This window comes from Acidovorax sp. GW835-FHT14G06, from assembly GCF_058793595.1.
The window spans coordinates 56,526-171,868 of sequence record NZ_JBXAGA010000012.1 but is presented as its reverse complement, the minus strand read 5'-3'; the positions used below and the strand labels follow the sequence as shown (position 1 = coordinate 171,868).

Sequence of the window (115,343 nt, the reverse complement as noted above, 5' to 3'; positions counted from 1 at the left end):
GACTCGGCAAACGCCTGGTTCACCTCTTGCACGGCCACGCCCAGCTGTGCGTGGCGTACCTTGCCGGTGGCAACAATCTGGTCTTTGATCTTGGCCGCCAGCTCGATCGGGATGGAGAACGACACCCCTTGGTAGCCACCCGAGCGGCTGTAGATCTGCGAGTTGATACCGACCACTTCACCGCGTGCATTGAACAAAGGCCCGCCCGAATTGCCAGGGTTCACCGCCACGTCGGTCTGGATGAAGGGCACCAGGCTGTCGTCGGGCAGCGAGCGGCCCTTGGCGCTGACCACACCCGCCGTCACGCTGTTTTCAAAGCCGAAGGGCGAGCCAATGGCAAGCACCCATTCGCCCACTTGCAGGTCGCGTGTGCTGCCCAGGCGCACCGTGGGCAGATTCTTGGCGTCGATCTTGAGTACGGCCACGTCGGTCTTGGGGTCGGAGCCCAGCACCTTGGCGCGGAACTCGCGGCGGTCGGTCAGCTTGACGATGACTTCGCTGGCACCCTTGACCACATGGGCGTTGGTCAGCACCAGGCCATCGGGGCTGACGATGAAGCCCGAGCCCTGGCCGTGCGTAGGTACGTTGGGCTGGGCCTGTGGGCCCATGCCGCCCGGAAAGCCGAACTGGCGGAAGAACTGGTAAAATGGATCGTTCGGGTTCATCTGCGGCGCCCGGCCCTGGCGCGCGGCGGGCTGGCCTTCGTCTTCGCCATCGTCATCGGCCATGGCGGCCTTGGTGCTGCCTGTCACGCTGATGTTGACCACAGCCGGGCCGTTTTGCGCGGTGATCTGCGCGAAGCTGGGCAAGGCCCCGCCAGGGGCGGCGGGCGTCTGGGCCACGATGGCGGGGGGCGGGGTCAAGGCGCGGGCCTGGTGCCCGGTGATGAGGCCTGCCCCCGTGGCACCCACCGCACCGGCGGCCACCAGGGCCAGGATGAGGCGGCGGGGGGTGGAGGTCAGCGTTGTCGTGTTCATGGTGTGGTGCCTTTCCAATCGGAGTTGCGATGGAAGGCAGTGTGGGCACCAACACTTAGACGAAACTTAGAGCGGCTAACAAAACTCCCCTGGCGTCGTTGTCTCGCCTTGTCGTACTGCTTGTACTGCCTGCGGCGAAACGCCTAGCCAGGGCCGCTTCGCTGAGTTTTGTGAGCCGCTCTCAGACCGGGATTCAACACCCTCACTGTTTTTCTGAGTACCGTGGGAGCTTCCTCACGAAGCGCCCGGTCGCCGCACCCCGCAGGTCACACAGCGCCACGGCCTTTCTGGCTCTCGAAATACACCACCTTGCGGGCCCGCATCACGTCGCCCAGGGGCCGGTGCGCAGCCAGCGCCTGCCAGGGGTCGAACACGGCGGCCTCCACCTCGGCGGCCAGGGCTGCGTCGGCAGCCGGGTCCTGCCGTGGCAGGGTGAGCCGGGCCACGGTGGTGTAGGGCGTAGGCCAGTCCACGCTGGCGTCTTCAATGGGGGTGGTGGCCTCGTCGACAAAGGGCTGCAGCTGCAGGTCCCACTGCAGGTCCTGCTGGCGCAGGCGGCCGGAGAATTCAGCATCCCAGTCGTGCTGCACCTGCCTGACGGGCGCCCCATTGGACGCATGGGGCACGAGGCGCACACGCACGGCATAGGGCCCGCAGGCAATGGGCGCGGCGCTGAACATGGCATGCGATGCAAAGCCCCCAAAGGGCCGCCCAAAGGTCTTGACCGTCTTGGCGATCTGCCGGGCAGCACCCAGCAAGCCATGGCGCTGCACCAGGAACTTGATCAGCGCGCCGCCGCCGTGCGACGCAGCGACCACAAAATCCACAAACTCGGCGCTCTGGGGAAAGGCGAACTTTTCCTGGTTGATGAGCAGGAAGTCCTGGCTCTTTGCGGGCCCGTTGCCCAAGGCAGAGTCGCCCTGCACTCCCCGCACACTGATCGCAAAGCCCCGGATGTCCGGCTTGTGGTCCGCCGCCTTGTCCATGCCGCCGTTGCTCAGCCGCACCCGCACGTCGTACTGCGCCGGCCGCGCGAACAAGCCCTGGGCCGCAAACGCGGGCAGATCGCCCAGCACCTCCAGGCGGCCATACGCGGCGGTCAGTTGCTTGCGATGCAGGCCCCGTCCGTTGCCATACTTTTGCGACTTGCGCGCCTGCAGCTCGGCAAACTGGCGCGCATAGCCCGCAAAGCGCTGCGCTTCATCGGGTGCCACCACTTCTTTCCAGTCGGTGCTGGGGGCGTTGGACATGTGCATGAGCCACCTCGGTTAAAAGCCAGGCGGCATGGTAGCGCGGCACGGGCTTGCCAGGCCAGCCCATCGGCCATCAGCCACCGATGAAGCGGTACACGATGGCGCCCCGCACCACTTCGCCCGGCAGCCACCAGCGCACCGGAAAGCCCGCGTGGTTGGGCGCATCCGGGTACTCCATGGGCTCCAGGCAGATACCGTCGCCCGGCTGCCACAGCCAGCCGCCCTGCCCCAGTCCTCGCCCCAAGTCCCGCGCGGGGTCGGCCTTGAGTCCGTGGCCTGCATACACCTGCACACCAGGGGCGGTGCTCCAGACCTCCATCGCACGGCCGCTGACCGGCTCGCCCAACAGCGCGGCCAGTCGCAGGCCCGGTGGCGTGATGGATGACGACGGAGGGGCAAGGCGGGCCGCCTGTTCGTCCAGTACCAGGTAGTGGTCCAGCCCGCCCGCCACGGCCAGCTGCTCATGGGGTGTTGCGATGGCATCCGCCACAGCGCGGGCTTGGCGGAAGTCGAACGGCGTGCCCTGTACGGCCGCCAGCGCGCCCGTGGGACACACATCGGCCGCCAGGGGCACATAGCGGCTGGCGGGCACCTGCAGGGTGTGGCCGTGGGTGCTGCCCTGGCCTGCCAGGTTGAAGAACGCATGCCCGGTGAGGTTGAGCACCGTGGGGGCATCCAGCACCTCGGCAGTCCAGGCCATGTGCAGCGCGTTGTCGGGCGTGACCTGCAGATGGAGCTGCACGCGCACCGTACCGGGCACCCCGTCGTCTTCGGTGCGGAAGGTGTGGCTCAGGGTCAGGGCATCAGCCTGTACCTGCTCCACCGCAAACACCTGAAAGCGGCTGCCGCGCGGCCCGCCATGGTGGTGGTGTGGCCCGCTGTTGGTGGGCAGTTGCTGGCGCGATCCATCCGGCAGGGTCAGCGTGCCCGCACGCAGACGCCCCGCCCAGCGGCCGATGAGGGCGCCCATGGAGAGCTGGCCGTCCAGGTAGCCCTGCAGGCTGTCGTAGCCCAGCGCCACATCGGCCAGACCGCCCTGCCCATCGGGCACCGCCACCTGCACCAGGCGGGCGCCATAGTTGCTCACGGCCACCTGCAGCCCGCCGGGGCTGCGCAGGGTGAAAAGATCGGTGCGCTGGCCGTGCAGCGCGCGTTGAAACGCTTCGCGGGAAAGTGTGAAAGCCATGGGCCGAGTCTATTTGGTGGCGCTGGCCGTATCGCGCGTGACCAGCCAGATGCCCACACACACCAGCACCAGGGCCAGCAGGTTCTTCCACTCCCACAGCGCCTCGCCCAAAAACAGTGCCGACAGCGCCGCGCCAAAGATCGGCACGGTGAAGTTGAACACCGTGATCTGGCTCACCCGGTTGTGCTTGAGCAGGGTGCTCCACAGCGAAAACGCGGCCGACGACAGCAGCGCCAGGTACACAAGCAGCACCGTAGAGCCCCAGGTGAAGCCCGTGAGCGAACCACCCAGCGACCAGCCAATGGCCAACAACGCCACACCGCCCAGGCCCAGCTGCCAGCCCGTCATCACGACGGAGTCCATGCGCTGCGACACCTGCTTGCCGTAGATGCTGGCGGCGGCCAGCACCAAGGCGGCGATGACAACGAAGCCCTCGCCCAGCAGCGTGAAGTCCAGGTCCAGCGTGCCGCGCCCCAGGTTCACCACCATCACGCCCGCAAAGCCCACCAGGCAGCCCCAGAGCTTGGCATGGCTCAGGCGGTCGTTGTGATAGACCCAGTGCGCCAGCAGCACGCTGAAGAACGTGCCCGTGGCGTTCATGATGGAACCCTTGACGCCCGTGGTGTGTGCCAGGCCCACGTAGAAGAACACGTACTGCAACGTGGTCTGTGCCAAGCCCAGCGCTATCAGCTGCCGCCCCGCTGTGAAGCCCAAGCCCCAGATGGCCTTGCGCATGACCACGGCCCAGGCCAGGAGGATCAGCCCTGCGCCCAGAAACCGCCAGCCTGCGAATACGAGCTGCGTAGAAATGTCATTGCGGGCGATGCCCAACCAGGCGTACCCGGTCTTGATGGCGGGGTACGAGCTGCCCCAGAGCAGGCAACACAGCAGCGCCAGCGCCACCACGACCTTGCGGTCAGAAAAACGGAAAGATCCCATGCCAAGCAGTCTTTCAAGGACAACAGCCCTTGCAGGCAAGGGCTGTTGAAGAGGGAACACAAAGGGCCGGGGCCCGGCGGGGTTTAGGTGACGGGCGCCGGGTTGAACAGCACCAGCGCGTTGTGCAGTTGCCACTGCTCCGCCCAGGTCTTTTTGCGACCGCTGGCCACGTCGAGCAGCAGGTGGAACATCTCCCAGCCCAGCTGTTCGATAGTGGCCTCGCCATCGGCGATCTTGCCGGCGTTGATGTCCATGAGGTCGTGCCAGCGGCGGGCCAGATCAGTGCGCGTCGCGACCTTGACCACCGGGCATTCGGCCAGGCCGTAGGGCGTGCCGCGGCCGGTGGTGAACACGTGCAGGTTCATACCGGCGGCCAGCTGCAGCGTGCCGCAGATGAAGTCGCTGGCAGGCGTGGCTGCGTAGACCAGGCCACGCTGGTCCTGGCGCAGCTTCTCGCCGGGGGCCAGCACGTGCGCAATCGGTGCGGTGCCGCTCTTGATAATGGAGCCCATGGCCTTCTCGGCGATATTGGACAGACCGCCCGCCTTGTTGCCCGGCGTGGTGTTGGCCGCGCGGTCCACACGGCCCCGGTCGAGGTACTGGTCGTACCAGCCCAGCTCTCGCACGATAGCGTCAGCCACCTGGGGCGTGGCCGCGCGGCTGGTGAGCTGCTCCACCGCGTCGCGCACCTCGGTGTTCTCGCTGAACATCACGGTGGCACCGGCGCGCACCAGCAGGTCGGCGCAAAAGCCCACGGCGGGGTTGGCGGTGACGCCCGAAAACGCATCGCTTCCGCCGCACTGCACGCCCAGCACCAGCTCGCTGGCGGGGATGGTCTCGCGGCGGCGGGCGTTCAGGCGGTCCAGGTGCGGGCGCGCGCTTTGCACGATGTGGTCGAGCATGGACATGAAGCCCACATGCTCGTCGGCCTGCAGGCACACCGTCTCGGGGCCCAGCGCCGCGTCGCGCTCGTCGGTGATGGGGAAGCTGCCCGGGGGCAGCAGCCGGTCGGGCTGCAGCTTCTCGCAGCCCAGGCTGACCACCATGACCTCGCCCCCAAAGTTGGGGTTGAGGCTGATGTTGCGCAGCGTGCGGATGGGGATGATGGCGTCGGGTGCATCAATGGCCACGCCGCAACCGTAGGTGTGCTCCAGGCCGATCACATCGTCCACATGGGGAAACAAAGGCAACAGCTCGGCCTTGATGCGGCGCACGGCCTGCGCCACCACACCGGCCACGCACTGCACGGTGGTGGTGATGGCCAGGATGTTGCGCGTGCCCACCGATCCGTCGGCGTTACGGTAGCCTTCGAAGGTGTAGCCCGTCAGGGGTTCAAGCATCGGGGGCTTCACGGTGGCCATCGGCAAGCCCTCCAGCGCACGGGCCGAGGGCATCTGGAGCAGGCGCTCATGCACCCAGCTGCCTGCGGGGATGTCTTTCAGCGCATAGCCGATGGGCACGTTGTAGCGGCGCACCACGCCGCCTTCGGGGATGTCCGCCAGCGCCACCTTGTGGCCCTGGGGCACCTTGTCGCGCAGCGCGATGCCAGCGCCAGGCACGCCTGCCGCCAGCACGGTACCGACAGGCAGACCACCGTCGTTGGCGACGATGGCGACGTTGTCTTCCGCATGCATGCGGATAGTGAGGGCTTCTCGCATCGGGTCTGTCACTTCTTTAACTTCTTGCTGGCGCAGCACAGCTTGCACAAAAACTCGCGCCATGCCACTGCCCTGGTCATCGCAGGCGCCACGCACATGGCACTGCATCCATCATCACACCCGGTGGACAAGCTGACAGGGGGCCGGCTTGCGACCAGCCCCCCCGCGCTTCACCCACCCCCCTTGAGAACCAGGTCAGGCAGCCACATGGAGAATTGCGGCACATAGGTCACCAGCATCAGCGCGACGATCAGGGCGCTGTAGAAGGGCCAGATGGTTTTCATCACCTCGCCCACGGAGATGCCGCCGATGGTGCAGCCGATGAACTGCGTAGTGCCTACGGGCGGCGTGTTCAGGCCGAGCGCGCAGTTGATCAGGATCACGATGCCGAACTGCTCGGTGCTCATGCCGAACTGCTGGCAGATGGGCAGAAATATCGGCGTGCAGATCAGAATGGTGGCAGCCATGTCCAGGAAGGTTCCCAGGATGAACAGGATGATGTTCACGCTCAGGAAGATGACCCAGGGCGAGGTGCTCATGGACTTGAGTGCCTCGCCGGTGAGCTCGGCCACCCCGTACAGGCCGATCAGGTAGCCGAACATCGACGAGATGCCGATCAGCAGCAGCACGGTGCCCGTGGTCTTGACGGCCTTGGAGGCGGCCTTGAGGAACTGCTCGCGTGTGAGTTTCTTGTAGACGAAGACCGAGAGCAACAGCGCCCACAGCACCGCGACGGAGGCCGACTCGGTGGCCGTGAAGGCCCCCGACAGAATGCCCGCGATGATGATGACCACCACGGCCAGGCCGGGGACGGAGGCGCGGAACGAAATCCACACGATCTCCCAGCCGGGGAAGGTGCCGGCGGGGTAGCCACGCTTGACGGCCACCAGGTATGCAGCAGCGAGGTTGCAGACCGTGAGCAGCAGTGCAGGCACGATGCCGGCGAGTATCAGTGCCGCGATGCTCACCTTGCCGCCAGCGGCCAACGTGAAGATGATGAGGTTGTGCGAGGTGGGCATGAGCGCGCCCACCAGCGAGGCATGGGTGGTCACGTTCACCGCGTAGTCGGCGTGGTAGCCCTCTTTCTTCATCTGCGGAATGAGCACCGCACCCATGGCCGAAACGTCGGCCACCGGCGAGCCCGAGACACCGCCGAACAGCGTGCAGGCGAGCACGTTGCTCATGCCCAGACCGCCGCGCACATGACCCGCCACGCTCTTGGCGAAGTTGACGATGCGGTCGGCGATGCCTCCATACATCATGATCTCGCCGGCAAAGATGAAGAACGGAATGGCCAGGAACGAGAACGGGTTCATGCCCGAAATCATTTGCTGGAAGCCCACGGCGAGTGGCAAGCCTTCGTACAGGATGGTGGCCAGCGAGGACAGGCCGATCGAGAAGGCCACGGGCACGCCCAGCAGCAGCAACAGCGTGAAGCTCACGCACAGGATGGTCAACGCCATGATGGTGGAATCTTTGTAGGGACGTTAGGGTGCAGAGGGACAGTGAGGCCGCTCAATGCCAGGCGGGCTCTACTTCCGTGCCACGCAAGATGGCGATGATGTGTTCCAGCGAGAACATGGCCACCAGCATGCCAGCCATGGCGGGTGGCACGTACTTGAAGGCTTCGGAGATACCGAGCGTGGGGATCTTGTAGGGCGCCACCGATTCGGCCAGCACGCCGCAGTTCCAGGCCATGACGATGCCGAACAGCAGCACCAGCGCGTGGATCAGCAACTCGAGCTTGGTGCGCAGCCAATCGGGCGCCAGCACCAGAAATGATTCGAGACCGATGTGTCCTGCATCGCGCACCCCTACCGCCATGCCGAGCATGGTCACGTAGAGCACGAGCAGCACCGCGCCGCTCTCGGCCCAGGTGGGCGTGTCGTTGAACACATAGCGGCCGATGACCTGGTAGAGCACCGCGCAAACCAGCAGGACGAGTCCCCCTACCCCGAGTTGAAGACAGGTGCGCGCAATGAAAGCGCAGAGTCGCGTGTACATAGTGGACATTCAATAACAACTGGAAGTGGGCAGGCGGCGGGCTGCTCTCCGTGCCGCCTGCCCTGGAGACTCTGGCTTTTTCTTACTGCACGGCGTCAATGCGCTTGACCATGTCCTGCAGCTTGGGGTCCTTGAGGAACTTGTCGTACACCGGCTTCATGGCGGTCTTGAAGGCGACCTTGTCGATCTCGACGATCTGCGCGCCGCCGGCCTTCACGGTGGCCAGGGACTTCTCTTCGCGCTCGTCCCAGATCTTGCGCATGAAGCCCACCGACTCCTTGGCGGCGGCGCGGATGGCCTTCTGGTCATCGGCGCTCAGGGTGTCCCATACGCGCTTGGAAAACAGCAGTATCTCGGGCGCCATGGAGTGCTCGGTCTTGTTGAAGTACTTGGCGACTTCGAAGTGGCGCGAGCTCTCGTAGCTGGGGTAGTTGTTTTCGGCAGCGTCCACCAGGCCGGTCTTCAGCGCGGTGTAGACCTCGCCGAAGGGCATGGGGGTGGCGTTGGCGCCCATGGCTTCGAGCAGGGACACCCACAGGTCGCTCTGCTGCACGCGCACCTTCAGGCCCTTGACGTCGGCCAGTGTCTTGACCGGCTTCTTCACGGTGTAGATCGAACGCGCACCGCTGTCGTAGAAGGCCAGGCCCACGAAGCCCTGCGATTCGCAGTCCTTGAGGATCTCGTCGCCAATCGCCCCGTCCAGCACCTTGCGCATGTGTTCCTTGTCGCGGAACAGGAAGGGCATGGTGGGCACCATGGTGGCGGGGCAGATGTTGTTCATGGGCGCGACGTTCACGCGCGTCATGGCGATAGCACCCAGCTTGGTTTGCTCGATGGTGTCCTTCTCGATGCCCAGTGACCCCTTGGCATAGACCTTGATGCTGTGCTTGCCGCCGGTGGCCTTGGACAGCGTCTCGCCCATGTGGCGCACGGCCAGCACGGTGGGATAGTCCTCGGGGTGGATGTCGGACGAGCGGAATTCGGTGGCCTGCGCGGCCATGCTGCCGAGCAAGATGCCAGCGGCGAAGGCCACGCGGCCAAAGAGGTGTGGAACTTTCATGGTGCTTTGTCTCCGGGGTTGAATCGGTTGGGGTGCCGCGCTCAGGCGGGCTGGTACGAGGCCTCTGCGAGCCCTTGGGCGCCCGGGCGGGTCACGAAGACCGCGCCGCCGTGGGCCACATCGTTGCCCTGCGGCTGGCCGGGGCGAATGGAGGTGATGAACAGCAGGTCCATGTCAGGCCCGCCAAAACTGCACATCGTGGGCTTGCTGACTGGCACGGCCAGCGAGCGGTCCAGCACGCCCGATGGAGTGAAGCGATGCACCATACCAGCGTCGTTGGCGCAGATCCAGTAGCAGCCACCGGTGTCAATGGCGGCACCGTCGGGCCGGCCGGGCAGCTCGCGCATGTCCACGAACAGACGGCGCGGGCCCAGGCTGCCATCAGCGTGCAGGTCCAGCGACCAGATCTTTTGGACGCTGGGGTGGCTGTCGCTGAGGTACATGGTGGCGCCATCGGGGCTGAACGCCAGGCCGTTCTGAGTGACCAGGCCTTCGATCAGCGGCGCCGAGAGGCCGCGTGCGTCCTGCCGGTACAGGCCGCCCGCTGGCTGCGCCAGCGACATGTCGCGAACCATGGTGCCGGCCCAAAAGCGTCCCTGCCGGTCACAACGGCCGTCATTGAAGCGCATATCTGGTTGCGGGTGTTGCACGGCAGAGACGAGGGTGCAGTCCAGGGCGCCATCGTCGGCGGGTTGCAAATGGAAGATGCCAGAGTCCATGCCCGCCACCAGCCCGCCACAGGCATGCAACGCAATGCAGGCCAGTCGCCCGGGGGTTGCCCAGCTGCTCAGTTGCCGGTCGGCCCAGCGCAGGCGGCGCAGTGCGCGGCCTTCAATGTCCACCCAGTACAGCGCCTGCTCTGCAGGACTCCACAAGGGGCTTTCGCCCACCTGGTCGTGGTGCTGGGGCAGCAAGAGCTCCATGGCGTCGTTCACTCAAAAGGTCCCGTACGCACAAACGGCCCGCCCTGGTAAATCACGGCAGGGTCGGTCAGGTCGGGCTGGGGGTCGGCGGCTTCCACCTGTGTGCGGAAGGGCTCGGAGCTGTCCTGTGGGCGGAAACCGATGTGGCGCGCCAGCGTGTTGTCCCACCAGGTGGTGGTGTTGTCGCCCATGCCGTAGATGATGCTGTGGCCCACCACGGGCGCCGTGAGGCTGGCCACCACCAGGCGCTCCAGGTCGTCGTAGCTCATCCAGGTGGCCAGCATGCGGCGGTTGCGTGGCGCGGGGAACGACGACCCGATGCGCAGGCACACGGTCTCGATGCCGTAGCGGTCAAAGTAGAAGCGCGAAAGGTCTTCGCCAAACGCCTTGGACAGGCCATACAGGCCATCGGGCCGCGCGGGGTCGCGCAGGCCCACCACTTCGTCCTGGCGGTAAAAGCCGGTCACGTGGTTGGAGCTGGCAAACACCACGCGCTTGACGCCCTGCTTGCGGACGGCCTCATAGAGGTTGTACGCTCCCACGATGTTGGCCTGCAGGATGGGGTCCCAGGGCTGCTCGGTGGACACGCCACCCAGGTGCACCACAGCATCCACCCCATCCAGCAGAGGCAGCATGGCACTGGCGTCCTCCAGGCGCGCGGGGCGCAGCTCTTCGCCGGGCGCCTCGCTGCCCAGGTCGGCGATGTCGGACAGGCGTAAGGTGGTGCAATACGCCTTGAGGCGCGTGCGCAGTTCGCGCCCCAGCCCCCCGGCGGCCCCGGTCAGTAACAAGCGTTGAAAACGGATCGGTGTCGGGTGACAGGGCATGGCTTTTGCGGAGGTTCTTGGTACAGTGGCGTTACAAGTGGTTGAACGTCATCAGTTGTCATACAACGAAGAGGCAATGTACTCCTTTCAACCCGGCCAACACATAGGGATAACACCGAGACATGAGCACCGACATCGCCCCACGCCGCAAGCCCCGCACACTGGCCCTGGAGCTGGTGGACTCGCTGGGCGACCGCATCCGCGACGGCCGCCTGGCGCTGGGCGACAAGCTGCCCACCGAGGCAGCCATCATGGCCGAGTTCAACGTCAGCCGCACGGTGGTGCGCGAGGCCATTTCCAAGCTGCAGGCGTCGGGGCTGGTGGAGACACGGCACGGCATCGGCACCTTTGTGCTGGGCCTGGGGCAGGCCCCAGGCTTCAAGATCACGCCCGACCAGTTCAGCACCCTGCGCGATGTGATTGCGGTGCTGGAACTGCGCATTGGCGTAGAAACCGAAGCCGCCGCCCTGGCAGCGCAGCGCCGCACGCCCGCCAACCTCAAGACCATGCGCGAGGCGCTGGACACCGTGGCTGCGGCCGTGGACGCCGGGCGCGACGCCGTGGCGGCAGATTTCCAGTTCCACCTGGAGATCGCTCGCGCCACACAGAACAGCCACTTTGCGGAGCTGATGGGCACGCTGGGCAGCATGATCATTCCGCGCGCACGGCTGGATTCGGTCGATGCCCCCAACGACGAGCGACGGCAGTACCTGCGCCGCGTCAATGGCGAGCACGAGAGCATCTATGACGCCATCGTGGGCCAGGACCCGGACGCAGCCCGCGCAGCCATGCGCACCCACCTGGCCAACAGCCGCGAGCGCCGCCGCCGCGCGCAGACCGAAGCCCGTTGAGACAACCATAACCTCATAGTCCAGCGCAACCTCACCCCTCCGCCTTATGGGCTAAGCACCGGTTCCAGCCACCCCGCAGCCCGGAGCACAACCCCGTCGGGCAGGCGGCACCAGTTGTCCTATCAGTAGTTTCCCGCAGCACAGGATATGGATTTATGTTGTACGATGACTTACAACATAATGACGCCATTGTGCAGTCATTCACACAGGGGCCCCGCACCCGTGTGGAGTCTTGCCAACCCGCCCTCCGGAGCCCTGCCCATGTCCCCTCAAGAACTCAAAAGTGTGCTGCAAGCCGGCCTGCTGTCGTTTCCGCTGACCGACTTCGACAGCCAGTTGCGCTTTGCCCCCAAACCCTATGCCCAGCGGCTGGAATGGTTGCAGCCGTACGGCGCATCGGCGCTCTTTGCGGCAGGCGGAACCGGGGAGTTCTTCTCGCTCGCCCCGCGCGAGTTCAGTGAGGTGGTGAAGGTCGCGCTGGACACCTGTCGTGGCCGCACACCCATCATTGCCGGAGCGGGTGGAGGCACCAGCCTGGCCATCGAGTACGCGCAAGAGGCCGAACGCCTGGGCGCCCAGGGCATCCTGCTGCTGCCCCACTACCTGACCGAAGCCAGCCAGGACGGACTGGTGGCGCACGTCGAGGCCGTGTGCCGGAGCGTGAAGATCGGCGTCATCGTCTACAACCGGGGCGCCTGCCGCCTCACGCCCACCAGCCTGCGCACGCTGGCCGAGCGCTGCTCCAACCTGGTCGGGTTTAAGGACGGCATTGGCGACATCGAAGCGTTTGTATCGATCCGCCAGACGCTGGGCGACCGCTTTGCCTACCTGGGTGGCCTGCCCACGGCGGAGGTGTTTGCCGGCGCCTACAAGGCCATGGGCTGCCCTGTGTACTCCTCGGCGGTCTTCAACTTCATCCCCAAGACCGCCATGGCGTTCTACAACGCCCACGCCGCAGGCGACACCGCCACCTGCGACCAGTTGATCCGCGACTTCTTCCTGCCCTACATCGCGCTGCGCAACCAGGGCCAGGGATACGCTGTCTCCATCGTCAAGGCGGGCGCCACGCTGGCGGGCCACAGTGCGGGCCCGGTGCGCCCGCCCTTGTCGGACCTCAACGCCTCGCAAGTCGAGCAACTGCGTGCCCTGATGGCACCCCTGGGGGCGCAATGACCATGGCGGCCGCATCCACTCCCCGCATCACCGGTGTGCGCGTGGTCCCCGTGGCGGGGCGCGACAGCATGCTGATGAACCTCTCGGGCGCGCACGCTCCGTTCTTCACCCGTAACCTGCTCATACTGACCGACAGCGCCGGGCGCACCGGTGTGGCCGAGGTGCCGGGTGGCGAGTCCATCCGACAGACGCTGGAAGACGCGCGCGCACTCATCGACAACGCCCGCGTGGGCGACTGGCAGCGCGTGCTCAACGCCGTGCGCACCACCTTTGCCGGGCGCGATGCAGGCGGGCGCGGTCTGCAGACCTTTGACCTGCGCACCACCATCCATGCGGTGACCGCCGTGGAGACCGCGTTTCTCGACCTGCTCGGCCAGCACCTGGAAGTGCCCGTGTGCGCCTTGCTGGGCGAAGGCCAGCAACGCACGAGCGTGCCCATGCTGGGCTACCTGTTTTTTGTGGGCGACCGGCGCAAGACCACCCTGCCCTACGACACCGCCCCCGACGCCGAGGATGCCTGGCTGCACCTGCGCCACGAGGAGGCCATGACGCCCGGGGCGGTGGTGGCGCTGGCCGAAGCCGCCCAGGCGCGCTATGGGTTCCAGGACTTCAAACTCAAGGGCGGCGTGCTGCCCGGCGAGGCTGAGGTCGAAGCCATCCGTGCGCTGAAAGCCCGCTTTCCGCAAGCGCGCATCACGCTGGACCCGAACGGCGGCTGGCTGCTGGACGACGCCGTGCGCCTGCTGCGCGACCTGCATGGCACCCTGGCCTATGCCGAAGACCCTTGCGGCGCCGAAGGCGGGCTCTCGGGCCGCGAGGTGATGGCGGAGTTTCGCCGCGCCACGGGCCTGCCTACGGCCACCAACATGGTCGCCACGGACTGGCGGCAAATGGTGCATTCGCTGTCGCTGCAGGCGGTGGACATCCCCCTGGCCGACCCACACTTCTGGACGATGCAGGGCGCCGTGCGCGTGGCGCAGACCTGCCGCGACTTTGGCCTGACCTGGGGTTCGCACTCCAACAACCATTTCGACGTATCGCTGGCGATGTTCACCCACGCAGCGGCTGCTGCCCCCGGGCGCATCACCGCCATCGACACGCACTGGATCTGGCAGGACGGCCAGGGCCTGACCCAACAGCCTCTGCAGATCGTCGGTGGCGAGGTGACCGTGCCCACGGCGCCGGGCCTGGGCGTGAAGCTGGACATGGACGCCGTCGAAGCGGCTCACCAGCTGTACCAACAACACGGACTGGGCGCACGCGACGACAGCATCGCCATGCAGTACCTCATACCCGGCTGGGCCTTTGACCCCAAGCGGCCTGCGCTGGTTCGCTGATGGACGTGTCATCGGACCTTGCCCAAAGTGCTTCCGGCACCTTTCACCCACTGACCTGAACGAGCGAGCGAGCAACTCACCATGCATGCAAACCTGATTGGCGGCGCCTGGACCGACGGCGTCCGCACTTACCAAAACACCAACCCCTCTGACACCCGTGATGTGATCGGCGACTACGCCGTGGCCAGCCGTGAGCAGGCACTGGAGGCGGTTGCCGCCGCGCACGCGGCTTTCCCGGCCTGGAGCGTGTCCACGCCCCAGCAACGTTTTGACATCCTGGACGCCGTGGGCAACGAGATCATTGCGCGCAAGGCCGAGCTGGGCGACCTGCTGGCCCGCGAAGAAGGCAAGACCCTGCCCGAGGCCATCGGCGAAGTCGGCCGCGCTGCTGCCATCTTCAAGTTCTTTGCAGGCGAGGCACTGCGCCCAGGCGGCGAACTGGTTCCATCCGTGCGCCCCGGCGTGGGCATCGAGATCACGCGCGAGCCCCTGGGCACCATCGGCATCATTACGCCGTGGAACTTCCCCATCGCCATCCCGGCCTGGAAGATCGCGCCCGCATTGGCCTACGGCAACACAGTGGTGTTCAAGCCCGCCGAGGTGGTGCCCGGCTCTGCCTGGGCGCTGGCCGACATCCTGCACCGCGCCGGTTTGCCAGCGGGTGTCTTCAACCTGGTCATGGGCCGGGGATCGGACGTGGGTGCCGTGCTGCTCGAAGACGAGCGCATTGCGGGCGTGAGCTTCACCGGCTCCGTCGGCACGGGCCAGCGCGTGGCCGCTGCCTGCGTGCCACGCGGCGCCAAGGTGCAATTGGAGATGGGCGGCAAGAACCCCTTTGTGGTGCTGGACGACGCCGACCTGAACGTGGCCGTGGGCGCAGCCATCAACAGCGGTTTCTTCTCCACCGGCCAGCGCTGCACCGCCAGCAGCCGCGTGATCGTGACCGAAGGCATCCACGACCGCTTTGTGGCTGCCATGGTCGAGAAGATGAAAACGCTGAAAGTGGATGACGCCCGCAAGGCCGGCACCGACATCGGCCCCGTGGTGGACGACCGCCAGCTGGCCCAAGACCTGGAGTACATCGGCATTGGCCAGCAGGAAGGCGCCAAGCTCGCCTATGGTGGCGAGGCCCTGGAGAAGAACGCCGACGGCGCCCCCGGCTTTTACCTGCGCCCTGCCCTGTTCACCGAGACCACGCCCGGCATGCGCATCAACCGCGAAGAAATCTTCGGCCCCGTGGTCAGCGTGTTGCGCGCCAAGAACTACGAAGAGGCCCTGGCCTTGGCCAACGACACGCCCTTTGGCCTGGCCAGCGGCATTGCCACCACCAGCCTCAAGCACGCCACGCACTTCAAGCGCCACGCCCAGGCCGGCATGGTGATGGTGAACCTGCCCACAGCGGGCGTGGATTACCATGTGCCGTTTGGCGGCCGCAAGAGCAGCAGCTACGGCCCGCGCGAGCAGGGGCGCTACGCGGCGGAGTTCTACACCACGGTGAAGACCGCGTACACGCAGGCCTGAAGCTGGCAAGGCACAAACTTGCGCCCCGCCACTCCAGCACCGAAGGGGCAGGGCCAAGCGCCGGTGCCGCCCGGCGCGCACTGGCCACCTTTACAGCCGCTCATGCACGGTTTTAAAGAAAATCGGCCGCAAGCGCTAGTCAATCAGGCGCAGGTAGCTATTTTTTATATAGCAAAAGCAATCCACTAGCAAAGCGACGCTGATTCCGACAGCAACGACAGCCGGTATCATCCCGCCCCATGACCACCTCCCGAACCTTGTCTGCGCTGCGCCTGTGGGTGCTGGCATGGTTCGTAGCATCGATCGGAGTGGCCATTGCATCGCCGCTGGTGCACCCCCAGGCCTTCGAGGTGATCTGCTCGGGTACAGGCGCCATCAAGCTGCTGGTGCAGACCGACGACGGCACCGTCGAAATGGGCGCGATGGGTATGGACTGCCCTTTGTGCTCCACCCCCAGCGCCCCGCCCCCCACGCCGGTAGCCGCCTTGCTGCCGCCCCACCCTCTGGCCCATGCGCTGCAGCCCGTCGAGGCCGCCCGCATCGCGGCCGCCACTGCAGCCCCCCTGCCCGCACGCGGGCCCCCATCGCGCTCTTGATCTGAAGTTTGTTGGCAGTACCCGGTACCTGGTGGTCGGGCGCTGCCTTGTTCCCGCTGGTTTCCAGACGGCGCAGCCCTGCGTGCACTCGACGCGGGCCTGGCTGCGCTGTCGCTTCAAGACAAGAGCGTTTTCATGTCCCGTTCCTACTCCTCCCCCCGCCATACTGCGCGCTCTCCGCGCCTGCCCCTTTCCCCTTTGTGCCGGAGCGTGCTCGCCACCTGTGCGCTGGCCTCGGTGGCAGCCCATGCACAGACAACCACAACACCCACCTTGCAGGCCGTGGATGTGGTGGATGCCGCCGCATCCCCGAATGGCAAGCTCAGTCTCGACACACCCGTGGACACCGGCAGCCGCCTGGGCCTGTCGGTGCGCGAGAACCCGGCGTCCGTCACGGTGGTGGACCGCGCCACCATCGACGCACGCGGCGCGCAAGACACGCAGGAAATCCTGCGCGCCGTGCCGGGTGTGGTGGCGCACAACGCGCCGGGCTCTATGTCCGCCCACTACCGGGGGTTCACGTCCAACTCGGTGGCACAGCTCTACAACGGCATCAACCCGCAGTACGGCAGCGCCACCCGCGCTGTAGATGCCTGGATTTACGACCGCGTCGAGGCCATCGGCGGGGCGTCGAGCTTTCTGTACGGCTCGGGCGGCGTGGGCGGCTCCATCAACTACATCACCAAGACGGCCGAGCGCAACGACTTTGCCGAGGGCCAGCTGCGCCTGGGCTCGTACGACCTGAAGGAAGTGTCCGTGGGCCTGAACCGCCGCATTGCCGGAGGCGATGGCGGCGCAGGCCCGGCCCACTATGTGCGCATCGACCTCAACCACCGCAACGCGGGCAGCTGGACCGAGGGCACCAAGACGCAGTCCACGCAACTGGCCACCTCTCTGCTGTCGGACCTGGGCGGCGGTTTCAGCCACACGCTGGCCTACGAGTACCAGAAGGACCATGTGGACCGCCCCTACTGGGGCACACCAGTGCTCAACCCCGCCGTGGGCGCACTGACCATCGACCCGGCCACGCGCTTCAAGAACTACAACAGCGCCGACGGCATGTACGAGCACCGCGTGCAGTGGCTGCGCTCGGTGGCGCAATGGCGTGTGTCGGATGCGCTGCAGCTCAAGAACACGTTCTACGTGTACGACGCCCTGCGCGACTACCGCAACGTGGAGACCTACACATTCAATGCCACTAACACGGCGGTCACACGCACATCCCCGCTGCTGCAACGCCACGACCAGCAGCTCGTGGGCAACCGCCTCGAAGGGACATACCAGGGCCAGCTCGCAGGCAAAAAAAGCGACTGGGCCTTTGGCCTGGACGTGAGCGTGAACAAGCAGACCCGCTTCCCGTTCGGCCCCTCGGTCACCGTGAGCACGGTCAATCCGTACCACTTCTCGACAGAGAACTTCTTCAACATCCCAGGCATTTCGCCAGTGTGGAGCCCTGACAAGGACAACAAGATCACCAACACCGCGCTGTACCTGGAAAACCGCACGGCCGTGATGCCGGGCGTGAATCTGGTCACCGCGCTGCGGCACGAGCGCATCGAGCTCGACCTGGTGAACCGCCGCGCGGTGACGGCCACAGCACCCGCCACCTTCAGCCGCAGCTACAACCCCACCACCGGCCGCCTGGGCGTGGTGTGGGACATTGCGCCCGGCGCCAACCTGTATGCACAGGCCTCCAACGCGGCCGACCCGCCATCGGGCTCGCTGGCCTCTGCCTCGTTTGCCGATGTGCGCAACAACAGCGAACTGACTACCGGCCGCCAGATCGAGGTGGGCAGCAAATTCGACTTCTGGGATGGCAAGGGCAGCGCCACGGTGGCGGCCTTTGAAATCCGCCGCAAGAACATCGCCTCGCAAGACCCGTCCAACCCCAACCTCACGGTGCTGGTGGGCGAGCAGTCGTCCAAGGGCATCGAGCTGTCGGCCGGCATCCGCCCCACGCCCCAATGGCAGCTGCAGGGCAACCTGTCGCTGATCCGCGCCCGGTATGAAAACTTTGTGCAAGGCGGCGTCTCGCGCGCGGGCAACGTGCCGCAATTGGTGCCGCAGCAGGTGGCCAACCTGTGGGCCTCGTATGCCATCACGCCCACCGTCAGCGCCAGCGCGGGCGTGCGCCATGTGGGCAAGGTGTATGGCAATGCGGCCAACACCAAGTTCTGGCCGTCGTACACGCTGCTGGACCTGGGCCTGGCGTGGAAGGTCAACAAGACCACCACCCTCACGGGCCGCGTGCGCAACGCTACCGACCGCATCTACGCAGCCGAGACGCGTGACCAGGTCTACCTGGGCGCACCGCGCACGCTGGACGTGACGTTGCACACCGCGTTCTGACGCAGGCAAGGAACTGGACATGCCACACGCCAAACGCTGGCTGTACCTCGTCCACCGCTGGCTGGGCGTGCTGCTGTGCGCCTTCTTCGCCATGTGGTTCATCTCTGGCGTGGTGATGATGTACGTGGGCTACCCCAAGCTCACGCAGGCCGAGCGCCTGGCCCACCTGCCGCCACTGCGCAGCGCCATCGCAGGACCCGAGCGCCTGCTCGAACCCTCAGAAGCCCTGCAGCGCGCGAGCCTGGCAGGGCCGCTGCAAGACCTGCGGCTGGCGGTGGCCAGCGGCGGGCGCGCCGTGTACCTGGTGGCTCCCGCAGCACCGACTGGAGACGCCGCACCACGCCCGCGCCGGGCACCAGCACCAGCGGTCATCGACGCCCTCACGGGCGAACGGTTGCAGCGCGTGGACGCCACGCACGCCATCGCATCAGCCCGCGCCTTTGCACAGGAAGCCAACCCTTCCATCGACTACCAGGGCACGATCGACGAAGACGCCTTCACCCACTCACGCGCGCTCGATGTGCACCGTCCCCTCCACCGCCTGCACCTGGGTAACAGCGCGGGCACCGTGGTCTATGTGTCGGGCACCACGGGCGAGGTGGTGCGCGATGCACCACTGCAGGAGCGCGCCTGGAACTACGCGGGCGCCTGGATCCATTGGCTCTACCCCTTCCGGGGCAATGTCTTCAACGACTACTGGACGGACATCGTCAACTGGCTGTCCATCGCGGGCATCGTGCTCACAGTGACAGGCACCATGGTGGGCGTACTGCGCTGGCGCTTCAAGGGGCGGTACAAGACGGGCTCGCGCACGCCGTACCGGGGCTTCATGATGCGCTGGCACCATGTGTTCGGGCTGGTGTTCGCCGCCATCACCTTCACCTGGATCTTCAGCGGCCTCATGTCGATGAACCCCTGGAAGATTTTCGACAGCGGTGCAGCACCGTTGCGCCAGCAGGCCATGAACGGCGGCCTGCTGGAGCTGCCCGCGCAGGCCGCCACCGTTCAGGCATTGTTGTCGGCCGCTTCGCCCAACACCCGTGAGCTGCGCTGGGTGCGTAGCGCAGGCCATACGCTGGTGCTGGCCCAGGGCCCCATCGGCGCACCTGCGGTGCTGGACGCCACCGCGGCCACTTCGCACACCTGGACCCCGGGCGCTGTGGCCCAGTCCGCCACGCGCCTGCTGCCCCACGCAGTGGTGCGAATCGACACCCTGACCACCTACGACCTGCACTACTACGACCGCGCCGCCCACACCATGACTGGTGGCGTCGACAAACCCCTGCCCGCCCTGCGCGTGGTGTTTGACGACCCACATGGCACCTGGGTGCACATCGCCCCCCACACAGGCGCCGTGCTGGGCCGCACCGACAGCCACCGTCGCACCAGCCGCTGGCTGTTTGCCATGCTGCACAGTTGGGACTGGCTGCCGCTGCTGGACCGCAGGCCGCTGTGGGACATGGTGCTGATCGTGCTGAGCCTGGGCGGGGCGGTGATAAGCCTGACCGGGGTGGTGATGGGGTGGCGCAGGCTGGGGGCCAAGCTGCGGCCACCTCGGCGAAATAAACAGCACCGTCCGGAGCCAGCGTGACACCGCCCGACCTACACCATGGCTACACTGGCATGGCCATCCAGCAAAGCCATTGAAGCGGGACCCACCTGCAGCCATCGCAATCACAGATTCTGCTGCCATGCCCACGCCCCTGCCTTACGCCCGCCCTGCGCCGGACGCCCCCTCCCGAGGTCACGCTGGCCTGCAGGCCAGGGTGGTTGTGGTGGTGGGAACGACGGTTGTGCTCTTTCTTGCTTGGGCACTGGTACTGGCTGTCCTGAACGTGACCTGGCGCAATGCCATGGACTCCCAGACCCGCCAGAACAGCAACCTGGCGCGCACCCTGGAGGAACAAACCATCCGCGTACTGGCAGCGGTGGACCAGGCCACCCTGCGCATGCAGGACGCAGTGATCGCATCGGACTTTGAAACTGCGGACTTCACGCGCTTTGCCAATGAGACCGGGCTGGCACCGCTGATTCTGACCCAGCTGTCGCGGGTCAACCCCGATGGCCGGTTCATGGGCAGCAATCTCGATCAGACGGGTGAACAAACCGGGCATGTCGATCTGTCGGAACGCGAGCACATCCAGGTCCATCTGACGCCCGAACGCTCGCGCGAGATGCAGCTGCAGATGACCCGCTCAGGGCTGTATGTCGGCAAACCCGTACTAGGCAAGGTGTCGGGCAAGTGGACCATACAACTGTCGCGCAAGATCGTTGCGGCCAGCGGCAACACCTTGGGAATGGTGGTGGCATCGCTCAATCCAGGCTACTTCGAGGATGTGTACCGAGGGGTGGAGCTTGGCAGAACCGGCAGTGTCACCCTGCTGGGCGATGACCGTGCGGTGCGCGCCCGTGTGGTCGGAGGCCAGAACCAGGGCATGGGCACCACCCTGAACAGTGCGCCGGGCGACAACGCCGAGCGCCTGGATCGTGAAGGCCACTACGTGCGCACCAGCAGCCTCGATGGCGTCGAGCGTATCTATGCCTACCGCCGTGTGGGGGACTACCCGCTGCTGATTTTTGTGGCCACCAGCACCGCCGACGCGCTGCAGGAATGGCGCAGCAGCCGCAATGTGGCGCTGATCACGACCAGCCTGTTCAGCGTGGCCCTGATCGGCGCGGGCATCATCTTTCTGCGCAGCCTGCGCCAGCTCGAAAACACGAACGCTGCGTTGCGCATCAGCGAGGCCCAGGCCCATTCAGCCAGCCAGGCCAAGAGCGAGTTTCTGGCGGCCGTGTCACACGAGCTGCGCACCCCGCTCACCAGCATTCGGGGATTTGCCGAACTGATGGAGCTGCGACTGGACCAGCCCCGCTACAAGGAACAGGCCAGCCTGATCCGCAAGGCGGCCGACCACCTGAATGCCCTGCTCACCGAGATCCTGGATCTGGCCAAGGTGGAGGCAGGCGCAATGCCCCACACGCCGACCGAGCAGAACGTGGCGGAGATCGTGCAGTCCACAGCCGACTTCTTCGCCGTCACGGCCGCCAACAAGAACCTGGAACTGCGGGTCCACATCGCCCCTGAGGCGCCAGCCACGCTGATGTGCGACGGGTTGCGGCTCAAGCAGGTGCTCAACAACCTGATCTCCAACGCCATGAAGTTCACCGAAACCGGCTCCGTCGCCATCGAGGTGGACGCCGCTGGCGACGCTGTGCGCTTTCATGTGGTGGATACCGGACCCGGCATACCGGCACATTTGCACGAAACAATCTTTGAGAAGTTCCGCCAGGGCAATGATCGGGTGAGCTACCAGCATGGCGGCACCGGCCTGGGGCTGGCGCTGTCGCGGGCGTTGGCCGCTCTGATGGGTGGCACGCTGACGCTGGCGTCCACCGAAGGCCAGGGCGCACGCTTTACGCTGACCCTGCCACGCAACCCGACTGTTGCCGTCACGGAGTAACAAAAACGCCACGGCCAATACCTGTTGGCGGCAGCGCAAGGTTGGACCGAGCAGGAACATCGGGGCCGGCGCCGACAAGGGCAGAGCCGTTACACACAGACCTGTGGCTGAGCACCAGCATCCCACTGTGCAACCGCGTTCAAACGCCCTTGCCGCTACTGAAATCGCCCCGGGGTGCCACTAAGACAAAACGCAGCGCGGCGTTCCGAAATTGTGTCCAATGGTTACACTGGTTTGTTGCCCTGCTTCACGGGGCGGCAATGCCTACCTTAACGCTCCCCACACTCCATCCCTCACACAGGGACCCTGCACCATGAAATCCCGCTCAACCCTTGCCGCCTTGGTCTTCCTCTTCGCGGCCAGCGCCTCTGTACACGCTGCTGATGACTACAACCGCCCACCTGCGGGGGACGCTCAGTACAAACAATGCCTGACCTATTCAACCACTGTCTATGAGGGTGGAAACGCACCCAGCCCCATCAAGGGCCAAACCAAGGCGCAAGCATGGTGCACCTGCATGTGGAACGAGACGCCCGACGACTTCAAGGGCAATCTGGTGAAGTTCGCAGAAACCCGCAAGGGCAAAGAGACCAACAAACTGTGCGAGAAACACGCCGACTGGAGCGAGTAAGCCGCACAGCTCCTGGTTTCAGTCCCTACAGCCGCCTGAGGGCGGCTTTTTCTTGCCCGCAGCTACCAAAACGGGGAGGCGGTGGCAGGCTTCAGCGACTGCGCAGCGTACGGCTGAGCAAGATCACCGGCACCAGCCCCACTGCCACCAGCGCCAGCGACGGCAAGGCGGCCTCGCCCAGGCGCTCGTCACGCGCGAGCTGGTAGGCCACCACGGCGAGGGTGTCGCTGTTGAAGGGGCGCAGCACCATGGTGGCAGGCAGCTCCTTCATCACATCCACAAACACCAGCAGCGCAGCAGCAGCGGTAGAACGCTTGAGCAGCGGCCAGTGCACGCGCGCCAGCAGGCCTGCGCTGCCGGTGCCCAGCATGCGGGCTGAGTCATCCAGACTGGGGGGAATCCGCGCGTAGCCGCTTTGCATGGACTGCAGCGCCACCGCGCAGAACCGCACGAGGTAAGCCCACACAATGCCAAACGCCGTGGCCGTGACCAGCGCGCCCACGCCCCACTGCGGCATCGCGGCCTGCAACCAGCCCACAGGCAGCAGCAACCCCACCACGATGACGGCGCCCGGCACGGCGTAGCCCACGCTGGCCAGTTGCACCACACCACGCGTGATGGCATCGGGCTGGCAGCGCACCGCAAAGGCCAGCGCCAGTGCAATCACCACGGCCAGCGCCGCAGTGATCCCCCCGAGGCGCACGCTGTGCCAGGCCCATTCCATGAAGCGCTCCCACGGCAGCACCGACCAGTCGGCCGCCAGTGGCCGCAGCATGAAGACCACCGGCGCCACAAAACCCATGACCACCGGCACCGTGCAGACCGCCCAGGCTGCCCAGCGGCGCGCACCCCGGAGCGCCAGCGGCTGCGCCTCGGCCGAGCCCGCGTGTCCGCCACCGGTCGCAAACCGCATGCGTTTTTGCGCGCGGTGCTCCAGGTGAAGCAATGCCATCACCACCACCAGCAGCATGGTGGCCAGCTGCGCGGCAGCCAAGCGGTTGTCCATCGACAGCCAGGCCTTGTAGATGCCCGTGGTGAAGGTCTGGATCCCGAAGTAGCTGGCAACGCCGAAATCGGCCAGGGTTTCCATGAGCACCAGCGCTACGCCCGCAGCCACGGCAGGGCGCGCCAGCGGCAGGGCCACGGCGCGAATGCGGCGCGAAAGCGGAGCACCCAGCAGGCGCGCGGCTTCCATGAGGTGAGCGGCACGCTCGCCCAGCGCCGTGCGCGCCAGCAGGTACACATAGGGGTACAGGGAGAAGATGAACACCCACACGGCACCGCCCAGGCTGCGCACCTCGGGCAGCAGGCGGCCTTCCAGGCCAAAGGTGTTGCGCAGGCCCACCTGCAACGGTCCGCTGAACTGCAGAAAGTCGGTGTACGCATAGGCTGTGACGTAGGCTGGCATGGCCAGCGGCAGCAGCAGCAGCCATTCAAAGGTGCGTCGGCCCGGAAAGTCGAACAACGTCACGGCGGCGGCAGCCAATGTGCCCACCACTGCGGCCCCCAGCGCCACCAGCAGGCTCAGCCACAGCGTGGTCCACACATAACCAAGCAACACGGTGGCCGCCATCTCGCGCAGGATCGCGCCCGCCTGCGCATCGCCCTGGCCTGCGCCCCCCCAGGGGAACCACGACGCCAGCACGGCCAGCACCGGCAATGCCAGAAAGCCTGCAAACAGGATCAGCGGGATGCTGCGAAGGACAGAAGACGGCGTGCGGCGCAAGGCAAGGGCTCGGCAGAATGAAGAAAGCGCACACCTGCCGAAAGGCATGGGCACAGAAATGCCCAGGAATGCAAATGCGAATTTTAAGCATTCACTCCACCCCGCCTAAAATGTGCGGATGTTTCTTGAGGTCTCCCAACTCGAAGTGCGCTACGCAGGCCGTGCGCAGGCAGCCGTGCAAGGCGTCACACTCAGCCTGAAAGCGGGCGACATCGGGGTGCTGATCGGGCCGTCTGGCTGCGGCAAGACCACCCTGCTGCGCGCCGTGGCCGGGCTGGAGCCCGTGACGGCCGGCGAGATCCGCCTCACCAAAAGCGTGGTCAGCAGCGCCCATCTGAGCGTGCCGCCTGAGCTGCGCCGCATCGGCATGGTGTTCCAGGACTATGCGCTGTTCCCGCACCTCTCGGTGGGCCGCAACGTGGCCTTTGGCATCCACCAGCTACCCCGGGCCGAGCAGGCCGCGCGCGTGGCCGAGGTGCTGCAACTGGTGGGGCTGGAGGGCAGCGAGCACCGCTACCCGCACGAGCTCTCCGGTGGCCAGCAGCAGCGGGTGGCCCTGGCGCGTGCGCTGGCGCCGCGCCCGCAGCTCATGCTGCTGGATGAGCCGTTTTCCAACCTCGACGTGGACCTGCGCGAGCGCCTGGCGCACGAGGTGCGCGGCATCCTCAAGGCCGCAGGCGCCACGGCCCTGTTTGTGACGCACGACCAGTTCGAGGCGTTTGCGATTGGCGATGTGATCGGCGTGATGAACGAGGGCCACCTGCACCAGTGGGACGATGCGTACACCCTGTACCACCGCCCCGCCACGCGGTTTGTGGCCGACTTCATCGGTCATGGCGTATTCGCCCCCGCGACCCTCGTCCAGCAAGGCAACAACGTGGTGGCGCAGACGCCACTGGGCGACCTGACCGACCTGGAGGAATGCCCCCTGCCCAGCAGCTACCCCGCAGGCGAATGTGACGTGTTGCTGCGCGCCGACGACATCGTGCACGACGACCATGCGCCGGTGCAGGCGCAAATCGTACGCAAGTCGTTCCGGGGGTCGGAGTTCCTGTACACCCTGCGCCTGGCCAGCGGCCACACGGTGCTGGCCCATGTGCCCAGCCACCACGACCACGCGCTGGGCGAGTGGATCGGCATCCGCGCGCAGGTGGATCACGTGGTGACGTTTCCGCGTGGCTGAGACGGTGATTGAATAAAAATCGGCCGAATGCGCTAGTCGAACAAGCCTTTTACGCTACAAATTCAATAGCACTCAAACCTTCAGCTCATGACTTGCCCTTGCGCTGTAGGCCTTCCAGCCCGTTCAGGTCCACCTGTGACATCAGGCCACGCAGCTCTTTCACGCCGATCTTGTCGCCCTCGATGCTGACCACCAGGCCGTTCTTCAGGATGGTCTTGAACTCGGCATGGCTGCCGTCCTTGTCGTAGCGCTGGTGCAGGGTGCGGCCACCTTCCTGCCAGGTCTTCTCGGCGCTGGTCTGGTCTTCTTTTTCGCCCTGGGCCATGCCCATGGCCATCGCCGCCATCTGGCCCAGGCCGCCAATGTCCACGATCTCCAGGCGCAGTTGCTTGTCGTCGTTGCCATATTGCGCGCTGGCCTGGCTGGTGGGCAGGCCCAGGGCGGCACCGTCCTGCACGTCAAAACCCGTGCGGGGCAGGCCCGCCAGCTTCTCGGGCAGGGCCGCCTTGAGCGACTGGGCGGCAATCGCCTGGCCCCCACCGAGCACGCCGGCAGCGGCCTTGGCGGCATCGCCCGTGGCAGCGGCGATGGCAGCCGGGTCCTGGCTCTTCTGGGCCTCTTCCATCTTGCGGGCGGCTTCTTCCATCTTCTTGCCTGCAGCCTCCAAGCCGGCGGTGTCGATGGACACCTTGCCACCGGGCGTGTTCATGGTGATAGCAGGGGCATCAGCACCGCCAAACAGCGCACTGCTGCGCGGCATAAACAGCGCACTGACGGCACCGATGACCACACCCATCACGATGGCAGCAACGATGACCACCACCGTGTAGCCCACCGACTTTTCGGGCGCACTGCGCATGAGCACAGGCAGGCCGGTGTAGAGCAGGTAGATGGAGTACAGCGCCGCCAGCAGGCCCAGCATGGCCAGCGACGGCAGCAGGCTGAACACACCGCCCAGCAGGGCGGCCGTGCTGGCGTACACCGCCACCTTCTGTGCCTGGATGGCATTCTTTTGCCCGCCGAAGGTGGGCGCCAGCGCATCGATGATGAGCCCGAGCACCAGCAAGCCCACCAGGCTCAACCCGTATGACACGACCATATTCACCAGCCCGGAGACAAAAGGCACGCGGATGGTGACCCCAAAGCCGCCAAAGCCGATCAGCGACATGCCGATGAAACCGCAGACCGCCGGAATGGCGGCCAGGATCATGGCGTAGCGGGTGAACAGGGTGGCGGTGTCGGTGGCCTCCGTGTCGATGGTGGCCCAGGTCTCTTTGGGTTGGAGAAGAATGCTCTTGGCGCGCTCAATCAGGATCATGGTGCCCTCCCGGCAATGTGCAAAGGCCTGCCGTGGTCAGCAGGCGAATGGAAAGCGCGGACGATACGGGAGATTGCGCAAGGCGGACCACCACGGCCGCTGCCAGGGCGGCCCAAAGCGTGCAATATGCACGCTTTCGCTGCGCAAAGACGAACCTAGGCACCAGGGCTGAGGGCTCAGGCTTTTCGGAGTTGATCGACCGTGTCGTGCAGGTGCTGTGTCCAGGCGCGGCGGTCGCGCTCGCCTGCCAGTTCGGGCGGGCCGTAGTGCACCACTGCCTCGATGGGCGGGGCACACAGCGTGCGCCAGATCGAGCCCACCAGGGTTTCGTCGCCGATGTAGCTGGGCGCAAAGCTGGTCGCACCTGAAGCCTTGTCGGCAAAACGCAGGCCCACGGGCTGCACGGGCGCCTTTGCGGCCACGGCCGCCTGCAGCAGGTTGGCATGGAAGGGCAGCATCTCACGGCCATCGCCCGTCGTGCCCTCAGGAAAGACCGCCAGCACCTCGTGGCGCTCCAGCGCCTCCTGCATGGACCGCACCATGCGCAGCGCATCGCGGCGCGAGCTGCGCTCGATGTAAAGCGTGCCTGCGGCAGTGGCCAGCGTGCCAATCAGCGGCCAGCCCTGCACGTCGGACTTGGAGACAAAACGGCAATGCCGCGCTGCATGCATCACGGGGATGTCGAGCCACGAGATGTGGTTGGCCACCAGCATCACCGGCCCGGTCACTGGGGGCTGCCCCAGGATGCGCAGGCTGATGCCCGCGTGGGCCAGCAACTCCAGCGACCACACCTGCACGCGGGCGTGTTGCTGGTCGGGCGATAGCGCGGGAAACCGCAGCGCCACGATCCACAGACCTTTAACAATGTGGCCCAGCAGCCGCAAAAGGCGCCAGCTGGCAAGCAAGGATTTCACCGCCGGGCCTCGTCGCGCCGCACGGCCTCAGCCACGGTCAAAAGCGACCTGCCCGCCGACGAGGGTCATACGCACACGACCGGGAAGCTCGTAGCCCGAGAACGGTGTGTGTTTGCCCTGGCTACGCAGTGCATCGTCCTGCACCGTCCACGCAGCCTGCGGGTCAAAGATGCACAGGTCGCCCACGCCACCTTCCACGATCTGGCCCACGCTGGCCTGCAGCGTACCCAGTGCGTTGCCCAACACCCGGGCGGGCTCGCACGTGACCACGGCCAGCGCGCGCTGCAGTGGCACGCCACTGCCCTGCGACCACTTGAGTGCGAGCGACAACAGCAGCTCCAGCCCCGTGGCGCCGGGCTCGGCCTCCGCAAATGGAAGGGTCTTGGCGTCCTCATCGACCGGGGTGTGGTCGGAAACCAGCGCGTCGATAGTGCCATCAGCCAGCGCGGCGTTCAGCGCATCGCGGTCGCGCTGCTGGCGCAGGGGGGGCGACAGGCGGGCGCGGCTGTCGAAGAAGCCGATATCCACGTCGGTGAGGTGCAGCGAATTGATGCTGACATCGGCCGTCACCTTCAGACCCTCGGCCTTGGCGCGGCGGATCAGCTCCACCCCCGCCGCACTGCTGATGCGGCACAGGTGCACACGGGCACCGGTGGTCTTGAGCAGTTCAAAAATGGTGTGCAGTGCAATGGTCTCGGCCGCCACAGGCACGCCCGACAGGCCCAGGCGCGTGGCCAGCGGGCCGCTGGCAGCCACGCCCTTGCCCAGGTGCATCTCTTGCGGGCGCAGCCACACGGTGTAGCCGAAGGTGGCGGCGTACTGCAGCGCGCGCTGCAGCACCTGGGTGCTAGCCAGCGGCACCTCGGCCTGGCCAAAGCCCACGCAGCCGGATTCGGTCAGCTCGGCCATCTCGGTCAGCACCTCGCCGGCCAGGTTGCGCGTGAGGGCCCCCAGAGGGAACAGGCGCGACTGGTGCAGCTTCTCGGCGCGGAACTTGAGCATCTCGACCAGACCTGGCTCGTCGAGCACGGGGTCGGTGTCAGGCGGGCAGACCAGGCTGGTCACGCCACCGGCCACGGCGGCGGCCATCTCGGATTCGAGCATGCCTTCGTGTTCGTGACCGGGCTCGCGCAGGCGCGCCGCCAGGTCCACCAGGCCGGGCAACACGATGCAGCCTGCAGCGTCGATGGTGCGGTTGGGAGCAAAGTCGGGCGGCACCCGGTTGACGCTCACGATGCGGCCTGCCGCCAGCGCGATGTCACAGGTCTGGTCGAGGCCCGAGGCGGGGTCGATCACACGGCCGTTCTGGATCAGTATCTTCATGATTTCAAGCCAAATAGGCCGATAGCGCTAGTGATATATGCGCCAGCAGCTATGAAAACAGGAGCAATCATTGTGCGTTTCACGCCTCGTTCCCGGCGACGATGGACATCACGGCCATGCGCACCGCGATGCCGAACGTCACCTGCGGCAGGATCACGCTCTGCTTGCCATCAACCACGGCGGAGTCGATCTCAACCCCCCGATTGATGGGGCCGGGGTGCATCACGATAGCGTCGGGCTTGGCCAGTTGCAGCTTCTCCTGCGTGAGGCCGAAGCTCTTGAAATACTCCTGGCTCGACGGCAGTAGCGCACCGCTCATGCGCTCGTTCTGCAGGCGCAACATGATGACCACGTCGGCGTCCTTGATGCCTTCTTCGAGCGTGTGGCACACGCGCACGCCCATCTGCGCCATGTCCGACGGCACCAGGGTGCGCGGGCCCACCACGCGCACTTCGGCGCAGCCCAGCGTGGTGAGGCCGCGGATGTCGGAGCGCGCCACGCGCGAGTGCAGCACGTCGCCCACGATGGCCACCGTGAGGTTGCTGAAATCCTTCTTGTAGTGGCGGATGGTGTACATGTCCAGCAGCCCCTGCGTGGGGTGGGCATGCCGGCCATCGCCCGCATTGATCACGTGCACATGGGGCGCCACATGCTGGGCGATGAGGTACGGTGCGCCCGATTCGCTGTGCCGCACTACGAACAGATCAGCCGCCATGGCGGACAGGTTGGCAATGGTGTCGAGCAGCGATTCGCCTTTGCTGGCCGAGCTGCGCGCGATGTCGAGGTTGAGCACGTCGGCCGACAGGCGCTTGGCCGCGATCTCGAACGTGGTGCGCGTACGCGTGCTGTTCTCGAAGAACAGGTTGAACACGCTCTTGCCGCGCAAGAGGGGCACCTTCTTGACTTCGCGGTCGTTGACGCTGACGAAGTTGGCGGCCGTGTCGAGGATGTGCGTGACGATGTCACGTGGCAGGCCCTCGATGGACAGCAGGTGGATGAGTTCGCCGTTGCCGTTGAGTTGGGGGTTGCGCTTGTGCAGCACGGTCAGGCCTCTTTGACTTGGAATTGGAAGGTGCCGCTGTCGTCACGCGCCAGGGCCAGCGACTGGGCGGCAGGCAAGGCCACACGCGCAGCCGCAAAGTCGGCCTGCACCGGCAGCTCGCGCCCGCCACGGTCCACCAGCACGGCCAGGCGCACGCTGGCGGGGCGGCCGTAGTCGAACAGCTCGTTGAGCACGGCACGGATGGTGCGGCCGGTGTAGAGCACGTCGTCGAGCACCAGGACGTCAGAACCGTTGACGTCGAACGGCAGCACAGTCTGTGCGCTGGCCGACAGGCCCCGCTGGGCGAAGTCGTCACGGTGCATCACCGACGAGAGCACACCGGCGGGCCCTTCAAGGCCCAGGTCCTTTTGCAGGCGCTCGGCCAGCCAGGCGCCACCCGACGCAATACCCGCCAGGCGTGTGGTGGGGGTCAACATGCTGCGCACGCCGCGCAGCAGCTCGCTGTACAGCGCTTCGGCGTCTAGCACCAGGCTGCCGGACATTCCGGGGGATGGGGTGGTCATGGGAGATTCCTCAAAAACTGTTCCAGGATGATGCAGGCGGACGCTGCGTCCGCATCCTTGGCACCACCCGCAATGGCTTCGGTGGTGCTGTAGCGCTCGTCCACCTCGAACACTTGTAAGCCGAATCGGCCGCGCAGCTGGCGGCCGAACTTGAGAGCGCGTGCGGTGTTCTCGTGGCTTGCCCCGTCGGGGTGGTAGGGCACGCCGATCACGAGGGCGTCGGGCTGCCACTCTTTTATGCGCTCTGCCACCTGGGCAAAACGGGCGTCGCCCTCGGCCTGGATGGTGCGTTGCGGCGTGGCGCTGCGCAGCATGCGGTTGCCCGAGGCCACGCCCGTGCGCTTGAGCCCAAAGTCAAAAGCAAGAAAGGTCTGGAAATGCGCAGGAACGGCTGGCGGCTGGATGGACTGAGCGGGCGCGCCAGTCATGCGTGCCCCGCCTCGGGCGACAGCATCCAGGCCTGCAGGCCCAGAAGCGACAGGGCCCGGTCGTACCGCTCGGGCACGGGCGTGTCGAAGATCACCGACAGATCGGCGGCCACCGTGAGCCAGGCGTTCTCGGCCAGCTCCGATTCGAGCTGGCCCTCACCCCAGGACGAGTAGCCCAGCGTGATGAGCACGCGGCGGGGGCCCGCCCCTGTGGACAGCGCTTCCAGCACGTCCTTGGAGGTGGTCATCTCCAGCCCGCCGGGGATGGTCATGGTGGAGGCGTAGGCCGATTCGTCGGTTTCCGCACGGTCCATGAGCATGGGCTCGTGCAGCACGAAGCCGCGCTCGGTCTGCACCGGGCCGCCCTGGAACACGGGCTCCTTGCTGAGATCCTCACGCCGCAAGGACAGGTCGACCTTGTCGAACAGGCCCTTGAGCGTGATGTCGGTGGGCTTGTTGATGATGAGGCCGAGCGCACCGCGTTCGCTGTGCTCGCACAGGTAGACGACGCTGCGCGCAAAAGACTCATCTTCCAGGCCGGGCATCGCGATCAGGAAGTGATGCGTCAGGTTGATGGGCGCAGAATCGAAAGACATCCCGCAATTTTAACGGTGAACATGCCCCCCTCCCCCGAGCCCACTTACCCCCGTGGCCTGGTCTGGTTCCGCCGCGACCTGCGTGCCCATGACCACGCCGCCCTGTACCACGCGCTGACGCGCTGCGAGCAGGTGTTCTGCGCCTTTGTCTTTGACAAGGACATTCTCGATGCCCTGCCCCGCGCCGACCGGCGGGTGGAGTTCATCCGGGAGTCGCTGGTGGAGCTGGACGACACGTTGCGCGCACTTTCGCAGCAGGAACAGGGTGGCCTCATCGTATGGCATGCGGTGGCCAGCGATGCCATTCCGGCGCTGGCCAACGCCCTGGACGTGCAGGCGGTCTTTGCCAACCATGATGATGAACCCCAGGCGCTGGACCGCGACCGGCTGGTGCGGACCCGGCTGGCCGCAGCAGGCAAAGCCTTCCACACATTCAAGGACCATACCCTGCTGGAGCGCAGCGAGGTACTGACGCAGACCGGCAATCCTTACAGCGTGTTCACACCGTACAAGAATGCATGGCTCAAGAAGATCGATGCGTTCCAGCTCAAGAGCTATCCGGTGGAGCGCCATGCCCACCATCTGGCGGCGCGCCCGGAAGGTCATTGCCAGCCCGTGCCCACCTTGCAGGACCTCGGGTTTGAGCCCACAGCGCTGTCCCAGCTGCGCCTGCCCACCGGAGCGCGGGGCGCACAGCAGTTATTCGAAGATTTTCTCGACCGCATCGAGCGGTATGAGGACACGCGCAACTTTCCGGCGGTAAAAGGGCCCAGCTACCTCAGCGTGCACCTGCGTTTTGGCACCATCTCGCCGCGCTTGCTGGCGCGCACGGCACACCGCCTGATGCTGGAGGGCAACCCGGGCGCGACGACCTGGCTCAGCGAGCTGATCTGGAGAGACTTTTACTTTCAGATCCTGCACCACCACCCGCATGTGGTGGACCAGAGCTTCAAGCCGGCCTACGACGCCATCGCCTGGGAGACCGGCCCCGAGGCCGATGCCCTGTTTGCCGCCTGGTGCGATGGCCGCACCGGCTACCCGCTGGTGGATGCCGCCATGGCGCAGATCAACCAGACCGGCTACATGCACAACCGCCTGCGCATGGTGGTGGCGAGCTTTCTGGTGAAAGACCTGGGCATCGACTGGCGCCGGGGCGAGGCCTACTTTGCCACGCACCTCAATGACTTCGATCTGGCCGCCAACAATGGTGGCTGGCAATGGGCCAGCTCCAGCGGGTGTGATGCCCAGCCCTACTTCCGCATCTTCAACCCGGTGAGCCAGAGCGAGAAGTTCGACCCGGAGGGCAAGTTCATCCGCCGTTACCTGCCCCAGCTCGCAGCGCTCCCCACCAAGGCATTGCACGCCCCGTGGCTGGCGCGCCCGCTGGAGCTGCAGGAAGCTGGCGTGCGCCTGGGAGACACCTACCCTTTGCCTGTGGTAGAGCACGACGCGGCACGGCAACGAACGCTGGAGCGGTATGCCGTGGTGAAGACGGCAGCAGGGTGAGAACACACGGATCTGCCGACCAAGGCGGTCAGACGACACGCGCTGCCGCCGTGGGGTCAGCGATGCGCCGTGGGCGGTGGGTCGCTCGGCGGTGGCTCCTCTGGCGTCATCTGCATGCCCTCACCACCCAGTGATGCACCGGCTGCCAGCCGCAGCCGCAGGCGAACATCGGTACGGTTGTCGGCGTTGGCAATGGCTTCGTCGGGCGATATGGCGCCAGCTTCCACCATGCCCAGCAGTGACTGGTCAAAACTCCACATGCCCTGCTCGCCACTGCGGGTGATGGCAGTCTTGAGTTCGTCGATCTGCCCTTTCTGGATCAGCTCGGCCACATAGGGCGTGAGCAGCATGATCTCGGTGGCTGGCACCAGGTGGCCCACGAGGCCCGGCACCAGGCGCTGCGCCACCACCGCCCGCAGGTTGAGGGACAAGTCCATGAGCAGCTGGCGGTGCGCGTCCTCAGGGAAGAAGTTCAGGATGCGCTGCACCGCCTGGTTGGCATTGTTGGCGTGCAGTGTGGACACGCAGAGGTGCCCAGATTCCGCATAGTGCAGCGCATGCTGCATGGTGGCCCGGTCGCGGATCTCGCCGATCATGATCACGTTGGGCGCCTCACGCATCGCACGGCGCAGCGCCTCGTCGTACGACAGCGTGTCAAGCCCCACCTCGCGTTGGGTCACCAGGGATTTTTTGTGACTGTGCAGGTATTCGATGGGGTCTTCCACCGTGAGGATATGCCCGCCAGTGTGCGTATTGCGATGGTCCAGCAATGCAGCCAGGGTGGTGGTCTTGCCCGAGCCCGCCGACCCCACCGTCAACACCAACCCCCCTTTGAGGAAAGCCAGCCGCTGGAGCACGGGTGGCAACCCCAGCTCTTCCAGCGTTGGGATCCTGGCAATCACGTGGCGAACCACCATGCCGACCTGGCCCCGCTGCATGTGCACGTTCACGCGAAAGCGCTCGCCCTCGGCGGTCTGCAGCGAGAGGTCGCACTCCATCGTGGCCTCAAACTCCTTGCGCTGAGCCTCGCGCAAGATGGAATAGGCCATCTTGCGCACATCGTCGGCTGCCAGGACTTGCTGTGTGATGGGAACAAAGGCACCCTGACGCTTGATCGTGGGCGCCGCACCCGCCAGCAAAAACAGGTCAGAGGCCCGCTCGCGCACCACCAGTGCCAGACAGGCCAGCAGCCGTGGATCGGTGGAAGGGGATGGTGTCAGCGGATCCATCACAGTGACTCGGTCCGCCTTGTACACGCACCGGGCGCACGGGAAGGCAACAAATGAGCCCCCCCGACCCAGGCTGACTCGCAGGGTCGGGGGTGGACCTGCATGGCGTCAGACCTCAGCAGCCGCAGCAATGCGGGCGTAGTGCTGGATCAGGCTCAACAGTTCTTCGTCCGAGTACGGCTTGCCCAGGTAGTGGTTCACACCCAGCTCCATCGCATGCTCGCGGTGCTTTTCAGCGATGCGCGAGGTGATCATGATGATGGGCAGCTCGCGCAAGGCGCCATCTGCACGGATATTGCGCGCCAGATCGAACCCGTCCATGCGGGGCATTTCGATGTCGGACAGTACCACCGTCGGGCGCTCCTCCTGGAGCCGCTCCAGCGCTTGCAGGCCATCGGCCGCCAGAGCCACACGGTAGCCTTCGCGCTGCAGCAGACGCTGCGTCACGCGGCGCACGGTGATGGAATCGTCCACCACCAGCACCAGCGGCACCTGGCTCGGTCCCGACAACTGCTGAGACACGACGGCCTTACCCGTGCCGCCTGCGGCGGGGGTGTCGGGCGCTGGTGCCATGTCGGCACTGGCCGCACGCACCTGGTCGCCATACACGGTCGCCAAGGCCACCGGGTTGTAGATAAGCACCACGGCACCCGACGCCAGCACGGACATGCCCGCCAGACCCGGCAGACGGGACAGCTGCGGCCCCAGGTTCTTCACCACCACTTCCTGGTTGCCAAGCACTTCGTCCACGTGCATGGCAATGCGCTGGGCAGCGCTTCGGAAGATCACCACCGGACGGGTCTTGCCCGCTGGCTCGGTGCTGCGCGTGGAGGACTGCAGCAGGGCTCCCGACCAGAAGAACGGGATCTTCTCCATGCCGTCGTCAAACACGCCGGTGCGGTAGGCCTCTGCAAGATCAGGGGCCGAGGTGCGGCGGACGATTTCGACCACGTTGGCCGGAACGCCAATCGCCAGATCGCCCGAGCGCAGCATCACCACCTGCGTCACCGCTGTGGTCAATGGCAGCACCATGCGGAATGCAGCGCCTTTGCCTGCCTCCGTAGAGGTTTCGATACGGCCGCCGAGGGCGTTGATCTCAGCGCGGACCACGTCCATGCCGATACCACGACCTGCCAGGCCAGTCACCTCGGAGGCCGTCGAGAAACCCGGCATGAAGATCAGGTTGGCAGCGTCGGCATCGCTCAGTTCCACGCCGGGTTCCACGATGCCCTGGGACAGGGCTTTTTCGCGGATGCGCGGCAGGTTCAGGCCCGCCCCGTCATCGCGGAACTCGACCGATACGTCGTTGCCTTCGTGGTGCAGATCGACCGTGATGGTGCCGGACGCGGGCTTGCCCGCAGCCACCCGCACCTCGGGATCTTCGATGCCATGGGCCACACAGTTACGCAGCAAATGCTCGAACGCAGGGGTCATGCGGTCCAGCACGCCACGGTCCATTTCGATGGAGCCGCCGGTGATGTCCAGCTTGATCTGCTTGCCGGTTTCCTTGGAGGCCTGGCGCACCACGGCATACAGCCGTTCGGCAATGCCCTCGAACTCCACCATGCGGGTGCGCAGCAGGTCGCGCTGCAGTTCACGCGCCTGACGGCCCTGGGCGATCAGGTCGTCTTCGGCGCCTTCCATGGCGCGTTGCAGATTGCGTTGCACCGTGGCCACGTCGTTGACCGACTCGGCCATCATGCGGGTCAGCTCTTGCACCCGTGTGAAGCGATCGAACTCCAGCGGATCGAAGCCTGCCGCAGAGTCTTTGGACAGTGCCAGGCGCGACTGCATCTGGGACTCGGCCTGCACCTCGATGTCGCGCAATTGCTGACGCAAGCGGTCCAGGTTGCCTGACAAGTCGCTGAGCGAGCTGCGGAACTGCCCCAGGCGTGCATCCAGGCGCGAACGACTGATCATCACCTCGCCCGCCTGATTGACCAAACGGTCCAGAAGCTGCGCGCGCACGCGGACCGACTGGTTGGCCGCGACCCGGAGAGGCGCCAACTGGGAGGGCCCCGGCAAACGTACGGCCGGGGCGGTCACCGCCAGCGGTTTGACGGAAGGTGCTGCAGCCGAAGGTACGGAGGCCTCTGCCGCTTCGGCCAAGTGCGCGCGAGCCACGGGCGCAGATTCGACCGGCAGGGCAACCACCGTATCGGCGGGCCCTTGACCAATCGCGCGCAGTGCATCGAAATTGGCTTGCAACCCGTCGAAGCTTGCTTGCAATGGCTCGATCTGGTCGGCAGTGACAGTTTCTGCGTCCAGCTGCTCGATCGCAGACTCCAGCCGGTGGGCCATTTCGCCCAAACGCATCGCCCCAGCCAGTCGGGAGCTGCCTTTGAGCGTGTGCAGGGCCCGCAACACTTCGCTACGGGCGCTGAGGTTGTCTGGGCGCGAGGCCCATTGCCGCAACGCTCCACCGAGCTGCGGCAGCAACTCGGCAGCCTCCTCCTCAAAGATGGGGAACAGGTCGGGGTCGATGACGTCGATCGCATCGATATCGTCGTCAGCATCCGGGATCGAGGCGATGGCGTGCGCGATGGCGTCGTCAACGTGCTGATCGTGATCATGGATCACCGCAGACAGAGCGGGCGCCACGTGGCCGACCACCGGTGCGGGTACAACAGGGGTGGCAGGCTCGGCTTCTGGCTCTGCATCCGTCGCGAGACTGTCCACCGAAGGCTCGGGTGCAGAGATCGTTTCAGCCACAGGTGCTGCGAAGGCTTCCTGTTCTGCGGCGTCGAGATAGGCCTGCGCATCTTCCTCGGGTGGAGACTGGGTACTCACCACCTCCGTTTCCAGAATCTGGCGCAGTTGGGCCAGCACTTCCGGGCTGGGCTCTTTGAGGAAGCCCGCAGCAAACTGATGCAGCAGGCGGCGGATGTCTTCCGCCGCCGCCATGAAGGCTGCAGCCTGCTCCTGGGTTCCGCCCGATTGCAGCTGCACATGCTGCAGCGTGTGCTCCAGCACGCGGGCCATTTCGGACAAGGCCGTGAAGCCCACGGTGGCAGAGCTGCCAGCCAGTGAGTGCGACAGGGCCACGGCCACGTCAGGCAGCGGCTCGTGCAGTTCCAGCGCCCACTCCTGCAAACAGGTCACGAGGCGACGCGACCATTCATCTGCCTCGTTCAGGTACACGTTGTACAGCGGTATGCCAATGCGCAGCGTGTCGATGACCTTGACGGCATCGTCGCTGCCGCCTTCTTCCTGCGGCAGGGCGTCGAGCAGATTCGACACCTCTTGAGCAGGCAACACATCCACACCAGCGTCCAGCGGAAGTGCCTCAGCGCTTGGCACTGCGTCAGCGGCGGGTGCCAGCGATTCGGCCGCCTCGGCAGACTCGGCCTCCAGCAGCCTTTCCAGCTCGGCAACGTCCAGGGCTTCCAACCCATCCGACGGGATGTCAGCATCGGCACTCACCACATCCTGCGGATCAGCAGCATCGAGCACCAACTCCTCTGTCAGCAACAGCGCATCGACGGGGTCAGCATGAGCAATCTCGTGCGCGGGCGGCGCGGCCGACGCAGGCTCCAGATCAGGCAGTTCCAGATCGAGTACAAAGTCCACGTTGGACGGATCGACCACGGGCGCGGGTTCGTGAGCGGACTCGTTCAGTGCGGCAGTGAACACCGAGAAGTCGATCTCCTCGGCCACCTCCGGCGCAGCGCTGGCGGTTTCGACGGGCTGTTCGGGCACATGCTCCGAAATCTCGGTGGCCTGAAAATCCGGAACCGTCAGTTCGTCGTCGAGCGATTCGGCGGAAAGTGCAGCCACCGGCTCTGGCGCCGCCTCGCCAAGCTCCGGCGCGGCGTGGGGCACCACGGGTTCAGGCGCCATACCGCCACCCGATGGCATCACCAGCGGCACCAGCGTGCCGTCCAGGCGCATGGCGTCGGCAGACCGGCGGAAGGACTCAGGGTCCCAACCCGTCGCGCGGCCTGCAGCGATGTCATCTGCCCAGTTGCTGAAGGCATGCAGTGCATCGGTGGACAGTTGCAGCAAGCTAGGCTGCATGGGTTTTTGTTCGGCCAGCCAGACGTTGAGTACCTGCTCCATCGACCAGGCTGCTTCGCCAAAGTCGTTCAGCCCCACCATGCGCGAGCTGCCCTTGAGCGTATGGAACGCACGGCGCAGTGTGGTCTGCTCGCTCAGGTCACCGGGTTCACCCCGCAGCTGCTCAATGGCAGCCAGGCCGTTGACCACCACTTCGCGCGCCTCTTCGAGGAACACGTCGAGCAGTTCATCCTCGACATCGGGCACTGCAGCTGGCGCAGCCACCGGAGAGGAAGCTTCCGTCGGTACCGGCGTGGCAGCGGTTGAGACGTCAAAGGATATGTCCGGGGCCAGGTCGGCAGGCTCTGCCGCCACGCTGGCATCGGCCGCAGGGGTCGGCTCAAAATCAGGGAAAGGCGCAAAGTCCGTGGGCTCGCTGACAGGCTCCGGCACCGGAAAGCGGGGAATCACGTCAGGCACTACGGTGTCAGAACGCTCTTCCAGCTTGGCCGGCGCTTCTTCCACGGCATCGGATGCGCGCGCACGGGTTTTGCCCATGAGGATGCGCAGTTCGCCCAGTTCTTCGTCGTACACAAAGAGCTTGCGCGCCATGGTGCGCTGGTAGCTCAGCATGTCGATCAGGAAACCCAATGCGCCCAGGCTGTTGCCCAGCTTTTCAAACGCGCGCTGGCGTTCTTCTTCGGGCACCTCGTTGATCAGCAGGCGCTCCACCGTGTCGCGCATGCGAACCACGGCCAGCGATGCCTGATCGAGACCCAGCACCGACAGCACGCCGCGCATCTGCGCAAGATGCCCTGGCACGGTCGCCAGCACACCGGTGTCCTTGGGATTGCGGAAAAACTGGTCCATGGCCTTTTCGGCCTCGCCCAAGGTCACCCTGAGCTCGTCGACCACACTGCCCATGGTCTGGTTGTCGCTGACCCGGCGGTACAGCTCTTCCATCCATTGTTCAAGGGGTTCGGGCTCGGCGCCCGCCGTGACCGCATCCAGACGCTCTGCAAGACGGCTAGCGCGGGCTTCCATCTGTTCGTCTGCAGTGTCCAGCTCTTCAAAAGCTGCCTGCAGGTACAGCACGGAGGTGGCCACTTCCATCGCCAACGCGGGCGACGGGGGCTCACCCGATCGGGTGGTCGAATCGAGGGCACGCGTCAACGCCTGCGCCAGGTTTTCGCTGCCCGGGTGGAGCTTGCGCAGCGAATCGCACACCAGGCTGAACTGGTCTGCAGCGGGCTTGAGTTTGTTTCGGTCACCACCCGCCAGGGCAGACCAGGTTTCCGTGGCCGAGGCAATGCGCTTGCGCGCCTGCGTCAACACCGCCGGGTCAAAACGTCCAAAGCGGGCAGTCTCGTAGTCCACCGGCTTGAAGCGGTCCAGCGCAAAGGCCTGACGGACAGCACGCAATGAGGGCGCTGCGTCCTCTGCCAGATCGGCCACCTTGGCCTGCGAGCAGAAGAACAGCAGGTCCTGCACCAGCCGGTCGGCGATCGTCGGATCGCCCTTGGCCAAGGTGGCGTACTGCATGAGCACACGGGATGCCACGCGCTTGACGTACACATCTGGCGGCAAAAGGCCCGAGCCAAACGCATCGAAGAAACCCGCGCAAATTTTCCAGAACGCACGCGCTTGCCGATCTGTTTGTGCGGCCACAAAACCCAGGCAGGTGTCGCGCAAGCTCAGGGCAGCCTTGAGGTCCCCCGATTTGACGATGCGCAGCACCGCCGCATCCAGCCGCGCCCGCGCCTCGGGACCGTAGGGCAGAGGTGGGCGCGACACCGCGCCTTCAGGTTCGCGGAAACGGCGCTCCACCGGCCAGAGGTCAGCGGGATGAACACGGTCAGCGCCTGCCAATGCCTGGGCATCGCGGTACTGTGGAAACAGGGCCACGGGCGATACGGCTTTGCCCGCCAGCACGGTTTCCAGGTATTCGATCAGTGCAAAACTGGCGCGCTCGATCACTGCGGCAGCGTCATCGCTGCAGGTTTCGGGGCGCTGGACAAACTTCTGCACCGCCGATTCCATGGACCGCAACACCAGCGCCGGAGGGCCCATGCCCACCATTTCCAGCGCACCACAGGCTTGGTGCAGTTGCTGGCGCGCAATGCGCAGGGGTCCAGCGTCCAGCGCCGCCAGATCAGACTCGCGTGCTACCTCGGCATCACGCACAAAGCGCCGCATCGCCTTGACAGCACCGTCCAGCGATTTGCGCAGCTCGTCAAGCACCCAAGCCAAAGGACCCAGGTCCTGATCTCCCTGGGTCCCGTCGGCGGCCGGTGCATTGTTGACATCAATAGATGACATGGATTCGTCCCCGGCTGCAATGAGCCAGCTGGTTGATGACTAACTGCTGCGTCAGGCGATCTTGAACCGTGCCACCGATTGGCGCAGTTCTTCAGCCATGTGCGAGAGCTCGCGCACCTGCTGCGCTGTGGTGCGAGTACCTTCACCCGTCTGCTCGGTCACCGCAAAAATGTGCTGGATGTTGTCGGCCACTTCGTTGGCCAGAACAGCTTCCCGGGAAGTCGAAGACGAAATTTGCTCAATCAGTTCGGCAAGACGGCGCGACACGCGGTCAATCTCGGTCAGCGCGGTACCGGCGCTGTCGGACAGTCGGGCTCCTTCCACCACACCCTGCGTGGAGCGTTCCATAGCGGCTACGGCGTCCTGGGTGTCGGTCTGAATGGCTTTCACCAGGGCGGAAATCTGGCGCGTCGCATCGGCCGAACGTTCAGCCAGACGCTGCACTTCTTCCGCCACCACCGAGAAGCCGCGACCGGCCTCACCGGCGGATGCTGCCTGGATGGCAGCGTTCAGAGCCAGCACGTTCGTCTGCTCGGTAATATCGGAAATCAGCTCGGTGATTTCACCGATCTCCTGAGACGATTCGCCCAGGCGCTTGATCCGCTTGGAGGTGTCCTGGATCTGGTCGCGGATGGAGTTCATACCGCCGATGGCGTTTTGCACGGCCTGCAGACCCGAGTCCGCAGCTTGCAGCGACTGGCGGGCCACCGTGGCGGACTCTTGCGCCTGCGTGGACACCTCGTTAATGCGGGTTGCCATGTCCAGAACGGAGCGGCCGGTTTCGCGAATCTCGCGCAGCTGCTCGGTCGATGCCGCCAGCAGTTCGGTCGAAGTGTTATCCACCTGGGCGGTCGTCTGTGCCACACGGGTCGCTGTGTTCTGCACGCTACCCACGAGCTGGCGCAGCTCTTCCACCGTGTAGTTCACAGAGTCGGCAATGGCGCCGGTGATGTCTTCCGTCACGGTGGCTTCTTGCGTCAGGTCACCTTCAGCGACCGACTGCAGTTCGTTCATCAAACGCAAAATGGCGGCCTGGTTGGCGTCGTTGACGCGCTTGGCTTCCTGCTCTTGGCGCTTGGCGTCGCGTTGCTGGTTTTCAGCAGCTGCCTGGCGACCACGACTGTCCAGCAGCTGGACGCGCGAAATGCCGATACCGCACAGCAGCACGAACAAGCCTGCCAGCGCCAGGGCGGCGAACTGGCCGGCGCCCAGACCGGTCTGTGCAGACAGCTTAGTTTGCAGACCTTCCAGTTGGCGGCGCAGCGGTTCGCTGTCGGCAATGATGGCGGACTGTGCCTCACGGGCAGACACCAGACCTTGCAGGTTGCCCAGAATGGCGCTCGCCTGGGTGCGGGTCTGCTCGTACAGCTTGATCAGGGCTTCCAGTTGCTCGCGGGTCTGCGCATCTTTGGTGGCTGACAGGCGCAACTCAGGGCTGCCTTCCAGCAGGCCTTGTGCAATTTCCTTGAAGGAGTTCAAGTCCTTGCCCAGCAGGAACACGGCCTCGGGGCTCACGCCTTCCATGGTCTGGAATTCGTTGGCGGACTTGCCAATACGCTGCGTCAGCATCACCAGCTGGCCTGCAGCAGAGATTTCGGCCGCAGGGGCGTTCTGTTGCAGCTTGAGCGAGGAGACCGTTTCAGCGATTTCCAGCAGGTCGGACGACTGGCGGTTGATGGTACGCAGAGCGTCACCCACCTGCGTCAGAATCTTTTGCTGGCCCATCACCACGCTGGCGTTGCGCTCGGCGCGCTCCATCAGCGGATTGACGGCATCCAGATCGGGCTTGAAGGGCTCTCCCAACGACTGTACGCCCAGTTCGTTGTCACCGGCATTGAGGGCCCGCACGTTGCGAGCCAGCACGCCAGAGCTTTCCACCACGTCCGGGAAGGCTTGTGGGCTACCCACCAGCGCTTGCGACACCGACTTGGCAAGACGTTGCGACTGCATCAGCGACTGGCCAGTAGCCGCGAGCTGTTGTGCAGAACGGTCGGCCTGCTGCAGCACCCAACCAGCGATCAGAGCCAGCACCACCACACCCACGGCCAGCAGCGCCAGCAGACGGCGCTGATGGCCAGCAGCGGTCGAGCGGCCCAGCAGGGGCAGGCTGATGAGGTCTTCTTCGGCCTCAGGCGCGGTCAGTTCGGGCGTGTAGCCGTCGGGATCGCCCTGGACGCTGTTCATGGCTTCAGCCTGATAGGAGTCGCGCAGTTGCGAACCATCCAGTGCTCCGGTGGCCAGGAGATCCTGCCCATCGTCGGTCGTGCCGGTGGCTGCGCCAGTGTCAGGCGTGGCGGGTTTCCGGTTGAACAGTTTTCCAAATTGATTGACGACGGACATGGTGCAGCCTTACAGAAAAACTCAAGCACTGATGCTCAGGAAAGCGGGATGTTGGGACAGGATCTGCAAGTTCAGCTCCTGCCAGCGTGTGCCACTGGAATCGATATAGGTGGTGCCGAAGAAGCTGGGCGAATCCTCAGCGGGCGGCTCGGACGATACAAACGCATCCGTGCCGCGAAGACCAGCGAGGCGGTCCACCAGCAACGCAGCGTTGACGTCGAGCGCCGCATTGAAAGCCAGCAGACTGGCCTCGGACAGGGCTTGCTCGGTGCGTGGCGCGGTAGAGCCCAGCAAACCAGCCAGATCCACCACACCCACCAGCCCGCCTCGCAGGTTGGCCACGCCCAGAAACCAGCTCTGGGTGTAAGGCACCGCCTGCACCGACGCCCAGGGGAAAATCTCCCCAGACTGCCCCAGGGGCAGCAAATAGAAATTCCCGGCGGACTCTACAGCCAGCCAGGAGGACACAGACGTACCTTCGGACCTTGCAGCCTGCAAACGGCTGGCAAGTCGGGTCTGGAGCTCCCGTAGGGCTTCGCGGTTTGCCATGAGCGCGCCGCTGCCTCAGTTCAGAGCGTCAATTTTGGCCTGCAGCTCTGCGGGGTCCACCGGCTTGGTAATGTAGCCGCGCGCACCCTGGCGCATGCCCCAGACACGGTCGGTTTCCTGGTTCTTGCTGGTGCACATGATGATGGGCACATCAGCGTAAAGGGGATCGCGGGTGATGGCACGCGTGAGCTGAAAACCGTTTTGGCCTGGCATCACCACATCCATCAGGATGAGATCAGGCTTCTCTTCGGCCAGACGGCGAAACGCCTCTTCGGCATTTTCTGCGGTACGGACTTGCATGCCTTTTTTCTGAAGCAGGTCCGTCAAAAACATCAACTCGGTCTTCGAGTCGTCGACGACCAATACTTTCTGAATGGGCATTACATGGCTCCTTGTTGGGAATTGCCAAACTGCTGCACTGCCTGCAACAGCTGGTCTTTGGTAAACGGCTTGGTGAGATATTCCTGGCAGCCGACCATGCGCCCACGCGCTTTATCGAACACGCCGTCCTTGGAGGACAGCATTACCACCGGGGTATCTGCGAAACGGGCGTTGCGCTTGATGATGGCGCAGGTCTGGTACCCGTCGAGCTTGGGCATGAGGATGTCGCAGAAAATCAGCTGAGGCTGGTAATCGTTGACTTTGGCCAAAGCATCAAAGCCGTCGTCGGCCAACAAGACTTCGTGCCCCCCCTGCTTGAGAAAAATCTCGGCGCTTCGACGGATGGTGTTGCTGTCATCCACCACGAGCACTTTGAAAGATGCGCCTGTTGTAGTCAATTGTCACTGCTCCCGATGGAGAAAATAAACAACGCAGCAGCGAATGGTGCTGGAGCGCCTCAGATCTGGACCATCTCGAAATCTTCCTTGCGGGCGCCACATTCTGGGCAGGTCCAGTTCATCGGGACCTGATCCCATGGCGTGTTGGGTGGAATGCCGTGTTCGGGAGAACCCTCAGCTTCGTCATAAATCCAGCCGCAAATCAAACACATCCAAGTTTTAAAGTCGGTCACAGCTTAAAGGGCCTTCACATAGAATGCAACGATTGTATCTAGTGATCTCTGCGGCCTGCAGCTTCCGTGCCACCCCTCCAGCAGGATCTGGTCCATGACCACCAAAGCCTCCCTTCCCCTCTCCGAAATCCCAGATATTGACGACGATGACGCGGAGGAAGCGAGCCCGGCCTGTGTGCTGGTGTTCAATGCCAGCGACCCCAGCGGAGCCGGCGGACTGACCGCCGACATCACCACCATCGCCTCGGTTGGAGGGCACCCGATTGCCGTGGTGACCGGGGCCTATGCCCGCGACACCGCTCAGATTTTTGACCACTTCAGCTTCGACGACGAGGCCGTCTCCGAGCAGGCGCGTGCCGTGCTGGAAGACCTGCCAGTACAGGCCATCAAGGTCGGCTTTGTCGGCAGTCCCGAGAACATCAGCACCATTGCCGAGATCACGACCGACTATGACGAAGTCCCCGTGATCGCCTACATGCCCAACCTGTCCTGGTGGCGTGACGAGCTGATCGACGAGTACCTCGACGCCTTCCGCGAGCTGCTGCTGCCCCAGACCTCGGTGTTGGTTGGAAACCACAGCACCCTGTGGCGCTGGCTGCTGCCGGACTGGACGGGCGAGCGCAGCCCCACCGCCCGGGACATTGCCCGCGCAGCGTCCGAGATGGGCGTGCCCTACACATTGGTCACTGGCATCCCCTTGCCCGAGCAGTTCGTCGAGAACGTACTGGCCTCGCCGCAGACCGTGCTGGGCAGTGGCAAGTTTGAGCTGTTTGACGCCACCTTCTCGGGCGCGGGCGATACGCTCTCGGCCGCACTCACTGCCCTGGTGGCCAGCGGCAACGACTTGGGAGAAGCCACCAGCGAAGCGCTGGGTTACCTCGACCGCTGCCTGGACGCGGGCTTTCGCCCCGGCATGGGGCACATCGTGCCCGACCGCATGTTCTGGGCACAGCCTGAGGACGACGAGACCGACCCCGACGAAGAAGAAACCACGATTGATGAAACACAGGCCCTGGAGGGTTTTGTGATGCCACCCCATGACACCAAGCACTGATCTCAATATTCCCCTGTTCGAACGCGCCAAGGCGCTGATCCCCGGAGGCGTGAATTCGCCCGTGCGGGCCTTCAAGGCGGTCGGAGGCACACCCCGCTTCGTCAAGCGCGCGCAAGGCGCCTACTTCTGGGATGCGAACGACCAGCGCTTCATTGATTACATCGGCTCCTGGGGCCCGATGATCCTTGGCCACGGCCACCCCGCCGTGCTCGACGCGGTGCAGAAGGCTGCGCTCGAAGGCTTCAGCTTTGGCGCCCCCACCGAGCGCGAAGTCGAGCTGGCCGAGGAGATCCTGAGCCTGGTGCCGTCCATGGAGATGATTCGTCTGGTCAGCTCGGGCACCGAAGCGGGCATGAGCGCCATCCGCCTGGCCCGTGGCGCCACGGGCCGCAGCAAGTTCATCAAGTTCGAAGGCTGCTACCACGGCCATGCCGACTCGCTGCTGGTCAAGGCCGGCTCGGGCCTGGCCACGTTTGGCAACGCCACCAGCGCGGGCGTGCCGCCCGAAGTGGTGCAGCACACCCTGGTGCTTGAATACAACAACGTCGCCCAGCTGGAAGAAGCCTTTGCCCTGCACGGCAAGGAGCTGGCCTGCGTGATGATCGAGCCTATCGCGGGCAACATGAACCTGGTGCGCGCGAGCGTGCCGTTCATGCAGCGCTGCCGCGAGCTGTGCACCGAATACGGTGCGCTGCTGGTGCTGGACGAAGTGATGACCGGTTTCCGCGTGGCCCTGGGCAGCGCGCAAAGCGTGTACGCCAAGAGCATCCCCGGCTTCCAACCCGACATCACCGTGCTGGGCAAGGTGATCGGTGGAGGCATGCCGCTGGCGGCCTTTGGCGGCCCGCGCGCCATCATGGAACACCTCGCGCCGCTGGGCGGCGTGTACCAGGCGGGCACGCTGTCGGGCAACCCGGTGGCCACGGCCTGTGGCCTGGCCACGCTGCGCGAGATCCAAAAGCCCGGCTTCTTCGATGCGCTGTCGGCCCGCACCCGCTCGCTGGTCGATGGCCTGCAAGCCGCTGCCACGGCGGAAGGCGTGCCGTTCTGCGGTGACTGCGAGGGTGGCATGTTTGGCTTCTTCCTGCTGCCCGAACTGCCGCAGAACTATGCCCAGGTGCTGAAAACCGACAGCGCGCGCTTCAACCAGCTGTTCCACGGTCTGCTGGATCGGGGCATCTACATTGCACCGGCCTTGTATGAAGCGGGCTTTGTGAGCGCCGCCCACACCGCCGACGACGTGGCAGCCACCGTGGCTGCTGCGCGCGAAGTGTTCAAGACGCTCTCAAAATAATAGCTGACATCGCAAATTGCACTAGCGCTTCCTGCCAATTTGGCACTGAATGGCCCTCACGAGGGCCATTTTTCATGGCGACGAGGCTTGCGGCAGACAGTCACAGCAGTCCGCGCAGCTCACGGGCTGCATCCTGCAGCAGCGGCAGCATGTCGCGCTGCAGGCTGCCCTCGTCCATCTGCTTGGGCGATGCCACCACGTTGAGCGCAGCCACCGTGTGGCCCTGCAGGTTGCGCAGCGGCACGGCCAGCGCGTGCACGCCCAACTCATGCTCCTCCACGGCCAGGCAATAGTCGTCGCGCCGCACCTTGGTGATCACCTGCCGCAGCGGGCCTACCTGCGTAATGGTTTGGGGCGTGAGGCGGTGCAAGGGCCGGTTCTTGAGCCAGGCGGTCAACTCCGCCGGGGGCAGCGCCGCCAGCAACACGCGGCCGGTGGACGTAGGGTGGGCCGGCAGCCGCGCGCCCAGGTGCAAGCCATAGGCCAGCACCCGCGATGGCGCGCCATACACGCCACTGCGTGCCACGATCACCACCTCGTCCCCGTCCAACACCACCGCCGAGAACGACTGCTGGGTCTGCGCCGCCAGCCGGTTCAGCGTGGGCTGCAGTACACGGGGCAAACGCGCTGAAGCGAGATAGCTGCCCGAAAACCGCAGCACTTTGGGCGCCAGCCAGAAGTAGCTGCCATCCGTCTCCAGATACCCCAGGTGCGCCAGCGTCAACAGGTGCCGCCGCGCTGCCGCGCGCGTGAGGCCGGTGCGCTGCGCCGCCAGCGTGGCATTCAGGCGCTGGCGCTCGGTGTCAAAACTCTCCAGCACGGCCATGCCTTTGGCCATGCCTTCGATGAAGTCTGCCTTGGCGATGGGGGTGGAGGTCATGGGCTGAGGTATGAAGTGCTGGTTGATTGGACTGGCTGAGACAACGGGGCTGACGGGACCCCGCAGCAGCCCAGCGCACTGGCGGCCAGGGGTTGCAGACGCCAACCACCCCGGAGACTGCGCGATCATCGCACAAAGCATCGATTGATCGCACGCAATCGGCATCACCGGATATCGCTTTGATCTGGATCAACCTACGCTCAAGGCCACTGGTTTTCGGTATCCCCCCACCCCCCACTTCCCATTCCCAGAGGTTTTCCATGCGCACCCAGGTTGCCATCATTGGTGCCGGCCCCGCCGGCCTGCTGCTCGGTCAGTTGCTCTACAAGTCCGGCGTTGACGCCGTCGTCATCGAACAGCGCAGCCCCGACTACGTGCTCGGCCGCATTCGCGCCGGGGTGCTGGAGAAGGTCTGCATGGACCTGCTGGACCAGGCGGGCGTGAGTGCCCGGGCCCATGCCGAGGGCCTGCCCCACGACGGTATCGAGCTGCTGTTCAAGGGCCAGCGCCACCGCATCGACCTGCACGAGTTGACCGGCGGCAGCCGCGTGACGGTGTACGGACAGACTGAAGTCACCCGCGACCTGATGGACGCGCGCGCGGCGGCAGGCCTGACCACCGTGTACGACGCACAGAACGTGCAAGTGCACGACTTTGACGGACAGCACCCGCGCGTGACGTACGAGAAGGATGGTCAGACCCACGAGCTGGCCTGCGACTTCATCGCGGGCTGCGACGGCTACCACGGCGTGTGCCGCGCCAGCGCGCCGGCCGATCTGCTCAAGACTTACGAGCGCGTGTACCCCTTTGGCTGGCTGGGCGTGCTGGCCGACGTGCCACCGGTGTCGCACGAACTCATCTACGCCAACACCGAGCGCGGCTTTGCGCTGTGCAGCATGCGCAGCGCCACCCGCAGCCGCTATTACGTACAGGTGCCCACCACCGACAAGGTCGAGAACTGGACCATCGACCAGTTCTGGACCGAACTGGGCAACCGCCTGGACCCCGAGGCCCGCGCCAACCTGGTGACCGGCCCGGCGCTGGAGATGAGCATTGCCCCGCTGCGCAGCTTTGTGGCCGAGCCCATGCGGTTTGGTCGCATGTTCCTGGCAGGCGATGCGGCCCATATCGTGCCGCCCACCGGCGCCAAGGGCCTCAACCTGGCTGCCAGCGACGTGGGCTATCTGTGGACCGCGCTGTCCGAGTTCTACAACGAGAAATCGTCCGTAGGCATCGACACCTACTCTGACCGCTGCCTGCGCCGCGTGTGGCGTGCAGAGCGATTCTCGTGGTGGTTCACCTCGCTGATGCACCGCTTTCCAGAGACGGGCGAGTTCGGTCAGAAGATCCAGGAGGCCGAGCTGGACTACCTGGTGCACTCACGTGCGGCCTCGGTGTCGCTGGCGGAAAATTACGTGGGCCTGCCGATGAGCTTTGGGTCCTGAGCCCCAGCGGACATCCAGCCCCGGCGGCTGCCGCCATCAGCGGGGGGTTGAGGCGGCCTCTGCCGCCCGCGCGCTCTGTGCAGCGGCTGGAGGCACCGGCAGCGACACCAGCCACTGCGCCATCTCGCGCGTCTGGGCCTCGGTCACCTGCGGGTGGCGCGGCATCACGGTGCGCCCCCACTCGCCCACACTGCCGTTGCGGATCTTGCGGGCCAGATAGTCCACCGCGTCGGCACGGTCGCGATAACGCACCGCAATCTCCTGGAACGACGGGCCTACGTAGTAGCGTTCCATGCCGTGGCAGCGCAGGCAATCCGATGCTTCCACCAGGCGAAGCCCAGCTGATGCAGAAGGCTGTGTGGCAGAGCTGCCGCCCCCGGATGCGCTCTGGGCTGCACTCGCAGCACTTGCTGCACTCGCTGCACTCGGGCCAGGCTGCAGCATGCGCCAGCCGAGGTTGAGCATGCCCAACACCACCAGCGCCATGAACACCACCAGTGCCCACTTGAGCCAGCGGGGCCGGGGTGGCGGGCTCTCATCGTCGCGGTGCATGCTAATGCTCGAGAACAAGACCGGAGCGAATCAGCGGCACTTCAGTGGCGGAAATGGCGCACACCACTGAACACCATGGCCACGCCACGTTCGTTGGCGGCATCGATCACTTCGTTGTCGCGCATGGAACCACCGGGCTGGATCACGCAGGTCGCGCCCGCATCCACCACCACATCCAGGCCATCGCGGAAGGGGAAGAACGCGTCGCTGGCCACCACGGTACCCTGCAGCGTGAGGCCAGCATGGCCCGCCTTGATGCTGGCGATGCGGGCCGAGTCCAGGCGGCTCATCTGGCCTGCGCCCACGCCCATGGTCATGCCGCCCTTGCAGAAGACGATGGCATTGCTCTTGACGTACTTGGCCACCTTCCAGGCAAACAGCAGGTCTTCCATTTCTTCCAGCGTGGGCTGCTTCTTGGTCACGACCTTGAGGTCGATGAGCGACAGCTCGTGGTTGTCCGCCGTCTGCAGCAGCAGGCCCGAGCCGATGCGCTTGGCGTCCATGGCGTTGCGGCCGCGTTCCCAGTCGGTCTTGCCACCGTGGGCGGGCAGCGCGATCTTGAGCAGGCGCACATTGGCCTTGGCCTTGAAGATCTCCAGCGCCTCGGCGGTGAAATCTGGCGCCATCAGCACTTCGACAAACTGCTTGCTCACCTGGGCAGCCGCCGCGCCATCAACCACGCGGTTGAAGGCGATGATGCCGCCGAAGGCGCTGGTGGGGTCGGTCTGGAAGGCCTTGCTGTAGGCGCTCAATGCATCCAGGCCCACGGCCACGCCGCAGGGGTTGGCGTGCTTGACGATCACGCAAGCGGCGGCTTCAAAGCTCTTCACACATTCCCAGGCAGCATCAGCGTCAGCGATGTTGTTGTAGCTCAGCTCCTTGCCCTGCAGCTGCACACCGGTGACCAGCGAGCCAGGCGCGGGGTACAGGTCGCGGTACAACGCGGCCTGCTGGTGGCTGTTTTCGCCGTAGCGCAGGTCCTGCACCTTAGTGAAGATGCCGTTGCTCTGGCCGGGGAACTGGGTGCGCGCAGGCACATAGGTTTCCGACAGCTTTTCTTCTTCGAACGTGACGGACGACAGGTAGTCACTGATGGCGCCGTCGTACTGCGCGATGCGGTTGAACGCTGCTACCGACAGCGCAAAGCGCAGCTTGTCACTCAACTTGCCGCCGGCCTTCAGCTCGGCCAGCACGGCCTCGTACTGATCGGCCGAGGTGATCACGCCCACGTCCTTCCAGTTCTTGGCGGCGCTGCGCACCATGGCGGGGCCGCCGATGTCGATGTTTTCGATGGCGTCGGCCAGCGTGCAACCGGCCTTGGCCACGGTGGCTTCAAAGGGGTAGAGATTGACCACCAGCAGGTCGATGGTGTCGATGCCGTGTTCCTTCAATGCCGCCATGTGTTCAGGCAGCTCACGGCGGGCCAGCAGGCCACCGTGCACCTTGGGGTGCAGCGTCTTCACGCGGCCGTCGAGCATCTCGGGGAACTGGGTGACCTCGGCCACTTCGGTCACGGGCAGGCCCTTGTCGGCCAGCAGCTTGGCTGTGCCGCCGGTGGACAAGAGCTTGATGCCCAGCGCGTGCAGCGCTTGCGCGAATTCGACGATGCCGGTCTTGTCAGAGACGGAGAGGAGTGCGTTCATGGTGGTAGTGCGGAGGTTTTGAATAAAAACAGGCTGTAGCGCTGGTGAATCATGCGCTGGTAGCTACAGAATAAATAGCAATCAGAGGCAATCCGTCAGAGCAGCTTGTGCTCGACCAGCTTCTTGCGCAGGGTGTTGCGGTTCAGGCCTAACCATTCGGCGGCGCGCGACTGGTTGTTGTCGGCCTGCTGCATCACGACTTCCAGCAGCGGCCTTTCGACCACACGCACCAGCATGTCGTACATGCCATCGGGCGTCTCGCCGCCCAGGTCGCGAAAGTAGCCCTGCAGGCTTTCGCGCACGCATTCTTCTATGTGTTTCTTGCTCATGCAACCAATCCCTCTTGTTCTTCTGTGTCGGCATCCACGTCGGTGGCAGCAGGCAGCCGGTCCATCTGCTGGCCCAGGGCGTCCAGATAGTCGGCCACGGCCTGCCACTGCGTGGTGCAGTCTTCGATCGTATTGATATGTGCCCGCAAGGCCTCGCCGCCCGGCAGCGCGCGCAGGTACCACGCAATGTGCTTGCGCGCACTGCGCACGCCGGTCAGCTCGCCATACAGGCTGTAGTGGTCGTGCAGGTGGTCCAGCAGCAGGCGCCTCACCTCGGCCACCAGCGGTGGCGCCAGGTGTTCGCCCGTGGCCAGAAAGTAGCCGATCTCGCGGAAGATCCACGGTCGGCCCTGGGCGGCGCGGCCGATCATGATCGCGTCGGCACATGTGGCAGCCAGCACATCGCGCGCCTTCTCGGGCGAGGTGATGTCGCCGTTGGCGACCACGGGCACCTTCACAGCAGCCTTCACCGCCGCGATGGTGTCGTACTCCGCATGGCCTTTGTAGCCTTGCTCACGCGTGCGGCCGTGCACCGTGAGCATCTGGATGCCCACGCTTTCAAACTGCCGCGCCAATGCCACGGCGTTCTTGTGCTCCTGGCACCAGCCGGTGCGCATCTTCAGCGTGACGGGCACGTTGAAGGGCGCGCAAGCCTCGACCACGGCAGCGGCAATTTCCACCGCCAGGGCCTCGTTTTGCATCAGGGCGGAACCCGCCCATTTGTTGCACACCTTCTTGGCCGGGCAGCCCATGTTGATGTCGATGATCTGCGCGCCGCGTTCCACGTTGTAGACCGCAGCCTCGGCCATCATCGGCGCATCGGTGCCGGCGATTTGCACGGCAATGGGCCCCGGCTCCCCTTCATGGTTGGCACGGCGCGAGGTCTTGAGGCTGTTCCACAAGTCCTTGCGCGAAGTCACCATCTCGCTCACCGCATAGCCCGCCCCCAGCGCCTTGCACAGCTGGCGGAACGGCCGGTCAGTGACGCCCGCCATTGGGGCGACGAACAACCGGTTCGCCAAAGGAATGTGGCCGATTTGCATGGGCGGGGATAGGAAGGGGGAGGCAGCAAAAGATGCTGAAAAAGGAGGCAGGATTGTACCTGCTCAAAATTTCAGCAACTGAAATGGAGCACACACCGTATCTATCTGCCGACCGGGCCCCATTGAGTCAGCCCACGGGACGCTTCCCTTGCCCCCCACTCTGGCCCTGTGGAGCAGACACCGCAGCGTCTCAACGCGCTGGTTGCAGTCTCACCGGGCGGCGAGATCGGTGTCTGCAGCCTGGGCTGGCGGCACACCCCGCTGCGCGAAATGCCACCACGCATCCGGCAGGTTGTCGAACTGGTGGCGCGCCATGAGCGCCCGCAGCCACTGGCGATTGTGCAGCACGTCCGGGGAGAAACCGCTGGCGCCCGCCGCCGCCTCCGACCGCGCGGCGCCCACCGGGGTGCCCATGTCCACGGCCTGCCCGTCAGCCAGCGGCCCGCGCACCACCTTGTGGGCCTTGCTTCCGTCCACCACCTGCACCTGCACCACCCAGCCACCGCTGGTGGTGTTGCATGTGGCCTGCAACGCCATACCCTGGGACTGCAGCTCGCGGCCAATGCGCTCCAGCGCGGGACGTGCGGCGGGCTCCCTATCGCAAGGCGCTGTCGCAGCGGGCTCCCACAGCGTTGGCCCTCCTTGCAAGCCAGGAGTGGGCACGGCCGCCTGGGGGCTGTGCACGCAGGCCGCCAACAACAGGGCCATGGCGACTGATGACCAGCGGGTCGCGGGCGGCAAGGAAACAGAGGGGTTCAAGCGGCGTGGATGGGACGTTGTGGGCAATACCAGCATGAGCGACCTCCTGGGTTTGTCATTCAGGGCCAATGTGTTTTCACGATACAAAAGCCCCTACAACCCAGCCATGCGCCGATGGCGCGCGCCGCTGTAGGACAGAGCCCCCAGGGGCGGATAGCCCCCCCACCGGCCCCTACACTCGAAGGCTATGGAAATCTGGATGCACCAGCTGCTCGAATGGCTGGCCCTGCCGCAGTTCGGCCTGAGCACAGTCTTTGTGGTGTCTTTCGTATCGGCCACGCTGCTGCCACTGGGCTCCGAGCCTGCAGTGTTCGGTCTCATCAAGCTCAACCCCGACCTGTTCTGGCCCGCCATCGTCGTGGCTACGGTGGGCAACACCCTGGGCGGCGGCCTGAGCTGGTGGATGGGCCTGGGTGCCCACAAGGCAGTGGACACGGCGCGCGGCAATGCCACCGAGGTACGGGCGCTGAACTGGCTCAAGCGCTTTGGCGCGCGTGCCTGCCTGCTGAGCTGGCTGCCCATGGTGGGCGACCCGCTGTGCGCTGTGGCCGGCTGGCTCAAGCTGCCGTTCTGGCCGTGTCTGGCCTACATGGCTGTGGGCAAGTTTCTGCGCTACCTGGTGATGACCAGCGTGCTGCTGTACTTCATGCCCGGGCATCTGGCCATGTAGCGGCCCACCAGGGTCATCGAGGTCAGGACGGCAGCAGACGGCCCCAGTCCACGGGCGCCGTGGTGTCCACGTGCAGCGTGATGGCCTCCTCGTGGGGCTGCAGGGGGTGGGCGCGGGCCCACTGGGCGTCCAGCACCGCGACATCCGCCTCTGACGCACCACCTCCGGCCAGCGCCCGCTGGCGTACACGCTCGCGCAGCACCCGCAGCGGGGCCTCGAACGACAGGATGTGGCAGGGCACTTGCGCAGAATCGGCCAGGGCCAGAAAAAGCGCGCGGGCATCGCGGTCCAGCAAAGTGGTATCCACAATCACGGAATAGCCTGCCGTCAGCACCTCGCGCGCCACTTGCGCCAGCCGCTGGTGCGTGCGCTGTGTGGCCTCGGCGCTGTAGATGCCGCCAGGGATGCCGTCGCTGGCAGCATCGGGCGCCAGGCCAAACAGGCGCTTGCGCTCCACGTCGGCCCGCACACGCACCAGTCCACGCTGGCACGCCAGGGCCAGCGCATGGGTGCTCTTGCCAGCGCCCGAAAAGCCATGGGCCAGCCACAGCGCGGCAGGGCGCGCCACGGGCCAGCGCGCGGGCCGTTGCCCTGCAAACCCCGCCGCCAGCTCCAGATACCCTTCCACGCCCTGCACAGCCTGCACGCCGGCGCCACCGCCACCGGTGGGGTCCAGCCGCAGAGCGGCCACCCGCGCCCGTACCAGGGCACGGTAACAACCGTAGTAACGCAACACCAGCAGACCCACGTAGTCCCCGGTGTGTTCCAGCCACCGGTTCAAAAACCGCCAAGCCAGATCCGCCCGACCATGGGCCGCGAGGTCCATCACCACGAAAGCGATGTCCGCAACGCAGTCGATCCAGCGCAAGGCGGGGCTGAACTCCAGGGCGTCGAACAGCTGGGCCTCGCCATCGATGAGCGCAATGTTGGCCAGGTGCAAATCGCCATGGCATTCGCGCACCCGACCGGCTGCCCGGCGCGCCTCGAACGTGGGGGCCAGGGCTTGCCCCTCATGCTGACACCAGCTGGTCACCTGCGCCAGCAATGGCCCCTGACCAGGCAGTGCGCCTGCCACGGAGGGGAGCAGAGCCGCCAGGCAGTCACCCACCGGCGCTTGCACCGCCGCTGCTGTGCCCCAGATGGTGGCGCCTGCGGCGACGGCGGCCGTGGCATGAAACTGCGCCACATGGCGCGCCAGCTGGTCGATCTGCGCAGGCGACACGCGCTGCTCATCCAGTGCGGTGGCGAGCAGTGCCGCCTGGGCAAAACGCCGCATCCACAAGGCGGGCTCGGCGCCTGGCGGAGCGTCTTGCCATTGCACCAGCCGAAGGGTGGCAGGAGCATCTTCTGCAGCACCGGCCACCAAGCCGACAAGGCCCAGGTAAAGGCCCGGCGCCGTGCGGCGGTTGATGCGCAGCTCTTCCTCGCAGGCCGCATGCCGCAGCGCCTGGGTGCTGAAGTCCAGAAAGTCCAGCTGCAATGGCTTTTTGAACTTGTAGGCAAAGTCACCGGCCAGCAGCACCCAGGAGATGTGGGTCTCGATGCATTCCACCGGCCCCATCAGGTCTGCAGGATAGGGAAAAGCCTGCGGTTGCTGCAGCAGCATGCGCACGCGCTGCTCGGCGGTGGCAAATTGTGCCGACAGATCGGTGGATGGAGGCATGGAACGGATGAGAGGCTGGTGCATCGGCACCCAAGCGCAGGTGCAAAAAGGTGCGATGCCACCCAGCGGGTGGCGGGGAACTGGCCCTCAGTGTGGGCGCTGCTGGCCGCTTGTCAACCCGGCCAGCGCAAACGATAGCCAGCAAACCGCCAGCACCCCGCAAGCGGATGGCCAGCAGATGGCGGGCAACTATAGAAAAGCGTGACTGCTGGGGACTGACAGGTCCGACAGCTGCGAATCGCCTTTGGCAATGGGCTCCTCAACCACCACCTGGTTGCGCCCGCCCTCCTTGGCCATGTACATGGCGGTGTCTGCCCTCGAGAAGAACTCCAGCACCGACTCGCCCAGCACATACTGGGTCACACCAATGGACACCGTCACGCGGCCTTTGAGCAGGCCCGTCCAGGCGTGCGACTCGACCTGGGCCCGTATGCGTTCGCAGGTATTGAGCGAGGGCAGCAGCGAAGTGGCAGGGAAGATCAGCAAAAACTCCTCGCCACCGTACCGCCCAAACACGTCGCCGCCGCGCACGCCCTGCTGCGCAATGCGTGCAAAGGTGCGCAACACCTCGTCGCCACCCAGGTGGCCCAGTTCGTCGTTGATGCGCTTGAAATGGTCGATGTCCAGCACGGCCAGGCACAGCGGAATCCCGCTTTCGTCGGCGAGCTGTTTTTGTTCTTCGAGCGCCGCCAGGATGTAGCGGCGGTTAAAACAGCCCAGCAAGGTGTCGCGCTGCGCGTCTTCCTGGATGTTCTTGATCTTGCGGCTGGCCTGGTAGAGGCTGCGGTACAACCGCTGCACGCGGCCCATGAGCACGATGAACGCGGGCACGGAGACCGCCAGCGCCAGCAGGTGCATCAGCTCCAGCCGCAGCAGGGCATCGTTGCCCTGCTCTGCGTAGTGCGCGGCTGCCACTGCCGCATAAGCGCACAACACCCCGGCCGTCAGCACCAGCAACGTGCGCCGGGGCACGGTAAAAATGCCATAAGCCACTGCCACAAACATGAAGGGGGCCAACAGAATCTGCGTGACAGGCTCCAGGTAGAACAACCCCAGCATGCCACTGATGGAAGCCACCACGATGCCCAGCTTGAGATGGCGCAGCCGCAGTTTGTGGTGCAGGCCCAAACGAAACAAGGCACCAAACACCGCGAAGCCCGCCGCCGTCAGACCGGCCAGCACCCACAGCACCTGGACTCCCACCACGCCCAAACCATAAAACCCCAGCAGGGCCAAGGCGTACAGGCCAATGAGCCCCGCCACAGCCCACCACTTGGACTGCGCACTGCGTTCTCCCCGGGGGCCAAAGCCATCCAGCGCGCGCCGTCCAGGTCGCACGGCGACAGACGACGAGTCGTCGAACTCCAGCACGGCATCGGTCAACGGGAAGGCATCCGTCGCCGAAAACAGGTTTTTGCGTCCAAAAAGCATGTGGTGGCGGGCTCTGGCCTGGATATGTGGGTGGGCGGTGCAGCAACACACGCGCAGCACCCGTCAGACAAATCGCAGGATCTTACGCGTGGCTGACAGAATCGAACTGCGCGTTTTCCAGTAGCCCAGGCGACAGGGACCGCCCCCGGCGATTCAGGCCACCACCACCCGCTGACGCGTCCACCACCCCTCCACGCTGTACACCAGCAGCGCGGCCCAGATCAAAACAAAACCTACCAGGCGCGCGGGCTGAAAGGCCTCGTGGTACACCCACACCCCCAGCGCAAACTGAAGGCTGGGCGAGATGTATTGCAGGATACCCAGCGTGGACATGGGGATGCGCCGCGCGCCCGCAGCAAACAGCAGCAAAGGTATGGCCGTCATGGGCCCGGCCAACAACAACCAGCCCACGGTGGACATGTCGCCCTGCACCAGAGCGCCCTGTCCTTGCCAGCTCCACCAGGCCAGAATCACTGCAGCTACCGGCGCCAGCATCAGGGTCTCCAGGGTGAGCCCCTCCAGCGCACCCAGCACCGCCACCTTGCGCAGCAGGCCATAGAAGCCAAAGGTCAGGGCCAGCACCAGCGCGATCCAGGGCAGGCGCCCTGCCTGCACCGCCAGCCACAGCACGCCGGCCGCAGCCACCGCCACGGCCAGCCACTGCCCCGGCCGGGGGCGCTCGCGCAGGAACACGAAGCCCAGCGCCACATTGACCAGCGGCAGGATGAAATACCCCAGACTGGCATCGACCACGTGGTGGTTCTGCACCGCCCATACATAGGTCAGCCAGTTGCCCGACAACAGCACCGCCGACAACGCAAACGCCCCAAGCACCCGCGGCTGGCGCACCACAGACGCCATCCATGCCCATTGCCTGCGCACGGCCAGCAGCGCCAACACCACCACCAGCGACCACAGTGTGCGGTGCATCACGACCTCCAGAGAGGGCACGTCGGCCACTTGCTTGAAGTACAGGGGAAACAAGCCCCATGCAACATAAGCCAGCGCGGCGTAGAGGATTCCGGTATTCATGCGCGAAAAGCCCGACAAGGGGTGAATGGAGAAAAGCCGACGACGCAGGACCCGACAGCGCCAGAAAAAATCCCTGTCAGCCCAAGGGCAAACAGGGATAGCGGACATGTCCACCGCACCAGCAGACCCGTACGGGCCTGCCGGAAGGTCAGACGTTGAAGAGGAAGTTCAGAACGTCGCCATCCTTGACCACGTATTCCTTGCCTTCGGCGCGCATCTTGCCAGCGTCCTTGGCACCCTGCTCGCCCTTGTAGGCAATGAAGTCCTCGAAGGCAATGGTCTGCGCCCGGATGAAGCCGCGCTCGAAATCGCCGTGGATCACGCCGGCTGCTTGGGGTGCGGTGTCGCCGATGTGGATCGTCCAGGCGCGCACCTCCTTTACGCCTGCGGTGAAATAGGTCTGCAGGCCCAGCAGCTTGAAGGCGCCGCGGATCAAGCGCGCCAGGCCGGGCTCCGTCTGCCCCATCTCGGCCAGAAACATGTCGCGGTCTTCGTCGCTCATCTCGGCCATCTCGGCTTCCATCTTGGCGCAGATGGCCACCACGGGCGCGTTCTGGCTGGCGGCGTAGTCCTTGAGACGATCCAGGAAGGGGTTGTTCTCGAAGCCGTCTTCACTCACGTTGCCCACAAACATGGCGGGCTTGGCCGTGATGAGGCACAGGGACTTGAGCAGGGGCTGCTCTTCCTTGGTGATCTCCACGGAGCGGGCCGGCTTGCCCTCGTTGAGTGCGGCCTGGATGCGGGTGAGCAGCGCCACCAGTTTGGCGGCATCCTTGTCGTTGCCCGACTTGGCAGCCTTGGTGTAGCGGTTGAGCGCCTTCTCGACAGTACCCAGGTCGGCCAGGCACAGCTCGGTCTGGATGACTTCGATGTCGGAGATCGGGTCCACGCGGCCAGCCACGTGGATCACGTTGTCGTCTTCAAAACAGCGCACCACATTCACAATGGCGTCGGTTTCACGGATGTGGGCCAGGAACTGGTTGCCCAGGCCTTCACCCTGGCTCGCGCCGGCCACCAGGCCGGCAATGTCCACAAACTCGACGATGGCGGGAACGATGCGCTCGGGCGAGATGATCTCGGCCAGCTGCTGAAGGCGGGGGTCCGGCACTTCCACCACGCCCACGTTGGGCTCGATGGTGCAGAAGGGATAGTTCTCGGCGGCAATACCAGCCTTGGTCAGCGCGTTGAAAAGGGTGGACTTGCCGACATTGGGCAGGCCCACGATGCCGCATTGGAGGCTCATGGCAGGGCTTTCTGGTGTTCTGGAGACAAACCCCGATTTTACGGGCCCGCCCAGCGCCCACTGCAGATAGCCCGAATCAGGCCGTCATTCAAACCGCAAATCGGCAGCAATGCGTTGCCCCACACGCAGCCACTGTCCTGCGCCGCTGCGCACAATGGCGTTCATGCCGAACGTGATGGCGCCTTCCAGCCGCTTGTCCTGGCGGTAGGTGCGCAGGGTGTCGCCCACCGACGGGTTGCTCTCGGCCGTGGCCGGGTCAATGTCGGGGATGGGGCATCGCGCGCAGGGCTTCACGGGTTGCAGGTGGATGTCGGTAGTGTCATCGCCCTGCACATGGAGCAGGTCCACACGGTCCTCGTCGTGGGCATCCACCCCTGCCAGCACCACGTTGGGCCGGAACCGCTCGATGCCCACCGCCGCGTGACCACCCGCCGTGAGCCGCGCATTGAGCTCCTGCAGGGATGCCTCGCTGGCCACCAGCAGTGGAAACCCGTCGGCAAACTGGTTGGGGGCCTCCACCCCATTTGTCCATTCCAGGCTGGACAGGCGCTGGTGTTCCGGGTCAAACCGCACCAGGCGGCAGGGTTGACCGAGAAAATCAGTGAACCATTGGGCCGCCACGGCCCCCATGTCCCACGCGGGTACGGTGTCGCGCCAGACGGTCACCGTGGCCGGAGCCTCCACCGCGTCGATCGCCACATGCAGGGCCAGCATGCCGGGGGCACGGAGCACCATTTCATCGCTCTTGAGTTGAGGCCGAATCAGCGCCATGCGTGGCAGGCTGCGCTGGGTAATGAACATGCCCTGCGCATCGACCACCATCCAGGCACGGTCCAGGTCCAGACCCGTCTCTGTCAGCAATGCCTGCTGCACCTCAATGCCCGCACAGGATTTGACGGGGTACACAAACAGCCGCGCAATGGTGCCGGACAGATCGGACTCGGAAGGGAAACTCACGCCAGGTGCTCCTGAAGAAGGGTGCCAGAAAGGCCAGACCGCAATTCTGCCCTCTCCTTGCAGGGGGTAAGACCCCTCCTACAATGCCTCTCATGGCCCCAACCTTTGATATCTGTATTCGTGGCACCGGCATCGTGGGCCGAACCTTGGCGTTGTTGCTGGCGCGGGAACGACTGAAGGTGGCACTGGTCCCAGCCCCTGCCCCACACAGCGCGGCAGCCACGGACGTCAGGGCCTACGCCCTGAATGCCGCGTCGCGCAGCTTGCTCGAATCGCTGCGCAGCTGGCCCGACGCCGAGCACGCCACCGCCGTCAAGCACATGCAGGTGCGGGGCGACCAGGATGGCTGCGTGCATTTTGATGCCACGCCCCAAGGGCTGGAGGCGCTGGCGTGGATCGTGGATGTCCCGGCCCTGGAAGAACGACTGACACAGGCCGTGCGGTTTCAACCGCTGGTGGAGGTGGTGGATACCCCGGTGGCCGCGCCACTGACAGTCGTGTGCGAAGGCCGCGCCAGCGCCACCCGGGCCGAGTTTGGCGTGCACTTTGACGTGATGCCCTACGCCCAGCACGCCATTGCCACGCGGGTGCGCTGCGAACATCCGCATGGACAGGTGGCACGCCAGTGGTTTTTGCCACAAGGCATCCTGGCTTTTTTGCCGCTGGAGGGAGCCCAGGGGAACTCTGTGGCCGTGGTGTGGTCCGTCCCTGAGGATCGGGTTTCCGCACTGATGGCATTGCCTGCCGACGTTTTTGCCCAGGAACTGCAGACTGCCAGCCAACAGACACTCGGCGAGGTCCACCTTATGGCGGAGCGCGCTACGTGGCCGCTGCAGCTGGCCAAGGCAGACCGATGGTGCGGCGTTGTCTCAACCAGTGGCACTGCTGCACGCAGCTGGGTGCTCGCGGGCGACGCAGCCCACAACGTGCATCCGCTGGCAGGGCAAGGGCTTAACCTGGGCCTGGCCGATGTGGCGGCCTTGGCCGAGGTGCTGCGCACGCGCGACTACTGGCGCAGCGTCGCCGACCTGCGGCTGCTGCGGCGCTACGAACGCCAGCAAAAAGCGGCTCTGGTTGCGATGGGCCTGGCCACCGATGGATTGCAGCAACTGTTTGCGCGCCCGGGGGCGCCCTGGCAAGCGCTGCGCAACTGGGGCATGAAGGGCTTTGAACGCAGCGCCCTGCTGAAGGATTTTGTGGCCCGCCAGGCCATGGGGATGCGCTGAACGCGCAAGTTTGATTGAACGGGAACATGATGAAATTGACCACTGCTTTGCTGACCGTCGTGGCAGCCACCCTGAGCCTGAGCGCCACGGCGCAAGAGGCTGCCATCCGCAAGGCATTGGCCGAGCGCATTCCTCAAATGGACAAGATTGATGAGGTGCGCGCCACGCCCATGAAGGGGCTGTACGAAGTGCGCATCGGTACCGACCTGTTCTACACAGACGCCAAGGGCGACTATGTGATCCAGGGTGAGCTCATCGACTCCAAGGCGCGCCGCAACCTCACCGAAGACCGCATTAGCAAGCTGACCGCCGTCAGCTTTTCGGCCCTCCCCTTGAAAGACGCCGTGACCATCGTGCGGGGGGATGGCAAGCGCAAGGTAGCCGTGTTTGAGGACCCCAACTGCGGCTACTGCAAGCGCTTTGAGCGCGACCTGCAGCAGATCAACAACGTGACGGTGTACCTGTTCCTGTACCCCATCCTGAGCCCGGATTCGGCCGAGAAGTCGCGCAACATATGGTGCGCCAAGGACCAGGCCACCGCATGGCAAGACCAGATGGTGCGTGACAAGCCAGCAGCTGCCGCCAGCTGCGACACCAGCGCGCTGCAGCGCAACCTGGCCTTTGGAAAGAAGCACAAGATCACCGGCACACCCACCTTGATTTTTGCCAATGGCACGCGCGTGCCAGGCGCGATCGGAGCCCAGGAGGTGGAAAAGCGCCTGGCAGAAGCCTCCAGCGACGCCCCAGCCGCCAACTGACCCCCCGCTGACCGACCCACCGACGACCCTGCGCAGCCCTCCCGCTGCACACACCATGCCACTTGCCCGCAAAGCCCCTGCCGCAGACGTTCACTACCGCATCGAACCCACGGACCTGCACGCGCATCTGTTCACGGTGACGCTCACGGTGCGGCGCCCCGCGGCGTCCCAAGAACTGTCGTTGCCGGTCTGGATTCCTGGCAGCTATCTGGTGCGGGAGTTCTCCAAAAATCTGCAGTCCCTGAAGGCCCAACAAGGCCAACGCGCGCTGCAACCAGTCCAGCTGGACAAGCACCGTTGGCAGGTGCAATGCACTGATAACAAGCCCTTGGCACTGACCTACCAGGTGTGTGCCTACGACAGCTCCGTGCGCACTGCCTGGCTGGACGCGTCACGTGGCTTTTTCAACGGCACCAGCCTGTGCCTGCGCGTGCACGGACAGGAGCAACAGCCCCACACGCTAGAGCTGGTGCGCACTACAGCCACCGCCGCATGGGCAGCCGCCACGGGCTTACGGTCACTGACGGTGGATAGACAAGGGTTCGGCCTGTATGCAGCGGCCGACTACGATGAACTGGTGGACTGCCCGGTGGAGCTGGGCCACTTCTGGGTCGGGCGCTTCAAAGCCGGTGGCATTGCCCATCAGTTTGTAGTGGCGGGTGCGGCTCCGTCGTTCGATGGCAAGCGCCTGCTGGCCGACACGCAGAAAATTTGTGAAACCGCCATCCGTTTCTGGCATGGCGAAGGCAAGGCGCCTTTCAAAACCTACGTCTTCATGCTCAACGCCGTAGGAGATGGTTATGGCGGGCTGGAACACCGCAACTCCACGGCGCTAATCTGCGGGCGGCGTGACCTGCCGCGTCAGGGCGAGGCAAGGGCCACTGAGGGCTACACCACGCTCCTGGGCCTCATCAGCCACGAATACTTTCACACCTGGAACGTCAAGCGCCTGCGGCCCGCCGAGTTCACGAGCTACGACTACACCCGGGAGAACTACACCGAGCTGCTGTGGTTCTTCGAGGGTTTTACCAGCTACTACGACGACCTGCTGCTGCGCCGCGCGGGGCTGCTGGACGACGCGACATACCTCAAGCTCATCACCAAAACCATCAACCAGGTGCTGCAAACGCCGGGCCGGTCGGTACAAACCGTGGCCCAAGCCAGTTTTGACGCGTGGGTGAAATACTACCGCCAGGACGAGAACACACCCAACGCCACCGTCAGCTACTACACCAAGGGCTTATTGGTGGCTTTGTGCCTGGACCTGGCCCTGCGGCGCGAGGGCAAAGCCACGCTGGACGATGTGATGCGCGCACTGTGGGAGCGCTGCGCGGGCGGCCCGATGACCGAAGCGGACCTGCGCGCCGTGCTCGAGGAGCTGACCGGTCGCCCATTCGACAAGGAACTGGCGCATTGGGTGCACAGCACCGTAGACCTGCCGCTATCGGAGCTTCTGGCAGCCCATGGCGTGGCACTCAAGGCCGACCGGCCACAACTGGCCCAGCGCCTGGGCCTGCGCGTGGCCGAGAACCACAGTGTGCAGATCAAGACCGTCCTGCGAAGCGGAGCCGCAGAGAAGGCGGGCATGTCTACGGGCGACGAGTGGCTGGGCGTAGAGGTGCAAGGCCACGGCTGGCGCATCAGCAAACTCGACGACGTCACTTTTTACGCGGGCAACCACACGAGCCTGTATGCACTGATTGCCCGCGACGGGCAACTCATGCGACTGCCATTGGAACTGCCTCCGGCCCAAGCGGCTGGAGTCCGCACCAAAGGCCGACGCAACACAGCCAGCGGATCCATGACCCCAGACACCATCAGCCTGACGGTGACAGACGCCGCAGCGCTAGGTCGCTGGCTGGCCTGACGGCAGCAAAGCACCACCGGCTTGGGTATATTGCAGCAGCTTCCATATCCAACCATAACCCCCAGGAGATTTCATGGCTTACGAAACCATCGAGGTGCGCGTTGAAGCGGACAAGGTCGGCATCATCACCCTCAACCGCCCCAAGCAGCTCAACGCGCTGAACGACCAACTCATGAATGAACTGGGCGCAGCCCTCAAGGCGTTCGACGCTGACGAGAAGATAGGCTGCATGATCGTCACCGGCAGCGAAAAGGCTTTTGCTGCGGGCGCGGACATTGGCGCCATGGCCAAGTACAGTTTTGCCGACACCTACAAGGGCGACTACATCACGCGTAACTGGGAAACCATCCGCTCCATCCGCAAACCCGTCATCGCAGCCGTCAGCGGCTTTGCATTGGGCGGCGGCTGCGAGCTGGCCATGATGTGCGACTTCATCATCGCCGCCGACAACGCCAAATTCGGTCAGCCCGAAATCAAGCTGGGCGTGATCCCTGGTGCCGGTGGCACGCAGCGCCTGCCCCGCGCCGTGGGCAAATCCAAAGCCATGGACATGGCCCTGACAGGCCGCATGATGGACGCAACCGAAGCCGAGCGCGCCGGACTGGTCAGCCGCGTGGTGCCTTACGACAAGCTCATGGACGAGGCGCTGGGCGCCGCCATCATCGTGGCGGGCTTCTCCCAACTGGCCGTGATGGCTGCCAAGGAATCGGTCAACCGCGCCTTCGAGGGCACGCTCGCCGACGGCGTGATGTTCGAGCGCCGCCTGTTCCACGCGCTGTTTGCCACGCAGGACCAGAAGGAAGGCATGGACGCGTTCATGAACAAACGCGCCGCGAACTTCACACACCAATAATTTTTGTTCTATAATTCTGGTTTCCGGTCGTATAGCTCAGTTGGTTAGAGCGCAGCATTCATAATGCTGATGTCGGTGGTTCAAGTCCACCTACGACCACCAAATACAAAAACCCACAGTGCGGCAACCCACTGTGGGTTTTTTCTTTGAGGCGAGCCCCAGAACCTGTTCCTGTGCCCATCGAGGCACGGAGCCACTTGACTTGCCAGAGGGATGTGCCACGCTGGCAACCCCGCCTAGAATTGTGCCTTCAGCCCCTGGATGTAAACCATGAACCGCTGCACCACACACTCTCCCAACCCCTACCCAGCCCATCGTGCGTCCCGCCTCCGGCAGGCTGCACTGCTGGCAGTAGTGGCATGCACGGCACTCTGCGCCGTGGCACCTGCCTCCGCCCAGATACAGCCAGGCCTGGGCCTCTCACGCCCCTTCCCCGAAGCCGCACTGCGTGGCACGCTGAGCATCAACACCACGTCCGAAGCAACACTCAATGGCAAGACCATTCGTATGGCCCCTGGCATGCGTCTGTTCAGCCCACAGAACACCTTGGTCATGGCACATACGGTGCTTGGTCAGTCCTTCAAGGTCAACTACGTGCTGGAGAACAGCACCGGCATGCTGCATTCCGCATGGATCCTGACCGAAGGCGAGGCAGCACAGCCCCGCAAGGACAGCGACGCCGTCATCACCAACATCACGACCGGCTCGGGCGCCGCCCTGAAGTAACTCCTTTCCGGTGCGGCCACACAGCCACCGCGCCGTTGTGACATTCACAGTCTCAGCACCGTGCCGGGCGCGGTGTTTGCTTGCTCTTTTGCGAAATTGCCATGGCCAAAAAAGTCTTTATCAAAACCTTCGGCTGCCAGATGAACGAGTACGACTCGGACAAGATGGCCGACGTGCTGAACGCCGCCCAAGGCTACGAGCCCACGCAGAACGTGGACGAAGCCGACCTCATCCTCTTCAACACCTGCTCGGTGCGTGAGAAGGCGCAAGAAAAGGTTTTCAGCGACCTGGGCCGCATCAAGCACCTGAAGGCGCGCGGCGTGAAGATCGGCGTGGGCGGGTGCGTGGCCAGTCAAGAGGGCGCCGAGATCATCAAGCGCGCGCCCTACGTGGACGTGGTGTTCGGCCCCCAGACCCTGCACCGCCTGCCCGAGATGCTGAACCAGCGCGAGCGCCTGGACAAGCCCCAGGTGGACATCAGCTTTCCCGAAATCGAGAAGTTCGACCACCTGCCGCCCGCGCGGGTGGAAGGCGCATCGGCCTTTGTGTCGATCATGGAAGGCTGCAGCAAATATTGCAGCTACTGCGTGGTGCCCTACACCCGTGGCGAAGAGGTGAGCCGCCCGTTTGACGACGTGCTGGTGGAAGTGGCGGGCCTGGCTGACCAGGGCGTCAAGGAAATCACCCTGCTGGGCCAGAACGTGAACGCCTACCTGGGCAAGATGGGGGGCACGGCCGAGATTGCCGACTTTGCGCTGTTGCTTGAATACGTGTCCGACATTCCGGGCATCGAGCGCATCCGCTACACCACCAGCCACCCCAACGAGTTCACGCCCCGTTTGATCGAGGCCTACGCCAAGCTGCCCAAGCTGGCCAGCCACCTGCACCTGCCCGTGCAGCATGGCAGCGACCGCATCCTGATGGCCATGAAGCGCGGCTACACCGCCATGGAATACAAAAGCACGGTGCGCAAGCTGCGCGCCATCCGCCCCAACCTGGCCATGAGCAGCGACTTCATCGTGGGCTTCCCCGGCGAGACGGAAGACGACTTCAACAAGATGATGAAGCTGATTGACGACATCCACTTCGACAACAGCTTCAGCTTCATCTTCAGCCCCCGCCCCGGCACCCCGGCGGCGGGCCTGCACGACGACACGCCGCACGACGTGAAGTTGCGCCGCCTACAGCACCTCCAAGGCGTCATCAACGCCAACATCAAGTCCATCAGCGAAAGCCGTGTAGGAACGGTGCAGCGCATTCTGGTCGAAGGCACCTCCAAGCGCGACGCCACGGAACTGATGGGCCGCACCGAGTGCAACCGCGTGGTCAACTTTGTAGGCCAGCCCCGCCTGGTGGGGCAGATGGTCGATGTGACCATCACCGAGGCCAAGGCCTATACCTTGCGCGGCGCGGTGCTGACCCACGAAACCGCCGCACTGGCCGGCTGACGCGCGGGCACAGACACAGCGCGCACCGCCCCACCTGGCTGCAATGCCCACCCCGAGCACACCACCCACCACGGCACCGCCACACGCAGAAGGCCTGCTGCATGGCCTCTCTTTCCAGCAACTGTTGCTGCTTGCGTTTGTGCTGATTGCAGTCTTGCTGGGGGTCAGCTCGCTGCGGGCCTTGCACACGCTGGAGCAGCTCATGGTGCTCAGCCGCCATGGCGCTGCCGAGGCCACCGCGCTGACCACGGCCGCGCAAAGCCTGAACCAACGCGGGCAAACCCTGGAGCGTGCGGCGCGGCAGTCCCTGGTGCTGCGCGATGCCCCCCTGCGCAGCAGCTTTGACGACATGGCGGTCGAAGCCATCACCGTGCTCGACCACCTGCAGGCCGCCGGCTTGCCCGCCGCGCAGACCGAGGCGTGGCGCACCCACCTGGAGGCCATCAAAGCCCTGCTGGACGCTCCACCTGACCGCGCGCTCGACAACGAACGCCTGGTCGCCGAAGAGTTTGTGGCCCTGGAGACCTTGCACAGCACCATGGTGCAGACCGTGCAGGACATCAATACCCAACGCAACCAGGCGCTGCAGGACGAGGTGGAGCAAAGCCGCCGCAGTGTGACGCACCAGTTGGTGGGCGCCATTGTGCTGGCGCTGGTGCTGGCGTTGTCGCTGGGCATCTGGCTGGCGCGGCCGTTCAAACGGCTGGAAGGCGCAATCCGTCAGCTGGGCGAAAACCAGCTGGACCAGGCAGTGCTGATCTCCGGCCCGGACGACGTGCGCCGACTGGGCCAGCAGCTGGAGTGGCTGCGACTGAGGCTGCTGGAGCTGGATGCCGACAAGGCGCGGTTCCTGCGCCATGTGTCCCACGAACTCAAGACTCCGCTGGCCGCGCTGCGCGAGGGTGTGGCGCTGCTGCAGGATGGCGTGACAGGCGAACTCACCGTGGGCCAGCGCGAAGTCGCGCAGATCCTGCACCAAAACACGCTGCAGCTACAAGGCGAGATCGAGGCCCTTCTGCGCTTCAACGCAGCCGCCTTCGAAGCGCGCCAGCTGCAGCGGCGTGACACCGACCTGCTGGCCCTGCTGGAGGCCCAGGTCGAGGCCCAGCGGCTCCAGTGGCAGGCCAAGGGCCTGACCGTACGGGTGGAGGGGCCGCCCGTGCGCATGCCCGTCGACGCCGACAAGATCACCTCCGCCGTCAGCAATCTGCTCTCCAACGCCATCCGCTTTTCTCCACCCCAGGGCACAGTGCGGCTGGTACTCTCTCACCCCCCCGGTCAGGTGCGTCTGGATGTCTTTGACCAAGGCCCAGGCGTGGACCAAGTGGACCGTGACCGCGTGTTTGAACCCTTTTACCGGGGTGTTCGCCAGCCGGATGATGCCGTGCGTGGCACCGGCATTGGTCTGTCCATCGTGCAGGAATACGTGCAGGCCCATGGTGGCCAAGTGCGCTTGGTGGAAGAAGGCGCACACTCCATCTTTCGCATCGAACTGCCCCATGCCACCTAGCCCCACCACCCTGCCTTCATACGCCCTGCGGTGGCCGCTGCTTGCGCTGACTGCGCTGCTGGCGGGCTGCGCCAGCACCCCGCCACCACCCGCCCCCTCCAAGCCACCTCCGGTGGCCATGATCATTGCCGTGCCCGTGGCCCCGGCGATTGAAGTGGGTTCCACCGAAACACACGGCACGGAGGCCGACACCAACGCTCCCGTTGCCTTGCTGCTGGCCCAGACAGACCGTGTGCTCAAGCTCCCCCCCGCCGAACTGGCCAAGGAAATTGCCCGGCTCAACGAAGCGGAGGACGGCACAGCCGATACGCCGCTGCTACTGGCCACGGCCCTGGCACAAACGCGCCAGGCGGTGGACACCGCCCGTGCGCTTGGCCTGGTGCAGCGTGTGCTCGGCAACACCAGCGCCGCGGCACAGCCCCTGCACCCCCTGGCCCGGCTGCTGGAGGCGCGGCTGCTGCAACAACGCCGACTGGAGGACCAGCTCGAACGCCAGGCCCAGCAGCTGCGCGACAGCCAACGCCGCAACGACCAGCTCAGCGAACGACTGGAGGCCGTGCGTGCCATCGAGCGCAGCTTGAGCACGCGCCCCACGCCGGCACTGTCACCCTCAGCCCCCGCCGCACCTGCAGCGAGCAATGGCGCAGCGCCGCGGCCCACCCCCTGACCTACTCACCCGTCATGGCCTCTTCCGCCCCCACCGGCGCCGCCCCACCCGCCCGCATCCTGGTGGTGGACGACGACGCCGACATGCTGCGGCTGCTGTCGCTGCGCCTGAACGCTGCCGGGCACGACGTGGTGGCCGTGGGCTCGGCCGAGGCGGCGCTGGCCCAGCTGGACATTGCGCGCCCGCAGCTGGTGCTCAGCGATGTGCGCCTGCCGGGGCGCGACGGCCTGGCACTGTTCGACGAAGTGCGCGCCCGCCACCCCTCACTGCCCGTGATCCTGCTGACCGCTCACGGCACCATCCCCGACGCGGTGGAGGCCACGTCGCGCGGCGTGTTCACTTACCTCACCAAACCTTACGACGGCAAAGAGCTTCTCGAAAAGATTGCGCAGGCCCTGGCGCTCAGCGCCCCAGCCGTTGCGCAGCCGCATGCCAATGACGACTGGCGGGCCGAGATCGTGAGCAGGTCGCACCGCATGACGGACCTGTTGTCCGAGGCGTACATGGTCGCCCAGTCCGACGCCAGCGTGCTGCTGCGCGGCGACAGCGGCTCGGGCAAGGAGCTGCTGGCGCGCGCCATCCACCGTGCCAGCCCGCGTGCGGCTCGCCCGTTTGTGGCGGTCAACTGCAGCGCCATTCCCGAGGCGCTGCTGGAGTCCGAGCTGTTCGGCCACGTCAAAGGCGCCTTCACCGACGCGGTGAGCAACCACAAGGGGCTCTTTCAAGCCGCAGACGGTGGCACCCTGTTGCTGGATGAGATCGGTGACATGCCCCCCTCCCTGCAGGTCAAGCTGCTGCGGGTGCTGCAGGAGCGTGCCGTGCGCCCTGTGGGCGCCAGCCAGGCCACCCCCATCGACGTGCGCATCATCTCGGCCACACACCGGGACCTGGAGGCCGCCATGGCCGCCGCCCAGTTCCGCGAGGACCTGTACTACCGGCTGAACGTGGTGTCGCTGGTGCTGCCCACACTGGCCGAGCGGCGCGAGGACATTGCGCTGTTGGCCAACCACTTTCTGGACCGCTTGTCCCGCAAATACGACAAGCGCCTGTCGGGCTTTGCGCCCGAGGCGCTCAAGGCCCTGACGACGGCGGCTTGGCCAGGCAACGTGCGCCAGCTCTACAACGTGGTCGAGCAGGTGTGCGCCCTGTCCACCACCCCCCTGGTGCCGCTGACACTGGTGCAGCGCGCGCTGCGCACCCCGTCCACCCAGGTGCTGAGCTTTGCCGAAGCCCGCCAGCGTTTCGAGCGCGAGTACCTGGTGGGCCTGCTCAAGATGACCGACGGCAACGTGGCCGATGCGGCGCGGCTGGCGCAACGCAACCGCACCGAGTTCTACCGCCTGCTGCAAAAGCATGCGCTGACGCCTGGACAGTTCAAGCAGGATGCAGGCGATGCGGACGATGTCGTGGATGAGCGACACGAGTAAGTCCTTGATTCACAGGGTGTTTTGATCAAAGCACCCACCCCTTGTCGCCATCCGGCGACAAAAAGCGGGGGCTGATAGGCCCCCACAGGCCATTGCACAACTGCTTACACGCAGAGGCCACTCCAACCCGTTGATTTCAAAGCATTTTTTACAGCTGGCACAGGGTTTGCCCTATGCCTGGCATGCACGCAGTTTTTCCCGCCTTTTTTCGCCAGATCGGCAGGCGCGCAGGGCCCGCAATAGCCCTGGCCACCGCCCTGCTGGCCGGGGGCGCGCACGCACAGGGCTTTGACTTCGAGAGCGTGACCCGCCTCGCCCGCGACCGCGCCAGCCAACCCTACCGGCCGGTGAGCGACAAGCTCCCAGCCGAACTCGGCCAGCTCAACTACGACCAAGTGCGCGACATCCGCTGGCGCCCCGATCGCGCCCTGTGGCGGGCCGACAAGCTGCCCTTCGAGGCCATGTTCTTCCATTTGGGGCTGTACCAGAAAGAGCCGGTGCTGATCAACGAAGTGACGTCCCAGGGCGTGCGCCACATCCGCTACAGCCGCGCGGACTTCGACTACGGCAAAAACCAGGTGCGGCCTGATGCCTGGGGCGACCTCGGCTTTGCAGGCTTTCGGCTGCACAACCACCTCAACTCCAGCGCCTACAAGGATGAGCTGGTGGTCTTCCAGGGTGCCAGCTACTTTCGCGCGCTGGGCAAAGGCCAGCAGTACGGCCTGTCGGCACGTGGGCTGGCCATCGACACCGTAGGCGGTCGGGGCGAGGAGTTCCCCCGCTTCACCGAGTTCTGGCTGGTCAAGCCCGACACCAATGCTACGCAGGTCACGGTGTACGCGCTGCTCGACTCGCCGCGCGCCACGGGCGCCTACCGCTTTGACATCCAACCGGGCCCGCAGACCACCACCACGGTGCGCAGCCGCATTTTTGTGCGTGCCGCCTCCGGCAAACCGCCCATCGCCACACTGGGCGTTGCGCCGCTGACCAGCATGTTCTTCTTCGGCGAGAACCAGCCGCGCAAGGAGGACTTCCGCCCCGAAGTGCATGACTCCGATGGTCTGATGATCGCCACGGGCGAGGGCGAATGGCTGTGGCGCCCGCTGCAGAACCCGCGGCAGACGCTGGTCACTTCATTCGCCACCAAGAACCCCAAGGGGTTCGGCCTGATGCAACGCGACCGCCAGTGGGCCAGCTACGAGGACGTGGAAGCCCGCTACGAACGCCGCCCGAGCGCCTGGGTGCGCCCACTGCATGACTGGGGCGCCGGCCGCGTGGAGCTGGTGCAGCTGAACACCCCGGACGAGACCCACGACAACATCGTGGCGTACTGGGTACCCGCCCAGATGCCCGCGCCGGGCCAACCCCTCGAATTTGCGTACGAGCTGAGCTGGCAGGGCGAGGAGCAACAGCGCCCACCCAGCGCGTGGGCTACCCAGTCGCGCCGGGGCATGGGCTACACCAAGCTGTCCACCGAGGCGCTGCGCCAGCAGGCGCAATACGTGGTCGATTTCGAGGGCCCGGCTCTGAAGGCCCTGCCCGCAGACGCCACCGTGAAGGCGGTAGTGACCAGCGACGCCAACGGCAAGGTGCTGGAAAACATCGCCTACCGCAACCCTGCCACCGGCGGGTGGCGCATGACCGTTCGCATCCAGCGCCTGCACGCCGACAAGCCCGTCGAGCTGCGCGCCTTTCTCCAACACGACAACCACGCTGTGAGTGAAACATGGACGCACATCAGTCTTCCCGAGTAAGCCCTCATGACCCCCACGGCACCCACGCACCCACAGGCCCTGCCGTGGTGACGCGGCGCGGCGCGGCCTGCCACCGGTCGGCCCCCAGCCGACGCAGCACGTTGCGCGAAGAGCGCCACCCCAACGCGGTGACGGCACCGCCCGTGCACCGGGGTTCCATGGTGCCCCTGCCCTGGCGCGGGTTCTGGAACAGCCTGGGCACTGCCATGCTGCTGCGCCTCACGGGCCGCACGTCTTCGCAGCCTGCCTCGGCCCTGGCTGCACAAGCCCCCACCGAACCCACCGCCGCCTGGCAAGGCGCAGCCCAGCGCCGCCGCTGGACGTTTGCGCTGCTCACCGTGCTGGCCACCGCCCTGGCCAGCACCCTGTTTGCCAGCGTGCAACCCGACTATGAAAACGCGTGGCTGGGCTACGGCCAGATTGCGTTGTTTGCGCTGCTGTCCGCTTGGGTGGTGACCGGCTTTTTGACCGGGCTGATGGGCTTTTGGGTGATGTTGCGCGGCGACCGGCATGCGCTGTCGGCGCGCAGCGTGGCAGAGCACACGCTGGCGCCCGACGCGCGCACCGCCATCATCATGCCGATCTGCAACGAAGACGTTGCCACTGTATTTGCCGGGCTGCGCGCCACCTGTGAGTCGGTCGCGGCCACCGGCCATGGGACTACCTTCGACGTGTTTGTGCTCTCCGACAGCAACGACCCCGCTATTGCCCGCGCCGAGCGCGCCGCCTGGGAAGAGCTGCGCAGCGCCCTGGCGCAGCACAGCCAGCAACCCCAGGTGCAGGTGTACTACCGCCTGCGCACGCGCCGCACCCACCGCAAGGCGGGCAATGTGGCCGACTTCTGCCGCCGCTGGGGCAAGGACTACCGCTACATGGTGGTGCTGGACGCCGACAGCGTGATGAGCGGCGACTGCATTGTCTCTATGGCCAAGCTGATGGAGGCCAACCCTGCGGCCGGCATCATCCAGACCGCCACGCAGGCGATTGGTCACGTCACGCTGCACGCCCGCGCGCAGCAGTTCGCATCGCGCGTCACGGGCCGCCTGTTCACGCTGGGCATGCAGTACTGGCAGCTGGGCGAATCGCACTACTGGGGCCACAACGCCATCATCCGCGTGGCGCCGTTCATGCAGCACTGCGCCCTGGCGCCCATCCCTGGCAAGGGAGGTCTGGCGGGCGGCATCATGTCGCACGATTTCGTCGAGGCCGCGCTGATGCGCCGTGCTGGCTACCATGTCTGGCTGGTGGCCGACCTGATCGGCAGCTATGAACAACAGCCGCCCGACCTGCTGGCCGAGCTGCAGCGTGACCGGCGCTGGTGCCAGGGCAATTTGCAAAACGCACGCCTGATGGCAGAGCCCGGCATCCACGCGGTGCACCGGTCCATGTTCGTCACCGGTGCCATGGCCTATCTATCGGCGCCGCTGTGGCTGGCCTTTATGACCCTCGGTACGGCGCTGTGGCTGTCGGGCGCCAAGCTGGTGGCAGACTGGCACATCCTGCCCGCCGAGCTGCTCGCCCTGTGGGTCTGGACCTTGTGCCTGCTGTTCCTGCCCCGCATCCTGGGCGTGACGGCGGTGTTCATGCGCCGGGAACAAAAGCAGTACGGCGGCGCTTTCAGCCTGCTCAAGAGCGCCGTGCTGGAGAGCGTCATGGCCATCCTGCAGGCGCCGGTGCGCATGCTGGCGCATTCGCTGTTTGTGCTGATCGCGTTGACCGGCCTGAAGCTGGAATGGAAATCCCCCCCACGCGAAGCCCACGCCGTGCCTTGGCGCCACGCCGTGCGCCAGCTGGCCCCCATGAGTGCAGTGATCGCCCTGCTGGCAGCGGGTGTGGCGCTGATCGACAGCAGTGCGCTGTTGTGGCTGATGCCCGTGGGCCTGCCGCTGGCGCTGGCGATTCCGCTGGCGGTATGGACCAGCCAGATCGCGCTGGGCCGTGCGCTGCGTGCACAGCGGCTACTGCTGATCCCTGAGGAGTCGTGGTCACCTCCGGTACTGCGCCGTGCCTGGTTGCACGCCAGCCGACTGGCGCGGCCCGTGGCGTTGCAAGCCGCCTGAGGCGCCGCATAGAACGACCGTCCATCGCCCCATAAAAAAGCCGACACACGTGTCGGCTTTTTTATTTACTCTCAATTTCATAGCATCCCAGGCATATGGTTGTAGCGCCTGGTACCCAAAAGGCTTGAAAACCCTTCAGAAAGGCATCTTGGGCATACCTCCGCCACCCATGCCCTTCATGCCGCCCATCTTCTTCATCATCTTCATCAGGCCGCCGCCCTTCATCTTTTTCATCATGCCCTGCATCTGCTCAAACTCCTTGAGCAGGCGGTTGACCTCCTGCACATGCACGCCCGCACCATTGGCGATACGCTTCTTGCGCGTGGCCTTGATGAGTTCGGGCTTGCGGCGCTCCAGCGGTGTCATGCTCTGGATGATGCCTTCCTTGCGCTTGATGTCCTTCTCGGCCTTGTCCATGTCCAGGGCACCGGCCTTGGCGGTGAGCTGAGAGGGCAGCTTGTCCATCAGGCTCGAAAGCCCACCCATCTGCTTCATCTGCTGGATCTGCGACAGAAAGTCGTTCAGGTCAAACCCGTCACCGCTCTTGACCTTGGCCGCCAGCTTTTGTGCGGCCTCCATGTCCACCCCGGCCGTCACCTGCTCCACCAGCGCCACGATGTCGCCCATGCCCAGGATGCGGCCTGCATGGCGCTCGGCATCGAACACCTCCAGGCCGTCGAGCTTTTCGGACACACCCGCAAATTTGATGGGCGCGCCCGTGATCTGGCGCACCGACAGCGCAGCACCACCGCGCGAATCGCCGTCGAGCTTGGTGAGCACGATACCGGTGAGCGGCAGCGCCTCCTTGAAGGCCTTGGCGGTGTTGATGGCGTCCTGGCCCTGCATGGCATCCACCACGAACAACGTTTCGACCGGGTTCAGGGCGGCGTGCAGGTCCTTGATTTCCTTCATCAAGGCTTCGTCGATGGCCAGGCGGCCGGCCGTGTCCACCAGCAGTACGTCAAAGTAGTGCTTCTTGGCGTAGTCCAGCGCGGCGTGGGCGATGTCGAGCGGCTTCTGGTCGGTCGTGCTCGGGAACCACTCGGCACCAGCCTGCCTGGTCACGGTCTTGAGCTGCTCGATGGCGGCCGGGCGGTACACGTCGCCGGACACGGTCAGCACCTTTTTCTTGCGCTTTTCAATCAGGTGCTTGGCCAGTTTGGCCGTGGTGGTGGTCTTGCCCGCACCTTGCAGGCCGGCCATCAGGATCACGGCAGGCGGCTGGGCGGCCAGGTTGATGTCGGCCACGCCCTCGCCCATGGTAGCGGCGAGTTCGCGGTTGACGATGCTGACCAGCGTCTGCCCGGGCTTGAGGGAACCCAGCACCTCCTGGCCCAGGGCTTTTTCCTTGACGCGGGCGATGAAGTCGCGCACCACGGGCAGGGCCACGTCGGCTTCGAGCAGCGCCATGCGCACTTCGCGCAGCATGTCCTGCACGTTGGATTCGGTGATGCGGGCCTGGCCACGCATCTCCTTGACGAGGCGCGTGAGTTTGTCGGTAAGGGCGGAGGCCATAGGGGTGTTTCCGGTATTGGCTGCGCGCCGTCAACAAGGGCGTTGTGCGCGCGGCCCCGCCAGGGCGCTGGCGGTGGGCGAAAGGCTAAACTGTGCCCATGATTTTAACGAGTAGCTCTCCGGTCAGTTGGCTGCTGGCCCTGGCCGCCGCCGTGGCCTACGCCGTGCCTGCCGCCGCAGCCTCCCGCCTGGGTGCCGCAGCAGCGCGCAACGCACTGCTGGTGGCGTGGTTGCTGCACGGCGCAGTGCTGGTGTGGGGCCTGTGGGGCGATGCGCCCCGGTTTGGTTTTGCGCCCGCGCTGTCGATGACCGCATGGCTGGTGCTCACGGTGTATGCCGTGGAACGACAGCTGTTCCCACAGATGCAATCGCGCTGGGTGCTGGCAGGTCTGGGCGCCGCAGCCATTGTGCTGGCCATGCTGTTCCCGGGTCAGCCCCTGCATGTGACCGCTTCGGCCTGGCTGCCGCTGCACTTGGCGCTGGGGATTGCTTGTTATGGCCTGTTTGCAGCCGCCGTGGTGCACGCCTGGCTCATGACACGCGCCGAGCGCCATATCCGGCAGGCTGAAGACCCGCACAGCGGCATACCGCTGCTCACGCTGGAGCGACTGACCTTCCGGTTCGTGACGGCGGGGTTTGTGCTGCTCACCGCCACACTACTCGCGGGGTGGCTGTTTGGCGAGACGCTGTATGGCCGGGCCTGGCGGTGGGACCACAAGGCCGTGTTCTCGATGCTCTCGTGGCTGACGTTTGCCACCCTGCTGCTGGGCCGCGCGCGGTTTGGCTGGCGGGGCCGCAACGCGGTGCGCGTGTTGTATGCGGGCTCTGCCCTGCTGCTGCTGGCCTATGTGGGCTCGCGTTTTGTATTGGAAGTTGTTCTGGGCCGCAGCACATGAAATACTTGGTCTTGTTGGTCGTCATCGCGGTGGCGGTGGGTATCTGGCGCAGTCGCCGCGCTCCTGATGCTGCTGCGCCCAAGGCGCCCGCCACCCCACCGGCCCTGCCGCAGGACATGCTGGCCTGCGCGCATTGCGGTGTTCACATCCCCCAGGCCGAGGCTTTGATGCTGGGCAGCCAGGCCTATTGCAGTGCCGAACACCGGCGCCTGGGCCCGGCCTGAACGGCGCTGTGCCCGTTTTGACCATGCAAGCTGTGCCCGCAGGTTCCCTGCCGCCTTCGGCGGATGCACCCTTTGCACGGCTGTGGCTGGGTTTCCTCACCGGCCGCGTCATGGTGGCCCTGGCACTGCTGGTGTTGCAAGGCGCCGGGCAGCTCATCAACCAGGCGGTGGGCGCCACCGTACTGGCGGTTTGTGCGGCCTACCTCGCGGCCACCGTGGTACTGCGGGTGCTCTCGCGCAGAGGGCCACCCTCGCCCGGCGCCGGGCCCCAGTGGCTGCCCTCCATCGGAGTGGACCTGGCAGCGATCACCGCGCTGCAGTTGCTGCATGCGGGCACCATGAATTACACACCGCTGTTCGGCCTGCCCATCCTGATCGCAGCGGTCATGGGCACGCTGACTCTGGCCCTGGGCACCACCGCCGCGGTCACCCTGCTGCTGCTGGGCTGGGCCTGGTGGGTGGGCCAGTACAGCACGGGAGACGAAGGGCAGCGCTACCTGCAAAGCGCACTGACCGGAACGGGCTACTTCATCGTGAGCTACCTGGTGCACCAGCTCGCGACCCGCCTGGCGCGCGAACAAGAAGTGGCGCAACAAAGCCAGGTGGCGGCGCGCGTACAGACCCAGGTCAGTGCACTGGTCATCCAGAACCTATCCGATGGTGTGCTGGTGGTGGACGAAAGCGATGTGGTGCGCATTGCCAACCCGGCAGGTCTACAGCTGCTGGGCGGCATGGCGCTGACCGAGTTACCTTTTGCACTGACATCCACCGCGCCATGGCACCCCCTGGTCGTACTGGCACGACGCACCTTCCGGCACGAACAATCCCAGACGGCCGACGTCGATCTGCTGCATGAAGGCCAGAGCCCTACCGGCCTGCATGTGCGCACCTGGCTCACGTCCACCCGCAATGCGGCCTTGCAAACGCGCTCCGAGCGGCTGTGCGTGATGTTTCTGCACGACCTGCGGGAGATGGAAGCGCGGCTGCGCACCGAAAAGCTCGCGGCCATGGGCCGCATGTCCGCCGCTGTGGCCCACGAGATCCGCAACCCGCTGGCGGCCATCGTGCAGGCCAATGCCCTGCTGGAAGAAGACTTGCACGACCCGGCACAAAAACGCCTGGCACACATGGTGCAGCAGAACGCCGACCGCCTGGCCCGCATCGCCGAAGAGGTGCTGGACATTGCCCGCGTGCAGCATCAGATCAGCCATGCACCTGCCTCAACCGTGGCGCTGGACGAGACCGTCGCCCAGATCTGGAACGACTGGCAGGCCCAGGACCCCGCCCGGCGGCGCGCCGTGGTGTCACTTGATACAGACACCACCCAGGTGGAGTTTGACGCCGAGCACCTGCGTCGCGTACTGGTCAACCTGCTGGACAACGCCCTGCGCTACATGGGCCCGGAGCCCGACTCGTTGTCAGTAGCCACGCGCAACACGCCGTCTGGCCAGGTCAGCCTGCAGGTGTGGAGCGACGGTGCCCCGATGGACAAATCCGTGGAGCGGCATTTGTTCGAGCCGTTCTTCTCCTCGGAGAGCCGTTCCAGCGGTCTGGGCCTCTATATTTGCCGGGAGCTGTGCCAGCGCCATGGCGCCTCCATCAGCTACCAGCGCTTGAACCGCCCCACCGCACGCGGAGACATCGGAGGCAACGCCTTCACCGTGGGCTTCCGCCGCACGACCCGCCCCGCCGATACTGCCACCTTGTTTGACACCATCGTGGTCTGACTGCCACCTCCATGAACGCCCCTGCCGCCTCCATCCTCGTCGTTGACGACGAACCCGATCTGCGCACCCTGTACGAGCTCACCCTGTTGCGCGAGGGGTACCGGGTCGAGACCGCTTCAAGCGTACAGGAGGCGCGCGAGCAGCTCAAGGCCCACCGCTTTGACGCAGTGATCACCGACATGCGGCTGCCCGACGGGTTTGGCATGGAATTGCTGCAGGACCTGCGCGACCAGCAGCGGCGCGAACGCTGCGTGGTCATGACCGCCTACGGCTCGGCAGAAAACGCGGTCGAGGCACTGCGCGCGGGGGCCTTCGACTACCTCACCAAACCCGTGGACCTCAAGCAGTTCCGCTCGGTCGTGGCCTCGGCCATCCAGGGTACTGGCGGTGTTCCGCCTCCCCGCGCAGCGCGCAGCAGCGGGTCGAGCCGCTCGGCCAATGCGACGGCAGGTACCGAATTCGGTGGCGCCAACTCCGCCATGGATCGCCTGGTGGGCGAGTCTGACGCCATCCGCAACGTCAAGCAGCGCGTGGCCAAGGTGTCCCGCGGCATGGCGCCGGTGCTGATTCATGGTGAGTCGGGCACCGGCAAGGAACTGGTGGCCCAAGCCCTGCACGCCAGCAGCCAGCGTGCAGACGGCCCCCTGGTCGCGGTGAACTGTGGGGCCATCCCCGAGAACTTGCTGGAAGCCGAATTTTTTGGTGCCCGCAAGGGCTCCTACACCGGCGCATCGCAAGACCGTGACGGCTACTTCCAGGCCGCACGCGGAGGCACGCTGTTCCTTGACGAAATCGGCGACCTGCCGCTGGCCATGCAATCGAAGTTGCTGCGCGCCATCCAGGAGCGCAGCGTGCGGCCGCTGGGCTCCACCCAGGAAGAGACCGTGGACGTGCGCATCGTGAGTGCCACCCACCGTGACCTGGCGGCCGACGTGCAGGCAGGCCGGTTCCGCCAGGACCTGTACTACCGGCTCAATGTGATCGAGATCGTCATCCCGCCGCTGCGCGAGCGCCGCGAGGACCTGCCAGCACTGTGCGCTGCGCTGCTCACCCGCATTGCCAACGAGTCGGGCATGCCAGTGCCCCAACTCACCGACCGGGCCCTGAACGCCATCGCCGCCCACCCACTGACCGGCAACGTCCGCGAGCTGGAAAACCTGCTGCACCGCGCAGTGGCATTGAGCGATGGGGACGAGCTGCAGGTGGACACACCAAGCGGAGCAGTAGATGCACAGATGGCACGCCCAGCGTCGCCCGCGCCTGCGTTTGCGCTTGCGCCAGAGGGATCGGCGGTATCCGCGCCCTTCTCTGCCGGACCCCATGCTTCGACCTCCGCCGATAGCCAGGGCCCTCAGCCCCTGGCCAACGGATGCACGGTGCCACTGCCCAGCGACCTGCAGGCCTGGCTGGACCAGCAGGAGCGGGAGATACTGATCCGCGCGCTGAAAGAATCCGGGTTCAACCGCACGGCTACCGCTGCACGCCTCGGCATCAGCCTGCGCCAGATTCGCTACCGCATCGCCCGTCTGAACATCGCCGTGCCCAATGACCAGGACCCGCATGACGACCTGGGCTGACAGCGCACCAGCAGAAAACCCGACGCCCTGGGAGGGCGGCTGGCACCGGGCGGCCCAGCGGCTGGCATCTCCGAATCACGGGCAGCGCCCGGTGCATGCCTCGCAGGTCGATCTGATCGTGGTGCATTCCATCAGCCTGCCACCGGGCGAATACGGTGGCGGTGCCGTGCAACAGTTGTTCACCAACACCCTGGACTGGGATGCGCACCCCTACTACCAGGGCATCCGCGGATTGCAGGTGTCCGCGCATTTTTTCATCGAGCGCACCGGGGTGCTGTGGCAGTTTGTGGATTGTGACCTGCGCGCCTGGCATGCCGGGCAATCGTTCTACCGTGGGAGGAGCCAGTGCAACGACGATTCCATCGGCATTGAACTGGAAGGACTGGAGGGCCTGCACTTCGAGCCCGCACAGTACGAAGCCCTGGCCAGAGTCTGCCAGGACATTGCGCTTCGCTACCCCATTAAGCACATCGCGGGGCATGAACACATTGCCCCAGGGCGCAAACTGGACCCGGGCCCGGGCTTTGACTGGCCACGGCTGCAAAGGGCATTGGACTGGCCTGCGCAGCGACTCCCGCAGAGCACACAAACGGGACCGTCGCAGCCCAGCTGACGCGGCGCCTTCACTGTCGCACGGGCGCATCAATACAAATTTTTCTTTGTGCGTTTGCACATGTTTACCCAAGCAAGTGCCGCGCGGTCTGGCGCAGGAAATCCGCCGCCAAGGTCCGCCGCTGCGCGGTTTGGCATCCCATGCGTCGCATCCACAAGGGCTGGCCGCAGACACCGATAGCTGGCGTACCGGGGCTGGGAACATACTGTTTCCGTTTTGGGGGCTCATTCCGGCGGTACACTACCGGTAGTGTCTTGAACCGCCTCGACACACCATATATAGTGTGCGCCAGACTAAAGTCCGGCGCATCACACACACGCTGCGGCGGCACACCAGGCCGTACGCCCACCCCAGACAGCCCACAGAAGAGGACCCCATGCAAGCTGCTTTGAACACGCCTTCCACTGCCCATGCCGTTACTACCGATGCCCCCGCATCCCAGGCAGCGCCTGCGGCCACGGCCTCCAACACGTTTGCGCACTACCAGATCATTCGCCGCAACGGAGCCGTAGTGCCTTTCGAACCGCAAAAGATCGCGGTGGCCATGATGAAGGCCTTCCTGGCAGTCCACGGTACGCAAGGCGCGGCATCGGCCAGCGTGCGCGAGGTGGTGGACACGCTGACTCATAACGTCACGCGCGCCCTGATGCGCTCGCGCCCTGGCGGAGGCACCTTCCACATTGAAGACGTGCAAGACCAGGTGGAGCTCGGCCTGATGCGTGGCGGTCACCACGAAATTGCCCGCGCCTACGTGCTGTACCGCGAGCGCCGCACGCAAGAACGTGCCCGCCAAGCCGAACAGCAAACCCCCGCTGTGTCCATCCCGCTGCTGCAGGTGATCGATGGGGGCGAGCGTGTTGCGCTGGACCCGAAGCGCCTGCAGGCCCTGATCGAGTCGGCGTGCGTGAACCTAGGCGCCGACGTGAAGGCCGACCCCATCGTGGCCGAGACCATGCGCAACCTGTACGACGGCGTGCCCATGGATGAGGTTTACAAGGCCTCCATCCTGGCAGCCCGTACTCTCATCGAGAAGGATCCCGACTACACCTACGCCACCGCCCGCCTGTTGCTGCACACCATCGTGCGCGAGGTGCTGGGCCGCGAGGTGACGCAGGATGCGATGGGCCAGGCGTACATCGAGTACTTCCCACAATTCATCAAGAAGGGCGTGGACAACGACCTGCTGGATGAGCGCCTGATGCAGTACGACCTGCAACGTCTGGGCGCCGCGCTCAAGGCAGACCGCGACCTGAAATTTGACTACCTCGGCCTGCAGACCCTGTACGACCGCTACTTTCTGCACGTCAAGAAAACCCGCATCGAGCTGCCGCAAGCATTCTTCATGCGTGTGGCCATGGGCCTGGCGCTCAATGAAACCGACCGCGAAGCCCGCGCCATCGAGTTCTATGAAGTGCTCTCGTCGTTCGACTTCATGTCGTCCACCCCCACTCTGTTCAACAGCGGTACGCTGCGCTCCCAACTGTCAAGCTGCTACCTGACCACGGTGCCTGACGACCTCGATGGCATCTACGAGTCCATCAAGGAAAACGCCTTGCTGTCCAAGTTTGCCGGTGGCCTGGGCAACGACTGGACCCGCGTGCGCGCACTGGGCTCGCACATCAAGGGCACCAATGGCGAATCACAAGGCGTGGTTCCCTTCCTCAAGGTGGTCAACGACACAGCCGTGGCCGTGAACCAGGGCGGCAAACGCAAGGGCGCCGTCTGCACCTACCTGGAAACCTGGCACCTGGACATTGAAGAGTTCCTGGAGCTGCGCAAGAACACCGGCGATGACCGCCGCCGCACGCACGACATGAACACGGCCAACTGGATCCCCGACCTGTTCATGCGCCGCGTGATGGAAAAGGGCACCTGGACCCTGTTCTCGCCCTCCAACGTGCCCGACCTGCACGACCTGTTTGGCGCCGACTTTGAAAAGGCCTACGTGGCCTACGAAGAAAAGGCTGCGCGCGGCGAGATCAAGCCCGCCAAGACCATTCAGGCCACGGATCTCTGGCGCAAGATGCTGACCATGCTGTTCGAGACCGGCCATCCCTGGATCACGTTCAAGGATGCCTGCAACGTGCGCTCGCCCCAGCAGCACGCCGGTGTGGTGCATTCGTCCAATCTGTGCACCGAGATCACGCTCAACACCAGCGACACCGAAACCGCCGTTTGCAACCTCGGCTCAGTCAACCTGCTGCAGCACATCAAGGACGGCCAGATCGACCACGACAAGCTCAAGAGGACCATCACGGTCGCCATGCGCATGCTCGACAACGTGATCGACATCAACTACTACGCAGTCAAGAAGGCACGCGACTCCAACCTGCGTCACCGTCCGGTCGGCCTGGGCGTGATGGCCTTCCAGGACAGCCTGTATGAACTGCGCATCCCCTACGCTTCGCAAGAGGCGGTGGAATTCGCCGACAAGTCGATGGAGGCCATCTGCTACTACGCCTACTGGGCGTCCACCGAGCTGGCCAAAGAGCGCGGCAAGTACTCCAGCTACAAGGGCTCGCTGTGGGATCGCGGCATCCTGCCCTTCGACACGCTGGACATGCTCTCGCAAGCCCGTGGCGGCTATGTGGAAGTGGACCGCTCGTCCACGCTGGACTGGGACGCCCTGCGCAACAAGATTGCAAGGGACGGCATGCGCAACTCCAACTGCGTCGCTATTGCCCCCACGGCCACCATTTCCAACATCATTGGCGTCGATGCCTCGATCGAGCCTTCATTCGGCAACCTGTCGGTCAAGTCCAACCTGTCGGGCGAGTTCACGGTCATCAACGGCGGCCTGGTGCGTGACCTCAAGCGCCTGGGCCTGTGGGATGACGTGATGATCATGGACCTCAAGCACTTCAAGGGTTCGCTGCACCCCATCGACCGCGTGCCACAGGACATCAAGGCGCTGTACTCCACAGCCTTCGAAGTCGAACCCCAGTGGCTGGTGGAGGCCGCATCACGCCGCCAGAAGTGGATCGACCAGGCACAGAGCCTGAACATCTACATGGCCGGCGCATCGGGCAAGAAGCTCGATGACACCTACAAGCTGGCATGGGTGCGCGGCCTCAAGACCACGTACTACCTGCGCACCCAAAGCGCTACGCACGTCGAAATGAGTACCGTGAACACACGCCAGCTCAACGCGGTTTCGTCGGGCAATGACAGCGGCGCATCGGCTGCTTCAGCAACGGCACACGTCAAGCAAAGCCCGCTGGAAGCCGCTGCCGCAGCAGCCTCTCAGCAGGCCGCAGCCGTACCGGCCACGGACGTCAAGTTCTGCGCCATCGACGATCCTGGCTGCGAGGCCTGCCAGTAAGAACTTTGCCAGCAACGCTTCGGGCTCGCCCGAGGCGTTGCTCCGGTGCTGTGAAGCAACAAAACCTTGCTGCACAACGCTTCAGTGCTTTCCTTTTCGCAGCACTGCTTTCATAATCCGAACACTGGAAAATCTATGTTGACCTGGGACGAAGAAGTCAAGCCCTCATCGCAAAATCAACTGGACGGCGGTCTGCACAACAACCGCCAGGTGGGACAACCGCCTCTGGCTTTCCAGACACCTTCGCTGCAACCAGTGGGCACCACGGCACCAGCAGCAAGTACCACCACTGCCCCCGTCGCCGCCGCTGCACACCGCCGTGTCAATGCAGCCGACAAGCGCATCATCAACGGCCAGACCGACGTCAACCAATTGGTGCCTTTCAAGTACAAGTGGGCGTGGGAAAAGTATCTCGCCACTTGCGCCAACCACTGGATGCCCCAAGAGGTGAACATGACGCGCGACATCGCGTTGTGGAAAGATCCCAACGGACTGACCGAAGACGAGCGCCGCATCATTAAGCGCAACCTGGGCTTCTTCGTCACCGCCGATTCGTTGGCTGCCAACAATATCGTGTTGGGCACCTACCGCCACATCACGGCACCTGAATGCCGTCAGTTCCTGCTGCGCCAGGCGTTCGAAGAGGCGATCCACACCCATGCCTACCAGTACATCGTGGAATCGCTGGGCCTGGATGAGAGCGAGATCTTCAACGCCTACAACGAAGTCCAGTCGATCCGCGACAAGGACGAGTTCCTGATTCCCTTCATCGAAGCGATCATGGATCCGTCTTTCAAAACGGGTACCCCCGAGACCGACCAGACCCTGCTCAAGTCGCTGATCGTTTTCGCGTGCCTGATGGAAGGCCTGTTCTTCTACGTTGGCTTCACGCAAATCCTGGCGTTGGGTCGCCAGAACAAGATGACGGGCGCCGCCGAGCAGTACCAGTACATCTTGCGCGACGAGTCAATGCATTGCAACTTCGGGATCGACCTGATCAATCAGCTCAAGCTCGAAAACCCTCACCTCTGGACCGCAGAGTTCAAGGCCGAGATCAAGGCACTGTTCCTCAAGGCCGTGGAGTTGGAATACCGCTACGCTGAAGACACCATGCCCCGTGGCGTGCTGGGCATGAATGCCTCCATGTTCAAGGGCTACCTGCGCTACATCGCCAACCGCCGCGCCACGCAGATCGGGCTGGAGACGCTGTTCCCCAATGAAGAGAATCCGTTCCCATGGATGAGCGAGATGATCGATCTCAAGAAGGAACGCAATTTCTTCGAGACCCGGGTTATTGAATACCAGTCCGGTGGTGCGCTGTCCTGGGACTAGCGCCTTTTTTTGCAGGCCACACCACCATGGATTTTTACACCACGCCCAGCACCGACAGCGCGGTAGAGCGCTGTCCTGCGGGGCGTCCCCGTGTTCATGGAGATGGAGTTTTCATCCATCTCCATGGATCGCTTTCTGTCCACTGAAGACAGGAAGTGCTCTTTGCAAATTGACCCAAGGAGAACATGATGGCAACTGCGAAAAAACCGGCCGCTAAAAAGGCTGCTCCCGCGAAGAAGGCTGCAACGGCCAAACCCGTAGCCGCGAAGAAGGCTGCACCTGCCAAGAAGGCAGCAGCACCGGCAAAGAAAGCCGCTCCTGCCAAGAAGGCTGTAGCTGCGAAGAAGGCTGCACCCGCCAAGAAGGCAGCAGCACCGGCAAAGAAAGCCGCTCCTGCCAAGAAGGCCGTAGCTGCGAAGAAGGCTGCACCCGCCAAGAAGGCAGCAGCACCGGCAAAGAAAGCCGCTCCCGCCAAGAAGGCCGCAGTAGCCAAGAAGGCCGCAGCACCTGCCAAGGCAGCCCCCGCAAAGAAAGCTGCCCCGGCCAAGAAGGCCCCCAAGGCGCCTGCCCCTGCGGCCGCTGCCCCTGCAGCACAAACCACGCTGAACCCTCAGGCAGCCTGGCCTTTCCCTACGGGCAACAAGCCCTGATCCTGGCGCGCCACGCGCTCAACCCGGTGCTCGCGCACCGGGTTTTTTTTCGCCTATACCCCCAGTGTGTGCACCCCAAAAAGGCGCACAGCGATCACACCGTGCAGTGCAGCGCAGCGCCACGCTGCGTCACACATCCTGACGGACCTATCCCAGTGGGTCAAAATCGAGTGTGTAGTTCTGCGGGCCCCGCTGCGCAATCTTGAGCGCACCAACCCGGTTGCCCAACTCGGCACAACGCACGAGGGGCCAGCCTTTTTCCAGACCAAACAGCAGCGCGCCGCGCCAGGCATCGCCGCAACCCGTGGGGTCTACCACTGCTACAGGTTTAACGGGTGGCACATGGGTTTTCTCGCCATCCACCCAGACCTCACAGCCTTCGGCGCCCAGCGTCACCACCAGGCCCTGCACCTTGCGAGAGATATCAGCCAACGACCAACCTGTTCGGTCACAGAGCATTTTTCCCTCATAGTCATTGACGGTAACCCAGGTGGCCTGGTCGATGAACTGCGCCAGCTCCTGCCCGTTGAACATGGGCAAACCCTGGCCAGGGTCAAAGACAAACGGGATGCCCGCCGCAACGAACTGGGCCGCATGCTCCAGCATTGCATCACGCCCGTCAGGCGCAATAATCCCCACGCTGACACGGCCGTCCGGACTCACACGGTTGGCATGGGCCTGCATCATTGCGCCAGGGTGAAAGGCCGTGATCTGGTTGTTGTCACGGTCCGTCATGATCATGGCCTGCGCGGTGTAGGTGTCCTGCACCTGCCCGACGTGTCGGGCGCTGATACCTAGCGACTGCAGTCGCTGCAGATAGTCAGCACCGTCACTGCCCAACATGGCCATGGGCAACGGCTCCCCACCCAGCAGCTTGAGGCTGTAAGCAATGTTTCCGGCACACCCCCCAAAGTCGCGGCGCAACGACGGGACAAGGAAGGACACATTCAGGATGTGGAGCTGGTCCGGCAGGATCTGCTCCGCAAAACGCCCCTCGAAAGTCATGATGGTGTCGAACGCCAGGGAACCACAAATGAGGGCGGCCATAGATAGTGAAGCTCGGTAAGTTGTTGGGAGGAAAATCAGGGATAGAACGCAAGCAACCGGTAGCCCGCTACGCGCGCACCGCCCGTGGTCACAAGCACCGACACAGAGGTGCCCCACTCGCCTTTGGCTGGCAGCTCCACCGGAGCCGCCATGTCAGTAGGCAACAGAACCCGCCGCAACACAGGCTGGTCCTGCGCATCGGTCAGGGTCAGCTCCACCGCAGGCATGGCCAGCGGGATGGTGGCGGTGCTCTTCATCGTCAGCGCCAGCTGGTAACTGTCACCCCGGGCTTTGTTGAAGGAAGAACTGTCGATGACCACATCGGCAATCTGGCGTACCGGTGCAAGTTCGCAGTGCAAAGGCTCGCACAGTTTCGCCAGCCAGGGCCGGGTGCGCACGTCCAGGGCTGCAATGCGGTCGCGCTCCTGCACCGCAATCTGCAAAGCCAGCCCTAACAGCGAGACAACGAACACCAGCCCCAAGACCATCCGCACCACCGGCTTGCGCCAGAACGCCTTGCGGCGGGCTGCCACCACAAAACTGACCTCGGGGTCTGACTCCTGGGCGTCGGTCTCATCGTCGTCATCGACAACGTGTCCAGGGCGTGCCTGCAGGATGGCGGCATACGAATCGTCCTTCACCAACTCCATAGCCGGAGCCTCCGGCACAACCGCCTTGGACACAAAGTCCACAGAGGGCAACGTGGCGGCTGGAGTGGTGGGCCCAGCAACAGGTACAGGAGCAGGTTTCTGTGCATCGCCTGAGAGTCCGGCACCGGCACTGGCATCGGATGACGGAGCGAAAGCAACAGACGCTACCGGGGGCTGCGCAAGCTCTGCGGAGTGGCTCGCGCCCCCTGTGGCATCTACATCCATGGATGCATTCAGCTCTGCCTCGGAATCGCGAAGTTCTGCAAAAGGCAGTTCATAGCCTGCCGGGCTGAGGGGGGCGGGAACCATTGGCACAGCTCCACCAACGAAACCGCCAGATCCCTTGGCGACATCCTGCGCCGCAGCTCCTGATTGCGTCGTGACAGCGGAATGCCCTTGCCCGGTCACATGAACGGCTGGAGATGGAGCACCAGTGCGGGGCGCTGTGTCCGATATCACTACCGACTCTGGCGCATCCGAGGGCGCCGTAACGGATGGCGATGCCCCAGCATCCACCGCAGGCGCAGTCCGTGGCGCACTGTGGGCTCTCCATGCAAAGGGTGCGGCAACCTCCTCGCCCAAGACATCCGAAGATGTTTCAGTGCAGGCTGCGGCGGTAAGAAAAGCAGGTACCGCAGGACTGGGGATATCGAGGACCGGAGCAGCAGGTGCATCACTGACCATGCCGTACGGATGCGCGTCACCGGCGAGGGTGGCAGCGACCTCGGTGGCGACATCTGAAGCACTGCGGATGGTGGGAGCGTCTGCCTTGACAACATCCTGTGGGGCAGGCGGAGCGACGGGGGACGACTTGCCTCCACCCCAGGCCCCCAGTGCGTCCGGCTTGCGCGCTGCCGGTGCGGTGGGCGCACGCAGGTCCGTGAGCGATACATCGGGCAGCAACGCCGCCGGCGCCACAGGCAGCAAATGGGCCGAGGCATCGAATACCTCCTTGCATTGGCCGCAGCGCACCCATCCTTCCGAGATGCGCAATTGGTCCGCCACGACCTTGAAGGTGGTGGCGCAGGACGGGCAGCGAGTGATCTGGCTCATCAGCAATAGATTGTAGAGGCCATGCCACGGCCGCCAGGGCTGCGCTCGAGCACGCTCAGCGATGCGCGGTCATCAGGATCCAACCGTCTTCCGCATCCGCTACTTCCAACGGAAGCCAGGGGGCGTAAGCCTCCTTGAGCTCATCCGCCTGGCGCTCCAGGATGCCTGCCAACACCAGGTTTCCGCCTGCGGCCACATAGCTGCACAACAACGGGGCCAACACACGCAATGGAGTCGCCAGGATATTGGCCAGCACGGTCTGGTACTCGCCTTGCGCCTTGTCAGGCAGGCCCGCTCTCAGCGTGACTTGGTTCGCCTGGGCATTTTGCAACGTGGACTCCACTGCCGCCGGGTCGATATCCACCGCATCAATGTCCGTGGCACCGAACTTGGCGGCACCGATGGCGAGGATGCCAGACCCACATCCGTAATCCAGCACCCGCCCCAGCAGATTGCCCTGCTCAGGTTGCGTAGCGCCATGGCGCGCAATCCAGCGCAGACACATGCGCGTCGTGGGGTGGGTGCCGGTGCCAAACGCCAGGCCCGGATCCAGCCGGATGCTGCGCTTTGCCTCGGCCGGGAGCTCGTGCCAGGTAGGAACGATCCAAAAATCCGGTGTGATGTCCACGGGCGCAAATTGCGACTGTGTCAGCCGTACCCAGTCCTGCTCGGGCACGTGGGCAATCCCCAGCACCTGGCAGCCAACAAAAAAATCCTGAACGACCAGCAACTGCTGTGCTTCGCGGGCCGCCACCTCGGACGGAAACAAAGCGACCACGCGGCTGCGTTGCCAGCCATCCTTGGGCGGGGGCATGCCAGGCTCGCCAAACAGCGCCTGTTCAGCGTCGGTCTGGGCGTCGGCGTCTTCCACCGACACGGAGAGCGCATCCAGCGCGTCCAGCGCATCGCTGACCGCCTCTATCCCGTCCTCGGGACACATCAGACTCAGCTCAAACATAGGCGTCTCTCAGAAAAAGTGAAATGCTGGCACCCGTTGCCAGGAGCCAGCATGTGAATGACCTGCGGTGTGCCAGCTCAGCGTTTGTGCTGCGACAGCCACTCTTCCAGATAATGGATGTTGGTGCCGCCGGCCATGAACTTGGCGTCCACCATCAGCTCGCGGTGCAGGGGCACGTTGGTGTTGATGCCTTCGATCACCGTTTCGGACAGTGCCGTGCGCATGCGGGCCAGGGCCTGTTCGCGCGTGTCGCCGTGCACGATGATCTTGCCGATCATCGAGTCGTAGTTGGGCGGCACGAAGTAGTTGGTGTACGCATGCGAGTCCACGCGCACGCCAGGGCCGCCTGGTGGATGCCATGTGGTGATGCGCCCAGGCGACGGGATGAACTTGTAGGGGTCTTCGGCGTTGATCCGGCACTCGATGGCATGGCCCCGGATCTCGATCTGGCGCTGGGTGAATGGCAGCTTCTCTCCTGCCGCGACCATGATCTGCGTCTTCACGATGTCCACGCCAGTGATCCACTCGGTCACGGGGTGCTCCACCTGCACGCGGGTGTTCATCTCGATGAAGTAGAACTCGCCGTTCTCGTAGAGGAACTCGAACGTGCCCGCTCCACGGTAGCCGATCTTCTTGCAGGCCGCCACGCAACGCTCACCAATCTTCTCGATCAGCTTGCGAGGGATGCCAGGGGCCGGCGCCTCTTCAATCACCTTCTGGTGGCGGCGCTGCATGGAGCAATCGCGCTCGCCCAAATACACCGCATTGCGGTGCTTATCGGCAAGGATCTGGATCTCGATGTGGCGTGGGTTCTGGAGGAACTTCTCCATGTACACCGCAGGATTGCCAAACGCGGCACCCGCCTCTGCCTTGGTCATCTGCACGGCGTTGACCAGCGCAGCCTCTGTGTGCACCACGCGCATGCCACGGCCACCGCCACCACCTGCGGCCTTGATGATCACGGGGTAGCCCACGGCCTTGGCGATGCGGCGGATCTGCACTGGATCGTCGGGCAACTCGCCCTCAGAGCCAGGCACGCAGGGCACTCCCGCACGGATCATGGCTTGCTTAGCCGAGACCTTGTCGCCCATGATGCGGATCGACTCGGGCGTGGGGCCGATGAACTGGAAGCCACTCTTTTCCACGCGCTCGGCAAAGTCGGCGTTCTCCGACAGAAAACCATAGCCGGGGTGAATGGCTTCGGCGTCGGTGACTTCGGCGGCCGAGATGATGGCCGGCATGTTGAGGTAGGACAGCGGCGAGGGCGCGGGGCCGATGCAAACGGCCTCTTCGGCCAGCTTGACATACTTGGCGTCGCGGTCAGCCTCGGAATAGACCATGACGGCCTTTACGCCCAGCTCATGACAGGCGCGCTGGATACGGAGAGCGATCTCTCCGCGATTCGCAACAAGAATCTTCTTGAACATGAGCGCCTTATTCGATGACGAACAGCGGCTGTCCGTATTCCACGGCTTGGCCGTTCTCGCCCAGGATGCGGGTGACGGTGCCCGACTTGTCGGCTTCGATCTCGTTGAGGATCTTCATGGCCTCGATGATGCAGATGGTCTCGCCTTCCTTGACCTGGCTGCCCACCTCGACAAAAGCCTTGGCGCCAGGGCTGGACGAGCGGTAGAAGGTGCCCACCATGGGCGACTTGACGATGTGGCCGGTAGGTGCTGCGGCTGCGGGGGGGGCGGGCAATTCCGCCACGGGCGCGGCAGCAGGCGCAGCGGCAGGGGCTGCAACCGGGGCGGGCACATACTGCTGAACCACAGCACCACCGCTCTTGACGATGCGGACTTTGCCCTCGGCCTCGGTGATTTCGAGTTCGGACACGTTCGACTCGGACACGAGATCGATGAGGGTTTTGAGTTTTCGCAGATCCATGGAAGCTCCAACGGCTATAAAACTGAATAGGGCGCGAATTTACTCCAATTTCACCCTATCGCAGTCTTCCACGCGCATTTTTCATGAACTTCAACATGGAAAAGTGCCACCTCACGGAGAGAAGGGCGCGCTCCAAAGCCCCCAGAAGGCGACTGCTTAATCGGCACGAACCCTCAGCCCAAACCCGCCCAAAGCTGCAAGTCCTGGGCGGTCACCTGCCCCATTTTACGATGTAGCACCTTCCCCTCCCCACCAAGGACCACGGTGAACGGCAGGCCTCCGGTCAGGTTGCCCAGCGATCGCCCCAGGTCCGTGCCGCCCAAACCGGCCAGTCCTACCGGGAAGTCCAGTGGAATGCGCGTCAGAAACTTGCGCACCGCCGAAGGTTGGTCAATGGCCAAACCCAGCACTTGCCAACCTTTGGCGGATTGTTCGCGATAGAAGGCGTTGAGCATGGGCAACTCCTCCACACAAGGCGGGCACCAGGTGGCCCAAAAGTTGAGCAGCAAAGGCTTGCCCGCCAATGACTTCATGGCCAAGGTACCCCCGGTGGGGGTGTCAAATTCCAGACCCCAGAGCGCCTGCTCAGCCCCCGGCTCCACGGCATGGGGCTGGAACTTCCACCATGCCAAACCCGCGCCCCCCAAAGCGGCAGCGCCTGCCACCCCGGCATACAAAAACCGCCTGCGCGCAGCAGTGGGCGGGACGGCGCCAGGAGTCACAGGTTCGGGAGATTCAGCAGGCTGGGTCATGGGGTCGTGGTTTCCTGGATCAAGCGGCGCACTGCCGTTATGTCACCGCGCGGAGTGCGGCCTTTGGTATCAGGTTTGAGAGCGCCCCGCAGATCGTCAAGATCGTAGATCAGCAGGTGCACACCAATCATTTCATTGAGTTCGGGCGATTTGCTGCCCAGGCTCAGGGCCTCTACCGATTCGCCATGAAATCCTGTAACCGTGCGGGGTTCGTAGTCAACATGATGATCGATCAGCGCAATCTCTGCCGATTTGGGGTCATCGCAGAACAACTGCAGGTAAATGTCCGACAGGCGTGTGGCCGTGCCGTGCCAGACCGCACCCGCCAGATGCGGCCGGAAAGCCGCCATGCGCTCCATCCACACCAGGGCCAGTTGGCGCAAAGCCCGCAGCTCGCGCGGCTGGGTGTCGGCACAAAAGAGCTGGATGTACTCGCGCACAGCCTCTTCCACCAGATCGTTGTCCGGCAGCGGGGTACGGGCTGGCAGACCCATCTGCCGCAGCGCACGGCGCTTGGCAGGGCCCCATTCCAGGCCCTCTTCCACTACCAGGCGGGCCGTGGTGTGGGCGATTTCTTCGCTCAAAGGTGTGTGCATGGCAGACAGGGGCAACAAAAGAACCCGCATTGTGGCGTGAAGCCGTGACACTGCGGGTGATGACCCCAGCCCCCCAGCGACCCCAACACCCGTTGACCTGAAAGACTATTGTTTTGAGAGCATCTCAGGCAGATGGAACCGGCGCCAGCTGCCACTTTAGCCTTGAACGGCACACGGGACCCCGGCTTTAGAATCTGCGCCCATGCATATACACATACTGGGCATCTGCGGCACGTTCATGGGAGGCCTGGCAGCCTTGGCGCGCGAGGCGGGCCACAAGGTGACGGGCTGCGACGCTGGGGTCTATCCGCCCATGAGCGACCAGCTCCGCGCATTGGGCATCGACCTGATCGAGGGCTTTGGGGCCGACCAGCTCGCGCTCCAGCCCGACATGTTCGTGGTGGGCAATGTTGTCAGCCGGGTACGGCTAGCCGACGGCTCCCCCAAGTTTCCGCTCATGGAAGCCATTCTGGACGCGGGACTGCCCTACACCAGCGGCCCCCAATGGCTGGCCGAGCATGTACTGCAGGGTCGCCATGTGCTGGCAGTGGCGGGCACCCATGGCAAGACCACGACCACGTCGATGCTGGCGTGGATTCTCGAGTCCGCGGGACAACAACCCGGCTTTCTGATCGGCGGGGTGCCATTGAACTTTGGTGTGTCCGCACGCCTGGGGACACCGAGGCGCCCAGCCCCCACCACCGCGCCCCAGGGAGCAGCGCCACTGTTTGTGATCGAGGCCGACGAATACGACACCGCCTTTTTCGACAAACGCAGCAAATTCGTGCACTACCGGCCGCGCACCGCGGTGCTGAACAACCTGGAGTTCGACCACGCGGACATCTTTGACGACCTCGCCGCCATTGAGCGTCAGTTCCACCATCTGGTGCGCACTGTGCCGCCGTCGGGGCGCGTAGTGGTCAATGGCCTGGAAGACAGCCTGGTACGCGTGCTGCACACCGGCTGCTGGAGCGAAGTGACCAGCTTTGGCGCCGCAGTCAGCGACTTTCACGCCGTGGGCGACCCGCAGGCCTTTGATGTGGTGCACCAGGGGCAAACCGTGGCGCGCGTGGAATGGACGCTGACCGGCGTGCACAACCAGCTCAATGCGCTGGCCGCCATGGCAGCGGCCCACCACGTGGGCGTGGCGCCCGGGCAGGCCGCCGCAGCCTTGGGCAGTTTTCAGAACGTCAAGCGGCGCATGGAGCTGCGTGGCATGGTGGGCGGCGTGGCCGTGTACGACGACTTTGCCCACCACCCCACCGCATTGCGCACCACCCTGGACGGCCTGCGGCGCAGCCTGGGCGCCTCTGCACGCATCCTGGCGGTGTTCGAACCCCGCAGCAACACCATGAAGCTGGGCGCGATGAAAAGCCAGCTGCCCTGGGCGCTGGAGCCCGCCGACCTGGCTTTTTGCCACACGGCGGGGCTGGACTGGGATGCTGCGCAGGCGCTGGCACCGCTGGGCGTCGGCCCCGGCCAGAGGGCCCAGACAGCCCCGGACATCGATACGCTGGTGGCCCAGGTCACCCAGGCCGCGCGCCCGGGCGACCATGTGGTGTGCATGAGCAATGGCGGCTTTGGCGGCATCCATGCCAAGCTGCTGCAAGCACTGCAAAAATAATAGCTGTCAGCGCATATTTCACTAGCACCAGCAGTCGATTTCTATTGAATGGCGGTCAGAACGTGACCGCCATGCCCGGCACATCCACCCGCACGATGGGCTTGGCAAGGGCGGCACTGGTGGCGCGCGCAAAGTCGCGGAACCATACCGGATCCTGCATCAGCGCAGTACCGGCAGCACGGGCCACCGTCAGCACCTTGTCGGCCAGCAGCACCTTGCCACTGGCACGCAGAGGCTCGCAGTCCAGCGCGATGAACTGGTCGTCGAGCCAGCGCCGCCCGGCCTCGTGGGCCATGGGCTCGGCGCCCTCCAGGGTAAAACGGTATTCTTGGTCTGCGGCCAGTTTGACCGACACTTCGCTGTGCATGATGAATCGCCTTTCTGCGTTTTTTGCGGTAACTCAGGCTTGCAGCTGCACATGATGTGCAGCGAGAGGCGCAGATTACAAGTTTAGACCCTGCGATGGACCCAGCGTTCAGCGGGCGCGACGCGCCTTCACGGCGTCCGACAGCTCGGCCAGCGCTTGCAGCGAGGCGTCCCAGCCCAGGCAGGCGTCGGTGATGCTCTTGCCATATTCGAGTGCCAAGGGGTCGTCCTTGCCGGGCGTGAACTTTTGCGCACCTGCCGTCAGGTGGCTTTCGATCATCAGGCCGAACACGCTGCGCGAACCGCCAGCCACCTGCACAGCGACATCGCGGGCCACATCGAGCTGCTTTTCGTGCTGCTTGCTGCTGTTGGCGTGGCTGCAGTCCACCATCAGCGTGGCGGGCAACTTGGCGGCTTCGAGGTCCTTGCAGGCAGCGGCTACGCTGGCGGCGTCGTAGTTGGGCGTCTTGCCGCCGCGCAGGATCACATGGCAGTCTTTGTTGCCCTTGGTGTTCACGATGGCGACCTGGCCGTTCTTGTGCACCGACAGGAAGTGGTGGCCTCGGCTGGCCGACTGGATGGCGTCGGTGGCGATGCGGATGTTGCCGTCCGTGCCATTCTTGAAGCCGATGGGGGCCGAGATGCCGGAGGCCAGCTCGCGGTGTACCTGGCTCTCGGTAGTGCGCGCGCCAATCGCGCCCCAGCTGATCAGGTCGCCGATGTACTGGGGCGAAATCACATCCAGGAACTCGCTGCCGGCAGGCATGCCCAGGCGATTGATCTCGATGAGCAGCTGGCGCGCAATGCGCAGCCCTTCGTCGATGCGGTAGCTTTCGTCCAGGTAAGGGTCATTGATGAGCCCCTTCCAGCCCACGGTGGTGCGTGGCTTTTCGAAGTACACGCGCATCACGATTTCCAGCGTGTCAGCGTACTGGGTGCGCACGGCCATCAGGCGGCGGGCGTACTCGACAGCGGCGGCGGGATCGTGGATAGAGCAAGGGCCAATCACCACCAGCAGGCGGTCGTCCTTGCTCGCCATGATGTTGTGGATGTTCTTGCGGGTCTGGGTGATCAGCGTCTCGACCGGCGTGCCGCCGATCGGGAAGAAGCGGATCAGATGCTCGGGAGGAGGCAACACGGTGATGTCCTTGATACGTTCGTCGTCGGTCTGGCTGGTTTTTTCGACGCTGCGGTACCAGGCATCGCTGGTGGGATTGGTAGTGGCCGTCATGGTTGCTTCCTCGTGGAGTCGGTTGGAGTGGATGGAAAAAAGAGAGGGCTGAAAAACAAAAACCGCCGGGCTTTGCAGCGTCGGCGGTTGGTATGGGGAGGTTGTGTGTGCTTGCGCGTTTTCCTCTCATCCGCCGGGGACCGAGATAAAAAACCAAAAGTAAAACGCGCTGCGAACTTGCATGGCAATCAATGTAGCACAGGAGTGCGGAGGTTCAGCCCCCAGGGTTGTTGCAAATGCACGACACGCATCCGCCCAGCACGCATCGGACCGGGACGATTCATCGGCGTCCACCCCGAAACCAGGCACGCACGCGTTGCAATGCCGAGGGCTTGCGTAGCGGCTGCACATCCTGCAGGTCGCTCGCCGGGTCGCTCTGGTGCTCGTACATGTCGATGAGCAGCAACGCCTCGCCCAACGTGCGCCAAGCCAGAAGCTCAAACTGATCAAAGCTGGCGCTCTCCTTGGTGCTGCGCCGATCCAGCATCAATTGCCAGTCTGCAATGGCGTTGCGCAGCTCCCGCAGCGCACGCTGGTAGGCGCCAAACTCGTACAGCGCATGCCACGCTGAACCCAGGCCAGTCAAAAACAGCTGGTGTTCGCGCGCACTGTGCGACAAGGTCACCACGCGGCGCGTGATCTCGGTGGTGTCCGTGCTGGTGCGGCGGATGCGAACTGCCTCGTCGATCTGCGAGGACAACGCACCAAGGCTGTCGCGCAGCTGGCGCGAGTCCTCATCGGCAACGCCCTCGCGCAAAAAGCGGCTGATGTCTCCAAACGACTGGAGCGTCAGCAATTGACTGGGGCGCGTGGCAGGCATGGTGTCACCCATTGTGCGCCGGCCAACGCGCAGTACAAGCCCTGAAAAGCGGGTGAAAACGCGAAGTCACGCACCCACGCCAGCTCAGCCAACAGGGCTGATAACGCAACCCTCAGGCCGTACCGCCCACCGTCAGGCCTTCAATGCGCAGCGTAGGTTGCCCCACACCCACTGGCACGCTCTGGCCTTCCTTGCCACAGGTGCCCACGCCGCTATCAAGGCGCATGTCGTTGCCGATCATGGTCACCTTCTTGAGCGACTCGGGGCCGCTGCCAATGATGGTGGCGCCCTTCACGGGATATTGGATCTTGCCGTTTTCCACCCAGTAGGCTTCGCTGGCCGAGAACACAAACTTGCCCGAAGTGATGTCCACCTGCCCGCCACCAAAGTTGCTGGCGTACAGGCCCTTCTTGATGCTGGCGATGATCTCCTGCGGGTCCTTGTCGCCACCCAGCATGTAGGTGTTGGTCATGCGCGGCATGGGGATATGGGCGTAGCTCTCGCGACGGCCGTTGCCGGTGGGCGCGACGCCCATCAGGCGCGCGTTCAGCGAGTCCTGGATGTAGCCCTTGAGGATGCCGTCCTCGATCAGCACGTTGCGCTGGCTGGCGTGGCCTTCATCGTCCACGTTGAGCGATCCGCGGCGGTCGGCAATGGTGCCGTCGTCCAGCACCGTGACCCCCTTGGCCGCCACGCGCTGGCCGATGCGTCCGCTGAATGCGCTCGAACCCTTGCGGTTGAAGTCACCTTCCAGCCCGTGGCCAATCGCCTCGTGCAGCAGGATGCCGGGCCAGCCCGAGCCCAGCACCACGGTCATCTCGCCAGCAGGGGCTGGGCGCGACTCCAGGTTCACCAGTGCCGCATTCACCGCCTCATCGACATACTTGCCCATCTGCTCATCGTCGAAATAGGCCAGGCCAAAACGGCCACCACCACCGGCCGAGCCCATCTCGCGGCGGCCGTTCTGCTCGGCGATCACCGTGACCGACAGGCGTACCAGCGGCCGCACATCGGCCGCCAGGGTGCCATCGGCACGCGCCACGAGCACCACGTCGTATTCGCTGGCAAGCCCTGCCATGACCTGCGCCACGCGCGGGTCCTTGGCGCGGGCGCGCTGCTCCAGGCGCTCCAGCAACGCCACCTTCGCGGTGCTGTCCAGCGAAGCAATCGGATCCACGCCTGGGTACAGACTGCGGCCTGCCGCTACATTTTTGGGAGCTACCCGTCCTTTACCCGCCTGTGCAGCGGACGAAATAGACCGCACAGTACGTGCAGCATCCAGCAGCGAGGACTCCGAGATGTCGTCAGAGTAGGCAAAGGCCGTTTTCTCGCCGCTCACAGCGCGCACACCCACACCCTGGTCAATGCTGAAAGAACCCGTTTTGACGATACCTTCTTCCAGGCTCCAGCCTTCGCTGCGGGTGTACTGGAAGTACAGGTCCGCATCGTCCACCTGGTGGGTACGGATCTCGGCCAGGGCCCGGGCCAAATGGCTTTCATCCAGGCCGAAGGGGGTCAGCAGCAGTTCACGGGCAACATCAATGCGCTGGCTGGTGGCCGCACGCTGGGGCGCGGCAGTGGTAGAGCGGGAAGTCATCAAGGCATTTTAGGCGCGTGACCAGCCCTTGCCCGGGATGGCCCCACATGCCCCTATGCGCCTCCTGCGCCTCAAGTCCGCTTCGCAGCTTCAGGCAGCCGTCTGGTCATCCAGCCCTGCCTGTGCCGCGTGGGCCTGCACCGACTCGATGCCCGCATCCCGGGCCTTGGCGCCGGAGTACATCTGGCTTTGGCCAATCACCTGTCCATTGCCTGCCTTGAGGGTGAAATACGGCGCGCCGTTCTTGGCGCTGAGCCGGCCAAAACGGCCGTCGTTCGGGGCATTCTTGCGCACCGCCTCGATACCACCCAGCGCGCTGGCGCGAGACTCGTACATCTCGCTGGTCAGGATGACCTGACCGTTGGCGGCCAGCAGGTTGAAGACAAATTTGTCGTTTTTCGACTTCTTGAGCTCGAACTTCGCCGCCATGGGAAAACCCTCCGGATGCTGAGCGGCCAAAACACGGTTGGCCAGCCGGTTTGTACCCCGAGGGCGTGCTGCAGGCAACCACGCCCACAAGGCCCTACAGCGCAGCAGGGAGAGGGTCTTTGGTTTCCTGCTTCTGGGATCGAGCCACCGACATCAGGATGCCCAGCGCCAACCCCAGAGTGACCATGGCGGTGCCGCCGTAGCTGATGAAAGGCAAGGGGACGCCCACCACCGGAAGAATGCCGCTCACCATGCCCATGTTCACAAAGGCATAGGTGAAGAAAATCATCGACACCGCCCCCCCCATGAGGCGGCCAAACAAGGTGTTTGCACCTGCCGCAATGGCCAGCCCCCGCCAGACCAGCAGCAGAAAACACACCAGCAAGAACAGGTTGCCAGCCAGGCCAAACTCTTCGGAATAGGCGGCAAAGATGAAGTCGGTGGTGCGTTCAGGAATGAACTCCAGATGGGTCTGCGTGCCCGCCATGAAGCCCTTGCCCCACAGGCCACCCGAGCCAATGGCGATCATGCCCTGGATGATGTGAAAACCCTTGCCGAGCGGGTCTCGGGTGGGGTCCAGCAAGGTGCAGATACGCTGCTGCTGATAGTCATGCAGCACCACCCAGCGCACGCCATCCGCGCACAGCTGGTCGCCCAGCAGCACCAGGGTGGCAATGCCCAGACCGCCGATCAGCACCGGCGGCAGGATCAGCCTCCAGGACAGGCCCGCAAAGAAGATCACGGAGAGCCCCGCCGCCAGCACCAGCAGCGAGGTACCCAGGTCGGGCTGCTTCATGACCAGGCCGACCGGGACAACCAGCAGCAGGCCCGCCGCCGCAAAGTCCAGCGGGCGCAGCGCGCCTTCGCGCTTCTGGAACCACCAGGCCAGCATCAGCGGCATGGCGATCTTGAGGATTTCGCTGGGCTGGATGACGATACCCACATTGATCCAGCGCGTAGCCCCTTTTTTGGTGATGCCAAACAGCGCCACAGCCACCAGCAGTGCCACCCCGGTCAGGTACAGCGGCACGGCGCAGGCCATGATCTTCTGGGGCGGAACCTGGGCCACCATAAACAGGATGGCGCCCGCAATCAGCATGTTGCGCCCGTGGTCCACAAACCGCGTGCCGTGGTCATAACCCGACGAATACATGGCCAGCAACCCCGCGCTGGCCAGCATCAGCACCAGCAACAGGAGAGGAAGATCAAAACCCCGAAACAGGGGCGCCAGACGCTGGGTGAGCGTGGGCTTTTCAAAAACGACGGCCATTCCCCGATTATCGGGTGGATGCCGGGTGCTCACCCCGCCTGCCGGAAGGCCATCACAGCCTGGTTGCGCAGTGTTCGCAGCAGCCCCAGCGCCTTGTCGTCCACCACAATGCCCCCCGCAGTGGCCTGGTCGGCATAGATCAGCGCAAAGGGTTGCCCCTTGATCTGCAAAGGCAACAGCAGGAAAGATGGTGCATTGAGCCCCTTGCGGTACCAATCAGGCAAACGCGCCTGCATGCGAGGTTCGTTGGCGTCGTTGATCAGCGTGTCGGCGCCACGCAGGCACACCGCAGCAAACAGGTCGCCCTGGGTTTTGAGCGGTATTTTCATGGCGCGCACCGCAGACTCGCTGCCCTCGCCCAGGCCAAAACGACCGGTCAGCGCCTCCGCTTTGGCGTCACGCAGGCAAAACACCATGCGCCGAAACCCCAGCGCGCGGAACATGGTTTCCAGAATCATGCGCAGCACGTCATTGAGCTGAAAGCTCTCGACCATGGCATTGGTGATGTCCTGAATGCCCGCAGCCAGCACCTCGTTGACCTGGGCCACAGACACCGCACCACCGGCCTGGGATTCAAGCACAGCGGGCAGGGGCTGGGTCTCACTGATCCGCAACTCATGCGCACCCAGGGCATCGTCAGGCGCGGACTGCGCGCCTGCGGCCGGTGGCAGCTTGAGCAGCCGGGCGGCTGGCGTGTCAGGCGCCACGCGCAGGTCGAGGGCGTCGGCCAACGCCACCAGCTTATGGCGCGCGCGCAGTGTGGCTTCAGCAATGGCTTCGGCTGACAAAGCCAGAGTGCGTGCGTAGCGTGTGCCCACCTGGCCCAGCTGCCCCTCCAGCTGGGCGGGTTCGCAGAACAGCAGGGTGCTGGCCACCTCGTTAGCGGCCATGGCGGCCCAGCGCAAGCGTTCCACCCCCTGCTCCGGCGCGCGCTGCATGGGCGAGCCCAGCGGCTTGCGCATGCAGCGCTGCAGGGTGTCGGGCAGGCTCCAGACACGCGCCACCCCCACGCCCAGGTCCTCAAACCCCAGTCCCAGCACCTGTACAGAGGCAGCCTCTTCGCCGCCCTCCATGCGCCCCGAGGCCACCAGGCTGCGCACCTGCCGGGCCTCTTCGGGAAAGTAGAACTCGCACAGCATGCGCCCCAGGTTCTGGAACATCGCGCCGATGAAGGCCTCTTCTGCCGCCTGGCTGGTGCTGCACAGCTCGGCCGCGACCGAGCCCGCCATCATGGCGCGCAAAAATTCCTCGCGCATCTGGCTGGCGTGGGCCTTGTCCTGCATGTGGTCCAGCAACACCAGGCTCAGCGCCATGTTCCGCACTGCATTGAAGCCCACCAGGCTCACCGCGCGCGACACGGTGCTGATGGTGCCCCGGCTGGCGTGGGCGTAATGCACGCTATTGACCAGACGCAGCAGCTTGTTAGTGAGCGCCACGTCCTTCAGGATCTCGTGGGTCAGGTCACTGATGCTGTCGTCTTCCGAATTGGCCACACGCTGGATGCGCGCCACAGAATCCGACAAGGCCGGAAAGTCGCTCTTGTGGCGCATGCGCCGCAGCAGAAAGTCGAGTGTGGCATTGCTGGCGGCCGATGGTGCACTGGCCGGTGCCGCCCATGCGCGCAGTGCATCCCGAAAATCAGCCGCCGTGGCATAGCGCTGCGCCGGGTCACGCGCCATGGCGCGCTGCAAAATGGCACGCAAACCGTCGTCCACGCCGGGCCCCATATCGGCGGGCAGCGCCAGGTTTTCGTTGGCAATGCGGTACAACGCCTGCCAGGTGTCCTTCTGGTGAATGAGCGGGTGCCCGGTCAGCAATTCGATGAGCACCAGCGCGGCGGAATACACGTCCATCGCGGGGGTGGGCGCAGCACCGGCGGCCGCCTCAGGGGCCATGTAGGCGGGCGTGCCGCTTGCAAGCTGGGCGTCCGGTGCGGACTGCACAGGTGCCGCCATGCCGAAATCCATTACCCTCGCGTGGCGCTGGGCGTCAATCATCACGTTGGAGGGCTTGAGGTCACGGTGCACGATGCCCGCCAGGTGGGCGGCGTGCAGGCCATCGAGCACATCCACTATAAGCGCCACGGCGTCGTGCGGCGTGCAGCGCCCTTGCTGGGCGAGGTGCTCTGCCAGCGTGTGGCCCGGTACGTACTCGAACACGATGTACGGCTGCGAACCCTGCACATCGGCCTCGAACACCGGCACGATGCAGGGGTGGGCCAGGCGACCTACATGGCGCGCCTCGCGCAGCCACTGCTCCAGCACGGACGGATCCTGATCCTGCATGGGACGCATGAGCTTGATGGCCACCTCGCGCTGCAGGCGCGGGTCCAGCGCCAGCCACACGGTGGCCTGGGCGCCCCGGCCCAGTTGTTTCTTCAGCTCAAAACGCCCCAGTGAAGCAGGAGGCTTGTCGCCTGATCCGAGCGCCCATCGTCTGGCAGTGGAAAGCGGGGCAAAATCGGCCATGGTGCAGGTGCAAAACAAGGCGCCGCACAGTGTGGCGCCTCTATAGCCCACATCTTATGCCCGCGCGAGCCCGGCTAACGCAGTGATTCCCCTGCCCCGATCACTTTCTGACCCATGACCACCACACACCTGCTGTACCTGCACGGTTTTCGCTCGTCGCCCGCATCGGCCAAGGCCCGCCAGACCGCTGCCCATGTGGCAGCGCGCCACCCCACCGTGACCTTCTGGCGCCCCCAGTTGCCGCCATCACCCCGGGCCGCCATGGGGCTGGTGGCGCGGGGCATTGCCGATTGGCCCCGCGAATCCATGGCCGTGGTTGGCTCGTCGCTGGGCGGGTTCTACGCCAGTTGGGTGGCCCAGCACGCGGGTTGCCCGAGCGTGATGCTCAACCCCGCCGTGGACCCCGCGCGCGACCTGGCCCGCTACATTGGAGAGCAGACTACCTGGCACAACGCCTCCGAGCGGTTTTACTTTCTGCCCGAGTACATCGGCGAGTTGCAGGCCCTGGACGTGCGGGATCGCTCGCCCGCAGCCCCGGAGCTCGCCATCATTGCCAAGGGCGACGAAGTGCTGGATTGGCGAGAGATGGCGGGGCGCTACCCGCACGCCGAGCAGGTGGTGCTGGAGGGCGGCGACCACGCGCTGGGCAACTATGGGGACTACCTGCCCCTGCTCAGCCAATTCCTGCGGCTGGCCTGAGCGCGCTGCAGCAGTCCGTCGCACATCCGGTCAAGGCTTGAGGTGTGACGAAAGCCGCCGCCCCTGCTCGCGCCAGCGCGCATAGTCCGCCGGGTAAGCTGCACGGTATCGCTTGAGTTGAAACGCCGCCTCGTCATCCAGCCCTAGCATCGTTGCGCTCTCGATCAGCGGCTCGATCACCCGGGGCTCCGGTGAAAAGTGCAGCAGCTTGTTGGCCACAGCAAAGACCTGGCCGGCGTTGCCGGGCGAAAGCTCTATCGTGGTCAGCAGCGCAAAATCGACCTGGTCCGTGAAAAACGGTGTGTCGCCCACTTTGCGCACGGTGTCATTGCGCAGGGACGGCGGCCGGTCGGCGAGCGGCTTGTACAGCTGGCTGACGCGGTAAAAGTCCCACCCCACGTAGGACCCCAGGGCCAGCGCAGCCAAAATGATGGCGGCCACGAACCGCCGCGCACCGAGAGATGTTGCCCAGCCGGGCAACTGCCAGCGCCACAACAACGCGATTGCCAGCACCGTGACCAGCTGGAACGGCCCGTACCACAGCGGAAACTCCAGCAGGCTGTGCAGACCCACCAGTACCAAGATGCCCCAGGCCAGTTGCCGCGCCCGATCGGTCTCGCGCCAGGGCTTTTCGCGCAGCACCCACACGACCAACGCTCCACAAACGGTCAGCGCCACCGGCACACCCAGCTCCACAGCCAGGTGCAAGGGCAGGTTGTGGGCGTTGTCCAGCAGCGCGCAAAACCGCTCACCTGGAAACTGCGTGATGTAGTGCGCGTAGTCCAGCTCGCCCCAGCCCCAACCCGCCCAGGGCTTTTGTGCGATCAGGTGCAGCACATTGGCCCACAGCACACTGCGGCTCGTGCAACCTGGCTCTTCGTCCAGAATGCGCATAAAAAGGCCGTCGGACGCAAACCCTGTCCAGTCCAGCAGCAAACGGGGCAGCAGCCAAGCCGCTGCGCCATACAAAAACAGACCAACCAGTCCAAACCCCAGCGCCAGACGCCCCCACGACCCGCGCCAGCACCACATCAGCCCCAGCAGCAAAAGCCACTGCGCAGCCCCAGTGCGTGATGCCGTGGCAGCACTCGAAATCGCCAACAACGCCAAACCCCAGGCCACCAGCAAACCCGCCAACCAGCCGGGCCAGGCCTTCACACCCTGCGGGGCCGTGGCGATGCCCGAGTGTTCCAGACTTGCCTGCACCTGGGCCAGCGTCCAAAGCAGCACCCAAACGCCCAGGCTCAGCAGCGTTGCCTGCTGGTTGCGCTGGCGCAGGTTGCCAATGGCCTGCCCCAGGGTAGAGGGCTGCACCCCCGGCAGGCCGGGGTCGCCCAGAAAGTATTGCAGCAGCCCGATGACCGCAGTCAACAGAGCGGCTACCAAGAGGCCGGCCGCCAACATCCGGCTCGACACCAGAGGTCGCGGAGCCGGAGCATCCCCCGCCTCCAGATCCCGCGCCAGCGAACCGCCGGAGCGAGCCAATGCCAGGAGCACCAGCACTGCGCCGCAGCTCCACGACGCCAGCAGGGGCCAGAAGTTGTTGATGGGCGCCTGTGTGAAACAGAACAGGAAAGGCAACGCCAGAGCCAGCAGTGTCAGCGGCGTGGCAATGGCAGCAAAGGGCATGGGATGGCGGGTGGGGCAGAAATGGCGCGCCGTGGATCATATGCGCCGCTGCCCGGGTACCCGATGGCGCCCATGGGACAATCCACACCATGCACGCATTGTTTGAAGAAGCCGGCAAATTCATGGCCGGTCGTATCCTGTCCGAAGCCGATACATCCGCCCAGGTCGAGCTCGACTCCGGCAAACGGGTCAAGGTCAAGGCCGCCAATATCCTTCTGAAGTTCGAAAAGCCTGCCCCCGCCGAGCTGATCGCCCAGGCCCAGGCCGTGGCCGAGACCATTGAGTTGGACCTGGCCTGGGAATTCGCGCCCGAAGACGAGTTCGGCTTTGCCGACCTCGCGCGCGACTATTTTTCGGCCAACGCCACCCTGGCCCAGCAGGCCGGTGCGCTGTTCCGCCTGTACGACGCGCCCCACTACTTCCGACGCGCGGGCAAGGGTCGGTTCAAGAAGGCATCGGCCGAGATCCTGCAGCAGGCGCTGGCCGCCATCGAAAAGAAAAAGGCCCTCTTGGCGCAGATCGACGAATGGGCCGCGCAACTGGGCCGGGGCGAATGCCCCCAGCCCATCCGCGACCAGCTTTACAAGATCCTGTTCAAGCCCGACAAGAACGCGCCCGAGTACAAGGCCGTGGTCGAGGCCAGCCGCGCCACGCACACCGCGCCGCTGGACCTGCTGCAAAAAGCCGGGGCCATCGACTCGGCCTACCAGTTCCACTGGAAGCGCTTTCTGTTCGAGAACTTCCCCAAGGGCACGGGCTTTCCGGCTGTCACGGCGCCCGCCATTGCGGACGAACTGCCGCTGTCCACCGCGCAGGCGTATTCCATCGACGACTCGCAGACCACCGAAATCGACGATGCGTTGTCCGTCCAAGGCCTGGGCACGGGCACCGTGGTGCTGGGCATCCACATCGCCGCACCCGGCCTGGCCATCCAACCCGGCAGCGCCATCGACCAGCTGGGCCGTGCCCGCTTGTCCACGGTGTACATGCCGGGCTACAAGATCACCATGCTGCCCGACGACGTGGTGCAGACCTACACGCTGGACGAGGGCCGCGCCAACCCGGCCGTGTCGCTGTACGTCACCATCGACGAGGCCACGCTGGAGTTCAAGGGCTCGGAGACCAAGCTCGAGCGCGTGCACGTGGCCGCCAACCTGCGCCACGACCAGCTCGACAGCGTGGTGACCGAAGAATGGCTCAGCAACCCAGCGTTTGAGCACCAAAACGACCCTCAGCGCTTGTCTGAACTGCGCCCGCAGCTATCATTTTTGTACCGCTTGGCCAAGGAGCTCAAGGCCCGCCGTGAAGTCGTGCGTGGCAAGCCGGAGAACTTCAACCGGCCGGACTACAACTTCCGACTGGTGGGCAACAACGGTGCAGAGCCCACGGGCGACGAGCAGGTGCAGATCAGCGTGCGCCAGCGCGGCGCGCCGCTGGACCTGATCGTGGCCGAGGCCATGATCGTGGCCAACAGCACCTGGGGCAGCTGGATGGCCGAGCTGGGCGTGCCCGGCATCTACCGCAGCCAGGCCAGCATGGCGCCGGGCGTGAAGGTGCGCATGGGCACCAAGGCGCTGCCGCATGCGGGCATTGGTGTCAAAGCCTACTCTTGGGCCACGTCGCCGCTGCGCCGCTACACCGATCTGGTCAACCAGTGGCAGATCATTGCCTGCGCCCGCCACGGCAAGACCGCCGCGCTGGCCGCGCCGTTCAAGCCCAAGGATGCCGACCTGTTCTCCATCATCAGCAGCTTTGACGGCGCCTACAGCGCCTACAACGGCTACCAGGCAGGCATGGAACGTTTCTGGACGCTGAAATACGTGGAGCAGAACGGCATCACCGAGCTGAACGCCACCGTCTTCAAGGAAGGCCCGGGCGGCAGCTTTTTGGTGCGGGCCGACGACATCCCGCTGGTCTTCCCGGTGCTGGGCGCACAAAACCTCCCGCGCGGCGCGCGCCTCAAGGTCAAACTGGGCGAGGTGGACGAGATCACCCTCGACATCCATGGCACCGTGATCGAGCGCCTGGATGATCCGGCTGACACCAGCGACGACGGCCCGGTGGACGATGCCGAGGACGACGACACCGTGGCCGGGCCGATTGCCATTGCGGTGGACGTGAACGAGGCACCCGCCGAAGCCGCTGCGGCCGCCCCGTCCGCCTGACGCGCGACGAGACAGACGCCCTGATAATCGCCGGCGATGAAACTCCCTGCCTTCCTCCGCACCTTCAGCACGCTGCAGCTGGCGCTGGGCGTCTCCATCGCCGTGCACGCCGCGCTCATCTCGGTGCGCTTCATCGACCCCGAGGGCTTCAACCGGGTGTTCCAGGACACGCCGCTCGAAGTCATCCTGGTCAACGCCAAATCGAACGAACGCCCCGACAAGGCCCAGGCGATTGCCCAAGCCAATCTGGCAGGTGGCGGTGATGCGGAAAAAGGCCGGGCCACCAGCCCCTTGCCCTACACCGCATTGACGACAGTGGGTGACGACTACGAAGAAGCCCAGCGCAAGATGGACGCCATGCAGGAGCAGCAGGCCCAGTTGCTGGCCCAGTTGCGCAAGCAGCTGGCCACCATGCCCGCGCCCGATCCACGCCAGGCCAGCCAGAGTGCGGAACAAGCCAGCGAGCAGGAAAAGCGCCGCCAGCTCGTCAAGCTCCTGGCCGAGATCGAAAAACGCATCAACGAAGAAAACTCGCGCCCCAAGAAGCGCTACATCAGCCCCGCCACCCGCGAAGAAGCCTACGCCGTGTACTACGACGCGCTGCGCCGCAAGGTGGAGGACAAGGGCACCGAGAACTTCCCGGAGCAAGGCGGCCGCAAGCTCTATGGCGAGTTGACGATGATCGTCACCGTCAATCACGATGGCCGTGTGCTGGGCACCGAGATCGTGCAAGGCTCGGGCAACGGTACGCTGGACCGCCGCGCCGAAGCCATTGCCCGCGCCGCAGGGCCCTTTGGAGCCTTTGATGCCGAGATGCGCAAGAAGGCCGACCAGATCGCCATGGTGGCGCGCTTCAAGTTCACCCGCGACCAGACCCTGGAAACCGTTGTGAAGTAACTGCCCGGCGGGTGCGCAGCGAGACCCTTCTGGCAGGCCGCCAAGGCCTCCACGCCCACCTGCCCGCCCCACAGAACACACCGCACGGCCGCCCGTACCGCCAGCTCCACGCCGCCCTAGCCACCCATGACATCCCCCGCCTCCCCTGCCGACCTGTACTGCGTGATGGGCAACCCGGTCGCCCACAGCCGCTCGCCCGCCATCCACGCCCGTTTTGCCGAGCTGACCGGTGAACACGTTGCCTACGAACGCCGCCTGGTGCCCATGGATGGGTTTGCCCAAGGCGTGCGCGCGTTCGCAGCAGAGGGCGGGCGCGGCTGCAACGTCACCGTGCCCTTCAAGACCGACGCACCAGGCCTGGCGACCGAGTGCAGCGAACGCGTGCAGCTGGCGGGCGCAGCCAACACGCTCACCTTTCGCGCCGACGGCAGCATCTACGCCGACAACACCGACGGCCTGGGCTTGGTGGCCGACATCACGCACAACGCAGGGGTGTCGCTGGCCGGGCGTGACGTGCTGCTGGTGGGTGCCGGTGGCGCCGCTGCCGGCGTGCTGGGCCCGCTGCTGCTGGCGGGCGCCCGCCACATCACCGTGGCCAACCGCACACTGGCCAAGGCGCAGATGCTGGTGCAGTCGCACAGCGCCCTCGCCGCGCTACAAAAAGCAGAGCTATCGGCGCAAGACCCACTAGCGCTGTCGGCCGATTTTGATGTCATCGTCAACGCCACAGCCAGCAGTCTCTCTGGCGGCGGTGTACCTGTGCCCTCCAGCGTGCTGCGCCGGGGCGCCCTGGCCTACGACATGATGTATGGCCCCGCCGCGCAAGGCTTCCTCGACTGGGCACGCCAGCACGGCGCAGTGCCCCGCGACGGCCTGGGCATGCTGGTGGAACAGGCCGCAGAGGCCTTCTTGCTATGGCGCGGCGTGCGTCCGCCCTCGGCCCAGGTGCTGCGCGAGATGCAGCAACCCACCGCCACTGCATAAGCCCCCCGAGGACGCCCCGATGAAAGCCGTGCTGCGCTGGCTGGGACTGCTGGTGATCGCCTTCGTGGCGTTGCAGCTGTTCTTCGTGCTGCGCATTGCCGCCATGGTGGCGATCAACCCCCAATCCACCACCTTCCAGCGCTCCGAAGCCTGGACGCTGCTGGCCAGCAAAGGCCATGTGCCCTGGCGCCAGCAATGGGTGCCCTATGCTGACATCTCTGACCACCTCAAACGCGCCGTGATCGCCTCGGAGGACGACGGCTTCGTCAACCACGAAGGCGTGGACTGGAATGCCATCGAAAAAGCCTGGGAGCGCAACGCCAAGGCAGAGGCCCTGGCGAACAAGGCCCAGGCCCGCGCCCCCGAGCGCACGGTGCGTGCGCCCAAGATCCGGGGCGGCTCCACCATCACCCAGCAGCTGGCCAAGAACCTGCTGCTGTCTGGCGAACGCACGCTGCTGCGCAAGGGGCAGGAGTTCGTGCTCACGCTGGCGCTGGAGCAGCTGCTCTCCAAACAGCGCATCCTGGAGATCTACCTCAACAACGTGGAATGGGGTGAGGGTGTGTTCGGTGCCGAGGCCGCCGCGCAGCACTACTTTCGCAAGAGCGCCAGCCGCCTGAGCACCGCCGAAGCCGCGCGCCTGGCCGTGATGCTGCCTGCGCCCAAGCGGTTTGAGAAGACGCCAGGCTCGGCGTATCTGGCGGGGCGCACGCGCACGATCCTGGGACGGATGGGCGGCGCAGAGCTGCCCTGATACCGGTCGCGGGCAGCGCCAAACGCAGACCCCCCTCGTTCACATTCCCCGCGGTGCCTCGCGCCGCTGCAGCCACAGCACGGACGCCCCGTCCGGCCGCAGCGTGACCTGCAGCTGCGGAGCCCCTATAACCCCCCCGACCGGGCTACGCACCGTATAGCGCTGCAGCAGCATCGCCGCCAGCAGCGTCATCTCCAGCATTGCAAAGTGCTGGCCGATGCACACGCGTGGCCCCAGCCCGAACGGAATCCACGCGCCCCGGGGAATGGGCGGGGCGCTGTCCAGAAACCGCTCGGGCACAAAACGGTCCGGCTCGGCAAACCAGCGCGCATCGCGGTGCAGCACCCAGGGGGTGATGCGCAGCATGGCGCCTTGGGGCACCGGCACGCCGCCCAGCGTGATGGGCGCCGTGGTGCGGCGACTCATCAGCGCGGCGATCGGGGGGTAAAGGCGCAGCGCTTCCTTCAACGTGGCGCTCAGCCAGGGCAGTTCGGCCACATGCTCGGGGCCGGGCGTGCCGCCCTGCAGCACGGCATCGACCTCTGACTGGGCGCGCTCGGCGGCCTCGGGGTTCTGGGCCATGAGCAGGGTCCACCACAACAGCGTGGTGGCGCTGGTTTCGTGCCCGGCCTGGAAGCTGACGATGCACTGGTCAAACACCTCTTGCGCAGACAAGGCCTCACCGGTTTCCTCGTCGCGCAGGGCCAGCAGCATCTGCAGCAGGTCCGTGCGTGCAGGGGCACCGGGTGCAGCCACCTCGGCCTGGCGGGCATGGATGTGGCGCCACACCAGCCCCTTCAACGACCGGATCGCGCGCCGCTTGATGGACTTGCCGGGCAAGGGTAACCAGTCGGGCAACGTGAAGGGCATGAACATTTCGCGGAAGGCGGCTTCCGACAGCGTTTGCGTGGCCCAGGCGGCATCGCGCGCATCAGCCTGGGCCGATTCGCTGAACAGCGTGCGCAGGATCACGTCCATGGCCACATCCGTCCAGAGCGCATCCACGGCCACCAACGCACCGGGCTGGCCCGCAGGCACTGCAGCGTCGAGCGCGCTGCGGGCGGCCTCGGTCATCAGCTGCGCGTAGCCTGCCACCCGCTTGGGAGTGAAGGCGGGCATCAGCATCCGGCGCTGGCGCTACCAGGTGTCGCCTTCGGTCACCAGCACACTCTGGCCAAAAACTTCTTCGAACACCGCGATGCCGCGCTCCCAGCGAATGAGCTGGTCGGCATGGGTGATGAGCGCCTCGCGCACCAAGTCGGGGTGCATCAGGTCCCACGCGTCTTCGTAACCCAGGCGCATGCGGGTGAGGTCGCCATGCTCGCGCTGCAGCCGGGTAACAAAACCCAGGTAGTCGGCCCGCATGGCGCGCAGCAGCGGCAGGCCCCACCAGCGGCTCCGCGGGCCGCGCGGCGTTGCAGGCGTTGGGTGAAGAGTGAGAGAAGAAGCAGAGGTCGTGGTGGCTGTGGACGGGTTCATGCCCCGCATGCTGCGGCGCAGTCACGAGTCGGTATTGAACGATTGCGACAAGGCACGTCGCCTACACTCGCGCCCCATGGCAAGCTTGGCCCCCCTCTCCCCAAGGCACCCCGCCGGGTTGATCCCCTCCGGCGAGCTGTGGCTGCCGCGCGCCAGCCTCACGGCCTGCCTGCGGGCCGCCATGGCGCGTAGCACGGTGGGCCATGCGCTCAGCGATGCGCAGCGCATCAACCGGTTCCCCGCATCCCCCTTGTGCAGCCTGAGCTGGTGGTTTGAAGGCCGCAGCGAGGCCCTGGTGCCCGAGCGCCCCGACACCATGCCCACGGAGCACAGCCCACGCGAGGCCTACCCCGGCCGCTGGGTGCTGGCCGGCCCGCAAACCCGCCCCACCTCCAGCTACTGCGCCGGGCCCACGCACGCCATGATGGTGATGTTCATGCCCGACGCACTGCATCAGCTCACCGGCGTGGCACCCGGCGCCCTGACCGATCGCATGGTGGACGCACAGTCCGTGTTGCCGCCCGACTGGCTGGCACTGTGCGAAACGGTGCAGAACCTGCCCGACAACGCAGCCCGCATGCAATGCCTGGAAGACTTCCTGGAACCCCACTGGCAGGCCTGCCGCCCCACCCAACCACTGCCCACTCAGCGCTACGGCGACTGGGCTGCGCACCTGGCACAGCGTGCCGCCCTGTCCGCCCCCGGCCGCAGCCTGCGCCAGCTGGAGCGGCGCATCAAGCGCTGGGCCGGGCTGCCGATGCGCGAGCTGCGTGGCTTTGGCAAGGCCGAGCAGGCGTTCTTCGACACCATCGCGGCCGATGCTGTGCAGGGTTCGGTCAAATGGGCCGACGTGGCGGCGGGCGCCGGGTTCTCGGACCAGTCGCACCTTTGCCGCGTCACGCGCCGCATCACGGGCTATGCGCCACAGGCGCTGTACAACGGCATCTATGGCGATGAAGCTTTCTGGGCGTATCGGATCTGGGTGTAGCGCTGCCCAGGTCCTTGCCTGGCATGCTGGCCCGGCGCCCGTATCATCCCCGCCATGCTTGCCAAGTTGATGAGTTTCCTTCTGCTGGGGATCGTGCGGTTTCTGACCGGCTCCCAGGCCCGCTGGTATGGCTGCCCGCCCAAGGCCGAGCAGCGCATCTATTTCGCCAACCACCAGAGCCACGCCGACATGGTGCTGATCTGGGCAGCGCTGCCCGAGGAGCTGCGCAGCATCACGCGACCCATTGCCGCCAAGGACTACTGGACCAAGACGCCGTTCCGCCAGTGGATCACCACCGCCGTGTTCAACGCCGTGTATGTGGACCGCCAGGCAACGCCAGCACGGCCGGTAGCGCCGGTGGCCACTGAGCCCACAGGGGCGACAGCCGCACCGAGCGATGCAGACACTGCAGCAGCCGGCGGCCCAGACCCATCGCCCGAAGCCTCGCCGCGCGCTCCTACCCCCGAAGAGCTGCGCGCCGCCCTGCCAGAGTCCGACCCGCTGGCGCCGCTGGTGCGAGCGCTCGAGAGCGGCGACTCCATCGTGATCTTTCCGGAAGGCACGCGCGGCCATGGCGACGAGCCCCAGTCGTTCAAATCCGGCCTGTTCAAGCTGGCGCAGATGTTTCCGCAGGTGGTGCTGGTGCCCGCCTGGATCAACAACGTGCAGCGCGTGATGCCCAAGGGCGAAGTGGTGCCCGTGCCCATCCTGTGCTCGGTGACCTTCGGCGAACCCATCCAGCTCGAGGCGGGCGAAGAGCGCCGGCCATTCCTGGACCGCGCGCGCCGCGCCGTGATCGCACTGCGGGAAGTCTGAGCATGACAAGCCCGAAGCCCCTGCACTCGCCTAACGCTGCTCCCGAAAGAGCGCGCTGACATGAACCAATTTCTGCGCAACCTCACCGCCACCCAGCAAATCGGGGCCTTGTTCCTGGTCGTATTCGGCATCTTGTCCATCGTCACCGTGTGGGCCTTTGTGCGCAACTTGCGCGAGCATGCCAGCGACGACCCCGAAGCCGAAGCGCAGGCCCTGGAAGCCAAGCGCTTCTGGGGGCTGCTCAAGACTTCCTGGGTCATGGCCACGGTGTTCTGGATCGGCTGGGTGCTGGGCGAAGCGGTGGCCACCGTGCTGTTTGCCATCGTGGGCTTTTTTGCGCTACGCGAATTCATCACCCTGTCGCCCACGCGCCGGGGCGACCACCGCAGCCTGGTGCTGGCGTTTTTTGTGGTGCTGCCCTTGCAGTTCTGGCTGGTGGGCAGCAAGCACTTCGATCTGTTCACCGTGTTCATCCCTGTGTACGTGTTCCTGGCGCTGCCGGTGGTGAGCGCACTGGCCAATGACCCCCAACGGTTTCTGGAGCGCAACGCCAAACTGCAGTGGGGCATCATGGTCTGCGTGTACGGCATGAGCCACGTGCCTGCGCTGCTGCTGCTCGACTTCCCCGGCTACCGCGACAAAGGTGCGTTCCTGGTGTTTTTCCTGGTGTTTGTGGTGCAGACCTGCATGCTGGTGCAGCACCTGCTGGGGCGGCGCTTTCCGCACAAGCCTGTGGCACCCCAGGTAAGCCAGAGCTTTCAATGGACAAGCTGGCTAACCGGCGTGGCCGCCGGAGGCCTCGCAGGCGGTCTGCTCACCTTCATCACCCCGTTCAAACCCGGCCAGGCGTTGGGCATGGCACTGCTGGCCTGCGTGGCGGGCAGCCTGGGGCACCTGGTGATGAAGGCGTTGAAGCGCGACCGCGGCATCACCAGCTGGGGCATGCAGGGCATGTCCGTCACCGGTGCCGGGGGCCTGCTCGACAGGGTGGATGCACTGTGTTTCGCAGCGCCCGTTTTCTTCCATTCGGCGCGCTGGTACTTCGGTTTGTAGAAAATCGGCCGATAGCGCTAGTTCCCATTGCCCCAATAGCTATAAAAACGAGAGCGAATGCGCATCCTTGGTATTGACCCCGGCCTGCAGACCACCGGCTTCGGCGTGGTGGACATGGACGGCCACAAGCTCAGCTACGTGGCCAGCGGCACGATCCGCACCACCACCCTCGCGCTGGGCGACCTGCCCGGGCGCCTGAAGATTTTGTTCGACGGCATCACTGAGGTCGCAGC

98 protein-coding genes, 1 tRNA gene and 1 pseudogene (2 of these 100 cut by a window edge) are annotated in these 115,343 nt (G+C 65.0%); 45 read left to right on the top strand and 55 right to left on the bottom strand.

Annotation, left to right across the window (positions count from 1 at the left end; translation table 11 throughout):
- The 10 genes from AC1Q64_RS20470 to AC1Q64_RS20425 all read right to left on the bottom strand — a co-directional run.
- On the bottom strand, nt 1–977 hold the 5' portion of the coding sequence (locus AC1Q64_RS20470) for a DegQ family serine endoprotease (protein WP_492252602.1). It extends 547 nt beyond the left edge of the window; only the first 977 of its 1,524 coding nucleotides appear in the window; the start codon lies at nt 975–977; its stop codon lies beyond the left edge, outside the window.
- Nucleotides 978–1,243: 266 nt separating this feature from the next.
- A complete protein-coding gene (locus AC1Q64_RS20465; RefSeq protein WP_492252601.1) occupies nt 1,244–2,227 on the bottom strand; it encodes a catalase family protein in 984 nt (327 codons plus the stop codon).
- A 76-nt stretch (nt 2,228–2,303) separates the two neighbouring features.
- Nucleotides 2,304–3,416, bottom strand: coding sequence for an aldose epimerase family protein (locus AC1Q64_RS20460; protein WP_492252600.1), 1,113 nt, complete (start codon nt 3,414–3,416; stop codon nt 2,304–2,306).
- A gap of 9 nt (nt 3,417–3,425) precedes the next feature.
- Nucleotides 3,426–4,355, bottom strand: a complete 930-nt coding sequence (locus tag AC1Q64_RS20455; protein ID WP_492252599.1) for a DMT family transporter — start codon at nt 4,353–4,355, stop codon at nt 3,426–3,428.
- Between the two features lie 83 nt (nt 4,356–4,438).
- Nucleotides 4,439–6,013, bottom strand: a complete 1,575-nt coding sequence (garD, locus tag AC1Q64_RS20450; RefSeq protein WP_492252598.1) for a galactarate dehydratase — start codon at nt 6,011–6,013, stop codon at nt 4,439–4,441.
- 170 nt (nt 6,014–6,183) lie between these two features.
- A complete protein-coding gene (locus tag AC1Q64_RS20445; protein WP_492252597.1) occupies nt 6,184–7,476 on the bottom strand; it encodes a TRAP transporter large permease in 1,293 nt (430 codons plus the stop codon).
- Nucleotides 7,477–7,528: 52 nt separating this feature from the next.
- The gene (locus tag AC1Q64_RS20440; RefSeq protein WP_492252596.1) at nt 7,529–8,017 is read right to left on the bottom strand and encodes a TRAP transporter small permease; all 489 of its coding nucleotides are present in this window, start codon (nt 8,015–8,017) and stop codon (nt 7,529–7,531) included.
- An 82-nt stretch (nt 8,018–8,099) separates the two neighbouring features.
- Nucleotides 8,100–9,077 carry a TRAP transporter substrate-binding protein gene (locus AC1Q64_RS20435; RefSeq protein WP_492252595.1) on the bottom strand — a complete coding sequence of 326 codons (978 nt, stop codon included), beginning with the start codon at nt 9,075–9,077 and terminating at the stop codon, nt 8,100–8,102.
- Nucleotides 9,078–9,118: 41 nt separating this feature from the next.
- Nucleotides 9,119–10,000: an SMP-30/gluconolactonase/LRE family protein gene (locus AC1Q64_RS20430; RefSeq protein ID WP_492252594.1), complete on the bottom strand. Its 882-nt coding sequence runs from the start codon at nt 9,998–10,000 to the stop codon at nt 9,119–9,121.
- Nucleotides 10,001–10,008: 8 nt separating this feature from the next.
- Nucleotides 10,009–10,827, bottom strand: coding sequence for an NAD-dependent epimerase/dehydratase family protein (locus AC1Q64_RS20425; protein WP_492252593.1), 819 nt, complete (start codon nt 10,825–10,827; stop codon nt 10,009–10,011).
- A gap of 122 nt (nt 10,828–10,949) precedes the next feature.
- Between AC1Q64_RS20425 and AC1Q64_RS20420 the strand changes: the two genes are divergently transcribed.
- The 9 genes from AC1Q64_RS20420 to AC1Q64_RS20380 all read left to right on the top strand — a co-directional run bounded on the left by AC1Q64_RS20420 (nt 10,950) and on the right by AC1Q64_RS20380 (nt 22,746).
- Entirely contained in the window at nt 10,950–11,678 is a 729-nt protein-coding gene (locus tag AC1Q64_RS20420; RefSeq protein ID WP_291438802.1) for a FadR/GntR family transcriptional regulator, read from the top strand.
- A gap of 261 nt (nt 11,679–11,939) precedes the next feature.
- A complete protein-coding gene (kdgD, locus tag AC1Q64_RS20415; protein WP_291438800.1) occupies nt 11,940–12,851 on the top strand; it encodes a 5-dehydro-4-deoxyglucarate dehydratase in 912 nt (303 codons plus the stop codon).
- Nucleotides 12,852–12,853: 2 nt separating this feature from the next.
- Nucleotides 12,854–14,188 carry an enolase C-terminal domain-like protein gene (locus AC1Q64_RS20410; RefSeq protein WP_291438798.1) on the top strand — a complete coding sequence of 445 codons (1,335 nt, stop codon included), beginning with the start codon at nt 12,854–12,856 and terminating at the stop codon, nt 14,186–14,188.
- A gap of 81 nt (nt 14,189–14,269) precedes the next feature.
- Nucleotides 14,270–15,709, top strand: a complete 1,440-nt coding sequence (locus tag AC1Q64_RS20405) for an aldehyde dehydrogenase family protein (RefSeq protein ID WP_492252592.1) — start codon at nt 14,270–14,272, stop codon at nt 15,707–15,709.
- A 239-nt stretch (nt 15,710–15,948) separates the two neighbouring features.
- Nucleotides 15,949–16,305, top strand: a complete 357-nt coding sequence (locus AC1Q64_RS20400) for a DUF2946 family protein (protein WP_492252591.1) — start codon at nt 15,949–15,951, stop codon at nt 16,303–16,305.
- 135 nt (nt 16,306–16,440) lie between these two features.
- Nucleotides 16,441–18,654, top strand: coding sequence for a TonB-dependent receptor (locus AC1Q64_RS20395; RefSeq protein ID WP_492252590.1), 2,214 nt, complete (start codon nt 16,441–16,443; stop codon nt 18,652–18,654).
- 19 nt (nt 18,655–18,673) lie between these two features.
- Nucleotides 18,674–20,245, top strand: a complete 1,572-nt coding sequence (locus tag AC1Q64_RS20390) for a PepSY domain-containing protein (protein ID WP_492252589.1) — start codon at nt 18,674–18,676, stop codon at nt 20,243–20,245.
- A 100-nt stretch (nt 20,246–20,345) separates the two neighbouring features.
- On the top strand, nt 20,346–22,115 hold the full coding sequence (locus AC1Q64_RS20385) for a sensor histidine kinase (RefSeq protein ID WP_492252588.1): 1,770 nt from the start codon (nt 20,346–20,348) through the stop codon (nt 22,113–22,115).
- Between the two features lie 313 nt (nt 22,116–22,428).
- Complete coding sequence (locus tag AC1Q64_RS20380; protein ID WP_291437012.1) at nt 22,429–22,746, top strand: hypothetical protein; 318 nt, start codon at nt 22,429–22,431, stop codon at nt 22,744–22,746.
- A gap of 91 nt (nt 22,747–22,837) precedes the next feature.
- On the opposite strand, the gene AC1Q64_RS20375 is transcribed toward AC1Q64_RS20380, so the two are convergent.
- A complete protein-coding gene (locus AC1Q64_RS20375; protein WP_492252587.1) occupies nt 22,838–24,472 on the bottom strand; it encodes an ABC transporter permease in 1,635 nt (544 codons plus the stop codon).
- A gap of 118 nt (nt 24,473–24,590) precedes the next feature.
- Here AC1Q64_RS20375 and AC1Q64_RS20370 point away from each other — a divergent pair, with 118 nt between their 5' ends.
- On the top strand, nt 24,591–25,655 hold the full coding sequence (locus tag AC1Q64_RS20370) for an ABC transporter ATP-binding protein (RefSeq protein WP_492252586.1): 1,065 nt from the start codon (nt 24,591–24,593) through the stop codon (nt 25,653–25,655).
- 85 nt (nt 25,656–25,740) lie between these two features.
- On the opposite strand, the gene AC1Q64_RS20365 is transcribed toward AC1Q64_RS20370, so the two are convergent.
- The 7 genes from AC1Q64_RS20365 to AC1Q64_RS20335 all read right to left on the bottom strand — a co-directional run bounded on the left by AC1Q64_RS20365 (nt 25,741) and on the right by AC1Q64_RS20335 (nt 31,800).
- Entirely contained in the window at nt 25,741–26,973 is a 1,233-nt protein-coding gene (locus AC1Q64_RS20365; RefSeq protein ID WP_492252585.1) for a Yip1 family protein, read from the bottom strand.
- A 176-nt stretch (nt 26,974–27,149) separates the two neighbouring features.
- Nucleotides 27,150–27,887 carry a lysophospholipid acyltransferase family protein gene (locus AC1Q64_RS20360; RefSeq protein ID WP_291437004.1) on the bottom strand — a complete coding sequence of 246 codons (738 nt, stop codon included), beginning with the start codon at nt 27,885–27,887 and terminating at the stop codon, nt 27,150–27,152.
- 27 nt (nt 27,888–27,914) lie between these two features.
- On the bottom strand, nt 27,915–29,210 hold the full coding sequence (locus AC1Q64_RS20355) for a dihydroorotase (RefSeq protein ID WP_492252584.1): 1,296 nt from the start codon (nt 29,208–29,210) through the stop codon (nt 27,915–27,917).
- Nucleotides 29,211–29,289: 79 nt separating this feature from the next.
- Complete coding sequence (locus AC1Q64_RS20350; RefSeq protein ID WP_492252583.1) at nt 29,290–30,252, bottom strand: aspartate carbamoyltransferase catalytic subunit; 963 nt, start codon at nt 30,250–30,252, stop codon at nt 29,290–29,292.
- 2 nt (nt 30,253–30,254) lie between these two features.
- Nucleotides 30,255–30,776 (bottom strand): bifunctional pyr operon transcriptional regulator/uracil phosphoribosyltransferase PyrR, encoded by a 522-nt coding sequence (pyrR, locus tag AC1Q64_RS20345; RefSeq protein WP_492252582.1) that lies wholly within the window; start codon nt 30,774–30,776, stop codon nt 30,255–30,257.
- On the bottom strand, nt 30,773–31,204 hold the full coding sequence (gene ruvX, locus AC1Q64_RS20340; protein ID WP_409826999.1) for a Holliday junction resolvase RuvX: 432 nt from the start codon (nt 31,202–31,204) through the stop codon (nt 30,773–30,775). The genes pyrR and ruvX overlap by 4 nt, the downstream gene beginning before the upstream one ends.
- The gene (locus tag AC1Q64_RS20335) at nt 31,201–31,800 is read right to left on the bottom strand and encodes a YqgE/AlgH family protein (RefSeq protein WP_291436995.1); all 600 of its coding nucleotides are present in this window, start codon (nt 31,798–31,800) and stop codon (nt 31,201–31,203) included. The genes ruvX and AC1Q64_RS20335 overlap by 4 nt, the downstream gene beginning before the upstream one ends.
- 21 nt (nt 31,801–31,821) lie before the next feature.
- Between AC1Q64_RS20335 and AC1Q64_RS20330 the strand changes: the two genes are divergently transcribed.
- Nucleotides 31,822–33,306 (top strand): cryptochrome/photolyase family protein, encoded by a 1,485-nt coding sequence (locus AC1Q64_RS20330; protein ID WP_492252581.1) that lies wholly within the window; start codon nt 31,822–31,824, stop codon nt 33,304–33,306.
- 56 nt (nt 33,307–33,362) lie between these two features.
- On the opposite strand, the gene AC1Q64_RS20325 is transcribed toward AC1Q64_RS20330, so the two are convergent.
- The 7 genes from AC1Q64_RS20325 to AC1Q64_RS20295 all read right to left on the bottom strand — a co-directional run bounded on the left by AC1Q64_RS20325 (nt 33,363) and on the right by AC1Q64_RS20295 (nt 44,730).
- Complete coding sequence (locus AC1Q64_RS20325) at nt 33,363–34,535, bottom strand: PilT/PilU family type 4a pilus ATPase (RefSeq protein WP_291436992.1); 1,173 nt, start codon at nt 34,533–34,535, stop codon at nt 33,363–33,365.
- Nucleotides 34,536–34,643: 108 nt separating this feature from the next.
- Nucleotides 34,644–40,850 carry a hybrid sensor histidine kinase/response regulator gene (locus AC1Q64_RS20320; protein ID WP_492252580.1) on the bottom strand — a complete coding sequence of 2,069 codons (6,207 nt, stop codon included), beginning with the start codon at nt 40,848–40,850 and terminating at the stop codon, nt 34,644–34,646.
- 51 nt (nt 40,851–40,901) lie between these two features.
- Nucleotides 40,902–43,190 carry a methyl-accepting chemotaxis protein gene (locus tag AC1Q64_RS20315; RefSeq protein WP_291438022.1) on the bottom strand — a complete coding sequence of 763 codons (2,289 nt, stop codon included), beginning with the start codon at nt 43,188–43,190 and terminating at the stop codon, nt 40,902–40,904.
- 21 nt (nt 43,191–43,211) lie between these two features.
- Nucleotides 43,212–43,739, bottom strand: a complete 528-nt coding sequence (locus AC1Q64_RS20310) for a chemotaxis protein CheW (protein WP_492252579.1) — start codon at nt 43,737–43,739, stop codon at nt 43,212–43,214.
- A 15-nt stretch (nt 43,740–43,754) separates the two neighbouring features.
- Nucleotides 43,755–44,120: a response regulator gene (locus tag AC1Q64_RS20305; protein ID WP_005796104.1), complete on the bottom strand. Its 366-nt coding sequence runs from the start codon at nt 44,118–44,120 to the stop codon at nt 43,755–43,757.
- Complete coding sequence (locus AC1Q64_RS20300; protein ID WP_005796099.1) at nt 44,120–44,518, bottom strand: response regulator; 399 nt, start codon at nt 44,516–44,518, stop codon at nt 44,120–44,122. Before AC1Q64_RS20300 ends, AC1Q64_RS20305 begins: the two co-directional genes overlap by 1 nt.
- A 59-nt stretch (nt 44,519–44,577) precedes the next feature.
- Nucleotides 44,578–44,730, bottom strand: a complete 153-nt coding sequence (locus AC1Q64_RS20295) for a rubredoxin (protein WP_165836572.1) — start codon at nt 44,728–44,730, stop codon at nt 44,578–44,580.
- Between the two features lie 115 nt (nt 44,731–44,845).
- Here AC1Q64_RS20295 and thiD point away from each other — a divergent pair, with 115 nt between their 5' ends.
- Both thiD and hemL read left to right on the top strand, forming a co-directional pair.
- Nucleotides 44,846–45,805 (top strand): bifunctional hydroxymethylpyrimidine kinase/phosphomethylpyrimidine kinase, encoded by a 960-nt coding sequence (gene thiD / locus AC1Q64_RS20290; protein WP_492252578.1) that lies wholly within the window; start codon nt 44,846–44,848, stop codon nt 45,803–45,805.
- The gene (gene hemL, locus AC1Q64_RS20285; protein WP_492252577.1) at nt 45,789–47,099 is read left to right on the top strand and encodes a glutamate-1-semialdehyde 2,1-aminomutase; all 1,311 of its coding nucleotides are present in this window, start codon (nt 45,789–45,791) and stop codon (nt 47,097–47,099) included. Before thiD ends, hemL begins: the two co-directional genes overlap by 17 nt.
- A 100-nt stretch (nt 47,100–47,199) precedes the next feature.
- Here the strand turns inward: hemL and AC1Q64_RS20280 are convergent, their stop codons facing one another.
- Nucleotides 47,200–47,979, bottom strand: coding sequence for an IclR family transcriptional regulator domain-containing protein (locus AC1Q64_RS20280; RefSeq protein WP_291438018.1), 780 nt, complete (start codon nt 47,977–47,979; stop codon nt 47,200–47,202).
- Between the two features lie 260 nt (nt 47,980–48,239).
- Here AC1Q64_RS20280 and pobA point away from each other — a divergent pair, with 260 nt between their 5' ends.
- Complete coding sequence (gene pobA / locus AC1Q64_RS20275) at nt 48,240–49,424, top strand: 4-hydroxybenzoate 3-monooxygenase (protein ID WP_492252576.1); 1,185 nt, start codon at nt 48,240–48,242, stop codon at nt 49,422–49,424.
- A 36-nt stretch (nt 49,425–49,460) separates the two neighbouring features.
- Here the strand turns inward: pobA and AC1Q64_RS20270 are convergent, their stop codons facing one another.
- From AC1Q64_RS20270 to AC1Q64_RS20250, 5 genes are all read right to left on the bottom strand, one after another.
- The gene (locus AC1Q64_RS20270) at nt 49,461–49,976 is read right to left on the bottom strand and encodes a c-type cytochrome (RefSeq protein ID WP_492252575.1); all 516 of its coding nucleotides are present in this window, start codon (nt 49,974–49,976) and stop codon (nt 49,461–49,463) included.
- Nucleotides 49,977–50,017: 41 nt separating this feature from the next.
- Nucleotides 50,018–51,619, bottom strand: a complete 1,602-nt coding sequence (gene purH, locus AC1Q64_RS20265; RefSeq protein ID WP_291438015.1) for a bifunctional phosphoribosylaminoimidazolecarboxamide formyltransferase/IMP cyclohydrolase — start codon at nt 51,617–51,619, stop codon at nt 50,018–50,020.
- A 95-nt stretch (nt 51,620–51,714) separates the two neighbouring features.
- Nucleotides 51,715–51,948: a Fis family transcriptional regulator gene (locus AC1Q64_RS20260; protein ID WP_015015597.1), complete on the bottom strand. Its 234-nt coding sequence runs from the start codon at nt 51,946–51,948 to the stop codon at nt 51,715–51,717.
- The gene (gene dusB, locus AC1Q64_RS20255) at nt 51,945–52,991 is read right to left on the bottom strand and encodes a tRNA dihydrouridine synthase DusB (RefSeq protein WP_492252574.1); all 1,047 of its coding nucleotides are present in this window, start codon (nt 52,989–52,991) and stop codon (nt 51,945–51,947) included. The genes AC1Q64_RS20260 and dusB overlap by 4 nt, the downstream gene beginning before the upstream one ends.
- A 210-nt stretch (nt 52,992–53,201) precedes the next feature.
- Entirely contained in the window at nt 53,202–53,699 is a 498-nt protein-coding gene (locus AC1Q64_RS20250) for a M15 family metallopeptidase (protein ID WP_492252573.1), read from the bottom strand.
- Between the two features lie 238 nt (nt 53,700–53,937).
- On the opposite strand from AC1Q64_RS20250, the gene AC1Q64_RS20245 reads away from it, so the two are divergent.
- A complete protein-coding gene (locus AC1Q64_RS20245) occupies nt 53,938–54,420 on the top strand; it encodes a YqaA family protein (RefSeq protein ID WP_492252572.1) in 483 nt (160 codons plus the stop codon).
- 22 nt (nt 54,421–54,442) lie between these two features.
- Here AC1Q64_RS20245 and AC1Q64_RS20240 read toward each other — a convergent pair whose 3' ends face one another.
- The 5 genes from AC1Q64_RS20240 to AC1Q64_RS20220 all read right to left on the bottom strand — a co-directional run bounded on the left by AC1Q64_RS20240 (nt 54,443) and on the right by AC1Q64_RS20220 (nt 60,746).
- Nucleotides 54,443–56,083, bottom strand: coding sequence for a bifunctional aminoglycoside phosphotransferase/ATP-binding protein (locus AC1Q64_RS20240; protein ID WP_492252571.1), 1,641 nt, complete (start codon nt 56,081–56,083; stop codon nt 54,443–54,445).
- Nucleotides 56,084–56,272: 189 nt separating this feature from the next.
- Nucleotides 56,273–57,514, bottom strand: coding sequence for a GGDEF domain-containing protein (locus AC1Q64_RS20235; protein WP_492252570.1), 1,242 nt, complete (start codon nt 57,512–57,514; stop codon nt 56,273–56,275).
- Between the two features lie 153 nt (nt 57,515–57,667).
- A complete protein-coding gene (gene rarD / locus AC1Q64_RS20230; RefSeq protein WP_291438009.1) occupies nt 57,668–58,546 on the bottom strand; it encodes an EamA family transporter RarD in 879 nt (292 codons plus the stop codon).
- 148 nt (nt 58,547–58,694) lie between these two features.
- A complete protein-coding gene (ychF, locus tag AC1Q64_RS20225; protein ID WP_056746891.1) occupies nt 58,695–59,789 on the bottom strand; it encodes a redox-regulated ATPase YchF in 1,095 nt (364 codons plus the stop codon).
- 84 nt (nt 59,790–59,873) lie between these two features.
- Nucleotides 59,874–60,746 (bottom strand): MOSC domain-containing protein, encoded by an 873-nt coding sequence (locus AC1Q64_RS20220; protein WP_492252569.1) that lies wholly within the window; start codon nt 60,744–60,746, stop codon nt 59,874–59,876.
- Between the two features lie 92 nt (nt 60,747–60,838).
- On the opposite strand from AC1Q64_RS20220, the gene AC1Q64_RS20215 reads away from it, so the two are divergent.
- The 12 genes from AC1Q64_RS20215 to mdoH all read left to right on the top strand — a co-directional run bounded on the left by AC1Q64_RS20215 (nt 60,839) and on the right by mdoH (nt 75,042).
- On the top strand, nt 60,839–61,972 hold the full coding sequence (locus AC1Q64_RS20215) for an FAD-dependent monooxygenase (protein ID WP_492252568.1): 1,134 nt from the start codon (nt 60,839–60,841) through the stop codon (nt 61,970–61,972).
- 29 nt (nt 61,973–62,001) lie between these two features.
- A complete protein-coding gene (locus AC1Q64_RS20210; RefSeq protein WP_291432947.1) occupies nt 62,002–62,730 on the top strand; it encodes a DsbC family protein in 729 nt (242 codons plus the stop codon).
- 55 nt (nt 62,731–62,785) lie between these two features.
- Nucleotides 62,786–64,597, top strand: coding sequence for a M61 family metallopeptidase (locus AC1Q64_RS20205; protein ID WP_492252567.1), 1,812 nt, complete (start codon nt 62,786–62,788; stop codon nt 64,595–64,597).
- 73 nt (nt 64,598–64,670) lie between these two features.
- Nucleotides 64,671–65,450, top strand: a complete 780-nt coding sequence (locus AC1Q64_RS20200) for an enoyl-CoA hydratase (protein WP_291432949.1) — start codon at nt 64,671–64,673, stop codon at nt 65,448–65,450.
- A 25-nt stretch (nt 65,451–65,475) separates the two neighbouring features.
- Nucleotides 65,476–65,552 (top strand) — tRNA-Met (locus AC1Q64_RS20195).
- A gap of 168 nt (nt 65,553–65,720) precedes the next feature.
- Nucleotides 65,721–66,176, top strand: a complete 456-nt coding sequence (locus AC1Q64_RS20190) for a hypothetical protein (protein WP_492252566.1) — start codon at nt 65,721–65,723, stop codon at nt 66,174–66,176.
- A 101-nt stretch (nt 66,177–66,277) separates the two neighbouring features.
- Nucleotides 66,278–67,624, top strand: a complete 1,347-nt coding sequence (gene miaB / locus AC1Q64_RS20185; RefSeq protein WP_291432950.1) for a tRNA (N6-isopentenyl adenosine(37)-C2)-methylthiotransferase MiaB — start codon at nt 66,278–66,280, stop codon at nt 67,622–67,624.
- Nucleotides 67,625–67,667: 43 nt separating this feature from the next.
- Nucleotides 67,668–69,134 carry a sensor histidine kinase gene (locus AC1Q64_RS20180; protein ID WP_492252565.1) on the top strand — a complete coding sequence of 489 codons (1,467 nt, stop codon included), beginning with the start codon at nt 67,668–67,670 and terminating at the stop codon, nt 69,132–69,134.
- Nucleotides 69,124–69,801, top strand: a complete 678-nt coding sequence (locus AC1Q64_RS20175; protein WP_492252564.1) for a hypothetical protein — start codon at nt 69,124–69,126, stop codon at nt 69,799–69,801. The genes AC1Q64_RS20180 and AC1Q64_RS20175 overlap by 11 nt, the downstream gene beginning before the upstream one ends.
- A gap of 14 nt (nt 69,802–69,815) precedes the next feature.
- Nucleotides 69,816–71,228, top strand: coding sequence for a sigma 54-interacting transcriptional regulator (locus AC1Q64_RS20170; protein WP_492252563.1), 1,413 nt, complete (start codon nt 69,816–69,818; stop codon nt 71,226–71,228).
- Between the two features lie 182 nt (nt 71,229–71,410).
- Nucleotides 71,411–72,982, top strand: coding sequence for a glucan biosynthesis protein G (locus AC1Q64_RS20165; RefSeq protein WP_492252562.1), 1,572 nt, complete (start codon nt 71,411–71,413; stop codon nt 72,980–72,982).
- The gene (gene mdoH / locus AC1Q64_RS20160) at nt 72,955–75,042 is read left to right on the top strand and encodes a glucans biosynthesis glucosyltransferase MdoH (protein WP_492252561.1); all 2,088 of its coding nucleotides are present in this window, start codon (nt 72,955–72,957) and stop codon (nt 75,040–75,042) included. Before AC1Q64_RS20165 ends, mdoH begins: the two co-directional genes overlap by 28 nt.
- Before the next feature lie 135 nt (nt 75,043–75,177).
- Here mdoH and ffh read toward each other — a convergent pair whose 3' ends face one another.
- Nucleotides 75,178–76,557, bottom strand: a complete 1,380-nt coding sequence (gene ffh, locus AC1Q64_RS20155) for a signal recognition particle protein (RefSeq protein WP_492252560.1) — start codon at nt 76,555–76,557, stop codon at nt 75,178–75,180.
- Between the two features lie 98 nt (nt 76,558–76,655).
- On the opposite strand from ffh, the gene AC1Q64_RS20150 reads away from it, so the two are divergent.
- The 8 genes from AC1Q64_RS20150 to AC1Q64_RS20115 all read left to right on the top strand — a co-directional run bounded on the left by AC1Q64_RS20150 (nt 76,656) and on the right by AC1Q64_RS20115 (nt 86,898).
- Nucleotides 76,656–77,453, top strand: coding sequence for a cytochrome C assembly family protein (locus AC1Q64_RS20150; RefSeq protein ID WP_492252559.1), 798 nt, complete (start codon nt 76,656–76,658; stop codon nt 77,451–77,453).
- Entirely contained in the window at nt 77,450–77,677 is a 228-nt protein-coding gene (locus AC1Q64_RS20145) for a PP0621 family protein (protein ID WP_492252558.1), read from the top strand. The genes AC1Q64_RS20150 and AC1Q64_RS20145 overlap by 4 nt, the downstream gene beginning before the upstream one ends.
- A 23-nt stretch (nt 77,678–77,700) precedes the next feature.
- Nucleotides 77,701–79,404, top strand: coding sequence for a two-component system sensor histidine kinase NtrB (locus tag AC1Q64_RS20140; protein ID WP_492252557.1), 1,704 nt, complete (start codon nt 77,701–77,703; stop codon nt 79,402–79,404).
- 11 nt (nt 79,405–79,415) lie between these two features.
- Nucleotides 79,416–80,981: a sigma-54-dependent transcriptional regulator gene (locus AC1Q64_RS20135; RefSeq protein WP_492252556.1), complete on the top strand. Its 1,566-nt coding sequence runs from the start codon at nt 79,416–79,418 to the stop codon at nt 80,979–80,981.
- The gene (gene ampD / locus AC1Q64_RS20130; RefSeq protein WP_492252555.1) at nt 80,965–81,594 is read left to right on the top strand and encodes a 1,6-anhydro-N-acetylmuramyl-L-alanine amidase AmpD; all 630 of its coding nucleotides are present in this window, start codon (nt 80,965–80,967) and stop codon (nt 81,592–81,594) included. Before AC1Q64_RS20135 ends, ampD begins: the two co-directional genes overlap by 17 nt.
- A 376-nt stretch (nt 81,595–81,970) precedes the next feature.
- Nucleotides 81,971–84,916: a ribonucleoside-diphosphate reductase subunit alpha gene (locus AC1Q64_RS20125; protein WP_291432967.1), complete on the top strand. Its 2,946-nt coding sequence runs from the start codon at nt 81,971–81,973 to the stop codon at nt 84,914–84,916.
- Between the two features lie 135 nt (nt 84,917–85,051).
- Nucleotides 85,052–86,248 carry a ribonucleotide-diphosphate reductase subunit beta gene (locus tag AC1Q64_RS20120; RefSeq protein WP_492252554.1) on the top strand — a complete coding sequence of 399 codons (1,197 nt, stop codon included), beginning with the start codon at nt 85,052–85,054 and terminating at the stop codon, nt 86,246–86,248.
- 185 nt (nt 86,249–86,433) lie between these two features.
- Nucleotides 86,434–86,898: a histone gene (locus AC1Q64_RS20115; protein ID WP_369817000.1), complete on the top strand. Its 465-nt coding sequence runs from the start codon at nt 86,434–86,436 to the stop codon at nt 86,896–86,898.
- A 147-nt stretch (nt 86,899–87,045) separates the two neighbouring features.
- On the opposite strand, the gene AC1Q64_RS20110 is transcribed toward AC1Q64_RS20115, so the two are convergent.
- The 8 genes and pseudogenes from AC1Q64_RS20110 to AC1Q64_RS20075 all read right to left on the bottom strand — a co-directional run bounded on the left by AC1Q64_RS20110 (nt 87,046) and on the right by AC1Q64_RS20075 (nt 93,841).
- Nucleotides 87,046–87,945, bottom strand: a complete 900-nt coding sequence (locus tag AC1Q64_RS20110; RefSeq protein WP_492252553.1) for a carbohydrate kinase family protein — start codon at nt 87,943–87,945, stop codon at nt 87,046–87,048.
- 35 nt (nt 87,946–87,980) lie between these two features.
- Complete coding sequence (locus AC1Q64_RS20105) at nt 87,981–88,637, bottom strand: DUF3426 domain-containing protein (RefSeq protein WP_492252615.1); 657 nt, start codon at nt 88,635–88,637, stop codon at nt 87,981–87,983.
- 945 nt (nt 88,638–89,582) lie between these two features.
- A pseudogene (locus AC1Q64_RS20100) lies at nt 89,583–89,648 on the bottom strand (zinc-ribbon domain-containing protein); the annotation flags it as partial.
- A gap of 55 nt (nt 89,649–89,703) precedes the next feature.
- Nucleotides 89,704–90,606, bottom strand: coding sequence for a 50S ribosomal protein L11 methyltransferase (gene prmA / locus AC1Q64_RS20095; protein WP_291432978.1), 903 nt, complete (start codon nt 90,604–90,606; stop codon nt 89,704–89,706).
- A gap of 77 nt (nt 90,607–90,683) precedes the next feature.
- Nucleotides 90,684–92,033 carry an acetyl-CoA carboxylase biotin carboxylase subunit gene (gene accC / locus AC1Q64_RS20090; RefSeq protein ID WP_055395037.1) on the bottom strand — a complete coding sequence of 450 codons (1,350 nt, stop codon included), beginning with the start codon at nt 92,031–92,033 and terminating at the stop codon, nt 90,684–90,686.
- Nucleotides 92,034–92,040: 7 nt separating this feature from the next.
- On the bottom strand, nt 92,041–92,493 hold the full coding sequence (gene accB, locus AC1Q64_RS20085; RefSeq protein WP_056066347.1) for an acetyl-CoA carboxylase biotin carboxyl carrier protein: 453 nt from the start codon (nt 92,491–92,493) through the stop codon (nt 92,041–92,043).
- Nucleotides 92,494–92,666: 173 nt separating this feature from the next.
- Nucleotides 92,667–93,245: a TlpA family protein disulfide reductase gene (locus AC1Q64_RS20080; protein WP_291432990.1), complete on the bottom strand. Its 579-nt coding sequence runs from the start codon at nt 93,243–93,245 to the stop codon at nt 92,667–92,669.
- Nucleotides 93,242–93,841, bottom strand: coding sequence for a hypothetical protein (locus tag AC1Q64_RS20075; RefSeq protein ID WP_492252552.1), 600 nt, complete (start codon nt 93,839–93,841; stop codon nt 93,242–93,244). The genes AC1Q64_RS20080 and AC1Q64_RS20075 overlap by 4 nt, the downstream gene beginning before the upstream one ends.
- A 202-nt stretch (nt 93,842–94,043) precedes the next feature.
- Between AC1Q64_RS20075 and mpl the strand changes: the two genes are divergently transcribed.
- Nucleotides 94,044–95,465, top strand: coding sequence for a UDP-N-acetylmuramate:L-alanyl-gamma-D-glutamyl-meso-diaminopimelate ligase (gene mpl / locus AC1Q64_RS20070; RefSeq protein ID WP_291432994.1), 1,422 nt, complete (start codon nt 94,044–94,046; stop codon nt 95,463–95,465).
- Between the two features lie 55 nt (nt 95,466–95,520).
- Here mpl and AC1Q64_RS20065 read toward each other — a convergent pair whose 3' ends face one another.
- From AC1Q64_RS20065 to AC1Q64_RS20035, 7 genes are all read right to left on the bottom strand, one after another.
- Nucleotides 95,521–95,832 (bottom strand): hypothetical protein, encoded by a 312-nt coding sequence (locus tag AC1Q64_RS20065; protein WP_492252551.1) that lies wholly within the window; start codon nt 95,830–95,832, stop codon nt 95,521–95,523.
- Between the two features lie 108 nt (nt 95,833–95,940).
- On the bottom strand, nt 95,941–97,062 hold the full coding sequence (locus AC1Q64_RS20060) for a 3-deoxy-7-phosphoheptulonate synthase (RefSeq protein ID WP_492252550.1): 1,122 nt from the start codon (nt 97,060–97,062) through the stop codon (nt 95,941–95,943).
- 280 nt (nt 97,063–97,342) lie between these two features.
- Entirely contained in the window at nt 97,343–97,882 is a 540-nt protein-coding gene (locus AC1Q64_RS20055; protein ID WP_492252549.1) for a hypothetical protein, read from the bottom strand.
- A 112-nt stretch (nt 97,883–97,994) separates the two neighbouring features.
- A complete protein-coding gene (tldD, locus tag AC1Q64_RS20050; RefSeq protein ID WP_492252548.1) occupies nt 97,995–99,479 on the bottom strand; it encodes a metalloprotease TldD in 1,485 nt (494 codons plus the stop codon).
- Nucleotides 99,480–99,569: 90 nt separating this feature from the next.
- The gene (locus AC1Q64_RS20045) at nt 99,570–99,908 is read right to left on the bottom strand and encodes a YegP family protein (protein WP_291433003.1); all 339 of its coding nucleotides are present in this window, start codon (nt 99,906–99,908) and stop codon (nt 99,570–99,572) included.
- Between the two features lie 94 nt (nt 99,909–100,002).
- Nucleotides 100,003–101,178: a rod shape-determining protein RodA gene (rodA, locus tag AC1Q64_RS20040; protein WP_291433004.1), complete on the bottom strand. Its 1,176-nt coding sequence runs from the start codon at nt 101,176–101,178 to the stop codon at nt 100,003–100,005.
- A gap of 29 nt (nt 101,179–101,207) precedes the next feature.
- Nucleotides 101,208–103,646, bottom strand: coding sequence for a protein kinase domain-containing protein (locus AC1Q64_RS20035; RefSeq protein ID WP_492252547.1), 2,439 nt, complete (start codon nt 103,644–103,646; stop codon nt 101,208–101,210).
- A gap of 114 nt (nt 103,647–103,760) precedes the next feature.
- Between AC1Q64_RS20035 and AC1Q64_RS20030 the strand changes: the two genes are divergently transcribed.
- Nucleotides 103,761–104,345, top strand: coding sequence for a YqiA/YcfP family alpha/beta fold hydrolase (locus AC1Q64_RS20030; protein ID WP_492252546.1), 585 nt, complete (start codon nt 103,761–103,763; stop codon nt 104,343–104,345).
- 30 nt (nt 104,346–104,375) lie between these two features.
- Here AC1Q64_RS20030 and AC1Q64_RS20025 read toward each other — a convergent pair whose 3' ends face one another.
- Nucleotides 104,376–105,974, bottom strand: a complete 1,599-nt coding sequence (locus AC1Q64_RS20025; RefSeq protein WP_492252545.1) for a Wzy polymerase domain-containing protein — start codon at nt 105,972–105,974, stop codon at nt 104,376–104,378.
- A gap of 89 nt (nt 105,975–106,063) precedes the next feature.
- On the opposite strand from AC1Q64_RS20025, the gene AC1Q64_RS20020 reads away from it, so the two are divergent.
- The 4 genes from AC1Q64_RS20020 (at nt 106,064) to mtgA (ending at nt 110,774) form a co-directional block, all read left to right on the top strand.
- On the top strand, nt 106,064–108,139 hold the full coding sequence (locus tag AC1Q64_RS20020; RefSeq protein WP_492252544.1) for a ribonuclease catalytic domain-containing protein: 2,076 nt from the start codon (nt 106,064–106,066) through the stop codon (nt 108,137–108,139).
- Nucleotides 108,140–108,175: 36 nt separating this feature from the next.
- On the top strand, nt 108,176–109,036 hold the full coding sequence (locus AC1Q64_RS20015; protein WP_492252543.1) for an energy transducer TonB: 861 nt from the start codon (nt 108,176–108,178) through the stop codon (nt 109,034–109,036).
- A 126-nt stretch (nt 109,037–109,162) separates the two neighbouring features.
- Entirely contained in the window at nt 109,163–110,020 is an 858-nt protein-coding gene (aroE, locus tag AC1Q64_RS20010) for a shikimate dehydrogenase (RefSeq protein ID WP_291433015.1), read from the top strand.
- 19 nt (nt 110,021–110,039) lie between these two features.
- A complete protein-coding gene (gene mtgA / locus AC1Q64_RS20005; protein WP_291433017.1) occupies nt 110,040–110,774 on the top strand; it encodes a monofunctional biosynthetic peptidoglycan transglycosylase in 735 nt (244 codons plus the stop codon).
- A 39-nt stretch (nt 110,775–110,813) separates the two neighbouring features.
- Here the strand turns inward: mtgA and AC1Q64_RS20000 are convergent, their stop codons facing one another.
- Nucleotides 110,814–111,899, bottom strand: coding sequence for a cytochrome P450 (locus AC1Q64_RS20000; protein WP_492252542.1), 1,086 nt, complete (start codon nt 111,897–111,899; stop codon nt 110,814–110,816).
- A gap of 12 nt (nt 111,900–111,911) precedes the next feature.
- Nucleotides 111,912–112,253: a hypothetical protein gene (locus tag AC1Q64_RS19995; RefSeq protein WP_492252541.1), complete on the bottom strand. Its 342-nt coding sequence runs from the start codon at nt 112,251–112,253 to the stop codon at nt 111,912–111,914.
- A gap of 76 nt (nt 112,254–112,329) precedes the next feature.
- Here AC1Q64_RS19995 and AC1Q64_RS19990 point away from each other — a divergent pair, with 76 nt between their 5' ends.
- The 4 genes in view from AC1Q64_RS19990 to ruvC are tightly spaced (at most 60 nt apart) and all read left to right on the top strand, a layout consistent with a single transcriptional unit that may run on beyond the window.
- Entirely contained in the window at nt 112,330–113,241 is a 912-nt protein-coding gene (locus AC1Q64_RS19990; RefSeq protein WP_291433021.1) for a helix-turn-helix domain-containing protein, read from the top strand.
- 54 nt (nt 113,242–113,295) lie between these two features.
- Nucleotides 113,296–114,057 carry a lysophospholipid acyltransferase family protein gene (locus AC1Q64_RS19985; protein WP_291433024.1) on the top strand — a complete coding sequence of 254 codons (762 nt, stop codon included), beginning with the start codon at nt 113,296–113,298 and terminating at the stop codon, nt 114,055–114,057.
- A gap of 60 nt (nt 114,058–114,117) precedes the next feature.
- Nucleotides 114,118–115,110 (top strand): phosphatidate cytidylyltransferase, encoded by a 993-nt coding sequence (locus AC1Q64_RS19980; protein ID WP_492252540.1) that lies wholly within the window; start codon nt 114,118–114,120, stop codon nt 115,108–115,110.
- 57 nt (nt 115,111–115,167) lie between these two features.
- Nucleotides 115,168–115,343, top strand: partial view of a crossover junction endodeoxyribonuclease RuvC gene (gene ruvC / locus AC1Q64_RS19975; protein WP_309822038.1) — the beginning only. 373 nt of this gene lie beyond the right edge of the window; only the first 176 of its 549 coding nucleotides appear in the window; the start codon lies at nt 115,168–115,170; the stop codon falls past the right edge of the window.

Bases quoted from the DNA above. Each gene is read 5' to 3' on its own strand.
- AC1Q64_RS20465 (WP_492252601.1), bottom strand. From the start codon at position 2,227: ATGTCCAACGCCCCCAGCACCGACTGGAAAGAAGTGGTGGCACCCGAT.
- AC1Q64_RS20460 (WP_492252600.1), bottom strand. From the start codon at position 3,416: ATGGCTTTCACACTTTCCCGCGAAGCGTTTCAACGCGCGCTGCACGGC.
- AC1Q64_RS20455 (WP_492252599.1), bottom strand. From the start codon at position 4,355: ATGGGATCTTTCCGTTTTTCTGACCGCAAGGTCGTGGTGGCGCTGGCG.
- garD (WP_492252598.1), bottom strand. From the start codon at position 6,013: ATGCGAGAAGCCCTCACTATCCGCATGCATGCGGAAGACAACGTCGCC.
- AC1Q64_RS20445 (WP_492252597.1), bottom strand. From the start codon at position 7,476: ATGGCGTTGACCATCCTGTGCGTGAGCTTCACGCTGTTGCTGCTGCTG.
- AC1Q64_RS20440 (WP_492252596.1), bottom strand. From the start codon at position 8,017: ATGTACACGCGACTCTGCGCTTTCATTGCGCGCACCTGTCTTCAACTC.
- AC1Q64_RS20435 (WP_492252595.1), bottom strand. From the start codon at position 9,077: ATGAAAGTTCCACACCTCTTTGGCCGCGTGGCCTTCGCCGCTGGCATC.
- AC1Q64_RS20430 (WP_492252594.1), bottom strand. From the start codon at position 10,000: ATGGAGCTCTTGCTGCCCCAGCACCACGACCAGGTGGGCGAAAGCCCC.
- AC1Q64_RS20425 (WP_492252593.1), bottom strand. From the start codon at position 10,827: ATGCCCTGTCACCCGACACCGATCCGTTTTCAACGCTTGTTACTGACC.
- AC1Q64_RS20420 (WP_291438802.1), top strand. From the start codon at position 10,950: ATGAGCACCGACATCGCCCCACGCCGCAAGCCCCGCACACTGGCCCTG.
- kdgD (WP_291438800.1), top strand. From the start codon at position 11,940: ATGTCCCCTCAAGAACTCAAAAGTGTGCTGCAAGCCGGCCTGCTGTCG.
- AC1Q64_RS20410 (WP_291438798.1), top strand. From the start codon at position 12,854: ATGGCGGCCGCATCCACTCCCCGCATCACCGGTGTGCGCGTGGTCCCC.
- AC1Q64_RS20405 (WP_492252592.1), top strand. From the start codon at position 14,270: ATGCATGCAAACCTGATTGGCGGCGCCTGGACCGACGGCGTCCGCACT.
- AC1Q64_RS20400 (WP_492252591.1), top strand. From the start codon at position 15,949: ATGACCACCTCCCGAACCTTGTCTGCGCTGCGCCTGTGGGTGCTGGCA.
- AC1Q64_RS20395 (WP_492252590.1), top strand. From the start codon at position 16,441: ATGTCCCGTTCCTACTCCTCCCCCCGCCATACTGCGCGCTCTCCGCGC.
- AC1Q64_RS20390 (WP_492252589.1), top strand. From the start codon at position 18,674: ATGCCACACGCCAAACGCTGGCTGTACCTCGTCCACCGCTGGCTGGGC.
- AC1Q64_RS20385 (WP_492252588.1), top strand. From the start codon at position 20,346: ATGCCCACGCCCCTGCCTTACGCCCGCCCTGCGCCGGACGCCCCCTCC.
- AC1Q64_RS20380 (WP_291437012.1), top strand. From the start codon at position 22,429: ATGAAATCCCGCTCAACCCTTGCCGCCTTGGTCTTCCTCTTCGCGGCC.
- AC1Q64_RS20370 (WP_492252586.1), top strand. From the start codon at position 24,591: ATGTTTCTTGAGGTCTCCCAACTCGAAGTGCGCTACGCAGGCCGTGCG.
- AC1Q64_RS20365 (WP_492252585.1), bottom strand. From the start codon at position 26,973: ATGATCCTGATTGAGCGCGCCAAGAGCATTCTTCTCCAACCCAAAGAG.
- AC1Q64_RS20355 (WP_492252584.1), bottom strand. From the start codon at position 29,210: ATGAAGATACTGATCCAGAACGGCCGTGTGATCGACCCCGCCTCGGGC.
- pyrR (WP_492252582.1), bottom strand. From the start codon at position 30,776: ATGACCACCCCATCCCCCGGAATGTCCGGCAGCCTGGTGCTAGACGCC.
- ruvX (WP_409826999.1), bottom strand. From the start codon at position 31,204: ATGACTGGCGCGCCCGCTCAGTCCATCCAGCCGCCAGCCGTTCCTGCG.
- AC1Q64_RS20335 (WP_291436995.1), bottom strand. From the start codon at position 31,800: ATGTCTTTCGATTCTGCGCCCATCAACCTGACGCATCACTTCCTGATC.
- AC1Q64_RS20330 (WP_492252581.1), top strand. From the start codon at position 31,822: ATGCCCCCCTCCCCCGAGCCCACTTACCCCCGTGGCCTGGTCTGGTTC.
- AC1Q64_RS20325 (WP_291436992.1), bottom strand. From the start codon at position 34,535: ATGGATCCGCTGACACCATCCCCTTCCACCGATCCACGGCTGCTGGCC.
- AC1Q64_RS20320 (WP_492252580.1), bottom strand. From the start codon at position 40,850: ATGTCATCTATTGATGTCAACAATGCACCGGCCGCCGACGGGACCCAG.
- AC1Q64_RS20315 (WP_291438022.1), bottom strand. From the start codon at position 43,190: ATGTCCGTCGTCAATCAATTTGGAAAACTGTTCAACCGGAAACCCGCC.
- AC1Q64_RS20310 (WP_492252579.1), bottom strand. From the start codon at position 43,739: ATGGCAAACCGCGAAGCCCTACGGGAGCTCCAGACCCGACTTGCCAGC.
- AC1Q64_RS20305 (WP_005796104.1), bottom strand. From the start codon at position 44,120: ATGCCCATTCAGAAAGTATTGGTCGTCGACGACTCGAAGACCGAGTTG.
- AC1Q64_RS20295 (WP_165836572.1), bottom strand. From the start codon at position 44,730: ATGTGTTTGATTTGCGGCTGGATTTATGACGAAGCTGAGGGTTCTCCC.
- thiD (WP_492252578.1), top strand. From the start codon at position 44,846: ATGACCACCAAAGCCTCCCTTCCCCTCTCCGAAATCCCAGATATTGAC.
- hemL (WP_492252577.1), top strand. From the start codon at position 45,789: ATGACACCAAGCACTGATCTCAATATTCCCCTGTTCGAACGCGCCAAG.
- AC1Q64_RS20280 (WP_291438018.1), bottom strand. From the start codon at position 47,979: ATGACCTCCACCCCCATCGCCAAGGCAGACTTCATCGAAGGCATGGCC.
- pobA (WP_492252576.1), top strand. From the start codon at position 48,240: ATGCGCACCCAGGTTGCCATCATTGGTGCCGGCCCCGCCGGCCTGCTG.
- AC1Q64_RS20270 (WP_492252575.1), bottom strand. From the start codon at position 49,976: ATGCACCGCGACGATGAGAGCCCGCCACCCCGGCCCCGCTGGCTCAAG.
- purH (WP_291438015.1), bottom strand. From the start codon at position 51,619: ATGAACGCACTCCTCTCCGTCTCTGACAAGACCGGCATCGTCGAATTC.
- AC1Q64_RS20260 (WP_015015597.1), bottom strand. From the start codon at position 51,948: ATGAGCAAGAAACACATAGAAGAATGCGTGCGCGAAAGCCTGCAGGGC.
- dusB (WP_492252574.1), bottom strand. From the start codon at position 52,991: ATGCAAATCGGCCACATTCCTTTGGCGAACCGGTTGTTCGTCGCCCCA.
- AC1Q64_RS20250 (WP_492252573.1), bottom strand. From the start codon at position 53,699: ATGGCCCTGTTGTTGGCGGCCTGCGTGCACAGCCCCCAGGCGGCCGTG.
- AC1Q64_RS20245 (WP_492252572.1), top strand. From the start codon at position 53,938: ATGGAAATCTGGATGCACCAGCTGCTCGAATGGCTGGCCCTGCCGCAG.
- AC1Q64_RS20240 (WP_492252571.1), bottom strand. From the start codon at position 56,083: ATGCCTCCATCCACCGATCTGTCGGCACAATTTGCCACCGCCGAGCAG.
- AC1Q64_RS20235 (WP_492252570.1), bottom strand. From the start codon at position 57,514: ATGCTTTTTGGACGCAAAAACCTGTTTTCGGCGACGGATGCCTTCCCG.
- rarD (WP_291438009.1), bottom strand. From the start codon at position 58,546: ATGAATACCGGAATCCTCTACGCCGCGCTGGCTTATGTTGCATGGGGC.
- ychF (WP_056746891.1), bottom strand. From the start codon at position 59,789: ATGAGCCTCCAATGCGGCATCGTGGGCCTGCCCAATGTCGGCAAGTCC.
- AC1Q64_RS20215 (WP_492252568.1), top strand. From the start codon at position 60,839: ATGGCCCCAACCTTTGATATCTGTATTCGTGGCACCGGCATCGTGGGC.
- AC1Q64_RS20210 (WP_291432947.1), top strand. From the start codon at position 62,002: ATGAAATTGACCACTGCTTTGCTGACCGTCGTGGCAGCCACCCTGAGC.
- AC1Q64_RS20205 (WP_492252567.1), top strand. From the start codon at position 62,786: ATGCCACTTGCCCGCAAAGCCCCTGCCGCAGACGTTCACTACCGCATC.
- AC1Q64_RS20200 (WP_291432949.1), top strand. From the start codon at position 64,671: ATGGCTTACGAAACCATCGAGGTGCGCGTTGAAGCGGACAAGGTCGGC.
- AC1Q64_RS20190 (WP_492252566.1), top strand. From the start codon at position 65,721: ATGAACCGCTGCACCACACACTCTCCCAACCCCTACCCAGCCCATCGT.
- miaB (WP_291432950.1), top strand. From the start codon at position 66,278: ATGGCCAAAAAAGTCTTTATCAAAACCTTCGGCTGCCAGATGAACGAG.
- AC1Q64_RS20180 (WP_492252565.1), top strand. From the start codon at position 67,668: ATGCCCACCCCGAGCACACCACCCACCACGGCACCGCCACACGCAGAA.
- AC1Q64_RS20175 (WP_492252564.1), top strand. From the start codon at position 69,124: ATGCCACCTAGCCCCACCACCCTGCCTTCATACGCCCTGCGGTGGCCG.
- AC1Q64_RS20170 (WP_492252563.1), top strand. From the start codon at position 69,816: ATGGCCTCTTCCGCCCCCACCGGCGCCGCCCCACCCGCCCGCATCCTG.
- AC1Q64_RS20165 (WP_492252562.1), top strand. From the start codon at position 71,411: ATGCACGCAGTTTTTCCCGCCTTTTTTCGCCAGATCGGCAGGCGCGCA.
- mdoH (WP_492252561.1), top strand. From the start codon at position 72,955: ATGGACGCACATCAGTCTTCCCGAGTAAGCCCTCATGACCCCCACGGC.
- ffh (WP_492252560.1), bottom strand. From the start codon at position 76,557: ATGGCCTCCGCCCTTACCGACAAACTCACGCGCCTCGTCAAGGAGATG.
- AC1Q64_RS20150 (WP_492252559.1), top strand. From the start codon at position 76,656: ATGATTTTAACGAGTAGCTCTCCGGTCAGTTGGCTGCTGGCCCTGGCC.
- AC1Q64_RS20145 (WP_492252558.1), top strand. From the start codon at position 77,450: ATGAAATACTTGGTCTTGTTGGTCGTCATCGCGGTGGCGGTGGGTATC.
- AC1Q64_RS20140 (WP_492252557.1), top strand. From the start codon at position 77,701: ATGCAAGCTGTGCCCGCAGGTTCCCTGCCGCCTTCGGCGGATGCACCC.
- AC1Q64_RS20135 (WP_492252556.1), top strand. From the start codon at position 79,416: ATGAACGCCCCTGCCGCCTCCATCCTCGTCGTTGACGACGAACCCGAT.
- ampD (WP_492252555.1), top strand. From the start codon at position 80,965: ATGACGACCTGGGCTGACAGCGCACCAGCAGAAAACCCGACGCCCTGG.
- AC1Q64_RS20125 (WP_291432967.1), top strand. From the start codon at position 81,971: ATGCAAGCTGCTTTGAACACGCCTTCCACTGCCCATGCCGTTACTACC.
- AC1Q64_RS20120 (WP_492252554.1), top strand. From the start codon at position 85,052: ATGTTGACCTGGGACGAAGAAGTCAAGCCCTCATCGCAAAATCAACTG.
- AC1Q64_RS20115 (WP_369817000.1), top strand. From the start codon at position 86,434: ATGATGGCAACTGCGAAAAAACCGGCCGCTAAAAAGGCTGCTCCCGCG.
- AC1Q64_RS20110 (WP_492252553.1), bottom strand. From the start codon at position 87,945: ATGGCCGCCCTCATTTGTGGTTCCCTGGCGTTCGACACCATCATGACT.
- prmA (WP_291432978.1), bottom strand. From the start codon at position 90,606: ATGTTTGAGCTGAGTCTGATGTGTCCCGAGGACGGGATAGAGGCGGTC.
- accC (WP_055395037.1), bottom strand. From the start codon at position 92,033: ATGTTCAAGAAGATTCTTGTTGCGAATCGCGGAGAGATCGCTCTCCGT.
- accB (WP_056066347.1), bottom strand. From the start codon at position 92,493: ATGGATCTGCGAAAACTCAAAACCCTCATCGATCTCGTGTCCGAGTCG.
- AC1Q64_RS20080 (WP_291432990.1), bottom strand. From the start codon at position 93,245: ATGACCCAGCCTGCTGAATCTCCCGAACCTGTGACTCCTGGCGCCGTC.
- AC1Q64_RS20075 (WP_492252552.1), bottom strand. From the start codon at position 93,841: ATGCACACACCTTTGAGCGAAGAAATCGCCCACACCACGGCCCGCCTG.
- mpl (WP_291432994.1), top strand. From the start codon at position 94,044: ATGCATATACACATACTGGGCATCTGCGGCACGTTCATGGGAGGCCTG.
- AC1Q64_RS20065 (WP_492252551.1), bottom strand. From the start codon at position 95,832: ATGCACAGCGAAGTGTCGGTCAAACTGGCCGCAGACCAAGAATACCGT.
- AC1Q64_RS20060 (WP_492252550.1), bottom strand. From the start codon at position 97,062: ATGACGGCCACTACCAATCCCACCAGCGATGCCTGGTACCGCAGCGTC.
- AC1Q64_RS20055 (WP_492252549.1), bottom strand. From the start codon at position 97,882: ATGCCTGCCACGCGCCCCAGTCAATTGCTGACGCTCCAGTCGTTTGGA.
- tldD (WP_492252548.1), bottom strand. From the start codon at position 99,479: ATGACTTCCCGCTCTACCACTGCCGCGCCCCAGCGTGCGGCCACCAGC.
- AC1Q64_RS20045 (WP_291433003.1), bottom strand. From the start codon at position 99,908: ATGGCGGCGAAGTTCGAGCTCAAGAAGTCGAAAAACGACAAATTTGTC.
- rodA (WP_291433004.1), bottom strand. From the start codon at position 101,178: ATGGCCGTCGTTTTTGAAAAGCCCACGCTCACCCAGCGTCTGGCGCCC.
- AC1Q64_RS20035 (WP_492252547.1), bottom strand. From the start codon at position 103,646: ATGGCCGATTTTGCCCCGCTTTCCACTGCCAGACGATGGGCGCTCGGA.
- AC1Q64_RS20030 (WP_492252546.1), top strand. From the start codon at position 103,761: ATGACCACCACACACCTGCTGTACCTGCACGGTTTTCGCTCGTCGCCC.
- AC1Q64_RS20025 (WP_492252545.1), bottom strand. From the start codon at position 105,974: ATGCCCTTTGCTGCCATTGCCACGCCGCTGACACTGCTGGCTCTGGCG.
- AC1Q64_RS20020 (WP_492252544.1), top strand. From the start codon at position 106,064: ATGCACGCATTGTTTGAAGAAGCCGGCAAATTCATGGCCGGTCGTATC.
- AC1Q64_RS20015 (WP_492252543.1), top strand. From the start codon at position 108,176: ATGAAACTCCCTGCCTTCCTCCGCACCTTCAGCACGCTGCAGCTGGCG.
- aroE (WP_291433015.1), top strand. From the start codon at position 109,163: ATGACATCCCCCGCCTCCCCTGCCGACCTGTACTGCGTGATGGGCAAC.
- mtgA (WP_291433017.1), top strand. From the start codon at position 110,040: ATGAAAGCCGTGCTGCGCTGGCTGGGACTGCTGGTGATCGCCTTCGTG.
- AC1Q64_RS20000 (WP_492252542.1), bottom strand. From the start codon at position 111,899: ATGCTGATGCCCGCCTTCACTCCCAAGCGGGTGGCAGGCTACGCGCAG.
- AC1Q64_RS19995 (WP_492252541.1), bottom strand. From the start codon at position 112,253: ATGAACCCGTCCACAGCCACCACGACCTCTGCTTCTTCTCTCACTCTT.
- AC1Q64_RS19990 (WP_291433021.1), top strand. From the start codon at position 112,330: ATGGCAAGCTTGGCCCCCCTCTCCCCAAGGCACCCCGCCGGGTTGATC.
- AC1Q64_RS19985 (WP_291433024.1), top strand. From the start codon at position 113,296: ATGCTTGCCAAGTTGATGAGTTTCCTTCTGCTGGGGATCGTGCGGTTT.
- AC1Q64_RS19980 (WP_492252540.1), top strand. From the start codon at position 114,118: ATGAACCAATTTCTGCGCAACCTCACCGCCACCCAGCAAATCGGGGCC.